General features: G+C 43.6%; 82 protein-coding genes, 4 pseudogenes and 1 riboswitch (1 of these 87 only partly in view). Of the genes and pseudogenes, 79 read left to right on the plus strand and 7 right to left on the minus strand.

Annotation, left to right across the window (positions count from 1 at the left end; translation table 11 throughout):
- From MUB50_RS12835 to MUB50_RS12880, 10 genes and pseudogenes are all read left to right on the plus strand, one after another.
- Positions 1-71, plus strand: partial view of a sugar kinase gene (locus MUB50_RS12835; protein ID WP_117827484.1) — the 3' portion only. Its footprint begins 958 nt before the window's first position; 71 of the gene's 1,029 nt are visible here — the last part of the coding sequence; its start codon lies off the left edge, out of view; it ends in the stop codon at positions 69-71.
- Between the two features lie 570 nt (positions 72-641).
- Positions 642-740, plus strand: a pseudogene (locus tag MUB50_RS17385) (group II intron maturase-specific domain-containing protein); the annotation flags it as partial.
- The gene (locus tag MUB50_RS12845) at positions 716-1,834 is read left to right on the plus strand and encodes a site-specific integrase (protein ID WP_280520157.1); all 1,119 of its coding nucleotides are present in this window, start codon (positions 716-718) and stop codon (positions 1,832-1,834) included. The pseudogene MUB50_RS17385 and the gene MUB50_RS12845, both read left to right, overlap by 25 nt.
- A gap of 87 nt (positions 1,835-1,921) precedes the next feature.
- Positions 1,922-3,022 (plus strand): Fic family protein, encoded by a 1,101-nt coding sequence (locus tag MUB50_RS12850; protein WP_243101228.1) that lies wholly within the window; start codon positions 1,922-1,924, stop codon positions 3,020-3,022.
- A 709-nt stretch (positions 3,023-3,731) separates the two neighbouring features.
- Positions 3,732-4,367: pseudogene (locus MUB50_RS12855) on the plus strand (nucleotidyl transferase AbiEii/AbiGii toxin family protein); the annotation flags it as partial.
- Positions 4,368-4,723: 356 nt separating this feature from the next.
- Positions 4,724-5,413: a response regulator transcription factor gene (locus MUB50_RS12860; protein WP_005427500.1), complete on the plus strand. Its 690-nt coding sequence runs from the start codon at positions 4,724-4,726 to the stop codon at positions 5,411-5,413.
- Positions 5,389-6,654: a sensor histidine kinase gene (locus MUB50_RS12865; protein WP_244791283.1), complete on the plus strand. Its 1,266-nt coding sequence runs from the start codon at positions 5,389-5,391 to the stop codon at positions 6,652-6,654. Before MUB50_RS12860 ends, MUB50_RS12865 begins: the two co-directional genes overlap by 25 nt.
- A gap of 172 nt (positions 6,655-6,826) precedes the next feature.
- On the plus strand, positions 6,827-7,501 hold the full coding sequence (locus MUB50_RS12870; protein WP_117557928.1) for an ABC transporter ATP-binding protein: 675 nt from the start codon (positions 6,827-6,829) through the stop codon (positions 7,499-7,501).
- Entirely contained in the window at positions 7,498-8,784 is a 1,287-nt protein-coding gene (locus MUB50_RS12875; RefSeq protein ID WP_244791285.1) for an ABC transporter permease, read from the plus strand. Before MUB50_RS12870 ends, MUB50_RS12875 begins: the two co-directional genes overlap by 4 nt.
- The gene (locus MUB50_RS12880; protein WP_244791287.1) at positions 8,772-9,941 is read left to right on the plus strand and encodes an FtsX-like permease family protein; all 1,170 of its coding nucleotides are present in this window, start codon (positions 8,772-8,774) and stop codon (positions 9,939-9,941) included. The genes MUB50_RS12875 and MUB50_RS12880 overlap by 13 nt, the downstream gene beginning before the upstream one ends.
- A gap of 159 nt (positions 9,942-10,100) precedes the next feature.
- Here the strand turns inward: MUB50_RS12880 and MUB50_RS12885 are convergent, their stop codons facing one another.
- Positions 10,101-10,337: a DUF6061 family protein gene (locus tag MUB50_RS12885; RefSeq protein ID WP_117824044.1), complete on the minus strand. Its 237-nt coding sequence runs from the start codon at positions 10,335-10,337 to the stop codon at positions 10,101-10,103.
- Positions 10,338-10,635: 298 nt separating this feature from the next.
- Between MUB50_RS12885 and MUB50_RS12890 the strand changes: the two genes are divergently transcribed.
- Positions 10,636-11,334 (plus strand): transglutaminase-like domain-containing protein, encoded by a 699-nt coding sequence (locus tag MUB50_RS12890; RefSeq protein WP_117607062.1) that lies wholly within the window; start codon positions 10,636-10,638, stop codon positions 11,332-11,334.
- A 138-nt stretch (positions 11,335-11,472) separates the two neighbouring features.
- A complete protein-coding gene (locus tag MUB50_RS12895) occupies positions 11,473-12,288 on the plus strand; it encodes a class I SAM-dependent methyltransferase (protein WP_244791289.1) in 816 nt (271 codons plus the stop codon).
- 8 nt (positions 12,289-12,296) lie between these two features.
- On the opposite strand, the gene MUB50_RS12900 is transcribed toward MUB50_RS12895, so the two are convergent.
- Together MUB50_RS12900 and MUB50_RS12905 are read right to left on the minus strand one after the other, a co-directional pair.
- Positions 12,297-12,839, minus strand: coding sequence for a TetR/AcrR family transcriptional regulator (locus MUB50_RS12900; protein ID WP_244791291.1), 543 nt, complete (start codon positions 12,837-12,839; stop codon positions 12,297-12,299).
- Positions 12,826-13,464, minus strand: coding sequence for a DUF3786 domain-containing protein (locus MUB50_RS12905; protein WP_244791293.1), 639 nt, complete (start codon positions 13,462-13,464; stop codon positions 12,826-12,828). Before MUB50_RS12905 ends, MUB50_RS12900 begins: the two co-directional genes overlap by 14 nt.
- 347 nt (positions 13,465-13,811) lie before the next feature.
- Here MUB50_RS12905 and MUB50_RS12910 point away from each other — a divergent pair, with 347 nt between their 5' ends.
- From MUB50_RS12910 to MUB50_RS12920, 3 genes are all read left to right on the plus strand, one after another.
- Positions 13,812-14,186 carry a GntR family transcriptional regulator gene (locus MUB50_RS12910; protein ID WP_015526677.1) on the plus strand — a complete coding sequence of 125 codons (375 nt, stop codon included), beginning with the start codon at positions 13,812-13,814 and terminating at the stop codon, positions 14,184-14,186.
- A gap of 2 nt (positions 14,187-14,188) precedes the next feature.
- Entirely contained in the window at positions 14,189-14,647 is a 459-nt protein-coding gene (locus tag MUB50_RS12915; RefSeq protein WP_244791295.1) for an ATP-binding cassette domain-containing protein, read from the plus strand.
- 286 nt (positions 14,648-14,933) lie between these two features.
- A complete protein-coding gene (locus MUB50_RS12920; RefSeq protein WP_117802443.1) occupies positions 14,934-15,542 on the plus strand; it encodes a DUF6664 family protein in 609 nt (202 codons plus the stop codon).
- Between the two features lie 52 nt (positions 15,543-15,594).
- Here the strand turns inward: MUB50_RS12920 and MUB50_RS12925 are convergent, their stop codons facing one another.
- Positions 15,595-15,846 carry a helix-turn-helix domain-containing protein gene (locus tag MUB50_RS12925; protein WP_015513363.1) on the minus strand — a complete coding sequence of 84 codons (252 nt, stop codon included), beginning with the start codon at positions 15,844-15,846 and terminating at the stop codon, positions 15,595-15,597.
- 132 nt (positions 15,847-15,978) lie between these two features.
- Here MUB50_RS12925 and MUB50_RS12930 point away from each other — a divergent pair, with 132 nt between their 5' ends.
- The 32 genes and pseudogenes from MUB50_RS12930 (at position 15,979) to ltrA (ending at position 49,359) form a co-directional block, all read left to right on the plus strand.
- Entirely contained in the window at positions 15,979-16,329 is a 351-nt protein-coding gene (locus MUB50_RS12930) for a hypothetical protein (RefSeq protein ID WP_117802442.1), read from the plus strand.
- A 118-nt stretch (positions 16,330-16,447) separates the two neighbouring features.
- Positions 16,448-17,218: a phospholipase D-like domain-containing protein gene (locus MUB50_RS12935; RefSeq protein ID WP_015513364.1), complete on the plus strand. Its 771-nt coding sequence runs from the start codon at positions 16,448-16,450 to the stop codon at positions 17,216-17,218.
- Between the two features lie 13 nt (positions 17,219-17,231).
- A complete protein-coding gene (locus MUB50_RS12940) occupies positions 17,232-18,011 on the plus strand; it encodes a hypothetical protein (protein WP_117802441.1) in 780 nt (259 codons plus the stop codon).
- A 257-nt stretch (positions 18,012-18,268) separates the two neighbouring features.
- Complete coding sequence (locus tag MUB50_RS12945) at positions 18,269-19,177, plus strand: ParM/StbA family protein (RefSeq protein ID WP_158293346.1); 909 nt, start codon at positions 18,269-18,271, stop codon at positions 19,175-19,177.
- Complete coding sequence (locus MUB50_RS12950; protein ID WP_055155764.1) at positions 19,165-19,458, plus strand: hypothetical protein; 294 nt, start codon at positions 19,165-19,167, stop codon at positions 19,456-19,458. Before MUB50_RS12945 ends, MUB50_RS12950 begins: the two co-directional genes overlap by 13 nt.
- A 218-nt stretch (positions 19,459-19,676) precedes the next feature.
- Positions 19,677-20,249: a hypothetical protein gene (locus tag MUB50_RS12955; protein ID WP_055155765.1), complete on the plus strand. Its 573-nt coding sequence runs from the start codon at positions 19,677-19,679 to the stop codon at positions 20,247-20,249.
- A gap of 75 nt (positions 20,250-20,324) precedes the next feature.
- Entirely contained in the window at positions 20,325-21,626 is a 1,302-nt protein-coding gene (gene dcm / locus MUB50_RS12960) for a DNA (cytosine-5-)-methyltransferase (protein WP_255786097.1), read from the plus strand.
- A gap of 5 nt (positions 21,627-21,631) precedes the next feature.
- On the plus strand, positions 21,632-22,582 hold the full coding sequence (locus MUB50_RS12965) for an amidoligase family protein (protein ID WP_081019500.1): 951 nt from the start codon (positions 21,632-21,634) through the stop codon (positions 22,580-22,582).
- An 85-nt stretch (positions 22,583-22,667) separates the two neighbouring features.
- Positions 22,668-29,012, plus strand: a complete 6,345-nt coding sequence (locus tag MUB50_RS12970; RefSeq protein ID WP_240577343.1) for an LPXTG cell wall anchor domain-containing protein — start codon at positions 22,668-22,670, stop codon at positions 29,010-29,012.
- A gap of 1 nt (position 29,013) precedes the next feature.
- Positions 29,014-29,511, plus strand: a complete 498-nt coding sequence (locus MUB50_RS12975; RefSeq protein WP_255786099.1) for a gamma-glutamylcyclotransferase family protein — start codon at positions 29,014-29,016, stop codon at positions 29,509-29,511.
- The gene (locus MUB50_RS12980) at positions 29,508-30,305 is read left to right on the plus strand and encodes a class B sortase (RefSeq protein WP_055155767.1); all 798 of its coding nucleotides are present in this window, start codon (positions 29,508-29,510) and stop codon (positions 30,303-30,305) included. The genes MUB50_RS12975 and MUB50_RS12980 overlap by 4 nt, the downstream gene beginning before the upstream one ends.
- A gap of 445 nt (positions 30,306-30,750) precedes the next feature.
- Positions 30,751-31,911: a methionine adenosyltransferase gene (gene metK, locus MUB50_RS12985; RefSeq protein ID WP_055267995.1), complete on the plus strand. Its 1,161-nt coding sequence runs from the start codon at positions 30,751-30,753 to the stop codon at positions 31,909-31,911.
- Complete coding sequence (locus tag MUB50_RS12990) at positions 31,911-32,876, plus strand: DUF3991 domain-containing protein (RefSeq protein WP_240577344.1); 966 nt, start codon at positions 31,911-31,913, stop codon at positions 32,874-32,876. Before metK ends, MUB50_RS12990 begins: the two co-directional genes overlap by 1 nt.
- Positions 32,876-33,655, plus strand: coding sequence for a hypothetical protein (locus tag MUB50_RS12995; protein ID WP_240577345.1), 780 nt, complete (start codon positions 32,876-32,878; stop codon positions 33,653-33,655). Before MUB50_RS12990 ends, MUB50_RS12995 begins: the two co-directional genes overlap by 1 nt.
- A 66-nt stretch (positions 33,656-33,721) precedes the next feature.
- On the plus strand, positions 33,722-34,534 hold the full coding sequence (locus tag MUB50_RS13000) for a DNA-methyltransferase (RefSeq protein ID WP_227211274.1): 813 nt from the start codon (positions 33,722-33,724) through the stop codon (positions 34,532-34,534).
- Between the two features lie 149 nt (positions 34,535-34,683).
- Positions 34,684-35,007 (plus strand): DUF7768 domain-containing protein, encoded by a 324-nt coding sequence (locus tag MUB50_RS13005; protein ID WP_019162195.1) that lies wholly within the window; start codon positions 34,684-34,686, stop codon positions 35,005-35,007.
- A 142-nt stretch (positions 35,008-35,149) separates the two neighbouring features.
- A complete protein-coding gene (locus MUB50_RS13010; protein ID WP_240577346.1) occupies positions 35,150-35,527 on the plus strand; it encodes a DUF3789 domain-containing protein in 378 nt (125 codons plus the stop codon).
- 126 nt (positions 35,528-35,653) lie between these two features.
- Entirely contained in the window at positions 35,654-35,962 is a 309-nt protein-coding gene (locus MUB50_RS13015; protein WP_015533354.1) for a plasmid mobilization protein, read from the plus strand.
- A gap of 3 nt (positions 35,963-35,965) precedes the next feature.
- Entirely contained in the window at positions 35,966-37,252 is a 1,287-nt protein-coding gene (locus MUB50_RS13020; protein ID WP_055155774.1) for a relaxase/mobilization nuclease domain-containing protein, read from the plus strand.
- A 5-nt stretch (positions 37,253-37,257) separates the two neighbouring features.
- On the plus strand, positions 37,258-38,097 hold the full coding sequence (locus MUB50_RS13025; protein ID WP_117802434.1) for a PcfB family protein: 840 nt from the start codon (positions 37,258-37,260) through the stop codon (positions 38,095-38,097).
- A gap of 3 nt (positions 38,098-38,100) precedes the next feature.
- The gene (locus tag MUB50_RS13030) at positions 38,101-39,039 is read left to right on the plus strand and encodes an ArdC-like ssDNA-binding domain-containing protein (protein WP_055155776.1); all 939 of its coding nucleotides are present in this window, start codon (positions 38,101-38,103) and stop codon (positions 39,037-39,039) included.
- Positions 39,040-39,134: 95 nt separating this feature from the next.
- Entirely contained in the window at positions 39,135-39,452 is a 318-nt protein-coding gene (locus MUB50_RS13035) for a hypothetical protein (protein ID WP_055149034.1), read from the plus strand.
- 30 nt (positions 39,453-39,482) lie between these two features.
- Positions 39,483-39,734: a DUF4314 domain-containing protein gene (locus MUB50_RS13040; RefSeq protein WP_015513377.1), complete on the plus strand. Its 252-nt coding sequence runs from the start codon at positions 39,483-39,485 to the stop codon at positions 39,732-39,734.
- 23 nt (positions 39,735-39,757) lie between these two features.
- A complete protein-coding gene (locus MUB50_RS13045) occupies positions 39,758-41,491 on the plus strand; it encodes a VirD4-like conjugal transfer protein, CD1115 family (RefSeq protein ID WP_055155777.1) in 1,734 nt (577 codons plus the stop codon).
- 14 nt (positions 41,492-41,505) lie between these two features.
- Complete coding sequence (locus MUB50_RS13050; protein ID WP_240577347.1) at positions 41,506-41,865, plus strand: glutamyl-tRNA amidotransferase; 360 nt, start codon at positions 41,506-41,508, stop codon at positions 41,863-41,865.
- Between the two features lie 75 nt (positions 41,866-41,940).
- Positions 41,941-42,780 (plus strand): hypothetical protein, encoded by an 840-nt coding sequence (locus tag MUB50_RS13055; RefSeq protein ID WP_240577348.1) that lies wholly within the window; start codon positions 41,941-41,943, stop codon positions 42,778-42,780.
- A gap of 13 nt (positions 42,781-42,793) precedes the next feature.
- Positions 42,794-44,398: an ABC transporter ATP-binding protein gene (locus tag MUB50_RS13060; RefSeq protein ID WP_334303631.1), complete on the plus strand. Its 1,605-nt coding sequence runs from the start codon at positions 42,794-42,796 to the stop codon at positions 44,396-44,398.
- Positions 44,399-44,416: 18 nt separating this feature from the next.
- A complete protein-coding gene (locus MUB50_RS13065) occupies positions 44,417-44,833 on the plus strand; it encodes a metal-dependent transcriptional regulator (protein WP_240577352.1) in 417 nt (138 codons plus the stop codon).
- 30 nt (positions 44,834-44,863) lie between these two features.
- On the plus strand, positions 44,864-45,583 hold the full coding sequence (locus MUB50_RS13070; RefSeq protein ID WP_240577353.1) for a winged helix-turn-helix transcriptional regulator: 720 nt from the start codon (positions 44,864-44,866) through the stop codon (positions 45,581-45,583).
- A gap of 272 nt (positions 45,584-45,855) precedes the next feature.
- On the plus strand, positions 45,856-46,134 hold the full coding sequence (locus MUB50_RS17390; RefSeq protein WP_306800648.1) for a hypothetical protein: 279 nt from the start codon (positions 45,856-45,858) through the stop codon (positions 46,132-46,134).
- Positions 46,109-47,398: pseudogene (locus MUB50_RS13080) on the plus strand (lysozyme family protein); the annotation flags it as partial. The gene MUB50_RS17390 and the pseudogene MUB50_RS13080, both read left to right, overlap by 26 nt.
- Before the next feature lie 566 nt (positions 47,399-47,964).
- The gene (gene ltrA, locus MUB50_RS13085) at positions 47,965-49,359 is read left to right on the plus strand and encodes a group II intron reverse transcriptase/maturase (RefSeq protein ID WP_244791299.1); all 1,395 of its coding nucleotides are present in this window, start codon (positions 47,965-47,967) and stop codon (positions 49,357-49,359) included.
- Positions 49,360-49,470: 111 nt separating this feature from the next.
- Here ltrA and MUB50_RS13090 read toward each other — a convergent pair whose 3' ends face one another.
- The gene (locus tag MUB50_RS13090) at positions 49,471-50,469 is read right to left on the minus strand and encodes a helix-turn-helix transcriptional regulator (protein ID WP_117638850.1); all 999 of its coding nucleotides are present in this window, start codon (positions 50,467-50,469) and stop codon (positions 49,471-49,473) included.
- 294 nt (positions 50,470-50,763) lie between these two features.
- Between MUB50_RS13090 and MUB50_RS13095 the strand changes: the two genes are divergently transcribed.
- The 25 genes and pseudogenes from MUB50_RS13095 (at position 50,764) to MUB50_RS13215 (ending at position 77,982) form a co-directional block, all read left to right on the plus strand.
- Positions 50,764-51,369: an MptD family putative ECF transporter S component gene (locus MUB50_RS13095; protein WP_015533385.1), complete on the plus strand. Its 606-nt coding sequence runs from the start codon at positions 50,764-50,766 to the stop codon at positions 51,367-51,369.
- A complete protein-coding gene (locus MUB50_RS13100; protein ID WP_240577355.1) occupies positions 51,369-52,109 on the plus strand; it encodes an energy-coupling factor transporter transmembrane component T in 741 nt (246 codons plus the stop codon). Before MUB50_RS13095 ends, MUB50_RS13100 begins: the two co-directional genes overlap by 1 nt.
- Positions 52,109-53,602: an ABC transporter ATP-binding protein gene (locus MUB50_RS13105; protein ID WP_240577356.1), complete on the plus strand. Its 1,494-nt coding sequence runs from the start codon at positions 52,109-52,111 to the stop codon at positions 53,600-53,602. The genes MUB50_RS13100 and MUB50_RS13105 overlap by 1 nt, the downstream gene beginning before the upstream one ends.
- Positions 53,583-54,245, plus strand: coding sequence for a hypothetical protein (locus MUB50_RS13110; RefSeq protein WP_240577357.1), 663 nt, complete (start codon positions 53,583-53,585; stop codon positions 54,243-54,245). Before MUB50_RS13105 ends, MUB50_RS13110 begins: the two co-directional genes overlap by 20 nt.
- Positions 54,238-55,977: an ABC transporter ATP-binding protein gene (locus MUB50_RS13115; protein ID WP_240577358.1), complete on the plus strand. Its 1,740-nt coding sequence runs from the start codon at positions 54,238-54,240 to the stop codon at positions 55,975-55,977. The genes MUB50_RS13110 and MUB50_RS13115 overlap by 8 nt, the downstream gene beginning before the upstream one ends.
- Positions 55,974-57,710, plus strand: a complete 1,737-nt coding sequence (locus tag MUB50_RS13120; RefSeq protein ID WP_158293307.1) for an ABC transporter ATP-binding protein — start codon at positions 55,974-55,976, stop codon at positions 57,708-57,710. The genes MUB50_RS13115 and MUB50_RS13120 overlap by 4 nt, the downstream gene beginning before the upstream one ends.
- Before the next feature lie 145 nt (positions 57,711-57,855).
- Complete coding sequence (locus MUB50_RS13125) at positions 57,856-58,575, plus strand: winged helix-turn-helix transcriptional regulator (protein WP_240577359.1); 720 nt, start codon at positions 57,856-57,858, stop codon at positions 58,573-58,575.
- 273 nt (positions 58,576-58,848) lie between these two features.
- Positions 58,849-58,974, plus strand: a complete 126-nt coding sequence (locus MUB50_RS13130; RefSeq protein WP_330637663.1) for a hypothetical protein — start codon at positions 58,849-58,851, stop codon at positions 58,972-58,974.
- Between the two features lie 235 nt (positions 58,975-59,209).
- Entirely contained in the window at positions 59,210-59,935 is a 726-nt protein-coding gene (locus MUB50_RS13135; RefSeq protein WP_117802418.1) for a DUF4240 domain-containing protein, read from the plus strand.
- Positions 59,936-59,956: 21 nt separating this feature from the next.
- On the plus strand, positions 59,957-61,933 hold the full coding sequence (locus tag MUB50_RS13140) for an ATP-dependent DNA helicase (protein WP_055155790.1): 1,977 nt from the start codon (positions 59,957-59,959) through the stop codon (positions 61,931-61,933).
- Between the two features lie 168 nt (positions 61,934-62,101).
- Positions 62,102-63,232, plus strand: coding sequence for a tyrosine-type recombinase/integrase (locus MUB50_RS13145; protein ID WP_055155791.1), 1,131 nt, complete (start codon positions 62,102-62,104; stop codon positions 63,230-63,232).
- Positions 63,233-63,238: 6 nt separating this feature from the next.
- On the plus strand, positions 63,239-64,996 hold the full coding sequence (locus MUB50_RS13150; RefSeq protein ID WP_240577360.1) for a tyrosine-type recombinase/integrase: 1,758 nt from the start codon (positions 63,239-63,241) through the stop codon (positions 64,994-64,996).
- On the plus strand, positions 64,986-66,509 hold the full coding sequence (locus tag MUB50_RS17070; RefSeq protein ID WP_244791304.1) for a tyrosine-type recombinase/integrase: 1,524 nt from the start codon (positions 64,986-64,988) through the stop codon (positions 66,507-66,509). The genes MUB50_RS13150 and MUB50_RS17070 overlap by 11 nt, the downstream gene beginning before the upstream one ends.
- Positions 66,475-66,858: a DUF6262 family protein gene (locus MUB50_RS13160; protein ID WP_173691398.1), complete on the plus strand. Its 384-nt coding sequence runs from the start codon at positions 66,475-66,477 to the stop codon at positions 66,856-66,858. Before MUB50_RS17070 ends, MUB50_RS13160 begins: the two co-directional genes overlap by 35 nt.
- 151 nt (positions 66,859-67,009) lie before the next feature.
- Complete coding sequence (locus tag MUB50_RS13165; RefSeq protein ID WP_055155795.1) at positions 67,010-68,218, plus strand: hypothetical protein; 1,209 nt, start codon at positions 67,010-67,012, stop codon at positions 68,216-68,218.
- Between the two features lie 82 nt (positions 68,219-68,300).
- A pseudogene (locus tag MUB50_RS13170) lies at positions 68,301-68,705 on the plus strand (ABC transporter ATP-binding protein); the annotation flags it as partial.
- Positions 68,702-69,376, plus strand: a complete 675-nt coding sequence (locus tag MUB50_RS13175; protein WP_244791306.1) for an ABC-2 transporter permease — start codon at positions 68,702-68,704, stop codon at positions 69,374-69,376. The pseudogene MUB50_RS13170 and the gene MUB50_RS13175, both read left to right, overlap by 4 nt.
- Positions 69,377-69,530: 154 nt before the next feature.
- Positions 69,531-70,889, plus strand: a complete 1,359-nt coding sequence (locus MUB50_RS13180) for an MATE family efflux transporter (protein WP_244791308.1) — start codon at positions 69,531-69,533, stop codon at positions 70,887-70,889.
- A 150-nt stretch (positions 70,890-71,039) separates the two neighbouring features.
- A riboswitch (cobalamin riboswitch) is annotated at positions 71,040-71,213 on the plus strand.
- Positions 71,214-71,349: 136 nt separating this feature from the next.
- Positions 71,350-72,279, plus strand: a complete 930-nt coding sequence (locus tag MUB50_RS13185) for an ABC transporter permease (RefSeq protein ID WP_244791310.1) — start codon at positions 71,350-71,352, stop codon at positions 72,277-72,279.
- A 15-nt stretch (positions 72,280-72,294) separates the two neighbouring features.
- Positions 72,295-73,158, plus strand: coding sequence for a nickel transporter permease (nikC, locus tag MUB50_RS13190; RefSeq protein ID WP_244791312.1), 864 nt, complete (start codon positions 72,295-72,297; stop codon positions 73,156-73,158).
- Positions 73,139-73,930: an ABC transporter ATP-binding protein gene (locus MUB50_RS13195; RefSeq protein ID WP_021650927.1), complete on the plus strand. Its 792-nt coding sequence runs from the start codon at positions 73,139-73,141 to the stop codon at positions 73,928-73,930. The genes nikC and MUB50_RS13195 overlap by 20 nt, the downstream gene beginning before the upstream one ends.
- Before the next feature lie 9 nt (positions 73,931-73,939).
- On the plus strand, positions 73,940-74,878 hold the full coding sequence (locus MUB50_RS13200; RefSeq protein WP_138276763.1) for an oligopeptide/dipeptide ABC transporter ATP-binding protein: 939 nt from the start codon (positions 73,940-73,942) through the stop codon (positions 74,876-74,878).
- 29 nt (positions 74,879-74,907) lie between these two features.
- A complete protein-coding gene (locus MUB50_RS13205; protein WP_227752374.1) occupies positions 74,908-76,476 on the plus strand; it encodes a nickel ABC transporter substrate-binding protein in 1,569 nt (522 codons plus the stop codon).
- Between the two features lie 5 nt (positions 76,477-76,481).
- Positions 76,482-77,234, plus strand: a complete 753-nt coding sequence (locus MUB50_RS13210; RefSeq protein WP_244791314.1) for a class I SAM-dependent methyltransferase — start codon at positions 76,482-76,484, stop codon at positions 77,232-77,234.
- Position 77,235: 1 nt separating this feature from the next.
- A complete protein-coding gene (locus MUB50_RS13215; RefSeq protein WP_138276760.1) occupies positions 77,236-77,982 on the plus strand; it encodes a class I SAM-dependent methyltransferase in 747 nt (248 codons plus the stop codon).
- Between the two features lie 11 nt (positions 77,983-77,993).
- Here the strand turns inward: MUB50_RS13215 and MUB50_RS13220 are convergent, their stop codons facing one another.
- Positions 77,994-78,767 (minus strand): alpha/beta hydrolase, encoded by a 774-nt coding sequence (locus tag MUB50_RS13220; RefSeq protein WP_244791316.1) that lies wholly within the window; start codon positions 78,765-78,767, stop codon positions 77,994-77,996.
- A 164-nt stretch (positions 78,768-78,931) separates the two neighbouring features.
- On the opposite strand from MUB50_RS13220, the gene MUB50_RS13225 reads away from it, so the two are divergent.
- The 4 genes from MUB50_RS13225 to MUB50_RS13240 all read left to right on the plus strand — a co-directional run bounded on the left by MUB50_RS13225 (position 78,932) and on the right by MUB50_RS13240 (position 82,973).
- Positions 78,932-79,807: a NifB/NifX family molybdenum-iron cluster-binding protein gene (locus tag MUB50_RS13225; RefSeq protein ID WP_173738079.1), complete on the plus strand. Its 876-nt coding sequence runs from the start codon at positions 78,932-78,934 to the stop codon at positions 79,805-79,807.
- A gap of 87 nt (positions 79,808-79,894) precedes the next feature.
- Positions 79,895-81,277 carry a hypothetical protein gene (locus tag MUB50_RS13230; protein WP_244791318.1) on the plus strand — a complete coding sequence of 461 codons (1,383 nt, stop codon included), beginning with the start codon at positions 79,895-79,897 and terminating at the stop codon, positions 81,275-81,277.
- A 78-nt stretch (positions 81,278-81,355) separates the two neighbouring features.
- Positions 81,356-82,369, plus strand: coding sequence for a U32 family peptidase (locus tag MUB50_RS13235; protein ID WP_330637538.1), 1,014 nt, complete (start codon positions 81,356-81,358; stop codon positions 82,367-82,369).
- A 121-nt stretch (positions 82,370-82,490) separates the two neighbouring features.
- Positions 82,491-82,973 (plus strand): GNAT family N-acetyltransferase, encoded by a 483-nt coding sequence (locus tag MUB50_RS13240; protein WP_114002680.1) that lies wholly within the window; start codon positions 82,491-82,493, stop codon positions 82,971-82,973.
- 117 nt (positions 82,974-83,090) lie between these two features.
- Here MUB50_RS13240 and MUB50_RS13245 read toward each other — a convergent pair whose 3' ends face one another.
- Positions 83,091-84,110, minus strand: a complete 1,020-nt coding sequence (locus MUB50_RS13245; RefSeq protein WP_244791320.1) for a LacI family DNA-binding transcriptional regulator — start codon at positions 84,108-84,110, stop codon at positions 83,091-83,093.
- Positions 84,111-84,500: 390 nt separating this feature from the next.
- Here MUB50_RS13245 and malQ point away from each other — a divergent pair, with 390 nt between their 5' ends.
- From malQ to MUB50_RS13260, 3 genes are all read left to right on the plus strand, one after another.
- Entirely contained in the window at positions 84,501-86,009 is a 1,509-nt protein-coding gene (gene malQ, locus MUB50_RS13250; RefSeq protein WP_244791322.1) for a 4-alpha-glucanotransferase, read from the plus strand.
- A 276-nt stretch (positions 86,010-86,285) separates the two neighbouring features.
- A complete protein-coding gene (locus MUB50_RS13255) occupies positions 86,286-86,915 on the plus strand; it encodes a metal-dependent hydrolase (protein ID WP_244791324.1) in 630 nt (209 codons plus the stop codon).
- Positions 86,916-87,015: 100 nt separating this feature from the next.
- The coding region (locus MUB50_RS13260; protein WP_244791332.1) for a transposase at positions 87,016-87,170 on the plus strand (155 nt) is incomplete at its 3' end.

The raw sequence follows: 87,170 nt of genomic DNA on the forward strand, positions 1-87,170 counted from the left end.
TGAATTATATTTCGGAAGAAGAAGTATTAACGCTTATGAATAGTGACGGAAGCGGGAGAGTAAATCGGTAGGGACGGTGTTTTTAACTTTTTTATTGTCCTCGGTAGTTAACAAGAGACTTATCTAAAAGGATAGGTCTCTTGTTGCATAGTGCGCTCGGCGGCGCACGTTTCTAACGGGTTAAAGTCCCGAATCCGCCCGGTAGTGGGAAGGATATAGCCGAAGGCAAGGGTGTCCATCGTGAGACGGAATCCGAAGGAAGCCGGATGTGGGAACAGACTAACCACGGGCAAATCTCTGGTCTGACGAACAGAAATCTCATATAAGGTTATGCATGAGGGTAAGGCTGCTATCCAAGTCAAAGCCCAATAACTACACGGAATCATGCGTGATAAATAAGGCAGATGGATGGAGAGGAAGAAACGTGTGGTACCCGGGGAGGTCTGTGCGGTATGCTCCGAAAGGAGTAACCACTGTACAAAGCAGTGCTGAACGCACAGAAGTCAGCAGAGGTCATAGTAGCCGAAAGGTGAAGGACCGAATCAGTAGGAGACTTGAGTATGACTGGGAAAGGAGGAATGACTGATGATGACAGAAAACACAAAAAGTGGCTGTTCGCAAAGAGATAGTGCGGAACATGAAGGGTATATGCAAGAGGATGGCTGAACTATTACGGAATAGCAAGCATGAAAAACAATATTGAAGACATCAACGGATGGCTCTATCACAGAATACGCATACGAAACTTTCAGAGATCAATACCCGATTCATCGAAAGATATTATCAGAGTCTTTTGAAGAGACGTGCAGTTATCAATCCATTAAATAAAACCAGTCGAAATGAATTTGTATCGTCCAGTACGGTCAGGGATGTTAATAAGCTGCTCAGGAACTGTTTCGAACAGGCAGTGAAATGGGAGTTGATGGAGAAGAATCCTTGCACCCATGCGACTGTACCAAAACATAAATCACAAAAAAGAGACATCTGGACAGCGGATACATTGATGTATGCGCTCAGTGTCTGTGAAGATGAACGATTAAAGCTCGCAATTAATCTATCTTTCTCATGTTCTCTGCGACTTGGTGAGCTGCTTGGTCTTACCTGGGATTGTGTAGATATTTCTCATGAGGTAATTGAAGAAAACCGTGCATATGTCTTCATCAACAAAGAATCACAGCGTATAAGAAAAGAATCTTTAAATGCATTGGATGGAAAAGATGTGTTGTTGGTATTTCCGACAAATCATAAGAAGAATTCTACGGTCCGTATTCTGAAAACACCGAAGACAGAAAGCAGTGTGCGTAAAATATTCTTACCGAAGAGTGTTGCTAATATGCTGGTAGACTGGAAAGCTGAGCAAGATGAAATGAAAGAAATTCTTGGTGATGAATATATGGACTATAACCTGGTTATGGCAAGTACCTTTGGGCTTCCTCTCGGAGATGGAGCAATCCGTGGTCCTTTAAAAAAACTGATCGAGGACTATAATCTCCCACCGGTTGTATTTCACAGTTTCCGTCATAGCAGCGTTACTTATAAGCTGAAACTGAATGGTGGGGACATCAAAGCGGTACAGGGTGATTCCGGCCATGCTCAGGTCAATATGGTTACGGATGTGTACTCTCATATTCTGGATGATGACCGAAGGAAAAATGCAGAGCTTTTTGAAGAAGCATTTTATGAGAAGAAGAATCTGGATCCACAGATGCATGTACAGCAGGAAAATAATAATGCAACTGTTGCTGATGAAGTCGATCCTGAACTTTTGGCAAAAGTGTTGGCAAATCCAGAGATGCGGGCATTACTCAATTCGCTGGCGAAGACAATGAAGTAATGAAAAATAGTGAAAAAATAGTGTAATTTTAGTGGAAAAACAATTCATAAAACGATATAATATATGGATGAAATGGAGGTGGATCATGTGATTAAGGTTACGTTAACAAATGAAATTTTAAAAAAAATATCGGAAATAGACGAAAAGCGTTTTTCTCTTAGTACGATAGAAATGCCACCTGTTATAAAAAACAGACTTAGAAAAAACTCTAAGAAAAAAAGTTCCTATGCTTCTAATAAGATTGAAGGAAATCCATTAACTGAAAAACAGGCAAATGAGGCTATTGATAGTGATCCTCACAAACATTTTTTAAAGCCAGAACAGGAAGTTCGTAATTACTTTTTGGCTTTAAATTTTTTAGAAGAAAAACTGAAAAAGAAAGAAGCTTTTTCAAAAGAAATGATTTTAGAAGTGCAGGCAATGGTTGAAAAAGGTGCGTCAAAAGAAAAGATAGGCTTAAGAGGCCCTATGCCATCTGGAATGTTATTCGCAGTATATGATTCCGAAACAGGCGCAGCGGAATATATTCCACCAGAGTATATTGATATTCCGGACTTGTTGGATGAACTTGTTGAATATGTAAATACTACAGATGATCATCCGCTGATTATTGCTGCTGTAGTTCATTATCAATTGGTTACCATTCATCCTTTTGAAGATGGAAATGGAAGAACCGCCAGATTAATGTCAGGCTATATTCTTGATTATTATGGATATGGTTTTAATGGAATAGGTTCTCTGGAAGAATATTTTGCCTATGATCCAGATGAGTATTATGCATCACTGCAAATGGGGTTACCGGCGTTATATTATTCAGGAAGAGAAAACCCTCCTCATCCGGAAATTTGGATCAATTATTTTTTGCGGATGATGGAATTGTATTCTAAAAAGGTATATGAATTATCAAAAACATCCGAAAACGACGAGTTAGATGGAAGTCTATCTTATTTAAATGCAAAAGAAAAAGAATTCTTAGCATTTCTGTTAAAAAAGCGATTATATGAGTTTACACCAATTGAAGTCAGCAAAATGCTAGGTGTAACCAACAAAACGATTATTAATCGATGTGCAAAGCTGGTAAATAATGGTTTGTTAATTCCAATCATTGTAAAGACAAGAGTCCGATCTTATCGGTTAAGTGATTTTTCAAAGACAAATGCGAAAAAGATTTTGAAAAAAATATCGTAATAAAATATAAAATTTGCCAGTCAAAAACGCATGGACAAACCGTCTCGTATGCGGTATATTAATTGTAGACAAGAAAATATCTTGTGCTTTCGATAGGAAGTTTAATTGAATACTGTTTACCATGATCGAACATACGAAGCATGGTGGTCATATAACAGATGTCGATGGTAATATCAAGGCATTCCCCGATTATTAGCTGGAGCAAACAATCAGCTAACTTTCAGAGCTTTACAGAGCTTGACAGAGGGGGTATTCAGAATAACTCAAATTGAATCGGAAACAGTTTTTAATAGTGTCCCATATGGGTTTACCTTACCTCAGATTGACAGAGAGTGACAATAGGTTGGAGCTCTCCTAAGCGAGGGGTCGGAGGTTCAAATCCTCTTATGGACGGGCTTCAAAGCGTTCGAAAATGTTAGCTGGATTAGCTGACAACGAACGCTTTTCTTATTTTCTAATCACGTTCGTGACATGAAATTCCATTCAAAATGCTCCATTTCCAGCTAACACAATCCGATTTTTGTTAGCTGACAGCTAATCAAAATCACTGGTTTGCAAACATGGTCTTTCAAGAGTCCAGTTAACATTTGGGTTCCGCTCTGTTGTCACCCCTTATTTGGGGATGTAAATCAGAGAAAAGGCGGGAAAAGAAACAATCTCTCTGAAATCTGCAAACATTAATTAGCTGAAACAGTATACAATTCTATTAGCTACCATAAAAGGCACTAATGTCAGTGTGGAGGATGTAGAGATGATTATATCCAAAATTATATCAATCCCCCTGAACGATGGCGTTTTGTTTCGGATCAAACGGATATCGGAAATCATGGAAGAAGCAGATTATCCGGGTGTTCGTGTAAGCATGGAAACAAAATTCGATGGTGTAATCACCCCATTAAAGATTGATATTTCTACAGGGGATGTAATCACACCAAGAGAAATCAAGTACAAATTTAATCTTATGCTTGAAAATCGCACAATCGAGGTATGGGCATATAATCTGGAAACGGTATTGGCTGAAAAACTGGAAACTGTTATTAGCCGAAACGTTACAAATACACGAATGAGAGATTTTTATGATATTTATATTTTACAAAAGTTGCATGGAGAACAACTCAAAAAGCAAGTTTTATGGAATGCACTTGTGGCAACTGCAAGAAAACGTGGAACATTGGAGCAGATAAACTCTGGGGATAGAAGAGAAATATTTGATGAAATAGAAATAAGTTCTGTTATGGAAAATTTATGGAAAACATATCAAAAAAATTATTCTTACGCTGCTGATATTTCATGGCATACAATTATGAAATCAATTTGTACATTATATGGAAGTATGTTAAAATGAAAGAAATTAAGTTAAAAGGGGAATAAGAAATATCCTTACAAGCGTATTCGGAATTTCTATAAAATATGAAGCAGGGAATCATCAGGATTCTTTGCCTGTTTATATTGCAAGGAGTTATGATTTTCACACAGCATATATTGGAAACAGACGCTGTATAATGCTTACTCCGACAGAAGAACTTGCCACACTTCCGGCATTGAAAAAGCAAAAGCATATTTGACGACTCCTTTCAGAGGATAACAGTGCTGACGATAGTTCCATTGTTTTATCTTTTGGAGATACAAACGATGAGAGAATTGAAGAAGCAGTACTCTGATATTAAATATATATAGTTAATAAAGAGAGGTGCATATGCTATGCCAGGTATACTCGTGGTTGAAGATGATGAAAATTTAAATCGTGGAATTACATTCTCACTGAAAAAATCCGGATATGAGGTTTTTTCAGCAGAATCAATGAAAAAAGCGAAAAGAATTGCAAGTGATAATAATGTGGATGTTACCATTTGTGATGTGAATCTTCCGGATGGGAATGGACTGGAATTTGTAAGGTGGATGAGATGCAATTATAATACATACATTATTTGTCTTACAGCACTAGATCAGGAGATGGATCAGGTCATGGGATATGAAGCAGGGGCAGATGATTATATTACAAAGCCGTTTAGTCTTTCGGTACTTCTTTTGAAAATAGAAGCACATTTCCGCCGCAGACAGGAGAAAACGGAAGCCGGAAAGATGATTTCGGGAGATATCGTATTTATCGCAGGAGAAATGAAAGTCCTGATAAAGAGTCGTGAAATCAGTCTGACAAAAACGGAGTTGAAAATGCTGACTTTTTTTCTTCAGAATCCGAAACAGATTCTTTCAAAAACACAAATATTGGAAAATGTGTTTGATCTGGAAGGGGATTTTGTGGATGAAAATACAATCGCTGTCAATATCAGAAGACTCCGTGAGAAAATCGAAGACAATCCGGCTGCACCGGTCTATATAAAGAATATCAGAGGTCTTGGGTATATATGGAATCAGGAGGTAAGGCAGTGACAAAGAGATATCGCAAGAAGATTACAGTAGTGCTCTCCTTGGTATTACCTGTCATATTATTGTTTGCAATATTAAATTGCTTTACCACGTATGTGTTTTATGAAGATTATAAATATAAAATGAATCTTATGACAGAAATTGCAGCAAAGGAAAAATTTTCCGGGCTGGATGCTGTTTCGGAATTGCTTAAGGATAAGGATATTGAAACCAACGAACAGGGAAGGCGATTATTGGAGCAATATGGATACTGGGGAAATAAAGGGAATGTGTTTTATTCGCAATTCCGGCATCAGGTTATGGTGACCGGTGCTGTAAGCACTGTGATATGCGTGCTTCTTTTGATTATTTTATTTTATTGGAAGAAGACAGAAGATGCGTGTCATCAGAAAATTTTAGACCAGTTAGAAGAAATTCTGATCAGATTCCGTGAAAATAAATTTGATGATTTACTGAAAACGGAAAATCTCGCTGAACTGGAAAAATTGAATGACCAGCTTGAAGCAATCGGACATCATATTCAGTTGCTAAAGGAAGAAGCACGGGAAGAAAAAGAGAGCACGAAAGAAATGGTTTCTGATATCTCTCACCAGTTAAAGACACCGGTTGCAGCTTTGGATACATGTTTTAGTGTGCTGATGCAGAATGACTTAAGTGCCACAGAACAGGAGGAGTTTCGTATTCGTTGTCGGAGTGCTCTGGATGGACTGGAGACATTATTGCAGTCGCTTCTTGAAATATCAAAGATGGAAACTGGACTGATTCAGATTAATAAGAAAAAACTTCCGCTTATGGATACTGTCATATCTGCTGTGAACCGTACTTATCCAAAAGCGGATGAGAAAGAAATTGAATTCGTTTTTGACTATGCAAAAGAGCTGGAAACATGCATGGTTGTGCAGGATAAAAGGTGGCTTGGTGAAGCTTTTATCAACGTTCTGGATAATGCGGTCAAGTACAGTCCGGGTGGTTCAAAAATATTTATCCGGTTACAAAAAAGAAACGATCTTGTAAGAATGGAAATTGAGGATCAGGGAATCGGTATTCCGCAGAATGAGTATCACAAAATTTTTCAACGATTTTACAGAGGAGGTTTCAGGGAGGTCAGGGAAGAGAGTGGCACGGGAATCGGACTTTTTCTATCGAGAGAAATTATCGAAAAACACGGAGGTATGATCACGGTAATCTCCGGCAAAAAGAAAAAAGGAAGCACGTTTGTGATTCAATTACCATATGTTGGTTAAATTTTAATTGGGCAGAAATCTTACAATTCTGTAAGATTTCTGCCCAATTTTTGAAAGTGAAATGAAAGATTATATTGCTACAATCAGCATATAGGTTGAAAAATGATATATAAACAGGCAAAGAAAGTGTGCTGAAAAGGTATGCTTTACAGAATTGAAAAGGAGGCAACACATGAGTGTGATATTAGAAACCAGGCAGCTTTGTAAGTTTTATGGTGCAGGTGAGAATCAGGTCAAAGCGGTAAATCAGGTGGACATTCAGATTGAGCAGGGAGAATTTGTCGCAATTGTTGGAAAGTCAGGTTCCGGTAAAAGTACATTACTTCATATGCTTGGAGGGCTTGATACCCCGACAAAAGGCAGAGTTACTTTAGCGGGGAAAGATTTATACAGGATGAAGGAAGATGCCCTTGCTGTTTTCCGCAGAAGAAAAATCGGATTTGTTTTTCAGGCATTTAATCTGGTTTCATCTGTTAATGTCTGGGAAAATATTGTACTGCCACTGGGGCTGGATGGAAGAAAAGTGGATGAAGCGTATGTAAATGATATTATTGCAACTCTGGGGATTGAAAACCGGATTTATAATCTGCCAAATCAGTTATCCGGAGGACAGCAGCAGAGAGTAGCAATTGCAAGAGCACTGGTGAATCGTCCGGAAATTATATTTGCGGATGAGCCGACAGGCAATCTTGATTCTAAGACCAGTGATGAGGTAATCGCTCTGCTTAAGATGACAGCAAAAAAATATGGACAGACAATTGTAATGATTACCCATGATGACGAAATTGCACAGGTCGCTGACCGTATTCTGGTGATTGAGGACGGACAGGTGGTGGATTTCAGATGAAGACAATAAGCAGGATTGCATATAGCAATGACAAAAGGAACAGGACAAGAAGTATACTGATCATGATGGCAATCTGTCTGGCCACGATGCTGCTTGTTATCATCAGTACTGTGGGAAATGGGGTAATTCATTTACAGAAAAGTCAGGCGGCAGGATCATATGGGAGCAATTATGGTCTGTTTGTTTCCGCAGACGGATCGCAGTTAAAAGAAGTAAACCGCCGTGCGGAAATAGATGCTACAGGCACTATGTGCACCGAAGGTATCATAAAAGGCAATGAAAAAGGCGGGTTTGTCTGCATGGATGAGACTGCAAGAAAAATGCTTCCTTATAATAAAGAATATGAGTTGAAGGAAGGAAAGTATCCGGAAAAAATGCAGGAAATTGCCGCAGGAAGAGCATTTTTTCGTGTAATGGGGTATGGTGATGTAAAGATCGGAGATACGGTTACACTGGATTACCGCGCAGGGATGCAGTCAGAATATAAGCCGGAAGAATTTGTTGTCAGCGGAATCCTATATGATCGGGATGAGTATACCATCGAGGCATCTTATGTTGCTTTCGGGTCACAGGAGTTTTATGATGAGCACGTCGCAGAGAATGACAGACAGTATAATATTTATTTTACTTTAAATGATTCTGCAAATGTATCTATGAATAATATTGATTCGGTTATAAAGCAGATTGCAGCAGCTTGTGGGATCGAAGAAAAAAACGTTATAGTCAATGATCTCTATTTGCAATGGGTCTTGCAGCCGAGTTATGAAACGATTGCGGTATGCGGGGTTTTGATTCTTGCAATTGTACTTTTCTCTGTTGTGGTCATTTATAATATTTTTCAGGTCGGTATTGCCAACAAGATACAGGAGTATGGAAAAATCAAGGCTCTGGGAGCAACAAAAAAGCAGATGAAACAACTGATCTTCAGAGAGGGCATTTTTTTGACAATTTTTTCAATACCGGTTGGATTGCTTCTGGGCTTTCTGATTGCAAAATGCGGTTTTAACTGGCTGGTAGAACAGGGGAATCTTGTATCAACCGGAACTGACTCTATGGGAGTCCAAAATCAGCAGGTGTCACTGTTTTCCCTGCCTGTTATGCTTCTATGTATTTTCGTATCATTTCTTACCGTTGCTTTGGCACTGCGTAAACCAATGAAAATTGTTTCACGGATTTCACCTATCGAGGCAACACGGTATTTAGAAAATGCAGAAACACAAAAAAAGGAAAACGAAATGGCAGAAAAAATGTTACCGTGTTTTCTATGGCAATGGCAAATATAACGGGTAATCCAAAAAGAACCATTGGTACCATCCTCACACTGGGGCTTTCCTGCGCATTGTTTGTGATTATCTCTAATTATGTGGGAAATATTGACACGGAGCATGAAGCACGTCGTTACATAAATCATGGACAATTTGAACTGCAGCTTGACTATTCTGATGAGTATGATGAAAAATATCCGGAGAATAATCTGGATACGATTCTGACGGATAATCTATTGAATGATTCGCTGATTGAAGAAATCAAAAGCATTCCAGGAGTGACAGATGTCATGACGAGAGAGATTGTCTCTGTAAATCTGAACGGAACAAGATTTCCGGCTGATATTGTGAGTAAAAATGATTTTGATTTTATGCGCCAGGACGGGGATATTGGCTCTATGGACTATGATCAGGCGGTAAAGAATGGTGATATTTTCTTTGGCTGGTCAACGTGGATGGAACAAGATGGATATGCTCCGGGTGAATCCATTGCATTTGACTTTGAGAATGGAAGTGGAACCTATACCTATCAGGGAAAGATTGCAGGATCCTTTGCAAGTGCGGACACTTATCTTGTCATTCCGGAAGGTGTATACCGTTCCATGAATCCGAGAGGAACAGCCTATGGCTATCTGTGGGTGGACTGTGATAAAAAAGATGTGGCATCTGTAGAACAAAGTCTGAATACTTTGATTTCTAATACTTCGCATATAAAAATGGATACCTATCATGCGCAGTTACAATATGCAGAAGTCGCAGCCCGCATGATGAAGCTTGGCTGTTATCTGTTTATGGCGGTTGTAGGACTCATCGGTTTTATGAATATGGCAAACACCATGATTATGAATATTACGACAAAAAAGCAGGAATATGGTGTATTGCAGGCTGTGGGTATGACAAATAAACAATTAAATTTATGCCTGCAGTTACAGGGACTGATTTTTACGGTTGGCACCATATGCGTAGCTTTGATCATTGGTCTGCCGCTCGGCTATGCACTTTTTTCCTATGCAAAACATAATGGAATATTTGGAATGAATATCTATCATGTTCCAATTACACCAATTCTTGCTATGATTTTGCTGGTCAGCCTTTTGCAGATTGTGCTTTCCCTCGTTTTAAGCAGTAATCTGAAAAAGGAAACGCTGGTAGAAAGAATAAGGTATCAGGGATAGCAAGTATTGCTGGGATATCCTCAGTATCATAACAGGAATTAAAAGCACTTGGTTTCAAAAAGTTTTGTACTTTTGACAAAATGCAACCGATTTTTCATCAATTATAATAAATTTGATTAAGCAGCCTGTGTGTAATGAAGCATACAGGCTGCTTGCATTTTATAACTCTAATGAATCTTCTGTATCTACCCACATCTGTAAATTGCCCTCAAGATATAATCTCGCATATTCAAGTGGTTCATCGACTGCAAGTGAAGTCAATGCACAGTCTGATCCGGGTGTGGTTTTTAAATCCTTTTCGGCTTCCCAGCAGTCAATGCGAAGCATATAGCCAACATTTGTATAAATGTCAATGCTGTTTCGTTGTGGATTGTATTCTGCAAATATTGTTCTCATCGTATCCCATCTCCTTATCATTTAATCAATCATTAGTAGCAAAAATTAAGAAGCATTTCAATCAGTCCACCATGTCACTTTTATTTTATGTTATACTGTTTTATATAATTTTTTTGCCCTTATCAGAGTTCATAAACACTGATGGGACGATATAACACAAGGGAAAAAATAAGGGAAAGCTCACCTGCGACAAATCCAGTGTTTTCAATGGTTTGCGGAGAATTTAATAACAAAATATAACAGTTATTAAATCTCTTAAAACAGGTGAAATCTCAATCGGAAGTTGTGAAGGTGCATTATGGACAAATATTTAAAAGAAACAAAAATGTTAGATTATTCCAACGAAAACATACAGCAGTTAATTCGGGAAAGAAGATGGAAAAATATAAATGAATTTGAACGCTTAAAATCGATTTATGATTTTGTTAGGGATGAAATATTGTTTGGATATAATATTGATGATAATGTTCCTGCATCAAAGGTTTTGGCAGATGGTTATGGACAATGTAATACAAAAGGAACATTGTTTATGGCAATACTAAGGGCATGCAATATTCCTTGCAGGGTACATGGATTCACCATTGATAAAAAATTACAAAAGGGAGCAATGACAGGGGTTGTCTATAAAAATGCACCACAAAATGTATTTCATAGTTGGGTTGAAGTTTACTTTGAGGATAGATGGTATGAGTTAGAGGCGTTTATTCTTGATAAAAAGTATTTACAAAAATTACAGGAAAAAAATAGTGATTGTAAAGGTGCATTTTGTGGTTACGGTGTAGCCGTAAAAGACTTCAAAAATCCAATTATAGATTTTGATAGAAATAATACATATATTCAGAGTGAAGGAATTAATCAAGATTTTGGAGTCTATGATTCGCCTGATGACTTGCTAAAAGTACACCATCAAGAAATGTCTGCGATAAAAGCATTTTTATATAAACACTTTGGCAGGCATTTAATGAACCGAAACGTCAAAAAAATTAGAAATTGCTAAATTTCAGTTTAAGAAGTTTATGGGGAGAAAGTTTATGGGGCCTGTTTCCAAGACACGCCAATTTGAATTGTTTATTTTCATAAAATGTGTTACAATCGAGTTAGTCGAAACTAATTATATTGCAAAAAAGGTAAATGTATGAGTGAAAGAATAAAACCTACTATCAGTGGCAGTGCTGAGACAATGCTCCAGAGCTTTTATGCCAGAGCCCAATATTCCAAAAGTAAACATAATAAATTCTATGATGCAAAGGCGGTAGAATTAGTCGACAAAATTGATTATGATTTTTCTACAGCGGCTAGGGATTCTACGATGGGGAAAGGGGTAATTGCCAGAACGGTAGTTTTTGATGAATTAGTAAAGAATTTTATAGAGAAAAATCCTGATTGTACGGTGGTTAATATTGCCTGTGGTCTGGATACGAGATTTTATCGCATGGATAATGGCAAAATCACCTGGTACAATCTGGACCTGCCAGAAACGATAGCAATCCGCAATCAGATTTTCGAGGAATCAGGATGTGTTTCTACGATAGGAATTTCTGCACTTGACCCTGCATGGTCAAAAGAAGTAAAAGTGCGGGGGAAAATGCTTTTTATCATTGAAGGATTATCAATGTATCTGACAGCAGAGGAAAACGGTAAGATATTAAAAATAATAAAGGACAACTTTGATAATGCCTGTATTCTTATGGAATGTCTGGCAAAGGCATGGATAAAGAAAGAAGGAATAGAAAAATCCATACAGCAAACAGGCTCAAAATTTGTCTTCGGTGCAGATCATTTTGAAGACCTTGGGAATATGACAACAGGGTATCATAAAATAAAAGATGATAATATTCTTCGTGGCATGGAGTTATTTTCATCTGCATACAGACTTTTGGCGTTATTACCGATTGCAAAAAAGGTTACGCAGAAGATTCTGATATTTGAAAAGGACGAACAAAGCATGTGAAAGAGTCTTTATACGTTTTTTCTTGCATTTTTCAAATAAGAAGTATTGTCGCTGATTCGTCCAAGAAGAAAATATCCCTGATAGATAGAAAGCATGCGCTGAGAAAGATTTTTTGCATGATCTGGAGACAATCCGGAGTATAAGAATACTTCCTGAAAAATCTGCTCAAATTTTTTCAGTCCTTCCATAAATACAGATGCAACTGCAGGCTTGCCAAGTGCTGTTTCCATGCCCATCACCGCATACGGGCAGCCTGCAAATGTTTGTCCATTTGTCCTTTCAGATAAAAAATCAAAGATTTCTTCAATAAAACTTTCCCAGTCATTTCCCTGAGAACTATTTTGAAATTGTTCCAGCAAGATTTGTTGATAGTATTCCGTTACCGCTGTTGCCAGGTCATCCTTGCTTTTGAAATAAAAATAAAAAGATCCTTTTGGAAGGTCTGTTTGTTTGAGAATTTCGCTGATTCCAGTAGCAGAATACCCATTTTTCCAAAATAATTCAGCAGCACACTCGATCAGGCGTTGTCTGGATTCTTCACCCTTTTTCAATTCGCATTTCTTCCTTCAGTCTGGAAAACAGATGTGTAAGTGCAAACATAAGCGTTTCATAATGCATGTAATCTAAAGTATTTCTATCCGCAAGAATTTGAAGACTTGCCGGGAATTCGTCATCAGCTTCCCAGAAACGAATGATAATCGGCAAAAAAGGAAAAAGATTTAATTTAAAAGCAACATCTCCCTTTTCCAGTTCCTTTCCGGAAAGTGATATACAGGCATTACGCAATTCAACGGTTTTTCCGTTAAAAAAGTCAGCGGTATTCTGGAAAAATCCTCTGTTCGGTGAGAGATTTCCTGTTCGGACAGAGGAAAGGCTGTTTATATTTACAAATTCATGTGACAGATGGCATCTATCCTTTGAATAACATAAAACATCATAAATAGTCATTGCTTCATTATGATTGGCTTCATGAACTGTTTCAAAATCATTATCTGACCACTGAACATTTCCCGTTTTTCGGTTAATACGATAGGTACGGTTAATAAAAGTAATATATAACCAGTCAGAATTGTAATGTAATGAATATTTATGTATCATTGTAGCCTGATCATATTGCAGGAAAACATGTGCTGTAGAAATTTTTGTTTTATCATAATTAGTGAGAGTTTTTGTCATATATCCCTCCAAGAATATTTTGTTGCAGTTATTTACAAAATAGACTAATCGGTCTATAAAGTCAATTTATTTTGCGTAACAAATAAAAATTAATGATCATGAAAAGTAAGTGTCTAAGACTTCCCATACCTTCTGATGGTAGATGACAAAATCCCGGCAGGTGCAAAGCTGTACTAAAATTAAATTATTGATATACATGACAACAAAAGTACTTCTTAGAGTTAATCTGAGAGGTGTTTTTTTTCGTGTTAAAAAATATATCCCGGCAGTCAACTAGTGCAAAACAGTATATAACAGTTGACAACAGTATTACACTGTTATATACTGTTAACAACAGGAGGGAACATATGAAGATTATAATCAATAATACATCGATGGTACCAATTTATGAACAGATCATGGAGCAGATCAAGGCGCAGATCATCTCCGGAGAATTAAAAGAAAATGATATATTGCCGTCCGTGAGAACAATGGCAAAGGAACTGAAGATCAGTGCACTTACTGTGAAGAAAGCATATGACAATCTGGAAGCAGAGGGCATGACAGTCACAGTTCATGGAAAAGGAACATATGTAGCGGCTTCGAATACACAGCTGATGGAAGAAGAGCGCAGGAAAGAGGTTGAGGCGGATCTGGAAGCAGCGATTCAGAAGGGAAGGCGCTGCGGAATGAAGGAGGAAGAGATCCGTTCATTGTTTGAACTCATCATGGAGGATGAATGATTATGTTAGAGATCAAAGGAGTAAAGAAAAGCTACGGTGAATTTCAGCTAGATTGTTCGTTAAATGTAGAAAAAGGAAGAATTACTGGTCTGGTTGGAGAGAACGGAGCCGGTAAGAGTACTTTGTTCAAGGCGGTGCTCGGACTCATTTCTTATGATGCCGGCGAGATAAAGATTCTGGGAAAAATGCCGGAAGAGTTAAGTGAAAAAGAGAAAGAAGAGCTGGGAGTCGTTCTGGCAGAAGCCGGATTCACCGGATATTTGAAAGGGAAAGATATTGAGGCAGTCCTTGCCAAATTGTATCCAAAGTTCGAAGTAGAAAAATTTCATCAGATGTGTGAGGAATATCAGATTCCGTTGAATAAATTTATAAAAGAGTACTCAACAGGAATGAAAGCAAAGCTGAATCTGGTCGTTGCATTGACACATCAGGCAGAATTCCTGATGCTGGATGTAAAATGAGGTATAGATGGTAGGCGTGTATGGAGTGTATACAGTTTGCTTTTAGAGGAAAATAGGTACATGATACACAGATAATGGAAAAGAATGTGTATTCAGTTGAATATAGAAATAAGTAGTAGGTATGAAAGAATAAGATTCTTCCATGCCTTTTTTTATTATAAAGAAAGGATAGGTTGCACAGTATCCGCCCGGTCATTTTAGTAGATCTGCTGAATAGCTTTCTCCCGGAAGTGTGGTATAGTCTTGTGCTTGGAACAGGGAAACGACACAGAAAGGAGAAAACGATATGTCAGTACAGCCAGATATCATCTGGAACGAGCAATGTCTGGGGATACGGATAGGAGAACAGGTATGTATCTATCTGAAAAAGCATAATGCGGAATACCAGAGACTGCAAAAGAAAATACTGGAACTTATAGAGAAGTATCCAGTGATAGAAACATTTATGGAAGCGGCTCAGTCAATCAGTCTGACAGCAGACGAACATCAGGCACTGCACCAATATTTCCAACTGGAGAACGGAAAGGAAATGATAGAAGAAGAATATCATTTCTATATGGGACAGGCACAGATGATTTCGTATGGTGCCATGCTTGGAAAAATCAAAAAAGCAGTGTCAGGAAAGGACGAAAGTGATACAAAGAAATTACTGGAACTGCTAATGGATACCTGGATTGATGAGGTAGAAAATGAACTGAAAGAAAATGCAGTGTACCAGAAAATGCTCGAAAAAATATCAAAATATGAAGATCAGGTTCAGGCAATGGGACTTGAAAAAGAAAAACGAAAAATGATAGATGCATACGTTACGAAAGTAAATGAGAGATGGATTCTATATGCGGAATCCTTGTATCAGGCTGGTATGCAGAAAATCCTGGAATTACTGAATCTGTAAAAGAGACGGATAAAATGGGGAAGCACGAAAGACACTTCCCCATTTGTCACTTCTATTCATCTTTGCCATCAATGAGAAATATGTATGAAACCTGAAAGATTTCAGCAATGGCTTTTAATTCAAGATCAGTGACATAACGCTTGTTTGTTTCGATTCTGGTGATTACATTTTTATCCATATCGTAACCAGCTAACTGGAGTTTATAGGCAAGATCACGCTGAGACATATTGTGGGTCTTGCGAAGTTCAATCAATCGCTGGCTAATCAGATTCTTCTCACCAGACTGTGTCCTTGGCTTTGGCATCTTAAATCTCTTCCTCTCTGGTAAACAGATGGTTTGTCTCACTTTTTGCACCATCTGTATTGATTTTAACGATTGGACAAGGTAGAATCGGTTGTAAAAGTGAGACAAGGACAGAAGAGAAGGGAGAAATATATGGAGCAGGCAAAAATAGAACAGCTTGCATTTTTATATTTATGCAGCGAGCATGATAAAAGGTTATTGCTGAAAAAAGAAAAAATGCCGTTAGCTGATTTTGACAGGTTGACCTACTTGATTTACCATTTAGGTTTTAAGGAATATCATATAAAAGTATGGATGGAATTTGCTGGGGACTTCCAAAAGGAATGGGATTGCCTGGAAGCACTTCAGGAAACAGGTGGGCGTGTTGGAAACATAGATAGTACAGAATCAGAAGTTAAACTCCATGAGATGTGGATTCAGGATTTTTGCAAAAGCACACCAAAAGAGATCGGAGAGTGGATACAAGACCTAGATTATAAATAAAAAATATGATATCATTAGTGGTAGAAATCGAATTTTGTTAGGAAATGACACAATAATGAGTAGTGATAAAGAAATTGCTCATAGCATTGCGATATATATAAAGCTATAGGGGGATGTTATGACAGAACAGCAGTATAAGGATTTATTGATAGCAACAGCAAAGATGAGTGATTATGAGCATAAAGATGAGGTGGTGGAGGCGCTTAAAGTTGCTTCTGTTTCATTTCAAAAGGAATGGGCTTTTACATATCATTTGCCTGATCATCGTCAAGAGTATATTATTATTAGCGTTGTTCCAGATAAATTAATTGTCTTGAAAGAACATGAAGATTTTGTTGATGATTTGTGCAAACAGGTTTATGAACCAAACGATTATAATGAGTATAGCGGATTGGTATTAAAACCCGGAATACTTAATATTGCACCAGAAGAAGTAAGCCAAGAGATACTTTTTGATGATATACAAAATCGGATAATTGATGAAATTCGAGAAGCAAAGTTCTCAATTTGGATAGCAATGGCATGGTTCACCAATAAAAAAATATTTGATGAATTATTGAAAAAAAGAAATGAAGGGTTAGATGTAAAAATTATTATTGATAATAATCGTGTTAATAAGGAGAAACCTTCGTTCACTTTGGAAGATCACTTTGAGGTTTATCGGGTGGATGTGATGTCAGAGCGGTACAAAAATATAATGCATAGGAAGTTTTGTGTGATCGATTTAGAAGTTGCAATGCACGGTACTTTCAATTGGACAAACGCTGCAAACTATAATAAGGAACATTGGGATGTAGATCATAATAGAGAAACAGCAAAAACATTTGCAGAAGAATTTGTGAAAATGAGAAGAGATGCTGAATTGTCGATGTTGTGGCTTGATTTTTGAATGGAGTATGTTCATGGATTTAAAAGAATTTTATTTTCAAAATATAAAGGAATCCGAATACCATTATCGTTTTCTGGAATCTGTTAAAAAGGTAAATTATACATATAATATTTTTTATGGTGAAGAAGAAACTCAGAATTATCAATTTGAGATTTATGATGTTGAAGAAGCAATAACGAAATTTAAAGAACTGTGTCAGCCAGATGTTGATTTTTCAGGTGAAAATAAATGTTGGTTTTATCTAATAACATATTATCTACATATGCTCGGTTATGAGATAAAAGAGTTTCCTAGAATACTAGCAAGACCCCCTGTTGATCCAACAGACTTTACATATAGAGATATTAGAAATCGAATTATTGCTCTAGGTGGAGATGATAATGGAACTGTTCGTTATGCGACTAGAAGAACCTTTGTAGCAGATCTGACATTTGAGCAAAAGTCTTGTAATATTGAAGTGAACGATTCTATAAATCAGAAATTTATTGAAATTTCTACTAGACAGGCATCTTTCAATAGTATGCATATAGATGAAAAAATTGCTGAGATTGCAAACCTTATTGAAAACCTGTTGAAACAAGATGGAAAATTTATCACACCAGAATATGAAGATGTATGTTGTGGCTTCATTGACGATACGATAGTAAAGAATTATAGAAAGAAAATGCAGTGCTTTAGACATTGCACAGATGAAGCAATAGAGGAAAGAAAGACATACTCCGAAGAACAAAAAAAATTCCTTGTTGATTATGGACTTACAATGGTAAAAGCTATTCATGAATTGGTGAAATAAAGAATAGTAACATAGGCAGCTAGTAGGAACATTTTAAAGCAGTATTTATGTGCTACAAGAACAGAAATAGAGAATCCAAGTTATAAATTAATTAAAAGTGATAGCATACAGTTATGCATATTTGTTTGTAAATATACATAACTGTATTTTTTATTACGGGCAGGGCTCTTCGGGGTTCTGCCCTTTTTCTCTTTTTCCAGACCGAAAGACCACCTGCTGGAAAAGAACAAAGAAAACCAGAAAGGATGTGGTGACTTATCATTATAGGAATTGACCATGGATATTATGCCATCAAAACTCCCCATGTGTGCTTCCCGACAGGATTGACCGGGTATGATTACGAGCCGTACACCATGCAGAATGTCCTGCAGTACAATGGGAAATTTTATGTGTGTGGAACCGGGCGGCAGACGCTGGTGAGAAGCAAGACTTCCAATGACAATTATTATCTTTTGACAATGGCAGCTATTGCTCAGGAAATCCGCTATCGCCGGGGAGAGAGGAAAACAGATGTGGTTCTGGCAGCCGGCCTCCCACTGGCAAGTTTTGGCAGGGAGAAAAAAGGTTTCCGGGAATATCTGTTTCGGAAAGAGCAGCCTCTGCGTTTCCGGTACGAGGATGAGAGCTATGAGATCCGGATTCAGGATGTAAAACTGTTCCCACAGGGATACTCTGCCCTGGCTCTTCACCCGGAATGTGTTCGGGATGAGCCTTCTGTTCTTCTCGCAGATATCGGTGGCTGGACCGTAGACCTGATGCGGCTGGACAACAGTGTTCCAAATGCCGCTACCTGCCGCAGCCTGGAACTTGGTGTGATCCGGTGTGTGGATGAGATCACCGAGCAGGTACGCAGAAATACCGGACTGTCTGTAACGGATATTCAGATCGAACGTGTTCTGAACGGCCAGAGCTGCAGCATGGACCCGGCCGCAAAAGAAATCATTGTCCGGCAGGGAAGACTCTACACGGAGAAAATACTGTCTGCAATTATGGAAGCCGGGTTCGATCTGAAGGCAATTCCGTCCGTGATCATGGGCGGCGGAGCCAGCATTCTGAAACGGCACGTGACACCGCAGGACAGGCTGTGTCGGCAGATTTACCTGACAGACATACACGCCAATGCTTCCGGCTATGAGCGGATTGTGGGGCAGATGTGCGCGAAGTAAAGAGACCCGTTTTCTCGTTCCGCCTGAACCTTGATAACCCAGATCACAAAAAGGCATGGGAGATCCTGCAAAGTGTTCCAGATGGACAGAAGAGCAGCTATCTGGTTCAGGTGATTTTAAAAGATCAGGAAAACAACCAGCTGGAGAAAAGCATCCGGCAGGCAATCCGGGAAGAACTGGCAGGTGTTTCCATTTCTGGCTCCGGGGAGAGGGTTTCAAAAAAGGAAGAAATCCCGTCCCAGATGCTGGATTTTCTCTCCGGGCTTGAGGATGCATTCTGAAAAAGTCAAGTCTTTCCTGGTGATAAAATAGCCAAATTTCAAGCAGTCAAATTAGTATAAATCACGGATTTTTGAAAGGGGTGATGCCTATTGAATGTTATTGGATCTGCATCCTTTGGGAGCTTTTGAGAGCCTCATATTCGTTGGGTATTGTGAATAGCTTTCTGTCATGTTTTAGGGTATGTTGTATGTAGAAAAAAGAAAGGAGAACGAACACAATGGAGATGAAAAACATATGCGGAAAAATTCCGGTAGAGCTGCATGAAAAGCTAAAACTGGAAGTCGAAGAGTTAGGAATCAGCATACCAAAATACCTTGAAATGGTAATCGAAGAACACATGACAAGAAAAGGAGAAAAGACGAACATGGCAGATTTAAGAACAGTAGCAGTACAGGTAACCGAGGATTTATTTTCCAGACTGAAAGCAGTCCTCGCCAGGAATGGCATGAAACAGAAAGACTTCTTAATCGGGCTTATCGAAGATGCAATCGAAAAAGAAGAAGCCAAATGGAAAGCAGAGTCAGAGGAAGCCGAAGAAACAGAAATGGAAGATCCTGAGACTGCGAAATCAGAACCGGATGAAGAGTCAGCAGAACCTGAAGCAGAAGAGCCTGAGACAGAAGCACTGGAAGCTGAAACAGACGGAGAAATGACAGAACCGGACGAAGCTGAAGCAGATGAAGAGCCGACAGAGCCAGAAAACGAAGAGCCAGCGGAAGCAGAGCCAACAGAACTGGAAACCGAAGAAGCAGAAGAATCTGAGCCAGAGGAAGCGGAATCAGAAGAATAGACATCACAAAACAGAAACCAAGAGACGGAAACGGTGCAGAGAAATCTGCACTGTTTTTTTCACAGCGAAGGGAGGCTGATAGCCGGAACAATTCGATTTTTTGACCTGTTCAGTGGAATCGGAGGATTCCGAGAAGGGCTGCACAGGGCAGGGGGCTTCACCTGTGTCGGACACTGTGAAGCAGATGCATATGCAGACCACAACTACCGGGTGCTGTTTGATACGGAAGGAGAGTGGTTCTGCAATGACGCAAGAAATATTGAAACAGAACGAATGCCGGACTTTGATCTTTTATGTGCGGGATTTCCTTGCCAGGCATTCTCAATCGCTGGACGAAGGGAAGGATTTGCCGATGCAAGAGGAACCCTTTTCTTTGAAGTTGCCAGACTGGTTGCAGACAAACGACCTGCGTATTTTCTCCTTGAAAACGTACCCGGTCTGCTTTCGCATGACAAAGGGCGGACGTTTCACACCATCCTCAGTACGCTATCTGAACTGGGGTATCATGTCGAATGGAAAGTGCTTAACAGCAAGGATTTCGGAGTCCCCCAGTCAAGGAAGCGGGTGTATATTGTCGGATATCTTGATGGAAGATGTGCCGGAAAAATATTACCTTTCCCAAAAGCAAATGGAACAGCTCTTATACAAGTCCATGCTGGCAAACAGGGAGAAAGAGTCTACGCAGAAGAAGGACTGAGCTGCACGCTGACCAGCGGGGCTGGTGGTATGGGCGGCAAGACCGGATTATACGAAGTCGGTATCCCAATCAAGGAAAACACCCGAAAAGGATACAAGATGGCCTACGAGGGGGACAGCATCGATCTCGGATATCCGGGAATCAACAGCCGCAGGGGAAGAGTCGGGCATGAGATCGCCCATACCCTGACGACCGGAAACCAGCAGGGAACACTGCATTTTGTAGATATCTCCCCTCTGCCGCTGGTGACAGACGTTGCAAGATGTCTGAATACCAGACAGGATTCCAGCATCCATAACCACAGGGGCGAAAGTTCCGGGGTGCTGGTGGAAGAACCGCCAAGGGCAGTGCTGACACCGGCCAGGGAAAAAGTCCGCCAGAATGGAAGAAGGATGAAAGAACCGGAAGAGCCAATGTTCACCATTACGGCAACTGACCGTCATGGAGTGATTTACCACGGCAGAATCCGCAGGCTGACGCCAAGGGAGTGTCTGCGGCTGCAGGGATACCGGGATGGTCAGATTTCCAAGATGGAAAAAGAAACATCGGATAACCAGCTTTACAAGCAGGCCGGTAATGGTGTCACTGTCAATGTCATTGAAGCAATAGGCAGAAATTTGAAAGCAGTAGATGAAGAGATCCAAAGCGGCTCACCTGTTCCAGAAGCGAAGGGTGGGTGAAGCAGATCGACCTAAAAGACCAGTATTTTGGTACAGAGATTGAGATGACAGGTATCAGCCGCTATGATGCGGCTGTTGCGATTGGAAGAATGTTCGGAACAGAGCCATATCATATCCGTTCTTACGATTCCTGGTGTGTAAAAGATTCAGATGGAAAAACGTGGAAATTTTCAAGGGACAGCAGTATCGACTGTGAAAGGCTGGCAAATGGTACTGTAATAGATGCCGATGGAGATTATTCGACAGAAATGGTATCCCCGAAATTGGAATATTCGGAAATGGGGAAACTCCAGGAAGTGGTGCGGTGTGTCAAAAACGCAGGTGCTTTTGTCAATTCATCCTGTGGCATGCATGTCCATGTGGACGCATCCAATCATACACCAAGGAGTCTGAAAAATGCACTGACGATCATGTACTGCAAAGAGGATATTCTGTTCAAAGCCTTAAATGTACAGACGAGAAGGGAAGATGAGTATTGTCAGAAAGTCCGTCCTATGGTAGTGGAGAAGATCCGCCGGATGCCAAACAGCACCATCACGATGGAAAAATTCAAAAGGGCATGGTATGAGGGAAATGACGGAAGCTCCGAGCATTACAACTGGACAAGGTATTATGCCTTAAACCTACATGCTGTTTTTTCCAAGGGAACACTGGAATGGCGTTGTTTTGAAAGCACCCTCCATGCAGGAAAAGTCCGGTCAAACATTACGCTGGCACTTGCCATATCCGCACAGGCGGTCAACCAGTCCTGTACCCATGCCAAAAAGACGGAGATCGGGGATAACCCGGCATTTACATTCCGTACCTTTTTGCTCCGTCTCGGACTAATCGGGGACGAATACAAAAATGTGCGGAAGCATCTGCTTGCTAACCTCGACGGCGATAAAGCATGGCGGTATGACAAAAGCACATATGCCTGTCTGCAGAAGCCAGGACGGACAGAGGACGCAAGATAACAGAATAATGAGAACAGACAGGCCGGGTGGGAACATCCGGCTGTTCTTATGAGAAATGAAGAAAAATAAGAAAGAGGTAGAAAACATGAAGAGCAAATATCGATTCAGGCGGATCCTTTCAGGGGTGATGGCGGCAGTCACCATCTTATCCACGGTCATTTCACCGTTGACCGTTTATGCTTCGGAAGAGCCGAAAACGGCAGAACCGCCAGCTTATGAATCCGTAAAGGATCTGCTGGATGAAGAGGAAGTGGTAAAAGCCAACGATCTGGAGCTGGAAGTCGGACAGGAGTTTGATGTTTCCAGTGACCGCACGAATCTGGAAATTAAGGACGAAAGCAAAGTCAAAGTGATATTCCAGAAAGCAGAGAATGACGCCGGGGAGAACTTCAGCACCAGCCATGCAGACACTTACCATGCCGTTTATTATGTGGAGCCAGTCAACCAGAACCACCCGGTTTATCAGATTGGGAGAAATCTGATCGTAAAAGAGCCTGTGACAGCAGCTCAGAGTGAACCGCAGACAGAACAGGCAGTTACCGAAGAGGATACAGGTTCTGATGATGAGGAAGCTGCCTCGCAGGAAGAAACTGAGACAGTGCCTGTAGAGACAGAAATTGTTGAGCCGGAGACAGCTGAATCTGAAACAGAGGAAGCGGAGACAGAAGAACCGGAAGAAACAGAATCCGAATTTCAGGATGGACTTTCTGAATCCGAGTTTGATGCCGCATTAGAGGAATCCGAAACGGAAAATACAACCGATGCAGAATCCGGGCTGACACTCAGCGATGTTCTGGAGCAGGCAGGGGAACAGGATATTGACCTGATAGCAATGGAAGATGGGGAAACCGTTTCATTCACCGCAGTCAATACCAGTACAAGAGCAACCCAGGACGTGAATGTGACAAGAGGGACTGCATACTATTATGCAGACTACGGTTTGGGCTCCTATGTAACCTATAAATATACCGTTAAATTTGGAAATGTGTCTGCAACTGCCTACTGTGTGCAGCCATCCAAAGCGGGACCTGGGGATGGTGTTTACAAGATCACCAAACTGGGTGACAGCAAAGCACTGGCAAAAGTGTGCTACTACGGTACCAAAGCATCCGGTGAAAATGGATTTTTTTCTGAGAAACATCCTGATTTTTCAGCCGGAAAACAGTTTATCATTGTCCATCTGGCAGCATCCTATGCAAATAACAGCGGTGACGCTTTTTCTGGTACGAATGCAACCGGACAGGCTCTGGCAATGGAACTCTACAATTACTGCATGAGCCAGCCGGAGATCCCGGAAGTGGACATGAGTTTCTCCAATGCAGATGTTACCGCATATATCAGTGGCAACAGCCAGAGAACAGAAGAGATCACCTTCAAGGCATCCGAACTGCAGACCATCACCATGAAACTGCCGTCCGGTGTCAGACTGCATAATGTGACAACCGGAAAGACCAGCAGTGTAGGTGCATCCGTGGAAATCTGCGGCGGTACCAAATTTTATTTATCCGCACCGCTGACACAGGCTGTGGATGTCAAAGGGGAATGGTCTTCCACCATGAAAGGAAGCATCATCAAAGACTACTCCGCTTATAAGATCACCACCGGAAGCGAGACACAGGACCTTGCCCTGGTATTTGGCGAGGGCGTGACCGATGAGAAATATGTGGATTTTAAAGTTTCATGGGTAAAACAGGCAACTCTAGAAATCGTAAAAAAGGACCGCAAGAGCAACAAAGCCATCGCAGGTGCAGTCTATGGCGTTTACAGTGACAAGGACGGAAAGAACCTGATCACGAAGATGCCGGCCACAGATGACAACGGAGCTTCCAGCGTTACGATCACAAAAACACAGGATACCGTATACCTGAAAGAGATCTCCGTACCAAACGGATACCTGCTGGACACTAAGGCTTACGATGTGAACCTGGTCATCGGCGGCACTGTAAAACAGACCGTTACTGATGCTGAACAGATGGCAAGCCTGACTGTTTATAAATTAGGGGAAGTTCTGACTGGGGCAAAGGTAACTGATGATGGTGTTTCCTTTGTTTATACCGAGCAGAAACAGAAAGGTGCGGTTTATAACGTTTATGCCGCGTCGGACATTGTATCCGCAGACGGAACAGTAGTCTACAAAAAAGGCGCATTAGTCAAAGCCGGACTTACCACCGGAGATGACGGAAGTGCCACACTGGATAATCTATATCTGGGGAAATATGTAGTAAAAGAAATGCAGGCACCACAAAATCTGGTATGCACAGGCGAAAGCCAGGAGATCACCCTTTCCTATGCTGGAAGCAACGTAGAAAAGGTCATGGGAAGCGTGACATTCAAAAATGACCGCCAGAAAGCAAGCGTAAGTGTATACAAGCAGGATAAGGAAACCAGGAAATACCTTCCGGGCGGCACTTATGGTCTGTATGCCGGAAATGACATCAAAGCAGCGGACGGAACCATTGTGGTCAAGAAAGATACTCTCATTGAGAAAGCAGTGACCGGAATAGACGGAAAAGCCGTATATCAGGCAGACCTGCCGATAGCCAACAGCTACTACATGAAAGAGCTGGGTGCACCAGCTGGATATGTGAGAAACGGCGAGGATGTGTACTCCTTTACCTTCCAGTACACAACAGACAAAGAGGCAACGGTTTCTTTCAACCATACGTTCCAGAATGAGCGGATCAATGCGAAGATCAAACTGGTAAAAGAGGATTCCGAAACCGGAAAGACCGCACAGGGAGATGCAACCCTTGAGGGTGCTGTTTACGGATTGTATGCCCGTGAAGATATCGTACATCCAGATGGACAGACAGGTGTTCTTTACCCGGCAGGAACACAGATTGCAACCCTGACTACGGATACAGAGGGAAATGCAGAAGTCGCAGACCTCTATCTCGGAAAGTATTACGTTAAAGAACTGACTCCGCCTGTCGGATATCTGGCAGACCCGGGAGAACATGATCTGGAGTGTAATGACGAGGGAGATCTGGTTCAGACGGTAGAACGTACCGTAACTTCTCTGGAAGATGTGATCAAACAGCCGTTTCAGGTCATCAAAGCCGCCAACAACGGAAAGACCGATGCCGATCTGTTAAAAGGTGTGGGATTCAGTGCATATCTGGAGAGCAGCCTGAAGAAAAATAAGGACGGTTCCTATGATTTTACATCCGCTACTCCGGTCGTGCTGACTGCAGACGGACAGACAGAAATGTTCACGGATGAGCGTGGATATGCATGCTCCATTCCGCTTGCATACGGGACTTACATTGTAAGAGAAACCACCACACCGCACAACTTCAAACCAGTTGATGATTTCAAAGTTGTGATTTCAGAGAACAATCCAGAGAAACCGCAGGTATGGCGTGTGCTTCTGGACGAAGAGTTTGAAGCAAAATTAAAAATCGTCAAAAAAGATGACGAGACAAAGAAATCTGTTCTGGTTCCGAATACTGAATTTAAAGTATACGATCTGGATAACAAGAAATATGTAGAACAAGTGACTACTTATCCATCCACTACGGTACATAAATCCTATTTTACGGATGAAAACGGATACCTGATCCTGCCACAGAATCTGGCTTGTGGAAATTACCGCATCGAAGAAGTGACTGCACCAGATGGATATACCCACAGCACCAATACCGTGGAAATCAAGGTAGACAGTGATACCGCATACCAGGAAGATCCGGTCAGCGGTGACCTAATCATCGAGGTGGATTTTGAGAACCACCCAGCTAAGGGCAGACTGACCATCCGCAAAGAAGGCGAAGTAGTCAAAGGTTTTGATAAAGACTTTACTTATGAGGAAGCCAGCCTTGCAGGAGCCGTGTTTGAAGTTTACGCCTCCGAGGATATCTATACCGCAGACCATCAGACAGATGAGAACGGCAACCGTTATCTGGAATATGCCAAGGACACACTGGTGGCAACGGTAACGACCGATGAAACCGGAAGTGCCGTAATCGAGAATCTTCCGCTCGGAAAATACCGTGTAGAAGAGAAAAAAGCACCGGAAGGATACACCTGGAATGCCAAAGGAGAAAAGGTAACCTTTACCTATGCCGGACAGGATACCCCGGTTGTAGACGAAGAAGTGACATTTACCAATGAACGCCAGAAGGTAAGCATCACCGTGGAAAAACAGGATGCAGAAACCGGAAGCGTGGTAGCTGGAGCCGTCTTTGGTCTTTATAATAAGAATGAGATCAAATCCGGTGACAATGTAATCGTGAAAGCGGACACCTTATTACAGGAGATTACAAGCGATGAAAAGGGACAGGCACACTTCACCCTGGACCTGCCGCTTGGAACTTATTATGTAAAAGAAATTTCTGCACCGGACGGTTTTGTATCCTCTGATGAGGTACTGGAATTTGATGCCACCTATCAGGGACAAGACATCCAGACCATTAAACTGAAATCGATTAAGAAGAACCAGCCGACGACCATCGAGGTGACAAAATCCGATCTGACAACAGGCGTGGAGTTGAACGGAGCATCCCTTTCTGTTCTGGATGAGGATGGAAACGTGATCGACAGCTGGACTTCCGTAAAGGATGAGCCTCATGTGATCAAATATCTGACTGTTGGAAAAACCTATATCCTCCGTGAATCCCTTGCACCGCTTGGTTATTTAAAGACTACGGATGTGAAATTCACCATCGAGGATACCGCAGAAATACAGAAAGTGGAAATGCAGGACCATGTACCGAAAGCACTGCTGATCGTAAACAAGAAGGGCGAATTTCTCGATAAGATCACCCTGCTGGATAACGTCAAAGGTGTTGTGGAACATTTCTTTGAGTACATTACAGGAAGCCTGACAGACGTTACCTTCGAAATCCGTGCTGCCGAAGATATCAAAGCAGCTGATGGCGTAAGCCCGGACTATTATTCCAAGGACGAACTGGTAGCAACTGTAACTACCGATGCAAACGGTGTTGCAGAAGTATCTGACCTTCCGGTTGGAAAATATTATGTCAAAGAGGTAGGCACAGCATATGGTTATATCCTGGATGAAGAACCACGATATGTAGATCTTTCCTACCGCGATCAGGATACCCCGGTTGTCGTATACGATGAGGACTGGCAGAACAACCGCCAGAAGGTGAAAGTGAACGTCCTGAAGAAAGAAAAGGATACCGACCGTGTATTAAAAGGCGGCATCTTTGGATTGTACACTAGGAACGACATCCTGTCCGCATCTGGAAAGGTGCTGATGGAAGCAGATACCCTGATCGAGTTAAAAACAACAGATGTAGATGGAAAGATTTCCTTTATTGCAGACCTGCCGATTGACGGAACCTATTATGTGAAGGAGCTGTATGCACCGGATGGATTTGTTACCACCGGAGAAGAACAGGAATTTGTTTTTGAGTACCAGGGAGACAAAGAAGCAGAAGTGTCCTATGAGTTCGTATTTGAAGATGAGCCGACAACCGTGGAACTTTCCAAAACCGATCTGACCACAGGCGAGGAACTGCCGGGAGCCAGATTACAGCTGACGGATGAAAACGGGGCTGTTGTTGAGGAATGGACATCCACCAAGGAGCCGCACATCATCAAAGAATTGGTTGTAGGAAAATCGTACACCCTGACAGAAACCAAGCCGGCCGATGGATATGCCACTGCGGAAAGCATCACATTCACCGTGGAGAATACTGTAGAGATCCAGAAACAGGTAATGGAAGATGATGTGACCAAAGTGGAGATCAGCAAAACGGATATTACCGGAGATAATGAGATCGAAGGAGCCAAACTGACCATCACAGATGAAAATGGCAATATCGTAGAAACCTGGACTTCCGGTAAAGAGCCGCATTATATCGAAAAACTTCCAATCGGTAAATACACCCTGAAAGAAGAGCAGGCTCCAAACGGTTATGTCGTTTCGGAAGAGATCACCTTCGAGGTGGCAGACACCGCAGAGATCCAGAAGGTAGCCATGAAAGATGATACCGCAAAGGGACGTCTGATCATTGAGAAAACGGACAAGGATACCGGAGCTGCACTGAAAGGTGCGGAATTTGAATTGAGGGATGCCGATGGCAAAGTGGTAGAAACCCTGACCACTGATGAAAACGGTCATGCAACCAGCGGACTGCTTGCAATCGGAACTTATAAGGATGGCAAATTTGATAAGGTAGCCATTTATTATCTGGTTGAGACCAAAGCACCGGAAGGATATCAGATGGATGAGACCAAGCATGAAGTGACATTTACTTATGTAGATGACAAAACCCCAGTGATTGAAGTCATCCAGAAAGTGACGAACGAGAAGCTGCCGGAGGACACCCCGTCTGTAAGTAACCCGAAAACAGGCGATGACACCAACCTCTGGTTTCCGGCCCTGTGCCTAATCCTTTCCACAGGCGGTCTGATCGGCATGGGTGTGGCATCCAGAAGAAAGAAGAAAAAAGGGGGCAGATAGGCTGAAACAATTATATTTTGCGTATGGAAGCAACATGGATCTGGACCAGATGGCATATCGGTGTCCACAGGCGGAGATGGTAGAAACCGTCCGCCTGGAGGGGTATCGGCTGACCTTTGCAGCCGCAGGAAGCGGTCTTGCCACCATCTTCCCGGAAGAGGGAAGCCATGTGGACGGCGTCCTCTGGTCACTGACCGGGGACTGCGAAAAGAGCCTAGATCTTTATGAAGGCTATCCTGATTTTTACGACAAACAGGAAATCACCGTCAAGAATAAAGGCGGAAGAGAGATCAAAGCCATTGTCTATATCATGACAAAAGATTACATGCAGAACTTTAATCCGCCCGGACGGTCGTACCTGACCGGAATCTTAAAGGGCTGCAGACAGAACCAGATTCCGACAGAGCCGATCCTGAAAGCAGCCAGAAAACCGCCTGTGCCGGGACAGACGCAGAAAAGCCAGCCAAAGAAGCAGAGGAAAGCCGGACAGGAACGATGAAAATCGCGAAAAAACTTTTTCAAACGGTATGCCTTGCAGCACTTTTCTTAAGTGCCGGGTTCCTGCTTTACCATATGGTATATCTCCCAATGGAGAACAAAAAGCTGGTGGCAGAGCTGAAAGGGAATTTCCCGGAGCCGGAAGCTCCGGGAGCCTCAGGATCTGAAAAGAAAGACCAACCAGCTGGGAGAAAATGCCCGGTGGCTGCGGTAGACCTTGTTTCTCTCCAGGAACAATACCCGGATGTGCAGGGATGGCTGACCATACCGGATACCGGGATTGATTACCCGGTGCTTCAGTCCGAACAGGAGAATGGGGAGTTTTACCTGAAACGGAATTACAAAAAGGAATATGACATCAACGGAAGCCTGTTTTTACAGGCAGACTGTAAAGTGTCCGAAAGCAGGAATCTCATCATTTACGGTCACAACATGAACAGCGGGGCGATGTTCGGAAACCTGGACTTATATGCAGGGGAAGATTATTATAACGCCCATCGTTTTGCTTATCTTCAGACAGAGGACGGCATTCAGGAGTATAAGATTGTCACGGTACTGAAAGCAGACCGGAATCTGTTCCCATTCCAGCAGAAACTTCCAGATGTGGTGGCCGTGCAAGAGTACCTAAAAGTAGCCAAGCGGAGGGAAGTGTTCGAAACCGGAGATGATTACCTGAAGTGTATATACGATAAGGTTTTGACGCTCGTCACGTGTTCATATGAATGGAGCGGTGCCAGGAATATCGTCCTGGCGGTGCCGGTTTCCGGGGCAGTGTGGAGTCAGAAGTGTTCGTAAGTACCCGAAAAGTGCAGAAAATGAGACAAATAATGACCGCATGGACAGGGATGTGTTCAAAACAGGGGAGTATATAAAGGGTGTATGCCAGGTATATTCAGATGGAAAATGTGTTCAAAAGTGGAAACTTTGGTAAATACTCTACGGAATATCAGCGAATGCTCTAACAAAAAGTGTCTGAAAGCCCCCAAAAAGTGTAGAAAATGAGACAAATGATGACCGCACAGACTGGGAAGTGTTCAAAACAGGGGGATTATGTAAGGGTGTGTGTTGGTAGTATTCAGGTGGAAAAAAGTGTCTGAACGTACTAGAAAAGTGCAGAATGTGAGACAGCTCATAATCCAGATCCGGCAGGAAGTGTTCCAAAAAGGAGTGCTTTCTGCTGGATCTATTTAGTTTATAACGAGCAGCGAGTTTTGACTCGTTGGAAAGGATGGTAATAATTATGAAACGATTTTATACAGCAGAATCCGTAACGGAAGGACATCCGGATAAGCTCTGCGACTTAATTGCAGACAGTATTCTGGATGCGTGTCTGAAAGAGGACGAAAATTCCAAGGTGGCCTGCGAAGTGCTGGCTACTAAAGGGAACATCATTGTGGCAGGAGAGATCACCAGCCGATATGAGCCACAGGTGTTTGAAATCGTCAGAAAGGTGTTGGAGAGTGCAGGCTATGAAGCAGATGGAATCCATATGGATGCCCTCATCCACAAACAGAGTCCGGATATCGCCGGGGCAGTGGAACGTTCCAGAGAACGCAGGACAGGAACTGTTTCTGTTCAGAGCGGACTTGCCAATGGAGCCGGGGATCAGGGAATCATGGTGGGATACGCCTGCGATGATACGCCGCAGCTTATGCCGATGCCAGTGGTTCTGGCGAACCGCATTGTAAGAGAACTGTCTGCAAGCCGTAGAAGCGGATATATCATGGGAATCCTGCCGGACGGAAAAGCACAGGTGACCGTGGAATACGAAGATGACAGACCTGTCCGTCTGGATACGGTCGTTGTGTCCTGTCAGCATGAAAAGGAAAAATCCCTTCGGAAGCTGGAGCATGAGATCCGGGAGAAAGTGCTGCGCCCGGCACTCCGCATGCTGCCGCCGGATGAGGATACCAAGATCCTGATTAATCCATCGGGCAGATTTGTGTGCGGAGGTCTGGATGCAGACACCGGACTGACCGGAAGGAAGCTGATGGTGGATACCTACGGTGGTCTGGTACCGCATGGCGGCGGTGCATTTTCCGGGAAGGACTGTTCCAAAGTTGACCGATCCGGGGCGTATATGGCTCGTTACATCGCCAAAAACATGGTGGCTGCCGGACTTGCCAGCCGATGTCAGGTGTCCCTTGCCTATGCCATCGGGGTTGCCCAGCCAGTCATGGTGCAGGTGGATACCTTTGGAACCGGAAAGATTTGTGCGGATGACTGCCTCGCCGCTGCGATTCCTCTGGTGTTTGGGCTTACCCCAAGCCAGATTAGTGACACCCTGCACCTGAAGCGGCCGATCTACCGACAGAGTGCCGTGTTCGGGCATTTTGGAAGAAAGGAATTCCCGTGGGAGAAAACGGATAAGGCAGAGCAGCTCCGGGATACCGTGATGTAATGCCGTGGATTCCGGAAGAAGAGATCAAACGGGCAAGGGAAATCACCGCCATTGAGTACCTGAAGAAATACCAGCCGAACCGCCTGAAAAAATCTTCAGCCAGAAATGAATGGGAGCTGACAGACCACGATAGCTTTAAAATCAACGAGCTCACCAGCCAGTGGCACTGGAAATCCAGAGATATCGGGGGAACCAGTGCCTTAAATTTCCTGATCCATGTAGATGGGTGTTCCTTTCTGGAGGCAGTGCAAATGCTGAAAGATGAGTATCCCACCTACATCCCTCCGCCTGTGGAGACAAAGCCCAAAAAGCTGTTTGTCCTGCCGCCAGTCAGCCCGGACTGCCGCAGGGTGTTCCGATATCTGAAAGAGCGCGGAATCAGTGGAGAGGTCTTACAGCAGTGTGTTCATCTGGGAATCCTCTATGAGAGCCTGCCCTATCACAATGCTGTGTTCGTAGGCCGGGACGAAAATCAGGTGGCAAGATATGCTTTCCTGCGTGGGATTTACGATGCCAGCGGAAAGGCTTTTAAGATGGAACAGGCTGGAAGCGAAAAGGCATACGCTTTTTGTGTTCCGGCACAAACAGGATGCAGACGGGTTGCCGTTTATGAAGCCTGTGTGGATGTGCTGGCGCACATGACACTGGAACAGGGAAGCCGGGATAAGTACCGTCTGGAGCTTGGCGGGATCAGTGCACCAAAAGAAGGGCAGAGCCAGCGGAGTATGAAAAAGCCGCAGGCACTGGAACATTTTCTGTCCCAGCACCCGGAGATTACCGAGATTGAAGTATGTACCGACAATGACTTTGCCGGACGGTGGGCGTGTGAACATATCCGAAAAGCCTACGAGGGAAACTATCGGATCATCGAGAACCTGCCGGAGATCGAAGGGGCAGACTGGGCAGATATGGCAAAGATGGCTGCCCGAACACCGGAGAAACGGCAGAGAAAGGAAGTGAGGTGATGCCTATCAAAGAAAAAATAGAAGTGGAAATGCTGTCCCCTCTGATGGCAGAGTTTATCCCGGACTATTCAGATATTGTGGATCTGGATGATGCGGAACCATTGGAAGGACCTGACCTGGTGCAGTATCAGCCATCTATAGCAGAAAAGGTTGACGAGATCAACCGGCTCGGTATGCCTGACAACCAGCCATGCAACCTGATTGATTATTTTGACCGAAATAAGGACATTAAGGAAAAAGTGGAACGCATTACAATGGCGGTAAAAGAACAGGATGGTGTTTTATATGGCTGTGCAAACTTGACACTCCGGGAGAATCTGACACCAGAGGAATACCGTGTGGTGGGGCAGTATCTGAGAGGCCAGTACAGCGATGGCTGGGGAGAAAGTCTGGAACAACGGGAGATCAAGGTAGACGGCGGTGAATTATACTTACATTTCTATGTCGGTGCCGGCTCGGATTTCCAGATACAGGTGAAAGCACCAGAAAACGAGATGCAGGAACAGCAGCCGAAACCAAATCCGTCCCGTCCGAAGCTGAAGCTCTTAGGGCATGACGGAAATATTTTCTCAATCCTTGGGGATGCCTCAAGATTGCTCAGATGTGCCGGGATGTCCGAACAGGCCAACGAGATGGCAGACCGTGTCCACAAGAGTGGCAATTATTATGAAGCACTGGGAATCATCAGCGAATATGTGGAAACCGAACTGTCGGATCACCGTGAACAGCGCAGAACAACGAGAAAAGAAGTACCAAAAAAAGAGGATACCTGCCGATGAGCAGTTCCATAGATAGAAGCACTTCCAGAGAAATCTGGGAAATAAGCAAGAGGAAGGATGATGCCTATGGGAAATACCCTGAAACTGGAAGATCTTTTAAAACCGGACTGTCTGCCGGATGAGTCTGCCGGAGGGGAGAACTGGCGTATCTTGCATGGGGATACCTTAAAGCTGGTAAAAGGATTCCAGCCGGGGATTTTTGATGCAGTCGTGACCGATCCGCCCTATGCGTCCGGGGGAACCAAGCAGAATGAACGCAACCGCACCACCAACCAGAAGTATAGCAGCATGAAAGCAGAGAATGCCCTTCCGGACTTTGATGGGGATAACAAGGATCAGCGTTCCTGGACCCACTGGATGGCAGAATGGCTGTACGATGTGAGGAAAGCCTGCAAGAGAGGGGCTCCGATCTGCCTTTTTATTGACTGGAGACAGTACCCGTCTATCACCGATGCCCTTCAGTGGGCAGGCTGGATCTGGAGAGGAACTGCAGTCTGGGACAAAGGAAATTCCCGTCCGCAAAAAGGCAGGTTTCGCCAGCAGGCAGAATACATCGTGTGGGGAAGCAACGGTCCGATGCCAATCAACCGCCCGGTGTCCTGTCTTCCGGGTGTGTTCCGTTATGGGAATCCCCAGAACCGCATCCATGTGACAGAAAAGCCGCTCCAGCTGATGAAGGATGTCATCCAGATCTGCGAGCCGGGCGGCCTGATCTTAGACCCGTTTGCCGGAGCTGGCACGACCATCCTTGCGGCGACAGAGTCGGGCTATCAGGCAGTCGGCATCGAAGTGACGGATGCATATTATAAGCTGGGAAGCGACCGTGTCCGTATCGCACTGGAAGCCGGGGCAGAAGCAGAGAATAAAGAACCACAGTAACCGGATGTCTGCCAGACATCTGAAAAAAGGAAGAAAAGAATCCAGATGTCCACAAGACATCCACAGAGCCGGAATGCTTTGTGGGTGTTTCTTTTTGGAAAAACGCCGGGCAGAGGAAACTTGTCTGGTCAGGAAAGGAGATGGTCGTATTGGAACAGGCACTTGCTTATGTCTGCTGCTCTGCAGAAGAGGGAAAGACCAAAGTACAGCGGTACTGCCGGAAGATCTACGAACTGGGATATGTGCCGATCTGTCCGCAGTACAGCTTTTCCCCATTCCTTGATGATGGGGATGCGGAGGATATGCAGGCTATGCGGAGAATGTCCCATCAGATCTTAAGACGGTGCAGGATGGTGGTCGTCTGCGGAAAAGAGACCACCGGGACGATGAACACGGAGATCAGCATGGCTGACAGACTCCATATCATCTGTACCACGCTGGATGGGTTAAGCAAAATCAAAGAAAACGAATAATTCCGAAAAACGATAGGTTCAGAGGGGACGAAGCAAAATGCGACTGGTTTTGCAAGCATAGCGTTTGGATATCCAAACGCACTTTGGGGAGAACCCCAATCCCCCATATCGAGCCGTAAACAGACGAAAGGAGAACGAAGAAATGTTAGGATTTATACTTGGCACAATGACCGGAGGGGCAATGGGCGTGTTTGCAATGTGTTTACTGATCTCAGGAAAACGGGAGGATGAGGCACTGGAGCGGTGCCGGATGAAACCAAAGGAGATCATTGACCACGGCGTGTGCATCTGTTTTGTAAACAGTCAGGGACAGGAACTGTTCCGGCTTTCAGACGGGGAGAGCCTTGTGCAGAATGCCCCAAATGGAGAGCGGAACGTATCCACCTGCCATTATCTGGATGCAGAATCTGCCATGATCGATGGGAAGAAATGGAACCTTCTGGAATTTGCGAAAGAGATGGAGAAAAGAGGAATCATGCTTGCCCCGATGGAACTGTGCCGGGTACCGAAAAGGGGGTGAGGCCTATATGAAGAAAAAGATTATTGCTGCAGCCGTAGCCATTGGCGTGCTGACAGGATTCCTGATCTGGAAAAACCGTGAAATGTAAGGAAACGATCAATAACCCGTTGGAAAGCAGGTGAAGAGATGAGAAAAAGAAACCATGTGATACCAGTCCGCCTCAATACAAAGGAGCTGCGTTTTCTGGAAGAGCAGGTAGAAAAAAGCGGCCTGTCCCGTGAGGAATACATCCGTTCCATTGTCATGGGCGGCGAAGTCCGGGCAAGACCCTGTGAACATCATACCGAACTTTTAAGGAAAGTATCCGGTCTGTGCAACAATGCCAATCAGCTTGCCCATGTAGCCAATGGATGTGGGATGGCAGGGGAAGAGAATATTCGGGAAATGCTCCGCATGACGAAAGAGACATGGAGGCTGGTCAAAGAGGAATGGTAGCCGATGGCATACACCAGTATCATCCCGGTCAGCCGTCTGGACAATTCCATTACTTACATTCGAAACAAGGATAAGACCACAAAGAAAGGACAAAGTGCCGGCTCTCTGGAAGAAGCTATTCAATATGCAATGAACCGGGACAAGACGGAGCGTTCCATTTTTGAGAATGCCATTGGCTGTGTCTGTGAGACTGCTTATCAAGATATGGTAGATACAAAGAAACGATACAACAAGATGGACGGGGTGCAGGGCTTCCATCTGGTGCAGAGCTTTGCCAAAGGGGAAGTCACCCCGGAACTTGCCCACCAGATTGGCATGGAGCTGGCAGAAAGACTCCTTCAGGGAAAATATGAAGCTGTCATCACCACTCATTTGAACACGGAGCATTACCACAACCATATCGTGTTTAATTCCGTGAGCATGAAAGATGGGAAAAAGTACCATAGTAACAGCAGGAGCTACTACGAGGATGTGCGGAAAACTTCGGATGCCTTATGCCTGAAATACGGCTTATCAGTTATCGAACCGAAAAATGGCAAAGGGAAATCTTATGCCCAGTGGATGGCAGAACAGGACGGAAAGCCAACCTGGAGAACCTCGATCCGTCTGGATATCCGTGATGCGGTGGCAGAAAGCTTCACATGGAAACAATTTCTGGACCAGATGAAGCAGAGAGGATATCAGTGGAAGCTGAATCGGAAGTACATCGCATTGAAAGCACCGGGGATGGAACGGTATATCCGTCTGCGGAGCCTTGGGAAGAATTACTCAGAAGAGAGCATCCGGCAGTGGATCTTACAGCCCAAGAGCAGGACAACTGCTGGAAAAGAAGGAGCTTCCCAGCCCCCGAAAAAGAAGTTAAAAGGGATACAGGCCCTGTACTATTCCTATTTGTATCAGATGGGTGTTCTAAAGCAGAAGCCGAAAAGAATCTCCCCAGTGCTCCGGGCAGATATCCGAAAACTGGATGCCAGGATCGAGCAGATGGAATTTCTTCAGAAGTATCAGATTACCACCCGTGAAGAACTGATGGCATACCGAACCCCGTTGGAAGAACAGGTGCAGGCACTCACAAAAGAACGGAAGCGGCTCTACCGGAGCGAACCGGACAGTGTTAGGATCGGTCAGATCACCGAAAAACTGAGGCCGCTTCGGAAGGATATCCGTCTTTGCATCCGGATCGAACAGCAGTCTAAAGAGATGGAAGAAAAGATGCGTCTGGCAGAGCAGATCCAGAGACAGGCAGAACAGACGGAGAAAAACAGACAACCGAGAACAGAAAGCAGGTGAACAGTATGAATTATGGAGGCGATGCGGCGGATCAGATCGTCCGGTATTCCTTGGACGGCGTGGACCACGGGCTCAGACTTTCGGGTACGCTGGCAAAGCATCTGGCGGTATTTGTTGCCGCCGTATTAAAAGACCAGAAGAAAACGAGGGGCAGAACCCGGATGGTGCGGATGTTAAAGGAGAACAAGCCATTGAAGTTCTTTACTGTGCCGTCTGACCGCTTGCGTGAATTCTGCAGTGAGGGCAGGAAGCGAGGGTTGCTCTATGTGATTATCCGTGATAAAAAGAACCCGGAGATGAGCGAGGTCATGGTCTTTGCGGATGACGCAGCCAAGGTCAACCGGGTTATGGATAAGATGAATCTTGATTTTGTAAGAAGTGAAGTCGGGGAAGCTGTCCATGAGGTAACCGCTGGAATGGAAGCACCGGAAACCGAAACAGTACAGAAAATCGTACAGATGCCAGAGGGCGAGGTGCAGTTTGAGATCAGCGATCTGGACGAAGCATTCCAGGTCGGTGACATGGATTTTTCTCAAGGAGAGAAGAATCAGAATCATCCTGAAAAGGAGTCTTCCGAACCGGAAAATTTTATCCCGGTGCAGGAAGAGGGGGAAGAGAATCTGTCCGGCTTTTCCTTGCACAGCAGAAATATTTCTACCGGGCAGGAAAACGGGACTGATGGAGCAAAGCCAAGGGAACAGGAGCGTCCCAGTGTCCGCCGGGAGCTGGAGAACATCAAACGGGAGAAAGCAGAGGAATCCCAGAAGCGGAGCCGGGAAAAGAACCGTGGACCAAAGAAAACGCAGAAGAAAGCGAGAAATAAACGAAAGGTGAAAGCGAGGTAGAAGATGGACCTGACAAAATTTTTAGGGCAGGACACGCAGGAACCGTCCGCCCAGCGGCTATCGAAAGAGGAATATGCCGCACAGAAAAAGCAGGAGAGGGAAGAAATCTGGGGCATGATCGATGGAAAGGCACAGGAGATCTTCCAGAATGGGGACTCCTTAAAAGGATTCCTTGATTTTATGGGACAGTGTAAGCCACAGAGGACAGACAACCTGTTCCTGCTCTATGCACAGAACCCGGAGATCCGGCAGATTAAGACCTTTGAAAAATGGAAAGAAGAAGGCAAAGTAGTCAAGACCGGAAGCAAGGGATACAACTTCATTGTCGGACAGGAATACGAAAAGGATGGTGTCATCCAGCAGGGATACTCCATCCAGAAAGCCTATGACATCAGCCAGATTCGCACCAAACAGCCGGAAGAGGCGGAGCCAAAACCGATGGACCAGTTGATGGAAGCACTGCTGACCGACAGCGAGGTACGGATTCAGATCGCAGACAACCTGCCGGATAAGGTACAGGCACAGTATATCCCGAATCAGCGGACGATCTATGTCCGAAACGGCATGAGTGAAAATACAACATTCCATTCCATCAGCCGGGAACTGGCGTATGCATCTCTTGACCATCACGATGGAAGCTACAGCCGGGCAGGGGTAGCGGCACAGGCTTATTGTGCGGCGTATGTGACAGCACAGAAATATGGCGTGGATGTCTCCGGCTTTTCCTTTGACAAGGTATGCGAGATGCAGGCATTCGGACAGAAAGATCCGAAAGAACTCCGCTCCTTTATTCAGAATGTAAAGAGCGCAGCCTATTCCATCGGCAAGCAGGTAGACCGCAACCTCGGCAAAAGTGAGCAGGAATTTATGCCCGATGAATTTGCCGTCCCAGAGGAGAAATCAGAGAAACCAGCCAAGAACAAAAAGTCCCCGGAACGCTGATAAAAGGGGTTTTTCCGGCTCTTTTGCAGTAGCTTTCCGGGAGGAAGTGTGGTATGTTGTGGTTGAGAAAAAAGAGGAAAAAAGGAGGCTCGCCTATGACAAGAATGCGATATGTAAAGATGGACCGGATCATGAACCATATGCTGATCCATGCCCTCCGGGAAGTGTTCCGGCAGGAAAAAGAACAGGGGCTTCCGGTGGATACCACACGGGATCTGGTTCTGAAGCTGGCAGAGCAGGAAGAAGGAAAGCTCTACCTGACAGAAGCTGAACACACCAAATCTGTAGAAGCTTTAAACAAGCTCCGGGACACATACCTGAAAAACGGACGCTATTCCGATGGGATCGACAGTGTCCTGTTAAAGATCATGAAATCCAGATACCGCCGCCCATACCGTGGACGGGGAAGATAAAGAAAGGATGTGGTACGAATATACAGAAATATGACACAAGAAAGAATAGAAGCCATGAGGAGAAGATATCCGCCGGGAACAGAGGTCACGCTTAACAGCATGGAGGGGGAGAGTCACATGCCACCCGGCTTAAAAGGTAAGGTGGATATGGTAGACGATGCAGGGCAGATCCACGTAAACTGGGAGAATGGAAGCAGCCTTGCCCTCGTTCCTGGAGTGGACAGCTTCCACATCACGGATCTGCCGAGAGCAGAGAGGCCAAAACAGCAGCCATCCCGGTAACAAACAGCCGGAAGTCAGACTGGGTGATCTGGCTTGCCGGACTGCCTGTCATCTGGTGGGCAGCGATCCTGATTGCGGATGCTATTCAGCCGGGCAGGAATCTTTTTGAGCTGATGGAGGTTCTAACGGAAAAACTGAACCACCCCTTCCAGCTTCATTATACGGAATATACCATCAAGTCGGTGCTGGTCTGCACGTTACTTTACGCAGCCGGGATCGGCATTTTTTATTCCAGCCAGAAGAACTACCGCAGAGGGGAAGAACATGGTTCCGCCAGATGGGGTGATGCCCGGCAGATCTGTAAGAAATACAGCCAGAAGCCGTACTCCCAGAACATCCTGCTGACGCAGAACTTCCGCATCAGCCTGGACACCCACGAGCACCGCAGATGTCTCAACATCCTCGTGGTGGGAGGCTCCGGTGCAGGAAAATCCAGAGGCTTTGCCCTGCCGAACATCATGCAGTGCTGCTGCTCGATGGTCATTACAGACCCCAAAGCCGAGCTGCTCCGAAAGACAGGCGGTCTGCTGGAAAAGAAAGGATATGAGGTGCGTGTCTTTGACCTCATCAATCCCGACACATCTTTTTGCTACAATCCATTCGAGTACGTCCACGATGACAAAGACGTACTCCGTCTCATTTCCAATCTGATACAAAACACCACACCCAAAGGTTCCCAGTCCTCCGATCCGTTCTGGGAGAAGAGCGAGACAGCACTGCTTCAGGCACTGATGCTGTATCTGCTCCATGAAGCTCCGCCGGAAGAACAGAACTTCGCCATGATCATGGAGATGTTAGGCTCGGCACAGGTAAAAGAAGAGGATGAGGACTACGAGTCCCCTCTGGACATTTTGTTTGACCGTCTGGAGATGCGGGACCCGGACAGCATTGCCGTCAAGCAGTACCACATTTACAAGCAGGCGGCAGGAAAGACCGCCAAGTCCATCCTGATCAGTGTTGGTGTCCGTCTGGCAGCCTTCAACCTGCCGCAGATCGCCAAGCTGACCAATACCGATGAACTGGATCTTTCCAGCATGGGCGAAAGAAAAGTTGCCCTTTTCTGCTGTATTCCGGATGCGGACACCTCTTTGAATTATCTGGTAGGTATGATCTACAGCCAGCTTTTCCAGACTCTTTATTATATGGCAGACCGTGTGCATGGCGGTGCCCTCCCGGTTCCGGTCAACTGCATCATGGATGAGTTTCCAAACGTATCCCTGCCAAATGAGTTTGAGAAGATCCTGGCAACCTGCCGTTCCCGTTCCATTTACTGCAGCATCATCATCCAGAACATGAGCCAGCTAAAGGCTCTGTTCAAGGACTCCTGGGAAAGTCTGGTGGGCAACTGCGATGAGTTTTTGTACCTGGGCGGCAATGAAAAAGAGACACACAAATATGTATCAGAATTACTGGGGAAAGAAACCATAGACACCAACACCTACGGGCAGACCAAAGGAAAATCCGGCAGCTACTCCACCAACTTCCAGCAGAGCGGAAGGGAGCTGTTACAGCCGGATGAAGTCCGTATGCTGGATAACCAGAATGCACTTCTGTTTATCCGCGGGGAACGGCCCATACTGGATGCCAAGTATGACCTGATGAAGCATCCCAACATCCGGTATACCGAAGACGGCGGTGCCGGCCCGTTCAACTATGCGAAAGCACCGCTGGCACATGACGATTTTACCTTTGACGAAACAAGATATAACGACTACGAACTGCTTCTGGATGAGGACATCATCGGGGAGCTTTTTTGATTGGAGGAATGCCGATGAATTTACTGAAAAATAAGAAACACACAGAAACCAGGAAAGAGACCGCACCGCTGAAGATGAAGAGAGGGCAGAAGAAACTGTTTGCTCTGTATGCAGTCATGGTACTGTCGATCTGCATTGGGGCGACCTGCGTTTATGCCGCAGGCGATCCGCTGACCGTAGTCAATAACCTGTCCACGTTTATCTTTTCCCTAATCCGTGCCATTGGCCTGATCCTGCTGGGATTTGGTATCGTGCAGGTCGGCCTGTCCTTAAAGAGCCACGATCCGAGCCAGAGGGCAAACGGATTTCTGACACTGGCAGGCGGTATCATCATTACTTTTGCAAAAGAGATCCTGGACCTGATCATGGGATAGGAGAAGAGACCAGAAGGGGAGCCATGCGAAATGCCGGCTCCCTGTTCACTTTTGCAGGATGGGAGGTGAAACTGTTTGAGTAATAACTGGATCGTACAGAATCTAAATTCTGCCTTGCAGACCTGGAGCGATAAGCTGGCTGAGATCTGGACACTGCTGACGCAAAGCCCGGAGAATTTCAAGGGCGGGGCGATCTGGAGCGTGATGACGAACATCAATGGTGGACTGAAAGCCATCGGGTACGGCCTGCTGGTTCTGTTCTTTGCGGCGGGGCTTGTGAAAACCTGTGGGAGCTTCACGGATATGAAAAAGCCGGAACATGTAGTGAAAGCCTTTATCCGTTTTGCACTGGCACAGGGAGCCGTCATGTCCGGCATGGAGCTTCTGACGGCAATTTTTTCCATTGTGCAGGGAATCGTGGCAAATATTATGTCCCATTCCGGGATGGCAGGTGGAACGGTGACGGAACTGCCCTCAGAGATTGTGGACAAGATCGAAGCAGTCGGGATGCTGGAATCCATCCCTTTGTGGATCGTAACCCTGTTAGGCAGCTTGTTAATTACCGTGCTTTCCTTTGTGATGATCCTGACTGTATATGGAAGAATGTTCAAGCTGTATATGTACACAGCCATCGCACCGATCCCGCTGGCAACCTTTGCCGGGGAACCAACCCAGTCTGTAGGGAAGAACTTTATCCGTTCCTACGCCGGGGTATGTCTGGAAGGTGCCATCATCGCACTGGCCTGCATCATCTTTTCGGTGTTTGCGGCGAGTCCGCCGGCCGTCGGGGATACCAGTCTGTCTGCTGTGACGATTGTCTGGAACTACATCGGGGAGCTGGTCTTTAACTTACTGGTACTGGTCGGGGCAGTGAAGGCATCTGACCGGATCGTAAAAGAAATCATGGGATTATAGGAGGCAGAAAGGAATGGAAGAACCAAAGAAATTAATTTATGACAGTGGAGAGCAACCAGAGGAAGTATTCTTAGTGGTTCAGACAGTGGTTCACTATTTGAGCGACCGTCTGCAAAGTGCCGCTGGATTTATGATCTTTGCTGATAAACGGATGGAGTTGGGAAATCATTTAAGAAAAATGCCGATGGGTTACTTTACATCGGGGAATATTGGCAAAATCAGCTCTGTTCTCAGTACGGATATGGTATTCATTGAGGAAGTTTCTATGAGTACCATTGGCAACATGATGAGCTATATGCTGTCTACTTTTGTTTTATCTGTTTTTATGTTCGTACTGGATTGGAGACTTGGGCTGATTGCGGTAATCATTACCTTGCTGGCATCACTGGTTGCAAAATATATGAATAAGGTTTCCTTCAAGGAGGCTGTCGGGCGTCAAAACCAAAGCGAGAATTTGACGGATGCGGTCTTGTCTTTTGCTGAAGGAATTGGGGTTATCAAAAGTTACAATCTGCTCGGAGAAAAATCTGACGAATTAACGGAAAACTTCAAAAAATCAAGGGATGTCAATACGAAGTTTGAGCAGAAAATGACACCGTGGACCACTGGCTTAAACATTCTCTATGGCGTGGGTATTGCCGCTATCTTCGGTTTATCCGTTTTTTTACATCAGGAAGGCGTACTCTCCCTGGCTTATCTTTTGGGCGTGCTGCTGTTTGTCTTTGATCTCTTTGGACCTCTGAAAGCTCTTTATGGAGAAGCAACCCGACTAACCGTTATGAACGCTGCCCTTGATCGTATTGAAGCGGTATTGGATGAACCGGAACTTTCCGACAACGGCAAGCAGCATATTCCGGCTCAGGCACAGCCGGGACAGCCGGAAGTCCTGTTCAACGATGTTACATTTGCTTATCAGGATAAAGAGGTTCTGCATCATATCAGTTTTGCCATGAAGAAAAATTCTATGACAGCGCTGGTTGGACCGTCCGGTAGCGGTAAGTCCACCATTGCAAACTTGCTGGCGCGACTTTGGGATGTAAAATCCGGCAATGTGACGATAAGGGGCGTGGATATTCGCAATGTACCTCTGTCGGAATTGATGGATCAGATCAGCATGGTATTCCAGCGCGTGTATCTGTTTCAGGACACCATTTACAACAATATCATCATGGGAAAGCCGGATGCCACGGAAGAAGAAGTCTATGAGGCTGCCAGAAAAGCCCGCTGCTATGATTTCATTATGGCTTTGCCCGACGGATTCCAAACGGTGGTTGGTGAGGGCGGTGCAACACTTTCCGGCGGCGAAAAACAGCGTATTTCGATTGCCCGCTGTATTCTGAAAGACGCGCCTATTGTCATTTTGGATGAAGCTACCGCAAGTGTAGATACGGACAATGAAAGCTATATTCAGGAGGCTATTTCCGAATTGGTGAAGGGAAAGACCCTGCTTGTAATCGCTCACCGCCTAAATACCATCCAGAACGCCGATCAGATTTTAGTTATAGACAACGGCCAGATTGCACAGCAAGGAACCCATGAGGAACTTTTGAAACAGTCTGGTATCTATCAGGATTTTGTCAATATCCGAAAGAGTGCGGCTGGCTGGAGTCTTGCTTAATGACGAAAGGAGCTGCCTATGAAACTTCATACTGCCGGAGAGGATTATTTGGAGGCCGTGCTTATACTTCAAAAGAAGCTCGGTATGGTGCGTTCCGTGGATGTTGCTCGGTACATGGAGGTTTCAAAACCCAGCGTATGTTACGCAGTAGGAACTTTGCGAGAGGGCGGTTTTTTGACAATGGATGAAAAGCATTATCTGCACCTGACAGAACTTGGCCGGGATATGGCTGAAAAAATTTACGAACGCCATTGTTTTTTTACTCATCAACTTATATCCGTTGGAGTTAATCCACAAATTGCAGAAGTTGATGCTTGTCGTATGGAACATGCAGTCAGTGATGAAAGTTTTCAAAAACTGAAAGAGCATGCGATGAGAGAGATTGCTTCACAAAAAATTGACAATATATTTGATGATTTTCCTGTGAAGAAGTAGAAAATGTTGCTTTGCTAAAATAGATTAAATATGAAAGACACAAAATACAAGATATTAGCATATTTTGACAATCAATCATATCGAAAACTATTCAATGAGATAAACTCAGATTATGCAGAAAATCTACAAATTTTACTGCATAATTTGAGTTTATTTTCTTATGATGTGCTTATAATAGGAGTGATCCTTTATAAAGAGAACATAAGTAATATTATATCTGCTATTAGAAAGATAACGCAGATACCAATTATTATTTTGACGGATACTTCTTCTTTATTGTGTATGTCATGGAAAAAAGAATTAATATACGCTGGTGCAGACTGTGTAATGGATATAAATAGCACTACAGAAGAAGTAGATCTGCAGATTTTTTCATTGGCACGACGAAATAATAAACAAAAAATAACTCAAAAGCAATCCGAAACGCTGATTAATAAGGGAAAACTTGTAATGAATCATAAGAAACATAAAGTATTTTGGAATAATGTAGCGTTACATTTAACACGACAAGAATATAATTTTTTATATTTATTAGCGGTGACACCGATGAGAGTATACACATTTGAACAGATTTACCAGCTTGTCTGGAAAGATTATCCTGTTGGTGATATTAAAAATATCATCTGGTGTCTGGTAAAGCGACTGAGAAAAAAGCTGAATGTTGTTGAAGATGGTGCTGGGAATTGTATCGTCAGTGTCAGGGATATAGGTTACAAATTTGAATTGAATAAAGAAAACGAACAACAGTAAGGCGAATGATCCGTAAAAAGATTATTCGTCTTATTTTATTTATTCTGGAAAGAAGGTGATAAAAACTGACCGTCAATTGACAGTTTCCTGACCGTTAACTGACAGGTGCATCCGATACACTGTGCCTTTGTAAAGATATGATTACAAAGGAGATCCGTGTTTGCAGGGAGACAGCAGAAATGCCGGACATTCCTGTAGACAGGAAGAACGGACCAGAGCACCGCCACACTCCGATTTGATTTCGCAAAAATTCAGATCGGAGGAAAACATAAGTGGCTTACAATAAAGCAAAAGAAGAATATAGATGGAACCAGTGGAAAGCAGAGGAAGAGAAGATCCTGCGTGAACAGGGCGTGGATGAAGAGACGATCCAGAAGCTTCGGGAGTACGACTGGGACGATTTCAATGCAGAGCGGAGATTCCGGGAACACCAGACCTCGCTTCTGGACTGTATGGAACTGCTCCTGGAAGAAAAAGAAACCAAAGAGTCCCAGCCGGAGAGCGTAGAAGCCCTGCTGGATACCGAAGAATATACAGAGGCGTACTATTAAGACAGCCCCTCCGTCTGCGAAGATCAGCATTCAGCCAGAACAGAAGCTCCGTGTGGCCAGCTCCGACGCCCTGACAGCCCGGATGCAGAAGCAGATGGAACGAAGGGCAGCGAAACAGGCGGCGAAGAAAGCAGCTTTGCAGACTTCCGATGGAGTACGCAGGATACAGAAAACGGCAAGGGCAGGGGAGAATACCTTCAAGGCAGCCAAGGCCGCCGTGGAAGCGGCAGCGAAAACCGTACAGTCCATGATAGCTGCACTGGGAGCCGCCGGAGCGGTCATGGTTCTGCTTCTGGTTATCATAGTCGGAATTATTGGCGGTGCCGCATTTTCGGGAAGCTCAGAGAGCAGCGAAGCACTCAGCCAGGAAGTCCTTTCCTACACATCAACCATCCAGAAATACGCCAATCAGTATGGAATCCCCGAATACGTCTCGGTGATACAGGCGATCATGATGCAGGAATCCGGCGGTCGGGGAACCGATCCCATGCAGAGCAGTGAGTGCCCATACAACACCCGGTACTCCAACAGCCCCAATGCCATCCAGGATGCAGACTACTCCATACAAGTGGGAATCCAATATTATGCGGACTGCCTGAAGGAAGCCGGATGCACTAGTCCCCAGGACATGGACAAGCTGAAACTGTCTCTGCAAGGATATAACTACGGTAACGGATACATAACGTGGGCTCTCCGAAACTATGGGGGCTACAGTGCAGAAAACGCTTTGCAGTTTTCCAATGAACAGGCGGCTTCACATGGCTGGAGTGCCTATGGGGATCCAGAATATGTCCCTCACGTCCTGCGGTATTATTCTAGCGGCGGATTGTTTGCCGGCCTGTTTGGAGGCAACGGCCAGATTGTATCCGTGGCACTTACCCAGCTTGGAAATGAAGGTGGCCAGAAGTTCTGGTCGTGGTATGGATTTGACAGCCATGTAGCATGGTGTGCCTGCTTTGCCAGCTGGTGTGGAGATCAGGCAGGATTAATCGAAAACGGTAAGATGCCGAAGTTCTCTCTGTGTGATGACGGAATCGCATGGTTTCAGAACAAGGGAAAATGGAAGAGCCGAGGATACTCGCCAGAGCCCGGAACCCTAATCTTTTTTGACTGGAACGGAGATGGAACCTCAGACCATGTAGGAATCGTGGAGAAAACCGAGGGCAGTACCGTATACACCGTAGAGGGAAACTCCAGTGATGCCGTGAACCAGAGAAGCTACGATATCAATAACGGAACGATCATGGGATATGGTATACTTTGAAAATTAATATGTTGACTCTTAGAGAGTAGTCAATAGTTTAGATTACCTTGACTAAAAAACAAATTAGAGAATGAGTATGAATTTTACAATAAAAAGAGGTGCAAACTTAGCGCCTCTTTTTTGTGAGTGCGCCTAGCGGCGCACGTTTCTAACGGGTTAAAGTCCCGAATCCGCCCGGTAGTGGGAAGGATATAGCCGAAGGCAAGGGTGTCCATCGTGAGATGGAATCTGAAGGAAGCTGGATGTGAGGAACATACTAACTCATGGGCAAATCTCTGGTCTGACGAACAGAAATCTCATATAAGGTTATGCATGAGGATAAGGCTGCTTACCAAGTCGAAGTCCAATAACTACACGGAATCATGCATGATAAATGAGGCAGATGGATGGAGAGGAAGAAACGTGTGGTACCTAGGGAGGTCTGTGCGGTACGCCTTGAAAGAGGTAACCACTGCATAAAGCAATGCTGAACGCACAGAAGTCAGCAGAGGTCATAGTAGCCGAGAGGTGAAGGACCGAATCAGTAGGAGTCTTGAGTATGACCGAGAAAGGAGGAATGACCGTCTATGCCAGAAAACATTGAAAACAATGGCTGTTCGCAAAGAGATAATGCGGAACATGAAGGGTATGTGAAAGCGTCTAGGTCATTCAATCGGATATGGAAAGAAAGAGACAGTGCACAGCCGAGACTTTTAGAAGCGATCCTGTATAAAGATAACTTTAACAGAGCGTATAAGAGAGTTAAGGCAAACAAGGGAGCACCAGGAATTGATGGCATGACCATTGAAGAGGCTCTTCCATATCTAAAGGAGCATCAACAAGAGATAACCGACCGCATTTATCGTGGAAAGTATACTCCGTCTCCAGTAAGACGAGTTGAGATTCCCAAACCAGATGGTGGTGTGCGAAAGCTTGGTATACCAACGGTGATAGACCGTACAATCCAACAGGCAATCACGCAAGAGTTAGTGCCAATCTATGAACCGCTGTTTGCAGATGGTAGCTTTGGCTATCGTCCGGGCAGAAGTGCGAAGGACGCAATACAAAAAGTGAAAGAGTATGCAGAACAAGGATACACATATGCAGTATCCTTAGATTTATCAAAATACTTCGACACACTGAACCATGAAATTCTCCTTAACTTACTCCGTAAGAATGTAAAGGACGAACGGGTGGTGCAGTTGATTAAGCGATATCTGAAAAGCGGGGTAATGGAGAACGGAGTAGTCATGGAAACAGAGGAAGGTTCGCCACAAGGAGGAAATCTATCCCCACTACTGGCGAATATCTATCTCAATGAGTTTGACCAGGAGTTTTTGAAGAGAGGAGTCCCATGCGTCAGATATGCAGATGACATCGTGCTCCTTGCGAAGAGCAAACGGGCATCGGAGAGACTTCTGGAAAGCAGTACGAAATACCTTGAAGAGAAACTGAAACTTACAGTCAACAGAAAGAAAAGCCGTACTGTCAGTGTGTTTGCAATCCGAAATTTTAAGTATCTAGGCTTTGCATTGGGAAGGAATGGAACGGGTATTTATGTTCGCGTTCATCCAAAGTCATGGAGAAAGTTTAAGTCGAGACTGAAAGAGTTGTCTTCCCGTAAACGATGTCAGTCAATCAAGCCAAGCCTTGAGAAAATCAAGATATATGCAAGAGGATGGCTGAACTATTACGGAATAGCAAGCATGAAGAACAACATCGAAGAGATCAACGGATGGCTCTACCACAGAATACGCATGTGTATATGGAAACAGTGGAAACTTCCAAAAACAAAGAAAAGAAATCTGATAAAGATGGGAGTACACGAATACTATGCGAATATGGCGGCAAACTGCCGAAGAGGACACTGGTATTGTGCGAATCTGACAACAGTTAAGAAAGCCATGACAAAAGAGAGACTGATAAACGGTGGCTTCTATGATTTAGCCACAGCCTATCAGTCCGTGCACGTCAACTATTGAAACCGCCGTGTACCGAACGGTACGCACGGTGGTGTGAGAGGACGGCGGTTAGTCACCGCCTCCTACTCGATTAATATAATTAAAAAATTTCTAAAAAAATGGCAAGTGATTCTAATCTTTACGCATATTATAATTATTTTTTCGGTAAATTTCAGGCGATTGATTAAAATAGTTTTTAAAAGCGCTAGAAAATTTACTTGCGTTTTGATACCCTAAATGTTTGGCTATAGATGAAATTGATAATTCATTCTTTTTAAGTAACAGTGAAGCATATTTCATTTTGGATTGTCGAATGTATGTCCCAATAGGAACACCATACATTTTTTTGAATGATTCTCGAAGTTTAGTTTGTCCCATTGCTGCTATTTTGCAAAGCTGCGAGAGTTCTGGTGGGTTTAAAATATTCTGTTCAATAGCCAGACGTACAGATTCCAGCGCCTTTTTCTCTTGTTTGGAAAGAGACTGGTGTTTAGATGCTATCTCCTGTCGCTGTTTATGAAAGTTGCCTGCCACAATAGAAAGCAGTTCACCCACTTTGCTTTCGTAGTAAAGACGGGAGGTTTCGCCAGCAATCAGTTTATCCCGTATCTGCAAAAACAGGGTTCCAATTTCCGGGGTATTATAATCAAAAGCTTTCCAATCATAAACCTCTGCATAGTCAAAATCGTCCGGGGTAAAACGGTCTTGCAGATTTTTCTCTATGTAATCTTCAAACAGCAAAACTGACGCATAGCTGATTGGTATATTGGGTTGATATAATACTCGCCCCTGTGACGGCTTATTTAGATAAAGGTGGATTCCCTCTGTGATGGGTTGGGCTTTCCGCCCATTCTGGATCAGGGTAACACCGCCGGATTCCAAATAATAAATTTTCACCAGCTTTTGATTGATCTCATATTTACGTTCCATTGAGGCGTATGGTATCCAGCTTCCGGTTGACAGGAATAATCCATCTGTCGGTTGAACCTGATAGATATTTCCATAGCCTTGTCTGTTTTGCGGCTGCAAGGTGCAGATTCCATTATGATTATCCTGTCGAAAATGATAATCATGCAGATAAAAAGAAGCATCCCCTAATTCGTGCGCGGCCTGTGTAGAATCGGTCTGCATCCTGCTCACCCCCGTTTCTTATGTAGTCGGAATAATCCGCAGTATCTTTTTTTATGCTCCAAAATGTCGCAAAGGCTGTCAGCAAAACCACAAAAAGCACTGATATATCCGGTTGTTTTTCCACTTTTAACTCCTGTTTTGACCTTTTTTGCCGGATTTGACACAAAAAAAATCACTGAGTAGAATGGCATTACTGGCTGGTTAGCTGACTCTAATCACAGCAATTCTATCACGATTTTGTGCGTAGGTCAATGAGGCTTCTGCCAGCAAATAATAAATAGGAGGACGTTGAAAATGTCTAATTCACAACAAATGAAAAAAGGGCTATCTGTGCGTGATTTGATTACCACCGGCATCCTTGCTGCTTTGTACATGGTATGCGCCATGATTGGCGAAGCTATCTTTGGGTTCTTCCCTGTACTGACTTTCCTTTGCCCGCTGTCTATTGCGCTGCTGTGCGGCCCGGTTTATATGCTGATACTGGCGAAGGTGCCGAAGCATGGCCCAATCATTGTCACCGGTATTTTGGTAGGAGGTGTACTGTTCGTACTCGGTATGTACTGGTCTATGTGTTTGGCATATTGTATTCTCGGCGTTGTGGCCGATCTGCTGGCCGGTTCCGGGAACTTTAGAAACAAAGGGCGTAACCTGTTGTCCTACATGATTTTTGTTCTCAGCCCAGTTTTCTCCTACGGTATGCTTTGGTTTGACCGCGACGCCTATGTGCAATATTTGGTAGAAAAGGGAACAGAACAGACCTATATGGACACAATGGTTTCAACCGCGCAAAACTGGATGCTCCCGGCAATGATTATCGGCGTGTTGATCTGTGCTGCTATCAGCGGTCTTGTAGGCCAGAAACTATTGAAAAAGCATTTTGAAAAGGCCGGAGTAGTGTAATGGAGATGCAACTGCAAACAAAAGACACACTTGCCACATTACATTTAGACCCTCGCACAAAACTATATCTGTTGATCGTCGGAAATGTTGCGTTGTTCCTTGCGCCCTCTTTACTCTATGAGATTGCGCTGGTTGTATGCGTTGTGATTCTCGGCGTCCTTGTAGGAGCAAAGCGGTTTACGGTAAGAATGGCTGCTATCTATGCGGGAATGGTTGTTCTGCATATCATTGGAACAAATTATTTGACAGGGACTTTGCAGATTGCGATTGTAACATTTACCGTATTTATCCGTAAAATCTTTCCTTGTGCCATGCTCGGAGGTATTTTAGTCAGCACGACAAGGGTAAATGAATTTATGGCGACCATGAACCGTATTCATATGCCAAAAGCAATGGTTATTCCTCTGACGGTCATGCTCCGTTATTTTCCTATGGTGCATGAGGACTGGGGCTATATCAGCGATGCCATGCGGATGCGCGATGTAGCTCCAACCGTAAAAAGTCTGCTAACCCATCCGGCCCGAACAGCGGAATGTATCTATGTTCCGATGATGATGTCAGCACTGAAAGTGGCGGATGAATTATCGGCGGCGGCTGTTACAAGGGGGCTGGAAAATCCGAAGCCCCGAACCTGCTTGCAGGAAATCCACTTTAATGTTGCGGATGCTGTATGCTTTATCCTGTTCACTTTGTTTATGTCAGTGTCAATCTGGCTGAAATTGAAAGGGGGTGCAGGCTAATGATCCGTTTTGACAAGGTTTCTTTTACCTATCAGGAATCATTACAAAATGGCGGACTGCGCGATGTTGATTTGACAATCAACAAAGGCGAGTGTGTGCTGTTGTGTGGGCGAAGCGGCTGTGGGAAAACCACATTGACCCGTCTTGTGAATGGACTGATTCCATACTTTTATCCGGGAGAAGTTACCGGCACAACCTATGTTGACGGTAAAGATATACAGGATTATCCCATATACGAAGTGTCCGAGTATGTGGGGTCTGTATTCCAAAATCCACGCTCTCAATTTTTTAATGTAGATACAGACAGTGAAATCTCCTTTGGAATGGAAAATCTGACTTATCCAAGAGAAAAAATGAAAGAACGCATTTCAAAGACAGTTGCGGATTTGGATATAGCCCATCTGACCGGGAGAAGCATATTTGAATTGTCTGGCGGTGAAAAACAAAAGGTGGCGTTTGCGTCCATCTATGCTATGTCTCCGAGTATTTACTTGTTAGATGAACCATCGTCCAATCTGGATATGGATGCTATTGAGGATTTGCGGCGTACACTTGAACTCCTAAAGAAACAAGGCAAGACCATTCTAATTGCAGAACATAGGATTTATTATCTGAGGGAATTAGTTGACCGCATTGCGTATATGGAAAACGGGGCTATATCTGCTGTGTTTTCTCCAAGCCAGTTTCTTTCTATTCCTGAAGAACAGCGGCATAGTATGGGACTTCGCGCTTTAGATTTGTCAAAGGTACAGCCAAGAGCCTTTGCTGAAAATTCTCAAAAGCCGATTTTGGAAGTCAGGAACTTATCCTTGTTCTATAAGAAAAAGCCGGTTCTAGACGATTTGAATTTGAGTGCGGCACCGGGAGAAATCATAGGAATTATCGGCCATAACGGAGCCGGGAAATCTACATTTTCCAGAACACTATGCGGCCTGCACACAAACTGTACGGGACAAATTCTTTGGGATGGTAAAGAACTGAACGCAAAGAGCCGGTTAAAACGCTCCTATATGGTGATGCAGGACGTAAGCTATCAGTTATTTGCCGATACATTGGAAAAGGAATGTGTATTTGGAATTAAGCATCCTGATCTGGATGCAGCAAAACAGGCAATGGAACGGCTGGGTATTTATGAGTACCGTACTCATCATCCCAATACACTTTCCGGGGGGCAGAAGCAGCGTGCAGCCGTGGCGGTCAGTATGGTATGCTGTAAGGATGTTTTAATTTTTGATGAACCAACTAGCGGACTTGATTATGACAGCATGATTCAGGTTGCGGGGTTATTTCAAACGCTTTCCAAAATGGGAAAGGTAATTTTTGTTGTAACCCATGATTACGAATTTTTAGCGGCAGCCTGTACAAGAGTGATTCATTTAGATAACGGAAAACAGCAGGAAGATTACCCACTTTCCCCCGACAATCTGCATCGACTACATGATTTTTTCTTGCGGTCAGAAAGGAGGCAGAACCTTGAGGAGAATGGAAAATGACCTCCTGTTCTTCCATGAGCTGATTGGTAACTGTTCCGTTGAAAAGGATTCAAAGATATATACAATTTCTCCCAAATTTGGGAAAGGCACCATGCAGAGCTTTGAAGTGATGCCTGGTGCTGAAATTGTTTATAGCAATGTTCATATCACAACTCCAATTCAAAAAAATATCCAATGTATAGATCGTTTTATTGAAGTCACCTATTGCTTTCAGGGGCGAGTGAATATGCTGTTCAGCGACCAGCTGGAGATGATTATGAGCGACCATTATATTTCTGTTTTCAATGGTGCAAGCCACCTGAAAAGCTGTGATTTTGGAGAAGAACCTTTTGTTGGTGTTTCAGTGGTGGCTTATCTGCCGCAGATCATAAACAGCCTGAATATCATGCTGGGAACAATCGCGTTTGACGAGGACATGGATTTTCAAGGACTTTTTACAGCGGGCGGATGCTTTATAGCACCCGCAACAAAAAGTGTGGAGCATATTTTTACCGAACTGCTCTTGCTGCCGGAACAGTACCGCAATTACCTTATGCGTATTAAAGTCATGGAACTATTGCTATACCTGGTTGGCAAAATGGAGTATCGGACAGATTTTGGAATTTCACTATTCCGCAAGGAGGAGATGAATTGTAATGAGTGATGTAAAAGCCCTGTTTGGACTAATTGATAAGAAAAATAAGCGCCGCCTGATTGGTGCGGTGATCTGTTGCGTCCTGTCTGTTTTGTGCGGCATCCTGCCCTATTTAGGCGTTTGGGGTATTGTGACCTGTTTCCTGGATGAACGGACAGAGAACCTTTTTCAATATGTGTGCCTGATTGCTGTAGCAATCATTTTGAAACATCTGCTGTTTGGAACCGGCACAAAAATCTCTCACAAGGTAGCCTACCAGACATTGGGGGAAACCCGTAAAAAGCTGTTCCGTAAAATTGCCCGTTTACCAATGGGCTATGTGAAAACAACGGCATCCGGGCAGGTCAAAACGATCATTATGGACAATATGGAACAGTTGGAGACATTTTACGCCCATAACATTCCAGAGATTATTTCTGGTCTCGCTGTACCGCTATGTATGGAAATCCTGCTGGCGATATTGGACATTAGGGTAGCCGGTATCATGCTGATTCCGGTCGTTCTGTTTATTCTTGTCGGTATTCTTATGATTATCGTTCAGATGAAAAAAATGGACGAATTTAATCAGGCGTTTGCCGACGTCAGCGTTAAGACGGTGGAATATGTCAACGGTATGAAAGAACTGAAGATATTTGCCGCCGACGAATCCACTTATGGCCGCCTGTCAGAAAGCATCCGCACTTACAGCACCGTTGTAACAGAGTGGTTTCAAAGCTGCTTGAAATATGTTGCTTTCAATCATGCCGACTTAAACAGCAACCTTGTGTTCTTGTTTCCACTTGCTGGTTTGATGTACCTCTCCGGCAGCGTGACAGCGGCCAGCTATATTATGTATCTGTTTATGGGGCTTGCCATGCTGATTCCGTTGGAAACTGTTTCTAATAACTTTGATTATATCGGCATGAACGCTTCTGTTGCAAAAAAGATAGACGAAATTCTGAAGCTGGATGAAATGGCGGATATGACCTCGAAGGCAGAACTTTCCGACCACACGATTGTGTTTGAACACGTTACATTTTCCTATGGGGAAGGACAGCCGGTATTAAAAGATGTCTCATTTACTGTTCCTGATGGAAAAGTAACTGCGCTCGTCGGTGTTTCCGGCAGCGGTAAAAGTACGGCGGCCAGCCTGATCTGCCGGTTTTGGGATATAACCGAGGGACAGATTTGCCTGGGAGGCGTACCGCTGAACCAGATTCCGCTATCCGATCTGATGTCCCAGATCTCCTTTGTGACCCAGAATACGTTCCTGTTCAAAAAGAGTATCCGGGAAAACATTATGATGGGAAACCAAGAGGCCACGGAGGAAGAAATGATGCAGGCAGCAAAGGATGCCGTATGTCACGACTTTATTATGCGGCTTCCAAAGGACTATGACACAGTGATAGACAAGGAAACCAAGTTGAGCGGTGGCGAAAAACAGAGAATCACATTGGCAAGGGCAATTCTGAAAAATGCGCCGATTGTGATTCTTGACGAGGCAACGGCTTACATTGACGCCGACAATGAAGATTTACTGCAAAAGGCGCTGGCTAAATTATCAGAGGGAAAAACCGTACTCGTAATAGCGCACCGTCTTTCCAGTATCAAGGAAGCTGATTCGATTGTGGTTCTGGAACAAGGCAAAGTGATTGATTGCGGCACACATGATGAATTGATAAGATGTTGCTCCCCGTATCAGGATATGTGGGCGGCCTTTGAGCAATCCGATCAATGGAAAATGGGAGGTGTAAACGCATGATTGCTATGATACGGAAATTCTTAGAACTTGCAGGCGAGCGTAAAAAGCAGCTTTATCTTGCGTGGCTGTTTCAGGCGTTGACCTCAATTTGTGAGGGCGCGATATATTTCATGCTGTTCCTTGCGATAAAAGATATTTTGGGCGGTTCGTTTACAAGGGAAAAACTGATACAGTATAGCCTTATGTTTCTGGTTTATACTGTCCTGCATTTTGTTTTTTATTACTTTACGATTGCAAAACAGCGCCCGGTATCTTATGCCATGATGCGGGATGAACGCCTTTCGATTGCGGCAAAAATCAAACAGTTTCCGCTATACTACTTTACAAAAGACAAGATCAGCCAGCTTACATCTTTGTTTACAACTGATTTAAGTTTTGTGGAAATGAATATCATGGAGATTATTGCCGGTTTCGTTTCCAGCATGATCATGACGGTTGTATTTGCTCTGATGCTGCTTAGTGTGGACTGGCGTATGGCGCTTCTTCTGTTTGTGGGAATCATCCCCGGTTATATCCTCTACCAGCAGTTTCAAAAGAGCATGGTTCAACTGGGAGAGCAGAAGAAAAATGCACAGGTGGCAATGATTGATTCCACGCTGGAATATGTACAGGGTATGGAAACGATCAAGGCATACCGGCTGGAACAAACCGGTAAGCTCGTAGAGAATCAGGTGGACGGATATTGCACAGCTTCTGGCCGTTATGAATCGACGCTGACGAATTGGAGTATGGGTTATAAGATCTGCCTGAATCTGGGGCTGTTTTTGAGTTTGGGTGTTGGCATTACAATGGTTCGTTCTGGTTCATTAGCCTCGGCAACCTATTTGTTTTTTGCAATCATGGGTATTATTTTTTACCGTCCGCTGGAAGCTCTGATGGGTTCCTTTGCAATGATGAATCTTGCAAACGCATCGTTGGATAATATAGCGGAAATTAACAACCTGCCGACTGAAAATGAAAAACAGGGAATTACACAGTTTGCCGATACACAAGCCGATGTACGGTTTGAAAATGTATCGTTTAGCTATGATGGAAAGCGTGAAGCAGTTAGTCATGTAAGTTTTTCAGCTAACCCCGGAACGATCACTGCATTGGTTGGTCCTTCTGGAAGCGGCAAATCTACTCTCCTTAATTTGATTCTGGGATTCGTGACGCCGAAAAACGGGCGGATTCTGTTGAATGGGAAAGATGCGGCAACATTAAAGCATAGTGATCTGGTGCGTCATGTGAGTATCGTTTTTCAGGAAGTATATCTTTTTCAGGATACCATGATGAATAATATTCGGATGGGAAACCAGAGCGCAACGGACGAGCAGGTAATAGAGGCGGCAAAAAAGGCTCACTGTCACGAATTTATAGAAAAACTCCCACAGGGTTATCAAACGGTTATCAGCGAGGGCGGTGCAAGCCTTTCCGGTGGTGAGCGTCAGCGTGTCGCTATTGCGAGGGCAATTTTGAAAGATTCCCCGATCATTCTTTTGGATGAGGCGCTTTCCAGTCTGGATGCTGAAAATGCCGTAGCAATACAAAAGGGCATAGAAGAAATGATTAAGGGGAAAACGGTGTTCCTTGTATCACACACTTTGTCCTATATCCAAAATGCAGATCAAATACTTGTTTTATCTGACGGTGTTTTGCAGGGCTGCGGAAAACATGATGAATTATTGCAATCAGTGCCTCTTTATAAAACTATGTGGGAAAAAGAAAAATCCATTAAAAGTTGGAAATTATAGGGCAATATGAATGCCCCACATTTGTACCTGATCACATGCGAATATCAGAGCATGCGGCAAGAAAGTGTGCTTTGCAAAAAATGACAATGCATTTGATGATTTTCCTGTGAAGAAATAGAAAGTGTTGCTTTTTTAAAATAGAAATATGAAAGACACAAAATACAAAATATTAGCATATTTTGACAATCAATCATATCAAAAACTATTCAATGAGGTAAACTCAGATTATGCAGAAAATCTACAAATTTTATTGCATAATTTGAGTTTATTTTCTTATGATGTGCTTATAATAGGAGTGATCATTTATAAAGAGAACATAAGTAATATTATATCTGCTATTAGAAAGATAACGCAGATACCAATTATTATTTTGACGGATACTTCTTCTTTATTGTGTATGTCATGGAAAAAAGAATTAATATACGCTGGTGCAGACTGTGTAATGGATATAAATAGCACTACAGAAGAAGTAGATCTGCAGATTTTTTCATTGGCACGACGAAATAATAAACAAAAAATAACTCAAAAGCAATCCGAAACGATGATTGATAAAGGAAAACTTGTAATGGATCATAAGAAACATAAAGTATTTTGGAATGATGTAGCGTTACATTTAACACGACAAGAATATAATTTTTTATACTTATTAGCAGCGACACCGATGAGAGTATACACGTTTGAACAGATTTACCAGCTTGTCTGGAAAGATTATCCTGTTGGTGATATTAAAAATATCATATGGTGTCTGGTAAAGCGATTGAGAAAAAAGCTGAATGTCGTTGAAGATGGTGCCGGGAATTGCATCATCAGTGTCAGGGATATAGGTTACAAATTTGAATTGAATAAAGAAAGCGAAAAGAAGTAAGGCGAATGATCCGTAAAAAGATTGTCCGTCTTATTTTTATTTATTCTGGAAAGAAGGTGATAAAAACTGACCGTCAATTGACAGGTTTCTGACCGTTAGCTGACAGGTGCATCCGATACACTGTGCCTTTGTAAAGATATGATGACAAAGGAGATCCGTGTTTGCAGGGAGACAGCAGAGATGCCGGACATTCCTGTAGACAGGAAGAACGAGCCAGGTCACCGCCACACTCCGATTTGATTTCGCAAAAATTCAGATCGGAGGAAAACATAAGTGGCTTACAATAAAGCAAAAGAAGAATATAGATGGAACCAGTGGAAAGCAGAGGAAGAGAAGATTCTGCGTGAACAGGGCGTGGAAGAAGAGACGATCCAGAAGCTCCGGGACTCCGGGTTGTAATCAGAAAGACCCTCAGGACATCTGTGAGCGGCGGCAGGCCAGCCGCCCGCCTGTAGTGTCCCCTTTCCCAGAAGAAATACAGGGATAGTTCCGGGGGTGCGAGGTCAAATGCGGAACAGCAAGATAAAAAAGAAATCAATGAAGAAGTGTGTCGTTGATATCAGATACCATGCGGCTGTGGGAGACTACAGCCGTATTCTTGTGGTATTAACGTCACATCAAGGGGAGAGAACAGATGGAAGAAACAAAAAGAAGTGGAATGAGCAAGGATCAATTCTGGAATCTGATTGAAAAAGCAAAGGAAGTGTGCGGCACCGATCTGGATGCTTCGGCAGTGTGGATCAAGCAGCAGCTCTTCTATATGACACCGGAGGATGTCCTCCAATTCCACAATCTTGTTTACAGTTACCGGGATGCGGCTTATAAGTACGGCTTATGGACAGCGGCAGGTATTATGATGGAAGCAGGGTGCAGTGATGACAGTTTTTCCGATTTTCGGATGTGGCTGATCGCCCAGGGAAAAGAAGTTTATCTGAATGCCTTAAAAGATCCGGATTCCCTTTCCGGCGTGACTCCGTATGGGTACTGTAGTTTTGAAGCGTTGGGATACATCTCATCGCAGGTCTACAGTGCCATGAAAGGGAAAAATATCTATCAGGACAGTACGGCAAGAATGCAGATGGAATGTTATGAGCAGGTGATCCGGGATATTGTGTACCATCCCATGATCGAGTATCCGCTGGAATTACCGGAAGCAATGGTGGTATATCCGAAACTCTGTGAATGCCATTTGTCCGAGCAGGTAAGGAAAGCTCCTCAGAAAGTAAGGACATGGAATGTTTCCCGGACGGATATCCGAAGGATGATGGCAAGAGGGAATGCTGCCATAAAGAAAATGCAGGAACAGGGACAGAATACACCGGAAGCGACCAGACCCGTCCGTAAGGGTACGGTAAGATAAGCTTTCTGGCAAGGAGAAGTAATGTGTTATAAAAATGAATATCAGAAAAGGGCACATGGCGAAGTGGAACAGATCTTTCGGGAGCTTCTCCCGGAAGCCGGGCTTCATGTAAGGGAAGAACAGATCCGTCTCTGCCATGAAATGCTGGATGCCCTTATGAAAAATGAAATCACGCTCTGTGATGCAGGAGTCGGCATCGGAAAGACCTATGCCTATCTGACAGCCTGCATCCTGATGCGGAAATATAGTGTACTGCATTCCGGTTATTCGGGATGTGACAGGCGGTCTGTAGTGGTATCCACTTCCAGTATCGCCTTACAGAAAGCCATCATAGAGGAATATGTTCCTTTCTTATCGGATGTACTGTTAAAAGCAGATCTGCTTCAGGGAGAATTAAAAGCAGTCGTCCGCAAGGGAAAGGAACATTTTGTATGCGATTACAGGCTGGCCCAGAGATTAGAGGCAGTCCGGGACAAGAATAAAAATCAGGCACAGATGGAGGCATTGAAGTCCCTCCGGCATAACTTTGATTTAGATTCCGTACATAACCTGAGCGGTTTTGACCGCAGGCTGGTGTGCGTACCAAAATTCTGCCCTAGGGAGTGTCCGGGAAAAGTAGAATGCCGTTATCAGAAGCATCTGGATAGTTCCAGGAAAGAGGACATTTTTTTACAGATTTGCAATCACAATTATCTTCTGGCAGATGCCATGCACCGGGCAAATGGGTACCGGCCGCTTCTGGCAGATTACAGGGCTCTGGTTGTGGATGAGGCCCATAAACTCCCGGAAGCCGCCAGCCAGATGTATGGAAGAAGCATTGGAAGGGAAGATGTGCAGGAGATTGCTTACTTTTTAGGCAGAGAGCATAAAGGCACGGATGGAAAACGGCTGATGGAAGGGTTTTCTGCACTTCAGGCGGAGATCCGAAAGCATCGGAAAGATGGCACAGAGGACATGGCTGGAAAAGAAAGTTTTTATTTTCCGCCGGGAGCTGGCACAGCCTTAGCCCAGATGCAGGAAAGGCTTCAGCTTATGATCAAAAGGCTTGCCGGGAATATTCCTTACTGGATCTTTCGGCGGATGGAAGAGATGGAAGAGCTGTTCGGATGGTTTTTAAAGAACGACAAGCGATATATTTTGTTTTTACAGCAGGACAGCCGGGGACATTTAACCTTTATGGCAGTCAACCGGGAGATCCCGAAGTATCTGGATGCGACTTTATGGAGCCGGGGATTTCCGGCGATCTTAACCAGCGGCACCTTAAAAGCCGGGAACGGGTTTGCAAGAACCAGACAGATGACCGGGCTGGAAAAAGAAACGGGCGTCCGGGAGTGTGTGGCAGAATCCCCATTCTGTTACAAAGAGAACTGTCTGCTTTACATCCCGGAGCATTTAAGACCTATGAAAAAGGGAAGCAGGGAAGAGGCCGAGCAGCTTGCCGGGCAGATCCGTGATCTGGTGTGTTCCACTTACGGGCATACGCTGGTACTGTTCACATCTTATACCCTGATGGGAAATGTGCATCAGCTTTTGCGGGATCAGATCCCGTTCCCGATGGTGCAGGTATGGAGAAACTCCCAGGAAGAGATTGCACGGTTTAAGAAGATGGAGAATGCAGTGCTGTTCGCAGCCGGCTCCTGCTGGGAAGGTGTGGACTTTCCGGGGGACATGGTATCGTCTCTCATCATCGTAAAACTGCCATTTTCTGTTCCGGACCCCATCCATGAAGCACAAAAGGAGCAGTACCGATCCCTGGAATCCTACATCCAGACCATCGTAGTCCCGGATATGCAGAAGAAGCTGCGGCAGGGATTCGGCCGGGCAATCCGCACGGAGCAGGACACCTGCGTTGTGTCCATTTTGGATCACCGGACAGCAAAGAAAGGCAGGTATCGGAGTGATGTTCTGGAAGCACTGCCAAAGTGCCAAATGGCAGAACGGATCGAAGAAGTAGAAAATTTTATCCGAAGCCGGAAAGTGGAGCGGTACTATAGCTGAGAACATCCGTGGCGTTATTGGTTCTGCCCAGATCCGGGTAGCAGACAGGACAAAAAGTTTAGTGGTATTTCAGGGGCGGTTTGGAGCGAATTGGTGGTATTGGTGATAGCTTTATTGGCATGAGTTGGGTATACTGTGTATAGCGTTAGAGGAAAGGAGGCAGACAACATGAAGCGATATAAAGTGGAAATGCAGCGAGAAGGTTCCGTAAAATATTTCTTTATACGGGATATGGAAACACTGGAAATTGTGTTGCTGCCAAGCAAGTATCTAATGCATCAGGTGCGGGCAAACCGTTCCCCGAATACTATACGGAGAAATGCATTTGCCCTTGCCTACTACTGGGAATATCTGCTGGAAGAAGAACATGAAGCAGAAGATGTCTATGGAATGGATTACGAAACGCAATATGATTTTTTCGCAGAATATCTGAAATGGCTGAAAGCTGGGAAACATACCGACAATTTGGATAAAGAACCGCAGAATAAAACCTGTAACGCTTACTTAAAAGAAGTGTTCAGGTTTTATTCTTTTTTAGAAGTAGTCAGAAATAACGGTTCCTGCCTGTCGGTATTATCCTATAATCAGCCGATCACAAAGGCAAATGCCATCGGGGTCAGAAGAACCATCCGCTCCCGGTCATTTAAAGGATACTTAAAAGAAGAGGAACGAAACGTCCGGGCAGCCGAACGGAACGAAATCGTAACGATTTTAGAAGCCTGTACAAACTGCAGGGATCAGGTGTTGATCTTACTGACATCGGAACTGGGATTCCGCATCGGTGAAATTTTGGGAATTGATTATACCAAAGACATCGATTACGAAAACCATGAGATCCGGGTAGACTTCCGGGATGATAATGAAAACGATGCAAGAGCAAAAAATGCCGAAGAGCGAAGAGGACGGGTGAGCGATGATACCTTTGAATTCCTGCTTTATTATATCGGGGAATACTGGGACATCCTGCAAAAACAGGAATACCTGTTTATTAACATCAAAGGGGATACCATAGGGAAGCCGTTAAGAGTAGACAGCGTCTACGATATGTTTGAACGCATGGAGAAAAAGACTGGGATCAAGATCACACCGCACATGCTTCGAAGATATTATGCAAATACGAGGTGGGAAGCAGACTGGCCGCTGGAAATGATCAGCCAGGCACTGGGACACAAGCATCTCGATACAACCATACGATATCTGAATGTTTTAGATGACAAGCTGAAAACAGCAAGTCAGGAATTTTACCGCCGATATTCCAAACTTTACGGAGTAGAACAGTTTTTGGAAAGCAGGAGGTGAAGATAGATGCCGGCAAGAAGGGTGTTTGCTTGGGAGCCGGAAGAACAATGGACATCAAGTGAAGAACGGGAAAAGAAGATAGAAGAACTGAGCCGGGAATTAGATGAAAGCATGGACAGCAACTCTGGAAAAGGCTGTCTGAAAGCATACTTGGTAAAAAATGAAGTGTGGCATATAGCAGACATCGATTATGAGCTTAGAGTGGATTATCGGAAATATCTGAAAAGCACTTATTCTGATTCAGCAGTACGCAGTTATTTACGTGGAATGGATAAGGCAAAATTATATGCAATCAGAAAGCATGCCAATACGTTAAAAGGAAAGCAGGAGATAGCAAAGAATACAGATTTAATCCGCGAACTGCTCTTTTTACCATATCACCCAAATCCGGCAATCGCAGAAAGATATGACTGCAAAGTTGCCATTGATAAATTAGTTTGGGATTTTCGTGTAAACGGCTCAGAGCTATGCAAGCGTCAGCTTTTAGAAATTATCGAAGATGTCGTACTGCGTGACATAATGCTGAGAGAATGCACAATGCGGTTAAACGGTTTGAAGGTGGTATATCAATTTTGTATGCAGGAACATATTGAGGATTTAAGATATATTACACAGGTACAGGCCGATAAACTTGAAAAATATGCAGATACGGCATATGCAAAAGAGCTTGCAGAAAGAGAACTCCGAGAATGTCAGAAATATCTTTTCTGCCATGCCAAGAATATTTTATGGGATTCAACAGTCTGGTATTTGGAAAGACTGCATCTGGAACAATATAGAGTCAACCCATCCAATCCTGTGAAAAAATTTTCCTTTATGGGCATAGAAAAAAGAGAGAACCGGGAAATTTTGCAGGAATACATGAAATACTGTCTGGGTGTTACACATTTGGCAATGAGTGGCATACAAGCCGAATTCTACAGGATTCTGGCATTTGTCATGTGGATGGAAAAAGAAACCGCGATGGAGCTGAAACTTGCATCAGAAACCGAAATAAAAAAATATTTCCAGATAATTGAGTTAAAAGAAGCTTCTTATTTTAATGATATTGTTATAGCAATCTATCAGCTATATGAATATCTGCAGACGAAAGAAATCATAGACAGGATACCATTTCGTTATGAGTATTATTTGAAAAAAGAAATACATTGTCATAATAACCGAAGCGTAGAGATGGAAATATATGAGAGGATTCTGAGAGAATTAAAAAATTTCCCTGAAATTCCAAGATTGATCCTTTTACATTCTATGCTGATTGGACTAAGGATCAGTGAAGTATGCACCCTGAAAGGGGATGCTTATTCCTGGCAGGGAAGAGATGCGTGGATACAGGTTTATCAGATGAAAATGCGAACATACAAAAGAGTACCGATTCCAGATGTTCTTTATAAGATTATGAAAAGATATTTGGAAAAATATCATATTGGAAGTGAGGATTATGTTTTTCAAAACAAACGGGGAGGGGCATATCAGTATGGTTCGTTTAAGTGGCAAATGAAAGAACTGTTTAATAAGAGGCAGGATATTTTCAAAGGGTATGATTTTAAATCACATGATTTCCGCCATACGATAGCGACTCTGTTATATGATGACGAAGTCCCTCTTCAGAGTATCCGGGACTATCTGGGACATGATTATGAAGAGATGACACAGCAGTATGTGGATTTTATGCCAAAGAAAATTTCAGCAGCGAATCAGGAGTTTTTCAGGAAAGGAGAAAACAGCCTGGCATCAGGAATCAAGAAGTGCAAACGTGGAAAATAAATTTTACATAAAAAAATTGGACTCCTATGAGAAAGCAAGTGAAATTTCAAAAATACGAATGGGAACAGAACCTTCGTATGACCTTGATTTACTGCCGTCTGTACAGATGCAGAAAGAAATGAGGAAGTTCCTGAAATACAGAGGACAACAGCTTGGGGCGGAAAAATTTTATACTGAGAGAAGATTTTACCATCATTTATGTAAAATGCTGCAAACCAGAAGAGACAGACCGGAAAGTTTTTTGGACTGGGACAAAGAAAAATGGAAGCAGCAGATGAAAATATGGCTTTTACAGCAGGGATTGCCCCTGACAGAAATTTCAAAATCCCATTGTGGGAATGAAACGGTATCACAGGCAAAGACATTACACTATATTGACCGATTAATAGATTATTTCCTTGATTTAAGAGATGCTGATGTAGATGAGATGACAAAGGATGTCTGGCAACTTGAAAAACTTGATATGCAAGTGAAACAGGATCTGACGCGCACGACCAGAATTATAAATTTTAAGGAAATCTCCCAACAGGATCTCAGAGAGGAAGTAAAAAAGGCAATTTATTTTCAACTGAAAACAGAAAGCATCGGTACTGTAAAAAAAGAAATGACTGCCATTCGAAGGTTTTCAAGATATCTGAAGGAAAACAATAAAGAAGTAGATTCCTGCTCAAAGCTGGACAGGAAAATCATGGAAGAGTATTTGATATACATGAAAACAGAAGATACCGGGACAAAAAGATATCGGGCGGAGCTGACGAGACTGCGGGCATTGCTGAATATGGTAGCTGACGTCTATCAATATCCGCAGGTAAAGGATTTAATTTTGAATCGGGATATTCCACCAGATATAAGGGGAGAAATCAAAATTTATTCCGATCAGGAATTAAAGCGATTTAATGCTTTCCTTACGAAAGTGGATGTGCAGACGGCGAGACTTATGCTTATTCATCAAATGCTTGGAACAAGAATGTCAGATACACTGACACTCAGGACAGACTGCCTGATTGAAAAAGACGGTGAAACCATAATACAGATCCACCAAATGAAAACACATTTTTATGAAAAACCGATTAGTCAGGAACTGGCTGCCTTAATAAAGGAAGCGATTCGATACAGAGAAAAGGAGCACGGAAAAGGTAAATACATTTTTACAAGTTTAAGTGATCCTTCAAAACCAATGAAATATGCTACAGTCCAGCAAAAAATTACAGATAAAATATATCAGGAAAATCTCCGAGATGATAAGGGAGAATATTTTGGATTCGGTTCTCACATGTATCGGCATATTTATGGCATGAAGCTTGCCGAGATGCATGTGGATGACTGGACAATCGCAAGACTACTGGGGCATAGAAGCCTGAGAAATGTAAAGTATTACAGAAAGATGAGCAACAAAATACTGGCAGATGATACACGAAAAACAAGAAACCGATTATCTAAGATGGTACTGGAATGTCTGGAAGGATGGGAGGAAGAATATGAAAAAATACGATTCGATGATAGCCTGCAATAAAAAAGCCAGTGAAGAAAAAGTAAACAGGGCAGTGACAGAAATCAGGCAGATGCTGACAGAACGGGAAAAAGTGACGGTCCCAAAACTGACAAAGAGGACAGGATTGTCCAGAGGATTCTTTTATAAGAATGAAACGGTCAGAAAAGAAATGGATCGTGCTCTGGAGCAGCAGGCAGGAATGATAGACCCCAAAAGATACATAGGTGACATTGTACTGAAGAATCGGATCAATGTATTAGAAGAACAGATCCGGGAGCTGAAACGTGAAAAAGAGCAAATGGAAAAAGAAAATGTAAGATTGAGAAAAGCCTTAAACAAGAAAGACCTGAACGTATTAAAAACTTTATAATCTGAATTAGAAAATAATCTGCAACGACCGGGAAGAATTTCCCGGTTGTTGTGGTTGGAATATAAAAGTGTAGATAACAAAAGGTGTGCATAAATTGTATTTATGATATACTTATCGATAAGTTAAATTCGAAGAAAGAGGATGATAGAAGATGGAAAATCCGTTTGAATTTCATGAAGAAGATACAATTATTGCATGCGTAGGTGACAATGGGGGAACTACCGATGAGGATATAAGAAATGGGTTCAAGCGTACCGTTGAACTTCTGACGGAATCATTGAAAACAGGTTCCGAAGTTGAAGATCTGTTAGTATATCCTATCGTTTATAACGCCAGACACAGTATTGAGCTATCTTTGAAGATTGTCATAAAAATGTTATGGCGAATAGAGGAAAAGAAAGGGATATGTTATTCTGAGGAAGTCTTAAAGGAAAGAAAAAAAGAATTACACACGCATAGTATTGAATGCCTATATAAATTAGCATGTGATAAGAAGAATATTGACAGAAGAATTCCTGCATATTTTGAGAATATAGAAGATATGATTTACTTTTATTATTTCGATGAAGAGGGGGATGCCTTCAAATATGAACTAAATAAAGAAGATGAACCACATATGATAAAAAACAAAATTTCTCATGTAAGTATTGAATTGTTAGAAACAGAATTTAAGGAAGTAATGAAAAAATTTGATGATTTGATATATTTTCTGGATAATTGTATCTTTGAATATTCGCTAGGAACATTTACCAAGAGCTTGTCGAGAGCAGATATATGGGATATTTCGAAGCGGCTTCCTGTATATGAAGAATGGAGAACAGAGAAATTCAAAGAAGTCAAAGATGAGATTAAGCAAGAATATCATCTCGGAAGTAAAGAATTTTCAGATGCTGTAAATCTAATTAAGGAAAATAGAGAGTTTTCGGTAAATATTGGATGCGAGAAAGTATTCGGGTCAATTACAGAAAATGAATTAAAAGAATACGCTTCATTGGTTAGATACTATTCTGAGAAAAGTAAATCTGACAACAAGGGTAAAGAGATAGGGTTCGATTTACGCAAAATACAAAAGAATGGGGAGATTTTGAAAAAATATTTATCCAGCATTTCTATGAATACATTAAATACACTATTATGTTTTAGTGAGATGAGTAATAGTTTCTTAGCGGTTGAACATTTGGAAGAGGTTCATGATGACATAGTCTCTAAGGCGTTTGACGGAACATATCTCATAAGAAAACTAAAACAAAGAAATATATGTTTAAGAATCTTATATGGAATGAAAAAGTGTGGACAGGTGACTTATGCAAAACAGTTGAGTGCTGCACTGGAACAAGAAGGAGTAGAGCTAACGCTTTGAGAACAATAGTGAACACGATACACTCGTGTCTCTGACGTTAAAGCCAGTGTTTTAGAGGGCTGGGAGAGGGATGCCTAATTTTATCGACGAGCCGACAGCAGGGCTTGATGTCGGAGCGAGGGAAAGGATGCTGGATATTTTAAGAGAGTATATGGAAGAAGAGCCGGAGAGAAGTATCCTGATCAGCTCACATATTTCTTCGGACTTAGAACATCTGTGTGATGACATTTATGTGATTCATCAAGGAAAGATTGTACTTCATGAAGAGATGGATACGATTCTTGAAAAATATGCAGTGTTGAAGGTCAGTGAGGAGCAATATCAGGAAGTAGATAAAAGATATCTTTTAAAAGAGAAAAAAGAGATTTTTGGAATTGCCTGTCTGACGAATGAGAAGCAGTATTATATAGAAAATTATCCGGAAATCGTAGTGGAGAGCGGATCACTCGATCAGGTGATCCTGATGTTGACAGGAGGTGGGAGATGATGAAAGGAATCAGAGGGCTTTTGGAAAAGGATTTTCGATTGTTTTTTCGGCAAGGTGGTAATCTTTTTTTGGTGTTAGCGTTTGTAGCATTGTTTTTTATACTTACAGGAAAAAAGGCAGCTGCTTTCATTGCAATGTATATCCCATCTGTTCTGGCGATATATTCAGGTAATACGATCAGTTATGATGAAAATGGCCATGGTTACACATATTTATTTTCTTTACCCGTAAATAAAAAAATATATGTCAGAGAAAAATATATTTTTTCCTTTATCATGACAGCATGTGGATGGTGCATTGGAATGATCTGTGCAGGAATTATGGTACTCATAAATCCTGAAGAGGTGTTTGATCCGGAAATGCTGGCAATGGAGTTGATCACATTTTTTGTGTTTCAGGCAATTGCGGGAATTATGATCGCGATCAGGATAAGGTTCGAAGGAGAGAAAGGGCGAATTGTGCTGCCAATCGCAATTTTAATTATTTTTGCGATTTGTTATACAATTAGATCTTTTGTGAAGGCTAACCTGGGATTAAAAGAAAGTATTCTGCATATGATAGGGGGAATAGGGGATTTTGAAATCGCGATTGCCCTTATTGTGCTAAGTCTGCTTATATGGTTTGCTTCGTATAAGTATAGTATGAGAGCTATGAAGAAGAAAGAGTTTTAGGATAGGCGTGGCAAAAATGCTCCATAAAAAATAATGATTATAAAGATGTAATAGCTACCAAAAATATTATAAAACTTTGTGAAAAAATAGGATTGTGTTTCGTAAGAGTCCCTTGTAAAATAGCGGATAAGGATGAAAAGAAAAGGAGATTCTTATGGGAACCAATGAAAAAGATATGACTGCCGGATCCCCCGGAAAACTGATCATAACTTTTGCCATACCAATGATGCTTGGAAATATTTTTCAGCAGTTTTATACAATGGCAGACACCATGATCGTCGGACAAGTGGTAGGAGTTGAAGCACTGGCGGCAGTAGGTGCTGGAGATTGGCTGGTATGGCTGGTGTTGGGGATCATGACAGGTATCACACAGGGTTTTTCTATTCTTGTATCTCAGTATTATGGAGCAAGGGAAAAGGAAAATCTGAAATGCGCAGTGGCGAAAAGCTATATCATGACAGCATTATTGTCTGTGGTCGTACTCGCAGTAAGTGAAGGTACAGTTTATCATGTTCTTTTATTCTTACAGACACCGGATAATGTCATTGATCTGACAATGCTATATTTGCGGCTGATTTTTGCAGGAATCCCGATCATAGCTGCTTATAATATATTTGCAGCGATTCTTCGGGCACTTGGAAACAGCAGATCTCCATTGATCGCAATGACAGTGGCAGCAGTGATCAATGTGGGACTGGATCTGTTATTTGTGGCGGTTTTTGGTTGGGGTATAGCCGGAGCAGCAGTGGCGACCGTTATCGCACAGGGATTTTCAGCCTTATACTGTTTGATCGTATTACGTAAAATCCCGGATATCCGCCTGGAAAAGAAGGATTTTTACAGGCAGCCCTCTATGAGCCTGCGACTTTTGGAACTGGGAGTTCCTCTTGCAATACAGAATGTGATCATCTCCGTGGGAGGACTTGTGGTACAGTATGTGATCAATGGATTTGGTTTTCTGTTTGTGGCGGGATTTACGGCAGCGAACAAGCTGTATGGAGTTTTGGAGATGGCTGCCGTTTCATATGGATACGCCATTACAACCTATGTGGGCCAGAATCTTGGTGCCAAAAAATACCAGAGGATTCGAAAAGGTGTGCGCAGCGGCACTTATATGGCAGTGCTCACTTCGGCTTTCATTTCCGGCATGATGGTGTTGTTTGGACGTAATGTACTGTCTCTGTTTGTATCCGGTGAACCGGATCAGACCCGACAGGTATTGGATATAGCATATAAGTATTTGTTTATCATGGCTGTCTTTTTGTGGGTGCTGTATCTGCTGTATGTGTATCGTTCCGCTATCCAGGGCCTGGGTAATACTTTGATTCCGCTTGCCAGCGGCATTGCAGAATTTATAATGCGTGTCAGTGTTGCGCTGCTGTTGCCAAAAATGATCGGCGAAGATGGAATATACTATGCAGAGATCTGTGCATGGAGCAGCGCAGCTGTTTTATTATTCGTAAGTTATATGATCATTATACGGAAATATAAAGAAGTCACCGTTCATACATAATGTCATTTACTTGAGGAACCTATAATAATAGACAGGCAGAAAATATCCGGGTTTTAATATGAAATGTTCAGATATTTCATATTTGACAGAAAAACTATTTATATAAAAAGAAAAGTATGATATTATAATACTTATTCGTTGCAACTATGAAAATTGAATAGTCAGAAGGGTGTACAAAGTACTTAATAAGGAATCTGGTGAAATGCCAGAACAGCCACCGCTACTGTGACAGGGACGAAAACCAAAATATCACTGGAGAGATCCGGGAAGATGGTGAGTAGGAAGAACTGGAGTCAGGAGACTTGCCTTTTTGACAGAAGAATTCTGATTCGGATGGGATACAGAAGGAATAAGCTCTGCCTGAGGTGGAGGTTTGTTTTTTGTGCTGATATGATGCTGGATCATATCAGCTTTTTTTATTTTAACCGAATAAACAGATGAAAAATGAGGAGAAATGAAAATGGGAAAAGTAATTGCAAAGCGTTTTATATTTATGATTCCGGTAGTTCTGGCGGTTACATTTATTATTTTTATGCTGAGTTTTATATCGGCAGGTGATGCGGCCAGAGTTCTGGCGGAGAAAAAATACGAGCATCCGTCACCGGAGCAGATAGAAGAAGTACGGCATGAGGAAGGACTGGATCAGCCGGTGCTGGTACAATACGGGAAATGGCTGGATCAGGCACTTCACGGCGATTTTGGAAAATCATATTCTACCAGAAAACCGGCTTTTGAGGAATTAAAAAGATATTTTCCACAGACATTTAAACTGGCAGTTACTTCGTTTTTATTGTTGATGATCGTATCAGTCCCTCTTGGAATTTTGTCGGCAATTTATGAAAACAGAGTTCTGGATAAAGTCATTCGCATTTTGTCGTCCCTCAGTGTATCTATGCCGTCTTTCTGGATCGGTCTGATGCTGCTATATATATTTGGAGTAAAGCTAAAAGTGATTTCCGTGATCGGAGGAGATGCCGGAGGTATCCCGATTCTCGCGGCATTTGCCATGGATATCAGTTTCTTTGGAATTATGACGAGATTGATCCGTACTAATATGATACAGGTGCTGAAGCAGGATTACATACGTGCCAGCAGAGCCAAGGGATTGTCATCTGTAAATGTAATTTTGCGTCATGGTCTGAAAAATATTCTGATTCCTGTGCTGACACGTCTGGTATCAATTGTGATCGGTTTTTTCTGTGGCTCAGCTGTGATAGAAAGTATTTTTTCAATTCAGGGAATCGGAAATCTGGCATTGAAATCCGTGATCTCAAAAGACACTCCGGTGCTGCAATGTTTTATCTTTATTCTGGCTATTGGCATTGTAGTATTAAATTTTCTTGTGGATATCGCCTATTCTGCGATTGACCGGCGAATCCAGTTAAAGTAAAGGAGAGATCATAGAATGGGAAGCAGAAGAAAGCAGAAAACAGAAAAAAGCATGATCCAGAATCTGTACTGGAAACAGGTATTCCGGTCACCAAAAACAAAAATAGGATTGATGGTGGTCATAATTTTTGTATTGGCAGCTATTTTTGCACCTGTACTGGCGCCGCATGATCCACTGCTTGTGGATGTTTCGATAAAATTAAAGAATCCGTCGGCGGCATATCCTTTAGGTACTGATCAGCTGGGACGATGTATTTTATCAAGACTTCTCTGGGGCAGCCGGTATTCACTGAGCTATAGCTTTACGGTGCTTCTGATCACCGTATGTGTCGGGGTGCCGATCGGACTGTTTGCCGGATACGTAGGTGGAAAAATCGATTCCATAATTATGAGGATCATTGATGTATTTATGGCTATGCCGGTCTTTATTGTGGCACTTGCCATTGCAGGAACCGTAGGAGCCAGCGGCGCTCATCTGATCCTGTCCTTATCGGTCGTATCCTGGGCAGAATATGCAAGGCTTGCCCGTGCATTGACACTTCAGGAAAAAAATAAAAATTATATGACCGCACTAAAAGCCGGAGGCTGCGGCCACGCAAGGATCATATTCAGGCATGTATTGAGAAATATCCTGCCATCTGTGATCGCACTGGCAACAATGGAAATCGGTTCGATCATTCTGTCAATTGCCGGTTTTTCCTTTATCGGCCTTGGTGTGCAGGCGCCGACACCGGAATGGGGGATCATGCTTAGTGACAGTAAAAGTTATATCCAGACTTATCCAAGACTGATGTTTTATCCGGGTATACTGATCATGATCATTGTTCTGGCATTTAATTATCTGGGGGAGGGAATACAAAATGGAACAGCCCAAAAATGATGTTCTAAAGGTAAAAAGATTACATGTGGAGTTTCAGACCTCTCACGGAATGGTTCATGCAGTAAAAGATGTCAGCCTGGAAGTAAAGCGCGGAAGGATCCATGCTCTGGTGGGAGAAAGCGGAAGCGGCAAGTCAGTTACCTCTCTGACGATCATGAATCTGCTTGCAGGAAATGGAAAGGTGATATCCGGAGATGTGACACTGAACGAAAAGAGTCTTCTGAAGTTATCAGGAAAAGAAAAACGACAGTTATACGGAGACAGGATCGGAATGATCTTTCAGGATCCGACCGCTGCTCTTGATCCGCTTTTTACAGTTGAACAACTGCTTCTGGAAGGACTGAGGAAACATCGCAGAATGAGCAAAAAACAGGCAAGGGAAGCTGCGTTGGAAAGTCTGCGGATGATGAATCTGCGTGATCCGGAAGAACTGATGAAGAAAAAACCTTACGAATTGTCTGGAGGTATGTGCCAACGTGTTATGATCGCCATTGCCATGTCCATGAAACCGGATTATCTGATTGCAGATGAGCCGACGACAGCATTGGATGTAACCGTACAGAAGCAGATCCTGGAAGAAATCTATCAGCTATCCAGGAAAGAAAATCTGGGTGTGTTATTTATTACGCATGATCTGGGTGTGGTGGCAGAGATCGCAGATGATGTTTCGATCATGAAAGACGGCGAAATAGTGGAAAACGGAACAGTTGAAGAGATCTTTTATCATCCGCAGCATTCATATACAAAAAAACTGTTGGATGCAGTTTTATAGGGGAAAAGTATGAGTACGTTACTAAAGACAGAACATTTAAAAAAATATTATGGCAAGAAAAAAATTGTGAAGGCAGTGGATGATGTAAGTCTGGAAATCCATGCAGGATCATCCATGGCCCTGATCGGTGAAAGTGGAAGTGGTAAAACTACATTCGGAAAGCTGATCGCCGGCCTGGAGAAACCTACAGATGGAAAATTCTGGTTTCAGGGACAGGAAATGCAGGATTTGTCTGAAAAGCAGTTTCGTCCATATCGCAAGAATCTTCAGATGGTCTTTCAAAGCAGCAGCGGGGTATTTGATCCCGGTTATACCATTGGAGAAAATATTCTGGAAATTTTGAAATTACATGAAAAACTGCAAGAGGGAGAGTATGAAGAACGGGTAAAAGAAGCTTTGATCCAGACGGGGCTTGATCCGGATATTCGCAACCGTTATGTTGGACAGATTTCAGGAGGTCAGTGTCAGAGAGCTAATATTGCGAGAGCATTGGTATTAAGACCGGAACTTGTGATCTGTGATGAACCGGTATCCAGTCTGGATTATTCCATACGAAAGCAGATCCTGCATCTGTTAAATGAACTGCAGGAAAAATATGAGATGACCTATTTACTGATCACTCACGATCTGTCCAATGTTCCATATCTCTGCAAAGAGGTGGCTATCATGTATCAGGGACGCGTGGTCGAGTTTATCGATCATACGGACAGCTTAAAGGAGACTGCTGTACATCCTTATACAAAAGATCTGTTTGATTCTATTCCGGTAAAAGAACCGAAAATGCGAAGAATCGGATCGCAGGAAAAGAAAATATTTTCAGATACCATTCCGGAACAAGGCTGCCCATATCAGAACCGGTGCATAAGATGTACAAACATATGCAGAGAGCATATACCGGAATTGACAGAAATTGAAACAGGACATTTTGCGGCATGTCATATGCTGTAAAATATAAAACAAACAAAGGAGAAGAAGAAATGAAGAAAAGACGTGTAGCAAAACTGATAGCATTGAGCATGGTGGCGGCAACTTTACTGACAGGTGTCAATGTACAGGCAAAAGAGGAAAAAGTAGTTACGGCAATGACATCCATTGATCTGACTCCTGAACTTTGTGATCCTACAAAAAGTGGTGCGGACTTTCGTCTTTATGAAATGATCTATGATCCACTGGTGCGTTATGGAGAAAATGGAGAAATTAAACCGGCATTGGCAGAATCCTGGGATATCAGCAAAGATGGCACAACCTATACGTTTCATTTAAGAAAAGATGTGAAATTCTCAGACGGTACAGTGTTTAATGCAGACAATGTGATGTGGAATTATAACAGATGGGTGGAACAGGATGTGATCGGTAACTTTTCAGCCAAACTGGAAAATGTTACAAAGGTAGATGATTATACTGTAGAATTTAAGTTTGCAGAACCATGCTATACATTGCTGATCGAATTCAGCTATCCAAGACCATTCCGTTTCACCTGTGAAAGTGCAATGGATGAAGACGGAGAATTTTGTCAGGAAGTAGGTACCGGAATGTGGATGATCGACAGTTATGAAAGCGGTCAGGAGGTTGTCCTGGTACCAAATCCTAATTATTACGGTGAGAAACCAAATATTGATAAAGTAGTTCTGAAACAGGTGGTAGACGGTGATGCCAGAGTGATGGCACTTCAGAGTGGAGAGGCAGATCTGAATCTTCAGGATATTCCATCCGAAAGCTTCAGTATTATCCAGGCAGATAAAAATTTATCGACAGAACAGCAGGTTTCCACACTTTCTTACTATCTGATCGAAAATTATGATACACCGGCGCTTCAGGATATAAACGTACGTCAGGCACTGAATTATGCAACAAATAAAGAAAGCATTGTAAATGATCTGCTGGATGGTTACGGCAATCCGGCAACCGGACTTATGTCTTCGACAGTTCCTTATGTAACAGAAGAAAACAGCAAGGGTTATCCATATGATCCGGATAAAGCGAAGGAACTGTTAAAGGAAGCAGGATATGAGGATACAGACGGAGATGGTATTGTAGAAAAAGACGGAGAACCACTGAGCCTCAGACTGGTATTCCAGACTGAAGAATATGCTTCCTGGAAGTCACTGTGTGAATACCTGAAATCTGAATATGAGAAGGTTGGTGTGGGTGTTGAACTGGTAGAAAAAGAATCTGCAGCTTACTATGATGAGATCTGGAACACCAGAGACTACGATCTGTGCATTTACCGCAGCTATGAAGACTCCTGGATGCCTCATGGTTTCCTGAAATCAATGTTCTATGCGGAAGATGGAGCAAAAGCAGTAAACTGGTACGATGAGGAGCTGAACAAAGATCTCGGAGAAGTATTAAAAACACAGGATGAAGAAAAACGTACGGAATTATACGATAAGATCCTTACACGTATCAATGATCAGGCAGTAACAGTGCCGCTGTATTATCCGAACCGTGATTATATCTATAATAATACCAGACTGACCAATGTAGAGCTTGCACCGACTGCCTATGAAGGCATTAACTGGGCAACACTGGATGTAGTGGAGTAAAAAAAATGTTTGAAAAAATCGAGAATAAATGGACAGAAGATTCCGGTGATTATGATGATATGATCCAAAAACAATTGAGTAACAAAAGAACGGTATCTCACTGGACAAAAGAATTGAAAAGACTTCTTGGACCTGAGCCCCTTCGTATTTTAGAAGTGGGCTGCGGCCCGGGTTTTATGAGCATCATAGCAGCGCGTCTGGGACATGATGTAAAAGCGATAGATGGTTCATCAGGAATGGTAGAAAAAGCCAGAAGGAATATGCGACAGTATCATCAACAGGTGGAAATCTGTGAGGAAGATGGTGTAACTTTGCCATTGGAACAAGAACAAAGCTATGATGTGATACTTTCCAGAGATGCGGTGTGGACATTATATGATCCGGAAAAAGCTTTCAGACGCTGGAAGGCTGTATTAAAACCAGGTGGAAGGATCATTTATTTTGATGGGGACTATCGTACCGTCGAACCCACATTAAAAAATAAGATCCATATGAAAATTGCTGATTTTCTTATTTATGTTACAGAAAGAAAAACATATGGATCTGACGTGAAGGAAAACAGCGGAATTTATGAAAAGCTGCCATTTACATCGCAGAAGCGTCCGGAAGCGGACTTTCAGATATTAAAAAAGGTACGCTTTGCCAGGATCCAGATCAGAGAGAACCGCTGGCTAAACAGACCATGGACGATGGATTTCTGGAAATACGGATATCAGGGGAAAAAATTTATTGTAATAGCCACAAAGAAGGAGAAGTGACATGCAAAACGATAAGATCAAAGAGTACTGGGAAGGAGAAGCTGGCATTTACAGCGAAGGGATCAAGGCAGAATTGAAAAGTGAAACAGCAGAAAACTGGAAGAATCTGATTCTGGAGTATGCGCCGGAAAAAGAACATCTGGAAGTACTGGATGTAGGCTGCGGGCCGGGATTTTTTGAAATTATGCTGGGAAAAGAAGGACATCATGTGACCGGGATCGATATTACTGAAAATATGATCCATGAAGCAAAGGAAAATGTAAAGGCAGCAGGTTTATCCGCAGATCTGATGACTATGGACTGCCACAATCTGAATTTCCCGGATGAGACATTTGATATGGTTATCTGCAGAAATATCACATGGACGCTGGATGATCCACAGAAGGCTTACAAGGAGTGGCTGCGTGTACTGAAAAAAGGCGGACGCCTTTTGGTATCGGACGCCTGCTGGTATCTGCATCTTTATGATGAAGAAAAGAAAAAGATTTACGAGGCACATGATGCTGCCATGTGGGAAAAATACGGAAGAGGTATCCATGCTCATGAAGATGCGGAAACAGGGAAAGAGCTCAGCAGTAAGCTGTTTATGAGTGATAAAAAGCGCCCGGCATGGGATCTGGATCACATGATGGAGATCGGCTTTTCCAAAGTGTTTGCCCTGAAGGACATCAGTGATATTTCCAGAACTTCCATGGATCGTGAGCTGAATAAGCTGACACCTCAGTTTTTAGTGGGTGGAGAAAAATAAGCGGGCCGGCGTTAAATAAAACGCTGGACCCGTTCCATTGTAGTTTTTAATATAAAGATATCCGTCAGTACATCACCGGTTTCCAGAGAATGGTTGGCGTTTTGGGTGAGAAAGAGAGGTACATCTTTCTGCGCTGCCAGTTCCCGGATGGAATCGGTTTCGGCCCAGGGATCTGCGGTGCCGTGGAAGGCGATGCTTCCGGCAAGTGGGAAGGAAAAGGTCTCTGCAAGAGGTGTAAACAGGATGCTTTTTACAGTCAGATCGTGTCGGGAAGCATAGGCAGAGGAGATGACTGTACCAATGCTTTTGGAAATAAACAGAACGCTGCCATAGGAATTCCAGTCGATGCTGCTTAAGGAGCGTTCTGTCTGTTCCAGGGCGAGGTCAAAGGCCTGTTTCATTTTTTCGGGGTTTCCTTTGACATTTTCCGGAAGGTTGTCATAGGATACAGTGCGGATCTGGTAGCCGTGTTTGCTGGCAAGGCGGCCGGTATAGTACAGAAGCGGCTTGTCAGCCGTGTATCCGATGCCCGGAAAAACAACAGCTAATTTCGGGGCATTTTTATCTGCTCCGGCTGTATGAGAGGAAACTTTTGCATAGAGCATCTGCAGCTGAAGCTTTTCCTGAAGCTCCTTTAAGGTAATGGAGATCGTACAGGAATCGGATGGAAGATAATCATAATCGGTAACAATGCCGTCCTCTTCCATGGAATAAACAATGTGTGAGGAACCCATGAGTTCCATGTCTTCTTCAATATCTGAAAGTAATTCTTCGTATGATTTCATATTAATTCAAACCTTCTATTAAAAAATCTTTTATTTTTACAGATGCTCCTATTATACTGGATTCATTGAATAACAGCAAGAGCCGGCAGAGCGAAGTTAAACCTTGCTTTTATCCTGCCTGCACGATATACTAATATATATTTGACTAACGGAGGGTTTTACAAATGAAAATTGCAGCAACATACGATAATGGAAACATTTTTCAGCATTTTGGAAAAACAGAGTTTTTCAAGGTATATGAGGTGGAGGATAACAAGGTTATTTCCAGTGAAGTGATCAGTTCCAATGGCACCGGACATGGTGCACTTGCCGGACTTCTTGCAGATCAGGGGATTAGCGTTCTGATCTGTGGCGGAATCGGCGGCGGCGCTCAGGCAGCACTTGCTGAGGCTGGTGTTGAGTTATGTTCTGGAGCACAGGGTGATGTAGATGCAGCTGTGGATGCTTATCTGAAGGGCGAACTGGTATCCACAGGTGTGAACTGTGATCATCACCATCATGAAGATGGACATTCCTGCGGAAGCCATGAGGATGGACACTCCTGCGGTGGTCATGAAGACGGACACTCCTGCGGAGGCTGCGGCGGCGGATGTGGTTCCCAGCCATCTATCACAGGTCCTAATGTCGGAAAAACCTGCCGTACACATTACAGAGGAACCTTTAACGACGGAACACAGTTCGATTCTTCTTATGACCGTGGTGAGCCACTGGAATTCATCTGCGGAGCAGGCCAGATGATCAAAGGCTTTGATGCGGCAGTTGCAAACATGGAGGTTGGCCAGGTGATAGATGTTCATCTGATGCCTGAGGAAGCTTACGGTATGCCGAATCCGGATGCGATTTTTACACTTGAGATCGAACAGCTTCCAGGCGCTGAGGATCTTACTGTAGGACAGCAGGTATACCTCTCCAATCAGTATGGTCAGCCGTTCCCGGTTAAAGTTAACGCAAAAGATGAAAAAACCATTACTTTCGATGCCAATCATGAGATGGCAGGTAAAGAGCTGAATTTCAGAATTGAATTAGTAGAAGTGAAATAAGCAGGAACAGTGGGAGGTGCTGTATGGGAGCATATGGCATCTCCCTTTTTTACCTGAAGGGAGGAAGCTTTCCTGATGAGGATCTCTATGATACCATTTGGATTACTGTCCGGTTTTATGGATGGTAAAGAAATCCGGATCACAGAGCTGGGTGAAGATGGATTTCGGCTTCGCCTGGCAGAGGAATGCCCGGAACCGGAGCAATTTCTGATCTGTTTTTACGATATGAAAAAAGCCGGGTACAGGAGCGTGGAGATCCGGAGGTTTGGGATGAGTGCAGCAGAGGAGCAATATCTGCAGGATCAACAGCCATCTGAAAAGGAAACCGGAAAATATTTTTACAGGGAATATTCTGTGAGAGTGGAACAGAAGGACTATGTACAGGAGGTTCGGCGTCTGGCCGGAGAGTACAACAGATATATCCGTCTGAAGCTGGAGGGAGACGATGGAGAGCTGGCGAAATCACTGACCGGTTATCCTGCAGAGCTGGATGAGATGCACTGCAGGAGTCTGGAAGAACAGAAGAAGCGGTGGTTTTTCAGAGAAAGTGAAAAGGCTTCCGGAAATCCACAGAATACAATGGGTACAGAAGAATTAAGGCTTTTGGATAATGCAGAGTTTGCCCTGGAATTAAACTGCACTTCCCTGTATGAAGAATATCTGCGCCAGCCGCTGCAGGATTTTCTGGCGTCTTACTGGCAGAAGAATTACCTCACTCACAGTTATTTTGCAGGCCGGACACCGGACAGATTTTATATTGGAAATCAGTTCTGCCATAATCTGTTTCCGACAGAAGAGCAGCTTTTTTCTATTATGGATAAAATGTATTCGGAGGGATCGGAGATCACACTGGTATTTTCTTATATCCGGGAATTTATGCTTTTGTCTGTGGGAAAGCTTCTGGAAAAGGTGGATAACTGGTGCTGTATTCATGGGGTGAATGTGGAAATCGTAGTCAATGACTGGGCTATGGCGGAAATGCTCTGTGGAAAAACATCCCGCCTGCGTCCTGTTCTGGGGACATTGCTCAATAAACGAAAAAAGGATCCGCGAATGAAATATAAATCCGGTGATACCTCATTATTTCAGCAAAACAGCCTGAATGCGGGGGTTTATCGGGATTTTCTGGCTGAAGAATTTCATATCCACAGATACGAATGGGAGTCCTGCGGATATCCACAGGAGCTTCCGCCGGGAAAAAACAGTCTGCATCTGCCTTTTTATCAGACAAACACTTCGCAGTACTGTCCGTTGTATGCTTTGTGCACCACCGGAGATCGTGGTATACAGCAGCTTGCGGAGCACTGTCCGAAATTCTGTGAAAAATACGCACTGCTTTATCCGGAACATTTACACATGGCAGGGCGGTATAACTCCCTGTTTGGTGTGGATAAAACACTTCCGGAGTCAACGGAAATGTGGAAAAATATAAAAGGTACAAAGCCGGATCGCATTGTTGTCAATATATGACAGGTGATGGGCAGGCTGCGAAGGTGGATCGCGAATATCCGTTTGATAAAAATACATTGCGGAAAAAAGGAACAGGACATGGATAACAGTATGAAAATAACAGTCGGGTTAGGCTCCATAGATGAATATGAACGTTTCGTGCAGGCAGGAGCAGATGAATTTTTCTGTGGCTATGTACCCTTTTCCTGGGCGGAAAAATACGGCACAGTAATGCCGTTAAATCGCAGGGAGGTTCTCTGCTATAATGTTCAGCTTGGTGCATACAGTGAGCTGGAGATCCTTTCCCGGATGGTAAAAAAATATAAAAAGCCGGTGCATCTCACCTTCAATTCCCTGTATTATCTTCCGGAACAGTATCCGGAGATCGGAGATATCATAGAGAAGTGCATGGAAATTGGATTTCGAAGCTATATCATTGCAGATCCGGCACTTCTTGTTTATCTGAAAAACAGGGGACTTTCCTGCGAGATCCATCTCAGCGGAGAAACAGGGGAAGTGAACAGCGAAATGCTGAAAATGTTCCGGCGCTTTCCTCTGAAGAGATTGATCTTTCATCGGAAAAACACGTTCCGGGATATGCAGTCTGTTATTGTATCTCAGAGAGAAGTGGAAAAACAGGCCGGGATCCGACCGGAGGCGGGAATGGAGTTCGAGGCCTTTGTGCTGAATGAAATGTGCCAGTTTACGGGAGCATTCTGTAATTCGCTTCACTGTGATGAGATGGGATATCTTTGCAGGGTGCCCTATTGGCTTGGAACTGTACGGAATGGTGAGGCTGTTCCGGAAAAAATAGTGGCTCTTCAGGAGCAGGCGTGGGATCAGGAACCGGATCTGAAAGCATATGATGAATCCGGATATCTTTGTGGTGAGACAGGCTGTGGACTGTGTGCACTGTATCAGCTGAAGCAGGCAGGGATCACGTACCTGAAGCTGGTTGGCCGGGGAAACTATGTGGATCACATGGAAAAAGATATCCGGAATTTGCGAAAAGCGTTGGAAATTCTGGACGCTGCAGAAAATGAAACAGCGTTTCAATGTATGATAAAGAGGATATTGTTTCCACATGGGTGCAGTGAAAAGTGTTATTATTGATGGAATAATATAAATATTCACGAAAACCGGGATCCGGGCAGAATATACTTTCAGGAGAAATCCAGGACTGAAAGCTGTAAATATCAAATTGTTAAGATAATAGTGGGAGAAAAGATATAAAATGAATTTCGAGCGTGTAAAAAGAGAAGAAGCAGATACAGTTCTGAAGCTGTACCGTTCATTGCTGGGGACGCCCTATTGTGTGTGGACAGAGGAGTATCCTTCAGAAAAAGAAGTGGAATTTGATCTTTCCAGAGATGCGCTGTTCTGTATGCGGGACGATGCGGGAAGTATCGCAGGTGTGATCTCCATTGATGATGATCCAAATGTGGAATGTCTCACATGCTGGTCAGAAACCATGGTGCCGTCAGCGGAGGTCTCCCGGGTGGGAGTATGTCAGGAATTCCAGAATCAGGGGATTGCCGGGAAACTTCTTAAGGGTGTGATGGAAGAATTGAAGAAGCGTGGCTATAAAGCTGTACATCTTCTTGTTGCGAAGGACAATGTAAAAGCACTCCGCTCTTATGATAAGCTGAATTTTGAGAACGTGGGAGAGTGTGAACTCTGGGGACATATGTACTGGTGTTATGAGAAAGCATTATAAAAAATGAAAAACAGGTATCTTTTTGCCGGGCGGTAAATCGACCATCAATGTCAGATCGATAAGTGGTGGTCAATACACAGTCAGCAGAGAAGATACCTGTTTTTTGTTCACAGCAGATCAGATCCTCCGGCAGCTGTCCCTTTCGATCAGCTGGTGAGGTACAATGATCTTTGTGGCCGGAAGGCTCGGATTTTCGATATGACTGATCATCTGCGTAGCCGCTTCCATTCCAAGCTGCCCAGAGTTAATATCAATGGAGGTCAGCTGCGGCGAAGTCAGTCTGGCAAAAAGCGAGTTGTTAAAGGAAAGAATGGACAGATCTTCCGGTATGGAGATATCTGCTTCCATACAGATCCGCTCCAGAGAAAGCGCCAGAATATCATCACTGACGAGCACAGCTGTAGGGCGCTCCTCACTTAAAAGCAGCTTTCGAAGCTCCTGAAACTCATTCTGGGAAGCTGCAGGAACTTCTATGCAGTATTCGGGCTGTACGGTTAATCCGTGGCTGATCAGCGCAGTCATGTAGCCGGTTTTACGGTCTGCGGAAAAGACCAGGGAATTATCTACGCCCAGATAAGCAATCTTCCGGTGGCCCAGAGCATAAAGATACTCCGTTGCCTCCTGTCCGGCAAGAAGGTTGTCATTATCGATATAGATCGTATTATTGGTGTACTGCGCCGGTTTTCCGATCAGGATATAGAGAAGTCTCTCACTGAAAAGAAAATCAATAACAGGATCATTCACACGGGAATAAAGAACGATAAATCCGTCAACCTTACCGCTTCTGGACATGGAACGTACTGCGTTAAGGATCTCTTCTTCATTCTGACCGGTAACAATGGTACTGATATACTGATGTGCGTTACAGTAGTGGCTGATTCCCCGGATCGTCTCAAGGTAAAAGGAATTCTCGTATGTCTCCTTTGGGGACGGAGGCAGGATGATACCGATGGAGCGGGAAATCTGTGCTGCCAGGTTGCTGGCCTGAAAATTCGGCTCATAGCCAAGCTCCGCCATGGCTCTGCGTACACGTTCCTTGGTTTCTTCACTGATAGATGGATTATTTTTGCAGGTTCTGGAAACGGTAGACGGGGACACCCCGGCCAGAGCTGCCACATCTTTGATGGTTACTGCCATAAATTTGCCTCCTCACGGATATGCCGGATCAAAGCTATGCATCTGATCCGGCTTTTTTTATCTCAGTCTGATAGAGATATTGTAGTTCATAACAAGGATACTGTCAAACATATTGCACGGAAAGTTGCATAAAATTGCGTGAAAGCAGGTGCGCAGAGAATCAAGTGGTGAGATGCAGACAGATTTCTGTTTGACACAATGAAAAACTGCACAAAATCAGGATGCAAAAATTGTAAGAAAGGTAGAAAAGACAAAAATGCATTGCACTTCATGCAAAATGAACGTATAATTTATGCAAACGGTTGCATGGATTGCATGAAGCTGCATCCGTGAGAGGATAATAAATAAGATGCCCTGAGATGCAGGGCTCAACATAAGGAGAGAAAAGATATGGATAAAAGAGCAGCTGGCATTTTGATGCCGATCACAAGTCTGCCGTCAGAGTACGGCATCGGATGTTTTTCAAAGAGTGCCTATGATTTTGTGGACTGGCTGAAGGAAGCGGGACAGAGCTACTGGCAGATCCTTCCGCTGGGACCTACCAGTTACGGAGATTCTCCGTACCAGTCCTTCTCCACTTTTGCGGGAAATCCGTATTTTATCAGCCTGAAGGCACTGGTGGAGGAAGGCGTCCTTACAAAGGAGGACTGTGATAAGGTCAGCTGGGGAAGAAGAGCAGACAGCGTAGACTATGAAAAAATCTACAAAGGCCGTTACAAGCTTCTCCGCAAAGCTTACGAAAACAGCAACATCAGCGAGAATCCGGATTATCAGAAATTTGTTGCAGAAAACAGCTGGTGGCTTTCCGACTATGCACTTTTTATGGCAGTGAAGGATCAGTTCGGCGGTGTTGAGTGGACAAAATGGGCAGAGGATATCCGCCTTCGCTGGGCAAATGCCATGGACTACTATCGCAGAGAATTATATTTTGATATTGAATTCCAGCAGTATATGCAGTTTAAATTCTATGAGCAGTGGATGAAACTGAAAAAATATGCCAACGAAAAAGGCATCCAGATCATCGGAGATATCCCGATCTATGTAGCTATGGACAGTGCAGATACCTGGGCTCATCCGGAGCTTTTCCAGCTGGATGAGGAGAATGTGCCGGTGGCTGTAGCCGGATGCCCGCCGGACGGATTTTCCGCAACAGGACAGCTCTGGGGAAATCCACTGTATCGCTGGGATTATCACAGAAATACAGGATATCAGTGGTGGCTCTCCAGACTGAGCTACGTATTCCGTCTTTATGATGTGGTAAGAATTGATCATTTCCGTGGCTTTGACGAGTATTTTTCCATTCCATATGGTGCGGAAAATGCTATTGGCGGTCACTGGGAAAAAGGTCCCGGGATCGATCTGTTCCGCAAAGTGGAGCAGGCCCTTGGCTGGAAGCAGGTCATTGCGGAGGATCTTGGCTATGTGACAGATTCCGTACGTCAGCTTGTCCATGACAGTGGATTCCCGGGAATGAAGGTCCTGGAGTTTGCGTTTGATTCCAGAGATTCCGGCTGTGCCAACGATTATCTTCCGCACAACTATCCGGAGAACAGTGTGGCATATACAGGAACCCATGATAATGAGACCATCGCCGGATGGTGGAAGAGTATTATGGCAAAAGAGCGTAAGCTTGCCAGGGATTATCTCTGTGATAACTACACACCGGATAAGGAGCTGCATAAATGCTTTATCAGCCTGGTTATGAGAAGCAGTGCAAAGCTCTGTGTGATCCCTATGCAGGATTATATGGGCCTGGATAACAGCTGCAGAATGAACCAGCCTTCCACAGTAGGAAAGAACTGGAAGTGGAGGATCCGCAAAAGGGAGCTGACTGTGAAGCTTCAGAAAGAGATCCATGGTATTGCACTTCGCTATGGACGTATGAATTGGTCTGATTAACTGGTACGTTTGTGAGGTATATTCCAGTTAAACGGGACGTGTATGAGAGTAGGGAGAATTTTGATAGAATAGTGTTTTCTTGTGTGATATAATGCTGTTTCGTGGAGGCAGCTGTCAGTAAAAGGTAAGGCTGACAGCTGCCTTATTGTATTTTCAGATCTGCGGTAAATGATAAAGTGATACATTTATATATGCAGAAGATCAGAAGGGAGTGTCTGATCTGCAGCAGTGGATAATCCTGAATAACGGAAGATTTTTTACAATAAGGGGAGAATTATGACAGGAAAAACACACGCAGCAGTCGGACTCGGAACAGTGCTGGCAGTTACACAGCCCTCTACGGTTTCCGGTCTGGTACTTGCGGCAGGAACAGGAATGCTTGGAGCACTGATCAGCGACATTGATGTAGGAACTTCCAAATCCCATAAGGATGCGGACCGGATCACGCTGATCGCGGTTCTGCTTGTGGCAGCAGAGATCGCATTGAATTATTTTTATGATTTTTCCATCTGGGAAAAGATCCGCAATAACCAGTCTATAGCGCCGGTTGCCATGGGAGTTATTATTTTTATTGCAGTCTGTGCCTTTGGAAAAAATCAGCCACACCGTTCATTTATGCATTCGATCATGGCTATGGCTATTTTGAGTGCAGCCATATCCATGGTGTCAGTGCAGCTGGTATTTTACTTTGTGGTTGGATTTGCATCACATCTGGTGCTGGACTGCTTTAACCGGAAACGGGTACGGATCCTGTATCCGCTGCCGGGAGGCATTGCGCTGGATTTCTGTAAGGCAGGAGGCTTTGTGGATTCCCTGCTTTTTAAGCTTGGATCCGTAGCTGTGATCTTTGAGATCGTATATCTGGCTGTGCAGATGGGAGAGAGCTGGAAGCTTTTTCGAATGTAGAGGATGTTTTATTTACCGATTACGGATAATTTTATGCAAGTAATTGAAGATGGACAAAATAGTAATTGTATTAACTAATAAACTATAGTATAATACAAATATGGACACAACATATAAATCAAACAACAATGTCGTCTATTCCTGTAAATACCATGTAGTATGGTGTCCAAAGTATAGACGAAAAGTATTAATTAATGGTGTGGACGTCCGGCTGAAGGAGCTGCTCACAGAGTATGCTGCAAATCTTTCTGTAGA

The sequence above is a fragment of the Blautia sp. NSJ-140 genome, from assembly GCF_022868965.1.
Classification (GTDB): domain Bacteria; phylum Bacillota; class Clostridia; order Lachnospirales; family Lachnospiraceae; genus Blautia_A.

Bases quoted from the DNA above. Each gene is read 5' to 3' on its own strand.
- MUB50_RS12845 (WP_280520157.1), top strand. From the start codon at position 716: ATGGCTCTATCACAGAATACGCATACGAAACTTTCAGAGATCAATACC.
- MUB50_RS12860 (WP_005427500.1), top strand. From the start codon at position 4,724: ATGCCAGGTATACTCGTGGTTGAAGATGATGAAAATTTAAATCGTGGA.
- MUB50_RS12865 (WP_244791283.1), top strand. From the start codon at position 5,389: ATGGAATCAGGAGGTAAGGCAGTGACAAAGAGATATCGCAAGAAGATT.
- MUB50_RS12870 (WP_117557928.1), top strand. From the start codon at position 6,827: ATGAGTGTGATATTAGAAACCAGGCAGCTTTGTAAGTTTTATGGTGCA.
- MUB50_RS12875 (WP_244791285.1), top strand. From the start codon at position 7,498: ATGAAGACAATAAGCAGGATTGCATATAGCAATGACAAAAGGAACAGG.
- MUB50_RS12880 (WP_244791287.1), top strand. From the start codon at position 8,772: ATGGCAAATATAACGGGTAATCCAAAAAGAACCATTGGTACCATCCTC.
- MUB50_RS12885 (WP_117824044.1), bottom strand. From the start codon at position 10,337: ATGAGAACAATATTTGCAGAATACAATCCACAACGAAACAGCATTGAC.
- MUB50_RS12890 (WP_117607062.1), top strand. From the start codon at position 10,636: ATGGACAAATATTTAAAAGAAACAAAAATGTTAGATTATTCCAACGAA.
- MUB50_RS12895 (WP_244791289.1), top strand. From the start codon at position 11,473: ATGAGTGAAAGAATAAAACCTACTATCAGTGGCAGTGCTGAGACAATG.
- MUB50_RS12905 (WP_244791293.1), bottom strand. From the start codon at position 13,464: ATGACAAAAACTCTCACTAATTATGATAAAACAAAAATTTCTACAGCA.
- MUB50_RS12910 (WP_015526677.1), top strand. From the start codon at position 13,812: ATGAAGATTATAATCAATAATACATCGATGGTACCAATTTATGAACAG.
- MUB50_RS12915 (WP_244791295.1), top strand. From the start codon at position 14,189: ATGTTAGAGATCAAAGGAGTAAAGAAAAGCTACGGTGAATTTCAGCTA.
- MUB50_RS12920 (WP_117802443.1), top strand. From the start codon at position 14,934: ATGTCAGTACAGCCAGATATCATCTGGAACGAGCAATGTCTGGGGATA.
- MUB50_RS12925 (WP_015513363.1), bottom strand. From the start codon at position 15,846: ATGCCAAAGCCAAGGACACAGTCTGGTGAGAAGAATCTGATTAGCCAG.
- MUB50_RS12930 (WP_117802442.1), top strand. From the start codon at position 15,979: ATGGAGCAGGCAAAAATAGAACAGCTTGCATTTTTATATTTATGCAGC.
- MUB50_RS12935 (WP_015513364.1), top strand. From the start codon at position 16,448: ATGACAGAACAGCAGTATAAGGATTTATTGATAGCAACAGCAAAGATG.
- MUB50_RS12940 (WP_117802441.1), top strand. From the start codon at position 17,232: ATGGATTTAAAAGAATTTTATTTTCAAAATATAAAGGAATCCGAATAC.
- MUB50_RS12955 (WP_055155765.1), top strand. From the start codon at position 19,677: ATGGAGATGAAAAACATATGCGGAAAAATTCCGGTAGAGCTGCATGAA.
- MUB50_RS12970 (WP_240577343.1), top strand. From the start codon at position 22,668: ATGAAGAGCAAATATCGATTCAGGCGGATCCTTTCAGGGGTGATGGCG.
- MUB50_RS12980 (WP_055155767.1), top strand. From the start codon at position 29,508: ATGAAAATCGCGAAAAAACTTTTTCAAACGGTATGCCTTGCAGCACTT.
- metK (WP_055267995.1), top strand. From the start codon at position 30,751: ATGAAACGATTTTATACAGCAGAATCCGTAACGGAAGGACATCCGGAT.
- MUB50_RS12990 (WP_240577344.1), top strand. From the start codon at position 31,911: ATGCCGTGGATTCCGGAAGAAGAGATCAAACGGGCAAGGGAAATCACC.
- MUB50_RS12995 (WP_240577345.1), top strand. From the start codon at position 32,876: ATGCCTATCAAAGAAAAAATAGAAGTGGAAATGCTGTCCCCTCTGATG.
- MUB50_RS13000 (WP_227211274.1), top strand. From the start codon at position 33,722: ATGGGAAATACCCTGAAACTGGAAGATCTTTTAAAACCGGACTGTCTG.
- MUB50_RS13010 (WP_240577346.1), top strand. From the start codon at position 35,150: ATGTTAGGATTTATACTTGGCACAATGACCGGAGGGGCAATGGGCGTG.
- MUB50_RS13015 (WP_015533354.1), top strand. From the start codon at position 35,654: ATGAGAAAAAGAAACCATGTGATACCAGTCCGCCTCAATACAAAGGAG.
- MUB50_RS13020 (WP_055155774.1), top strand. From the start codon at position 35,966: ATGGCATACACCAGTATCATCCCGGTCAGCCGTCTGGACAATTCCATT.
- MUB50_RS13025 (WP_117802434.1), top strand. From the start codon at position 37,258: ATGAATTATGGAGGCGATGCGGCGGATCAGATCGTCCGGTATTCCTTG.
- MUB50_RS13030 (WP_055155776.1), top strand. From the start codon at position 38,101: ATGGACCTGACAAAATTTTTAGGGCAGGACACGCAGGAACCGTCCGCC.
- MUB50_RS13035 (WP_055149034.1), top strand. From the start codon at position 39,135: ATGACAAGAATGCGATATGTAAAGATGGACCGGATCATGAACCATATG.
- MUB50_RS13040 (WP_015513377.1), top strand. From the start codon at position 39,483: ATGACACAAGAAAGAATAGAAGCCATGAGGAGAAGATATCCGCCGGGA.
- MUB50_RS13050 (WP_240577347.1), top strand. From the start codon at position 41,506: ATGAATTTACTGAAAAATAAGAAACACACAGAAACCAGGAAAGAGACC.
- MUB50_RS13060 (WP_334303631.1), top strand. From the start codon at position 42,794: ATGGAAGAACCAAAGAAATTAATTTATGACAGTGGAGAGCAACCAGAG.
- MUB50_RS13065 (WP_240577352.1), top strand. From the start codon at position 44,417: ATGAAACTTCATACTGCCGGAGAGGATTATTTGGAGGCCGTGCTTATA.
- MUB50_RS13070 (WP_240577353.1), top strand. From the start codon at position 44,864: ATGAAAGACACAAAATACAAGATATTAGCATATTTTGACAATCAATCA.
- ltrA (WP_244791299.1), top strand. From the start codon at position 47,965: ATGCCAGAAAACATTGAAAACAATGGCTGTTCGCAAAGAGATAATGCG.
- MUB50_RS13090 (WP_117638850.1), bottom strand. From the start codon at position 50,469: ATGCAGACCGATTCTACACAGGCCGCGCACGAATTAGGGGATGCTTCT.
- MUB50_RS13095 (WP_015533385.1), top strand. From the start codon at position 50,764: ATGTCTAATTCACAACAAATGAAAAAAGGGCTATCTGTGCGTGATTTG.
- MUB50_RS13100 (WP_240577355.1), top strand. From the start codon at position 51,369: ATGGAGATGCAACTGCAAACAAAAGACACACTTGCCACATTACATTTA.
- MUB50_RS13105 (WP_240577356.1), top strand. From the start codon at position 52,109: ATGATCCGTTTTGACAAGGTTTCTTTTACCTATCAGGAATCATTACAA.
- MUB50_RS13115 (WP_240577358.1), top strand. From the start codon at position 54,238: ATGAGTGATGTAAAAGCCCTGTTTGGACTAATTGATAAGAAAAATAAG.
- MUB50_RS13120 (WP_158293307.1), top strand. From the start codon at position 55,974: ATGATTGCTATGATACGGAAATTCTTAGAACTTGCAGGCGAGCGTAAA.
- MUB50_RS13125 (WP_240577359.1), top strand. From the start codon at position 57,856: ATGAAAGACACAAAATACAAAATATTAGCATATTTTGACAATCAATCA.
- MUB50_RS13135 (WP_117802418.1), top strand. From the start codon at position 59,210: ATGGAAGAAACAAAAAGAAGTGGAATGAGCAAGGATCAATTCTGGAAT.
- MUB50_RS13140 (WP_055155790.1), top strand. From the start codon at position 59,957: ATGTGTTATAAAAATGAATATCAGAAAAGGGCACATGGCGAAGTGGAA.
- MUB50_RS13145 (WP_055155791.1), top strand. From the start codon at position 62,102: ATGAAGCGATATAAAGTGGAAATGCAGCGAGAAGGTTCCGTAAAATAT.
- MUB50_RS13150 (WP_240577360.1), top strand. From the start codon at position 63,239: ATGCCGGCAAGAAGGGTGTTTGCTTGGGAGCCGGAAGAACAATGGACA.
- MUB50_RS13160 (WP_173691398.1), top strand. From the start codon at position 66,475: ATGAAAAAATACGATTCGATGATAGCCTGCAATAAAAAAGCCAGTGAA.
- MUB50_RS13165 (WP_055155795.1), top strand. From the start codon at position 67,010: ATGGAAAATCCGTTTGAATTTCATGAAGAAGATACAATTATTGCATGC.
- MUB50_RS13175 (WP_244791306.1), top strand. From the start codon at position 68,702: ATGATGAAAGGAATCAGAGGGCTTTTGGAAAAGGATTTTCGATTGTTT.
- MUB50_RS13180 (WP_244791308.1), top strand. From the start codon at position 69,531: ATGGGAACCAATGAAAAAGATATGACTGCCGGATCCCCCGGAAAACTG.
- MUB50_RS13185 (WP_244791310.1), top strand. From the start codon at position 71,350: ATGGGAAAAGTAATTGCAAAGCGTTTTATATTTATGATTCCGGTAGTT.
- nikC (WP_244791312.1), top strand. From the start codon at position 72,295: ATGGGAAGCAGAAGAAAGCAGAAAACAGAAAAAAGCATGATCCAGAAT.
- MUB50_RS13195 (WP_021650927.1), top strand. From the start codon at position 73,139: ATGGAACAGCCCAAAAATGATGTTCTAAAGGTAAAAAGATTACATGTG.
- MUB50_RS13200 (WP_138276763.1), top strand. From the start codon at position 73,940: ATGAGTACGTTACTAAAGACAGAACATTTAAAAAAATATTATGGCAAG.
- MUB50_RS13205 (WP_227752374.1), top strand. From the start codon at position 74,908: ATGAAGAAAAGACGTGTAGCAAAACTGATAGCATTGAGCATGGTGGCG.
- MUB50_RS13210 (WP_244791314.1), top strand. From the start codon at position 76,482: ATGTTTGAAAAAATCGAGAATAAATGGACAGAAGATTCCGGTGATTAT.
- MUB50_RS13215 (WP_138276760.1), top strand. From the start codon at position 77,236: ATGCAAAACGATAAGATCAAAGAGTACTGGGAAGGAGAAGCTGGCATT.
- MUB50_RS13220 (WP_244791316.1), bottom strand. From the start codon at position 78,767: ATGAAATCATACGAAGAATTACTTTCAGATATTGAAGAAGACATGGAA.
- MUB50_RS13225 (WP_173738079.1), top strand. From the start codon at position 78,932: ATGAAAATTGCAGCAACATACGATAATGGAAACATTTTTCAGCATTTT.
- MUB50_RS13230 (WP_244791318.1), top strand. From the start codon at position 79,895: ATGATACCATTTGGATTACTGTCCGGTTTTATGGATGGTAAAGAAATC.
- MUB50_RS13235 (WP_330637538.1), top strand. From the start codon at position 81,356: ATGGATAACAGTATGAAAATAACAGTCGGGTTAGGCTCCATAGATGAA.
- MUB50_RS13240 (WP_114002680.1), top strand. From the start codon at position 82,491: ATGAATTTCGAGCGTGTAAAAAGAGAAGAAGCAGATACAGTTCTGAAG.
- MUB50_RS13245 (WP_244791320.1), bottom strand. From the start codon at position 84,110: ATGGCAGTAACCATCAAAGATGTGGCAGCTCTGGCCGGGGTGTCCCCG.
- malQ (WP_244791322.1), top strand. From the start codon at position 84,501: ATGGATAAAAGAGCAGCTGGCATTTTGATGCCGATCACAAGTCTGCCG.
- MUB50_RS13255 (WP_244791324.1), top strand. From the start codon at position 86,286: ATGACAGGAAAAACACACGCAGCAGTCGGACTCGGAACAGTGCTGGCA.